The sequence below is a fragment of the Streptomyces typhae genome (genome assembly GCF_009755605.1).
GTDB classification, from domain to species: Bacteria; Actinomycetota; Actinomycetes; order Streptomycetales; family Streptomycetaceae; genus Streptomyces; species Streptomyces typhae.
The window spans coordinates 112,454-207,273 of sequence record NZ_WPNZ01000017.1 but is presented as its reverse complement, the minus strand read 5'-3'; the positions used below and the strand labels follow the sequence as shown (position 1 = coordinate 207,273).

The 94,820-nt window shown below is 73.4% G+C and carries 60 protein-coding genes and 3 pseudogenes (1 of these 63 cut by a window edge); 27 read left to right on the top strand and 36 right to left on the bottom strand.

Annotated elements, in window-relative coordinates; translation table 11 throughout:
• Positions 1-363 precede the first annotated feature (363 nt).
• From GPA10_RS42825 to GPA10_RS28365, 3 genes are all read right to left on the bottom strand, one after another.
• Positions 364-19,998 carry a non-ribosomal peptide synthase/polyketide synthase gene (locus tag GPA10_RS42825; RefSeq protein WP_157167967.1) on the bottom strand — a complete coding sequence of 6,545 codons (19,635 nt, stop codon included), beginning with the start codon at positions 19,996-19,998 and terminating at the stop codon, positions 364-366.
• Entirely contained in the window at positions 19,999-26,700 is a 6,702-nt protein-coding gene (locus tag GPA10_RS28370) for a non-ribosomal peptide synthetase (protein WP_157167966.1), read from the bottom strand.
• 1,852 nt (positions 26,701-28,552) lie between these two features.
• On the bottom strand, positions 28,553-29,194 hold the full coding sequence (locus GPA10_RS28365; RefSeq protein ID WP_058846706.1) for an SMI1/KNR4 family protein: 642 nt from the start codon (positions 29,192-29,194) through the stop codon (positions 28,553-28,555).
• Positions 29,195-29,901: 707 nt separating this feature from the next.
• On the opposite strand from GPA10_RS28365, the gene GPA10_RS43485 reads away from it, so the two are divergent.
• The gene (locus GPA10_RS43485; RefSeq protein ID WP_281364848.1) at positions 29,902-30,033 is read left to right on the top strand and encodes a hypothetical protein; all 132 of its coding nucleotides are present in this window, start codon (positions 29,902-29,904) and stop codon (positions 30,031-30,033) included.
• A gap of 861 nt (positions 30,034-30,894) precedes the next feature.
• Here the strand turns inward: GPA10_RS43485 and GPA10_RS28360 are convergent.
• Positions 30,895-31,497 carry a TetR/AcrR family transcriptional regulator gene (locus GPA10_RS28360; RefSeq protein ID WP_343041410.1) on the bottom strand — a complete coding sequence of 201 codons (603 nt, stop codon included), beginning with the start codon at positions 31,495-31,497 and terminating at the stop codon, positions 30,895-30,897.
• Positions 31,498-31,663: 166 nt separating this feature from the next.
• On the opposite strand from GPA10_RS28360, the pseudogene GPA10_RS28355 reads away from it, so the two are divergent.
• The 5 genes and pseudogenes from GPA10_RS28355 (at position 31,664) to GPA10_RS28335 (ending at position 36,090) form a co-directional block, all read left to right on the top strand.
• Positions 31,664-32,517 (top strand): annotated as a pseudogene (locus tag GPA10_RS28355) (NAD(P)H-binding protein).
• Positions 32,518-32,774: 257 nt separating this feature from the next.
• Positions 32,775-34,369 (top strand): annotated as a pseudogene (locus GPA10_RS28350) (ISL3 family transposase).
• Positions 34,370-34,431: 62 nt separating this feature from the next.
• On the top strand, positions 34,432-34,851 hold the full coding sequence (locus tag GPA10_RS28345; RefSeq protein WP_157167965.1) for a DUF4259 domain-containing protein: 420 nt from the start codon (positions 34,432-34,434) through the stop codon (positions 34,849-34,851).
• A 193-nt stretch (positions 34,852-35,044) separates the two neighbouring features.
• On the top strand, positions 35,045-35,209 hold the full coding sequence (locus GPA10_RS28340) for a hypothetical protein (RefSeq protein WP_157167964.1): 165 nt from the start codon (positions 35,045-35,047) through the stop codon (positions 35,207-35,209).
• Positions 35,210-35,952: 743 nt separating this feature from the next.
• Complete coding sequence (locus GPA10_RS28335) at positions 35,953-36,090, top strand: NUDIX hydrolase (RefSeq protein WP_246259887.1); 138 nt, start codon at positions 35,953-35,955, stop codon at positions 36,088-36,090.
• A 233-nt stretch (positions 36,091-36,323) separates the two neighbouring features.
• Here GPA10_RS28335 and GPA10_RS28330 read toward each other — a convergent pair whose 3' ends face one another.
• Positions 36,324-36,545, bottom strand: coding sequence for a hypothetical protein (locus GPA10_RS28330; RefSeq protein WP_058846702.1), 222 nt, complete (start codon positions 36,543-36,545; stop codon positions 36,324-36,326).
• A 609-nt stretch (positions 36,546-37,154) separates the two neighbouring features.
• Positions 37,155-37,425: pseudogene (locus GPA10_RS44130) on the bottom strand (alcohol dehydrogenase catalytic domain-containing protein); the annotation flags it as partial.
• A 119-nt stretch (positions 37,426-37,544) separates the two neighbouring features.
• Between GPA10_RS44130 and GPA10_RS28320 the strand changes: the two are divergent.
• Positions 37,545-38,687, top strand: a complete 1,143-nt coding sequence (locus GPA10_RS28320) for an agmatine deiminase family protein (protein ID WP_157167994.1) — start codon at positions 37,545-37,547, stop codon at positions 38,685-38,687.
• 80 nt (positions 38,688-38,767) lie between these two features.
• Here the strand turns inward: GPA10_RS28320 and GPA10_RS28315 are convergent, their stop codons facing one another.
• On the bottom strand, positions 38,768-39,346 hold the full coding sequence (locus GPA10_RS28315) for a TetR/AcrR family transcriptional regulator (protein ID WP_157167963.1): 579 nt from the start codon (positions 39,344-39,346) through the stop codon (positions 38,768-38,770).
• 284 nt (positions 39,347-39,630) lie between these two features.
• Here GPA10_RS28315 and GPA10_RS28310 point away from each other — a divergent pair, with 284 nt between their 5' ends.
• Both GPA10_RS28310 and GPA10_RS28305 read left to right on the top strand, forming a co-directional pair.
• A complete protein-coding gene (locus tag GPA10_RS28310; protein WP_157167962.1) occupies positions 39,631-40,725 on the top strand; it encodes an ArsR/SmtB family transcription factor in 1,095 nt (364 codons plus the stop codon).
• Positions 40,726-40,941: 216 nt separating this feature from the next.
• Positions 40,942-41,799, top strand: coding sequence for a hypothetical protein (locus GPA10_RS28305; RefSeq protein ID WP_246259885.1), 858 nt, complete (start codon positions 40,942-40,944; stop codon positions 41,797-41,799).
• Positions 41,800-41,840: 41 nt separating this feature from the next.
• Here GPA10_RS28305 and GPA10_RS28300 read toward each other — a convergent pair whose 3' ends face one another.
• The 7 genes from GPA10_RS28300 to GPA10_RS28270 form a co-directional block, all read right to left on the bottom strand.
• Entirely contained in the window at positions 41,841-42,746 is a 906-nt protein-coding gene (locus GPA10_RS28300; RefSeq protein WP_343041408.1) for an ABC transporter permease, read from the bottom strand.
• A 2-nt stretch (positions 42,747-42,748) separates the two neighbouring features.
• On the bottom strand, positions 42,749-43,765 hold the full coding sequence (locus GPA10_RS28295; RefSeq protein ID WP_343041407.1) for an ATP-binding cassette domain-containing protein: 1,017 nt from the start codon (positions 43,763-43,765) through the stop codon (positions 42,749-42,751).
• Complete coding sequence (locus GPA10_RS28290) at positions 43,762-44,190, bottom strand: lasso peptide biosynthesis B2 protein (protein ID WP_157167960.1); 429 nt, start codon at positions 44,188-44,190, stop codon at positions 43,762-43,764. The genes GPA10_RS28295 and GPA10_RS28290 overlap by 4 nt, the downstream gene beginning before the upstream one ends.
• Entirely contained in the window at positions 44,187-44,447 is a 261-nt protein-coding gene (locus tag GPA10_RS28285; protein ID WP_058846697.1) for a lasso peptide biosynthesis PqqD family chaperone, read from the bottom strand. Before GPA10_RS28285 ends, GPA10_RS28290 begins: the two co-directional genes overlap by 4 nt.
• The gene (locus GPA10_RS28280) at positions 44,444-46,291 is read right to left on the bottom strand and encodes an asparagine synthase-related protein (RefSeq protein ID WP_157167959.1); all 1,848 of its coding nucleotides are present in this window, start codon (positions 46,289-46,291) and stop codon (positions 44,444-44,446) included. The genes GPA10_RS28285 and GPA10_RS28280 overlap by 4 nt, the downstream gene beginning before the upstream one ends.
• 348 nt (positions 46,292-46,639) lie before the next feature.
• Positions 46,640-46,765 carry a lasso RiPP family leader peptide-containing protein gene (locus tag GPA10_RS28275; RefSeq protein ID WP_157167958.1) on the bottom strand — a complete coding sequence of 42 codons (126 nt, stop codon included), beginning with the start codon at positions 46,763-46,765 and terminating at the stop codon, positions 46,640-46,642.
• Positions 46,766-47,053: 288 nt separating this feature from the next.
• Entirely contained in the window at positions 47,054-47,716 is a 663-nt protein-coding gene (locus tag GPA10_RS28270; protein ID WP_343041406.1) for a LuxR C-terminal-related transcriptional regulator, read from the bottom strand.
• Between the two features lie 274 nt (positions 47,717-47,990).
• Here GPA10_RS28270 and GPA10_RS28265 point away from each other — a divergent pair, with 274 nt between their 5' ends.
• Entirely contained in the window at positions 47,991-48,161 is a 171-nt protein-coding gene (locus GPA10_RS28265; RefSeq protein WP_157167957.1) for a hypothetical protein, read from the top strand.
• Between the two features lie 17 nt (positions 48,162-48,178).
• Here the strand turns inward: GPA10_RS28265 and GPA10_RS28260 are convergent, their stop codons facing one another.
• The 6 genes from GPA10_RS28260 to GPA10_RS28235 all read right to left on the bottom strand — a co-directional run bounded on the left by GPA10_RS28260 (position 48,179) and on the right by GPA10_RS28235 (position 54,905).
• Positions 48,179-48,805 (bottom strand): DUF642 domain-containing protein, encoded by a 627-nt coding sequence (locus GPA10_RS28260; RefSeq protein ID WP_157167956.1) that lies wholly within the window; start codon positions 48,803-48,805, stop codon positions 48,179-48,181.
• Positions 48,806-48,889: 84 nt separating this feature from the next.
• Complete coding sequence (locus GPA10_RS28255; protein WP_157167955.1) at positions 48,890-49,522, bottom strand: hypothetical protein; 633 nt, start codon at positions 49,520-49,522, stop codon at positions 48,890-48,892.
• Positions 49,523-50,029: 507 nt separating this feature from the next.
• Complete coding sequence (locus tag GPA10_RS28250) at positions 50,030-51,115, bottom strand: type III polyketide synthase (protein ID WP_343041405.1); 1,086 nt, start codon at positions 51,113-51,115, stop codon at positions 50,030-50,032.
• An 82-nt stretch (positions 51,116-51,197) separates the two neighbouring features.
• Positions 51,198-53,387 carry an MMPL family transporter gene (locus GPA10_RS28245; RefSeq protein WP_157167953.1) on the bottom strand — a complete coding sequence of 730 codons (2,190 nt, stop codon included), beginning with the start codon at positions 53,385-53,387 and terminating at the stop codon, positions 51,198-51,200.
• Positions 53,387-54,613, bottom strand: a complete 1,227-nt coding sequence (locus tag GPA10_RS28240) for a beta-ketoacyl-[acyl-carrier-protein] synthase family protein (RefSeq protein WP_157167952.1) — start codon at positions 54,611-54,613, stop codon at positions 53,387-53,389. The genes GPA10_RS28245 and GPA10_RS28240 overlap by 1 nt, the downstream gene beginning before the upstream one ends.
• Positions 54,603-54,905 (bottom strand): acyl carrier protein, encoded by a 303-nt coding sequence (locus tag GPA10_RS28235; protein ID WP_246259883.1) that lies wholly within the window; start codon positions 54,903-54,905, stop codon positions 54,603-54,605. The genes GPA10_RS28240 and GPA10_RS28235 overlap by 11 nt, the downstream gene beginning before the upstream one ends.
• A gap of 385 nt (positions 54,906-55,290) precedes the next feature.
• Between GPA10_RS28235 and GPA10_RS28230 the strand changes: the two genes are divergently transcribed.
• Positions 55,291-56,823, top strand: coding sequence for an FAD-binding oxidoreductase (locus GPA10_RS28230; protein WP_157167951.1), 1,533 nt, complete (start codon positions 55,291-55,293; stop codon positions 56,821-56,823).
• 62 nt (positions 56,824-56,885) lie between these two features.
• Here GPA10_RS28230 and GPA10_RS28225 read toward each other — a convergent pair whose 3' ends face one another.
• The 9 genes from GPA10_RS28225 to GPA10_RS43800 form a co-directional block, all read right to left on the bottom strand.
• Positions 56,886-58,388 (bottom strand): hypothetical protein, encoded by a 1,503-nt coding sequence (locus GPA10_RS28225; RefSeq protein WP_157167950.1) that lies wholly within the window; start codon positions 58,386-58,388, stop codon positions 56,886-56,888.
• On the bottom strand, positions 58,385-58,666 hold the full coding sequence (locus tag GPA10_RS28220; RefSeq protein WP_058846687.1) for a non-oxidative hydroxyarylic acid decarboxylases subunit D: 282 nt from the start codon (positions 58,664-58,666) through the stop codon (positions 58,385-58,387). The genes GPA10_RS28225 and GPA10_RS28220 overlap by 4 nt, the downstream gene beginning before the upstream one ends.
• Positions 58,663-60,111, bottom strand: coding sequence for a non-oxidative hydroxyarylic acid decarboxylases subunit C (locus GPA10_RS28215; RefSeq protein WP_343041404.1), 1,449 nt, complete (start codon positions 60,109-60,111; stop codon positions 58,663-58,665). The genes GPA10_RS28220 and GPA10_RS28215 overlap by 4 nt, the downstream gene beginning before the upstream one ends.
• Positions 60,112-60,176: 65 nt before the next feature.
• Positions 60,177-60,809, bottom strand: coding sequence for a UbiX family flavin prenyltransferase (locus GPA10_RS28210; RefSeq protein WP_157167949.1), 633 nt, complete (start codon positions 60,807-60,809; stop codon positions 60,177-60,179).
• Positions 60,799-61,515: an isochorismatase family protein gene (locus tag GPA10_RS28205; RefSeq protein ID WP_343041403.1), complete on the bottom strand. Its 717-nt coding sequence runs from the start codon at positions 61,513-61,515 to the stop codon at positions 60,799-60,801. Before GPA10_RS28205 ends, GPA10_RS28210 begins: the two co-directional genes overlap by 11 nt.
• Before the next feature lie 51 nt (positions 61,516-61,566).
• Positions 61,567-62,460 carry a 2,3-dihydro-2,3-dihydroxybenzoate dehydrogenase gene (locus GPA10_RS28200; protein ID WP_157167948.1) on the bottom strand — a complete coding sequence of 298 codons (894 nt, stop codon included), beginning with the start codon at positions 62,458-62,460 and terminating at the stop codon, positions 61,567-61,569.
• A gap of 40 nt (positions 62,461-62,500) precedes the next feature.
• Entirely contained in the window at positions 62,501-63,715 is a 1,215-nt protein-coding gene (locus tag GPA10_RS28195; protein ID WP_157167947.1) for a 3-deoxy-7-phosphoheptulonate synthase, read from the bottom strand.
• Positions 63,712-65,808 (bottom strand): anthranilate synthase family protein, encoded by a 2,097-nt coding sequence (locus tag GPA10_RS28190; protein ID WP_343041402.1) that lies wholly within the window; start codon positions 65,806-65,808, stop codon positions 63,712-63,714. Before GPA10_RS28190 ends, GPA10_RS28195 begins: the two co-directional genes overlap by 4 nt.
• A 134-nt stretch (positions 65,809-65,942) precedes the next feature.
• Positions 65,943-68,597 carry a LuxR C-terminal-related transcriptional regulator gene (locus tag GPA10_RS43800; RefSeq protein ID WP_157167945.1) on the bottom strand — a complete coding sequence of 885 codons (2,655 nt, stop codon included), beginning with the start codon at positions 68,595-68,597 and terminating at the stop codon, positions 65,943-65,945.
• A 615-nt stretch (positions 68,598-69,212) separates the two neighbouring features.
• Here GPA10_RS43800 and GPA10_RS28180 point away from each other — a divergent pair.
• The 7 genes from GPA10_RS28180 to GPA10_RS28150 all read left to right on the top strand — a co-directional run bounded on the left by GPA10_RS28180 (position 69,213) and on the right by GPA10_RS28150 (position 77,311).
• Complete coding sequence (locus GPA10_RS28180) at positions 69,213-70,847, top strand: carboxylesterase family protein (RefSeq protein WP_157167944.1); 1,635 nt, start codon at positions 69,213-69,215, stop codon at positions 70,845-70,847.
• Positions 70,848-70,944: 97 nt separating this feature from the next.
• Positions 70,945-71,865 (top strand): SDR family oxidoreductase, encoded by a 921-nt coding sequence (locus GPA10_RS28175; protein ID WP_058846683.1) that lies wholly within the window; start codon positions 70,945-70,947, stop codon positions 71,863-71,865.
• Between the two features lie 67 nt (positions 71,866-71,932).
• Entirely contained in the window at positions 71,933-73,018 is a 1,086-nt protein-coding gene (locus GPA10_RS28170) for an aldo/keto reductase (RefSeq protein WP_058846682.1), read from the top strand.
• A 57-nt stretch (positions 73,019-73,075) separates the two neighbouring features.
• The gene (locus tag GPA10_RS28165; RefSeq protein WP_157167943.1) at positions 73,076-73,996 is read left to right on the top strand and encodes a pseudouridine-5'-phosphate glycosidase; all 921 of its coding nucleotides are present in this window, start codon (positions 73,076-73,078) and stop codon (positions 73,994-73,996) included.
• Position 73,997: 1 nt separating this feature from the next.
• On the top strand, positions 73,998-74,699 hold the full coding sequence (locus GPA10_RS28160) for an HAD family hydrolase (RefSeq protein ID WP_157167942.1): 702 nt from the start codon (positions 73,998-74,000) through the stop codon (positions 74,697-74,699).
• 78 nt (positions 74,700-74,777) lie between these two features.
• On the top strand, positions 74,778-75,857 hold the full coding sequence (locus GPA10_RS28155; RefSeq protein ID WP_157167941.1) for a methyltransferase: 1,080 nt from the start codon (positions 74,778-74,780) through the stop codon (positions 75,855-75,857).
• Positions 75,854-77,311 carry an aspartate kinase gene (locus GPA10_RS28150; RefSeq protein ID WP_157167940.1) on the top strand — a complete coding sequence of 486 codons (1,458 nt, stop codon included), beginning with the start codon at positions 75,854-75,856 and terminating at the stop codon, positions 77,309-77,311. Before GPA10_RS28155 ends, GPA10_RS28150 begins: the two co-directional genes overlap by 4 nt.
• Positions 77,312-77,398: 87 nt before the next feature.
• Here the strand turns inward: GPA10_RS28150 and GPA10_RS28145 are convergent, their stop codons facing one another.
• Entirely contained in the window at positions 77,399-79,255 is a 1,857-nt protein-coding gene (locus GPA10_RS28145) for an MFS transporter (RefSeq protein ID WP_157167939.1), read from the bottom strand.
• A 263-nt stretch (positions 79,256-79,518) separates the two neighbouring features.
• Between GPA10_RS28145 and GPA10_RS28140 the strand changes: the two genes are divergently transcribed.
• The 4 genes from GPA10_RS28140 (at position 79,519) to GPA10_RS28125 (ending at position 83,985) form a co-directional block, all read left to right on the top strand.
• Positions 79,519-80,010 carry a MarR family winged helix-turn-helix transcriptional regulator gene (locus tag GPA10_RS28140; RefSeq protein ID WP_157167938.1) on the top strand — a complete coding sequence of 164 codons (492 nt, stop codon included), beginning with the start codon at positions 79,519-79,521 and terminating at the stop codon, positions 80,008-80,010.
• 188 nt (positions 80,011-80,198) lie between these two features.
• Positions 80,199-81,896: an FAD-dependent monooxygenase gene (locus GPA10_RS42810; RefSeq protein WP_157167937.1), complete on the top strand. Its 1,698-nt coding sequence runs from the start codon at positions 80,199-80,201 to the stop codon at positions 81,894-81,896.
• Positions 81,893-82,684, top strand: coding sequence for an amidohydrolase family protein (locus tag GPA10_RS28130; protein WP_343041401.1), 792 nt, complete (start codon positions 81,893-81,895; stop codon positions 82,682-82,684). The genes GPA10_RS42810 and GPA10_RS28130 overlap by 4 nt, the downstream gene beginning before the upstream one ends.
• Positions 82,681-83,985: a phenylacetate--CoA ligase family protein gene (locus GPA10_RS28125; protein ID WP_157167935.1), complete on the top strand. Its 1,305-nt coding sequence runs from the start codon at positions 82,681-82,683 to the stop codon at positions 83,983-83,985. The genes GPA10_RS28130 and GPA10_RS28125 overlap by 4 nt, the downstream gene beginning before the upstream one ends.
• Before the next feature lie 97 nt (positions 83,986-84,082).
• Here GPA10_RS28125 and GPA10_RS28120 read toward each other — a convergent pair whose 3' ends face one another.
• Together GPA10_RS28120 and GPA10_RS28115 are read right to left on the bottom strand one after the other, a co-directional pair.
• Positions 84,083-85,189: a 3-dehydroquinate synthase II family protein gene (locus tag GPA10_RS28120; protein WP_157167934.1), complete on the bottom strand. Its 1,107-nt coding sequence runs from the start codon at positions 85,187-85,189 to the stop codon at positions 84,083-84,085.
• Positions 85,186-86,013, bottom strand: coding sequence for a 2-amino-3,7-dideoxy-D-threo-hept-6-ulosonate synthase (locus GPA10_RS28115; protein ID WP_157167933.1), 828 nt, complete (start codon positions 86,011-86,013; stop codon positions 85,186-85,188). The genes GPA10_RS28120 and GPA10_RS28115 overlap by 4 nt, the downstream gene beginning before the upstream one ends.
• Before the next feature lie 311 nt (positions 86,014-86,324).
• Between GPA10_RS28115 and GPA10_RS28110 the strand changes: the two genes are divergently transcribed.
• Together GPA10_RS28110 and GPA10_RS28105 are read left to right on the top strand one after the other, a co-directional pair.
• Positions 86,325-86,993 carry an RNA polymerase sigma factor gene (locus tag GPA10_RS28110; RefSeq protein WP_157167932.1) on the top strand — a complete coding sequence of 223 codons (669 nt, stop codon included), beginning with the start codon at positions 86,325-86,327 and terminating at the stop codon, positions 86,991-86,993.
• 8 nt (positions 86,994-87,001) lie between these two features.
• On the top strand, positions 87,002-88,297 hold the full coding sequence (locus tag GPA10_RS28105; RefSeq protein ID WP_157167931.1) for a sugar transferase: 1,296 nt from the start codon (positions 87,002-87,004) through the stop codon (positions 88,295-88,297).
• Positions 88,298-88,632: 335 nt separating this feature from the next.
• On the opposite strand, the gene GPA10_RS28100 is transcribed toward GPA10_RS28105, so the two are convergent.
• The 3 genes from GPA10_RS28100 to GPA10_RS43795 all read right to left on the bottom strand — a co-directional run bounded on the left by GPA10_RS28100 (position 88,633) and on the right by GPA10_RS43795 (position 90,979).
• Positions 88,633-89,376, bottom strand: coding sequence for an RNA polymerase sigma factor (locus tag GPA10_RS28100; RefSeq protein WP_157167930.1), 744 nt, complete (start codon positions 89,374-89,376; stop codon positions 88,633-88,635).
• Positions 89,373-89,756 carry a hypothetical protein gene (locus GPA10_RS28095; RefSeq protein WP_157167929.1) on the bottom strand — a complete coding sequence of 128 codons (384 nt, stop codon included), beginning with the start codon at positions 89,754-89,756 and terminating at the stop codon, positions 89,373-89,375. The genes GPA10_RS28100 and GPA10_RS28095 overlap by 4 nt, the downstream gene beginning before the upstream one ends.
• A 164-nt stretch (positions 89,757-89,920) precedes the next feature.
• On the bottom strand, positions 89,921-90,979 hold the full coding sequence (locus GPA10_RS43795; protein WP_157167928.1) for a helix-turn-helix domain-containing protein: 1,059 nt from the start codon (positions 90,977-90,979) through the stop codon (positions 89,921-89,923).
• A 323-nt stretch (positions 90,980-91,302) separates the two neighbouring features.
• Between GPA10_RS43795 and GPA10_RS28085 the strand changes: the two genes are divergently transcribed.
• The 3 genes from GPA10_RS28085 (at position 91,303) to GPA10_RS28075 (ending at position 94,095) form a co-directional block, all read left to right on the top strand.
• Complete coding sequence (locus GPA10_RS28085) at positions 91,303-91,812, top strand: RICIN domain-containing protein (protein WP_157167927.1); 510 nt, start codon at positions 91,303-91,305, stop codon at positions 91,810-91,812.
• A gap of 139 nt (positions 91,813-91,951) precedes the next feature.
• Positions 91,952-93,199: an NAD(P)/FAD-dependent oxidoreductase gene (locus tag GPA10_RS28080; protein ID WP_157167926.1), complete on the top strand. Its 1,248-nt coding sequence runs from the start codon at positions 91,952-91,954 to the stop codon at positions 93,197-93,199.
• Positions 93,196-94,095 (top strand): RNA polymerase sigma-70 factor, encoded by a 900-nt coding sequence (locus GPA10_RS28075; RefSeq protein ID WP_157167925.1) that lies wholly within the window; start codon positions 93,196-93,198, stop codon positions 94,093-94,095. Before GPA10_RS28080 ends, GPA10_RS28075 begins: the two co-directional genes overlap by 4 nt.
• 115 nt (positions 94,096-94,210) lie before the next feature.
• Here the strand turns inward: GPA10_RS28075 and GPA10_RS28070 are convergent, their stop codons facing one another.
• Positions 94,211-94,820, bottom strand: the 3' portion of a protein-coding gene (locus GPA10_RS28070) for a class I SAM-dependent methyltransferase (RefSeq protein ID WP_343041400.1). The gene runs 245 nt beyond the window's last position; the window shows 610 of its 855 coding nt (coding positions 246-855); its start codon lies off the right edge, out of view — the gene reads right to left on this strand; it ends in the stop codon at positions 94,211-94,213.

Here is a 94,820-nt window from a genome sequence, read left to right as displayed (position 1 = left end):
TCCACCTCGCCATGACCGACCTCATGGCCTGCCGCCTCACCGGCGAAGCCACCATCTCCTGGCGCGACCCCATAAATCAGGATCAACCCCTAATCCCAGGATGAAACAACAGGAGAAAACGACCTCTCAGGAGCGTGGTGGCGCGCCCGCGTTTCACGGAAGTCCTCCGCTGGCCGGTTCGGATGCCAGTGCCTTGGGCTTGTGGTTTCAGCTGGTCTGCCGTGGGGTGGCGGGGGCTCGGGAGATGATCGTGCTAAGGGTGCCGGTGTAGGTGGTGCCCAGTTCGGTCCCGGTCCCGGGGCAGGGACGACGGCCACCCCGGCGTGCCGGGGGGCCGTCGTCCCTGCTGTCATGCGCGGTGTTTCAGTCGCACAGGTGGCGGTTCACGACGGCGCAGATCTCCGCCGCGGGTTCCGGCTCGGTGAGACCGTAGTGCGTCGCGTCGATGTCGTACGCGTGCACATCGCCCTGGACGTGGGGGGCCCACAGCCCGGCCTGCGGGCCGGTGCTTCGCGTGGCCCTGAAGAACAGTACGGTGCCGCGGTACGTGGGCTGGCTGAACTCCCCCACCATCTGCACGTGCCGGACCATCAGGGCCGAGCCGTTCTCGATGATGGACCGGCGGTCCTCGCTGTCCTCGGCGCCCGGGAGATGGCTGTCGAGGAACTCGCGTGCCTGGGAGCGGTCGAGCCGCACCGCTTCCCGGTGTTGCGCGAACCAGTCGCTCGGGACCGCGTCGAGGATCACGACCACCGGCACCTCGTGCCCGCGCGCCTGGAGTTCGGCGGCCACCGCGTGGGCGAGGGGGCCGCCCAGCGAGTGCCCGATCATCTGGAAGGGCCCCTCCGGCTGGACGGCGAGGATCTGTTCCGCGTAGTCGACAACCATGGCCTCGAAGCTCTCCGGCACCGGGGAGCCGTCGAAGCCGCGCGCCTGGATCCCGTACACCGGCCGGTCGCCCAAGTGCCTGGCCATGCCCAGGTAGGACCACGCCAGGCCGCTGCCGGGAGGCAGGAACCACACCGGCGGCTTGGCACCTCCCCCCTTCAGGGGCATGACCACACCGAACGGGTCGGTGGGACCGGCCGGATCGGCACCGGCGCCCAACCGGGCCGCCAGCGCCGCGACGGTCGGGGTCTCGAAGACCATGCGCACCGGTACGTCCACGTGGAGCATTCTGCGGAGGTGCCCGACCAGGCGGGTGGCTCCGAGGGAGTGGCCGCCCAGGTCGAAGAAGTTGTCGTCGACGCCCACCCGCTCGACGCCCAGGATCTGGGCGAACAGGCGTGCCAGGACTTCTTCCTGCACGGTGCGCGGCGCCTGGTGGGCGTCCGCGCCGGCGGGGTGTTCGGGCCGCGGCAGCGCCCTGTGGTCGACCTTCCCGTTGGGGGTGAGCGGCAGCCGCTCGATGGGGACGAACACGGAGGGCACCATGTACGCGGGCAGGCGCCCCGCGGCGAAGTCGCGCAGCGCGGCGTCCAGTTCGGCCGTTCCCGTCGTTCCCGTCGTTCCCGCTGGCTCCACCGGCTCCGCTGCTGGTGCGGCAGCGGTGGCGTCCACCGGCACGACGTAGGCCACCAGGTGCCTGCCTGCGATGTCCGTGGCGTCGCCTGCGACGGTGATCACGGCCTGGGCGACGTCGGGGTGTTCGGCGAGCGCGGCCTCGACCTCGGCGGGCTCGATACGGAACCCGCGGATCTTGACCTGGGTGTCGGCCCGCCCGCGGAAGACGAGACGCCCCTCCCCGCTCCAGGCGACGACGTCCCCGGTACGGTACATGCGCTCACCCGGCGCCCCGTACGGACAGGCCACAAAACGCTCGGCGGTCAGAGCAGCCCGGCCCACGTAACCGCGGGCCAGCCCCTCCCCCGCCAGATACAGCTCACCGGGCACAGCCGCCGGCACCGGCCGCAGCGCCCCGTCCAGGACGTAGGCGCGCGTGTTGTCCATCGGCTGTCCGATCGGGAGCCGTTCGGGCAGGTCCCCGTCGCGGGGGACGGGGTGGCTGGTGGCGAAGGTCGTGGTCTCGGTGGGCCCGTAGACGTCGACGACCTGGAGATCCGGGCAGGCGTTCAGGACCCGCCGGACGACGGCGGGCGGCACCACGTCGCCGCCCGTCCACACCTGGCGCAGGCCCGCGAAGCACTCCGGCCGCGTCTCGGCGATGACCTTGAACAGGCCGATCGTCACAAAGGCCGCGCTCACCCGCTCCGCCGCGATCAGCCGGGACAGCGCCTCGGCGTCCAGCAGCCCGGGGGGTGCCAGCACGACGGTGCCGCCCCTGAGCAGCGGGGTCCACAGCTCGTAGGTGGAGGCGTCGAAGGCCTGGTTGGAGTGCAGCAGCACGCGCTCGTGGGCGTCGCCCGCGAAGCGGCGGTCCAGGGCCAGGCCCGCCACGGCCCGGTGCGTGACCCCGACACCCTTGGGCGTACCGGTGGAGCCCGAGGTGTACATGATGTACGCGAGGTGATCCGCGTGGCCCGCGGACGCGGTGTGCCGATCCGCGTGGCCCGCGGACGCCATGCGCTGATCCGCGTCGCCCGCAGGCGCCCGGGTGCCGCCGGCGGTCTCCGCGAGCGTCTCGGCGGCGTCCAGGACGAGGTGGGGAACGTCGCCCGGCGGGAGCCGGTCGGCGGTGGCGGAGTCGGTCAGCACCAGCGTGGGCGCGCTGTCCTGGAGCATGAAGGCGAGCCGCTCGGCCGGGTGGTCCGGGTCGAGGGGCAGATAGGTGCCGCCCGCCTTCAGGACGGCCAGGACGGCGGTGACCTGCTCCAGGGAGCGGGGCAGGGCGTAGCCGACGACCGACTCCCGGCCCACGCCGTGTCCGGTGAGGACCCGCGCCAGACGATCGGCCCGCTCGGCCAGCTCTCGGTAGGTGAGCCGGCGTGTGCCGTCCACCACCGCGAGGGCGTCCGGTGTCCGGGCCGCCTGCTCCGCGAACAGTTCGGGGACGCTCCGGGCGGCCCTCGGTAGGGCCGTGTCGTTCCACTCCTCGAGGATCCGCTCGCGCTCACCCGGCTCCAGCAGGTCGAAGCGGCCCAGGTGGGTGTGCGGCTCGGCGGCCAGGTGTTCGATCAGGCGCACGTAGCGGTCGGCGATCGCGTGGGCCGTGGACCGGTCGAACAGGTCGGTGGCGTACTCCAGCGCGCCGGCCACACCCCGCCCGGGCAGTTCGGCCAGGTTGAAGGAGAGCGTGAACTTGGTGGTGCGGTTGTGGGTCTCCACCACCTCGGCCCGCAGGCCGGGCAGGCCGAGGTCCGAGGGGGCGTAGTTCTGCCAGGCGAACGCCACTTGGAACAGCGGCGAGTACGCCGTCGACCGCTGCGGCCTGAGGATCTCCACCAGGCGCTCGAAGGGCACGTCCTGATGGTCGTACGCCGCGAGGGACTTCGTACGGACCTGGTCGACCAGTCCGGCGAAGGTGAGGTCACCGCCGAGGCGGGCGCGCAGCACCCAGGTGTTGACGAAGAAGCCGACCATGTCGGTGAGGTTGTCGTCGGTGCGGTTGGCGATGGGGGAACCGATGGTGAGGTCGTCCTCGCCGCTCAGGCCGTGCAGGAGGACCGCGAGGGCGGCCTGAAGGACGATCGAGGCGGTCGCGCCGCGCTCCCGGGCCAGCCGTTCGACCCGTGTCCACACGGCGGGCGGCAGCGCAGGCAGTTCCACCGCGTCGCCGTGATGGCCCGTCACCTGCGGACGTGCCCGGTCGGTGGGCAGGGGCAGGGGCTGCGGTACGCCGTCGAGTTCCGCGCGCCAGTAGCCGCACTGGGCCGCGAGCAGGCTGTCCGGGTCGTCCTCGGCGCCCAGAAGGTGGCGCTGCCACAGGGTGTAGTCGGCGTACTGGGCGGGCAGCGGGGGCCAGGCGGGTGCGGTGCCCGTGACGCGGGCGGCGTAGGCCGTGCTCAGGTCCCGGACCAGCGGGGCCATGGACGCGCCGTCGCAGGCGATGTGGTGCGGCATCAGCACCAGGACGTGGTCCTGCTCGGCGATCCGCAGGATCTTGGCCCTGACGGGTATCTCGTTGCCCAGGTCGAAGCGGTACCCGGCGAACTCGGCGACCGAGTCCCCCACTTCCTCGTCCGCCACGTCCACGACCGGCACGTCCAGCCGCACCTGAGCGGCGGGCACCGTCTGCTGGCAGGGTGTGCCGCTGTCGTCCTCGGCGAAGACCGTGCGCAGGCTCTCGTGGCGGGCGACCACGTCGCGCACGGCCGCGGTGAGCGTGCCGGTGTCCAGCTCGCCCCGCAGCCGCAGCGGGAGCGGCAGGTTGTACGTGGCGGAGGGCCCCTCGTACTTGTGGAGGAACCACAGGCGCTGCTGGGCGAAGGACAGGGGTACCCGCTCCGGTCGCGGTGCCGCCCGCTCCAGCGGCGGCCTGACCCGCGTGCCGCCGTCGAGCCGGGCCGCAAGGCCTGCGACCGTGGGGGCGGCGAAGACGGCCCGGATGGGCAGTTCGGCGCCCAGGGCCGAGCGGACGCGTCCGACCAGGCGGGTGGCCAGGAGGGAGTGCCCGCCCAGGTCGAAGAAGTTGTCGTCGACACCGACCCTCTCTACGCCGAGCACCTCGGCGAACAGGACCGCCAGAGCCTCCTGTCGGGGGGTGCGCGGCGCCCGGTGGCCGACGCCCGCCGCCAGGTCCGGCTCCGGGAGTGCCCGGTGGTCCAGCTTGCCGTTCGGCGAGAGCGGGAGCCGGTCGAGCGTGACGAACGCCGTGGGCACCATGGCGGCGGGCAGGTGTCCGGCCGCGTGGGTCCGCAGGTCGGCGGCGGTCGGTGTGTCGCCGCCGGCGGCGGGGACGACGTAGGCGACCAGCAGGTGGGCGCTGCCCGCGCTGCCGCGGGCGACCACGGCGGCCTGGGACACTTGTGGATGTGCGACGAGGGCGGACTCGACCTCGGCGGGCTCGACGCGGACACCGCGGATCTTGATCTGGGTGTCGGTGCGGCCCGCGTACTCCAGTTGGCCGTCCTCGCTCCAGCGCGCCAGGTCCCCGGTGCGGTACATGCGCGCGCCGGGCGGTCCCCAGGGGTCGGCGACGAAGCGTTCGGCGGTCAGGTCCGGGCGCCGGTGGTAGCCGCGTCCGATGTGGCCCGCGACGTACAGCTCCCCCACCACGCCGGGGGGTACGGGGTGCAGCCCGGGGTCCAGGACGTGGGTGCGCACGTTGCCGAGGGGGGTGCCGATGGGGGTGCTCGCGGTGTCCTGCCTGCCCTGGCCGGCGGTGCAGGTGGTGGCGTAGAAGGACTCGCTCTGGCCGTAGGCGTTGACGATCCGTACGTCCGGCAGTGTCTCGCGGATGCGGTGGACGAGGGCCGCGGGCAGTGCCTCTCCGGCGAAGACGACGGTCTTCAGGCTGGTGACGGCACGGAGGTGGTCGAGGAGTTCGGCGAACGCGGAGGGCACCGTGCTGATCACGTCGAGGTCCCAGTCGTCGCGGTCGGCGAGGGCGAGCACGTCCCGCACGATCTCGATGGCGGCGCCGGTGGTCAGGGCGCCGAACCACTCGAAGACCGCCACGTCGAACCCGACCGAGGTGCCGGCAAGGACGCGTCGGCCGGGCTCGATCTCGACCCGGCGCACGAGGCTGTGCAGGTCGTTGACGACGGTGGCGTGGGTGATGCCCACGCCCTTGGGCACGCCCGTGGAGCCGGAGGTGAAGATCTGGTAGGCCAGGTCGTCGGGGAACAGCGGGCGGGTGCGTTCGCTGTCGTCGAGGTCGCCGGCGGCGTGGACCGACACGTCCGTGCTGTCGAGCAGCAGGCACGTGCCGGTGGTGTCCGGCGGCAGCGCCGCGGCGGTCGCGCCGTCCGTGAGGATCAGGTGCGGGTCCGCGGTGGCCAGGACGTGCCGCCGGCGGGCCGAGGGGTGGCCCGGGTCGAGGGGAACGTAGGCGGCGCCGGTCTTGAGGACCGCCAGTGTCGCGGCCACCAGGCGGGGTGTGCGGGGCAGGACGACGGCGACCAGGGTGTCGGGGCCGATGCCCCTTGCGACGAGGTGGCGGGCGAGGCGGTTGGCGCGCTCGTTCAGTTCGCCGTACGTCAGCCGCTCGCCCTCGTGGACGACGGCGGTGGCCTTGGGGGTGCGGGCGGCCTGTGCCTCGAAGAGGCTGACGAGACTCTGGCGGGGCACCTCGGCGGCGGTGGCGTGGAAGTGCCGCCGCAGCAGGCTGTGTTCGCCCTCGTCCAGGAGGTCGAGTGCGGACAGCGGGGCGTGCGGGTCGGCGGCCAGGTGGGTGAGGACGCGCGCCAGGCGGGCGGCGAGGCGTTCGGCCTCCTCGACGGTGAACAGGTCGCCCTGGTATTGCAGGGCCACGCGCAGCCGCGGCTCGGCCACGCCGAACACGGTGACCGGGTAGTGGGTGCCGCTCTGCGGGCGCAGGCCCGTGATGGTGACGCCCGCCTGTGCGTGGGCCTCCGCCATGCCGTCGCGGTCGATCGGGTACGACTCGAAGGCGACGACCGTGTCGAAGAGGTTGCCCAGGCCGGTGGCCTCCTGGATCTCGCTGAGGCTGTGCTGGTGGTGGTCCAGGAGCGCGGCCTGGCGTTCCTGGAGCGCGCCCAGGACGTCCGCGAGCGTGCCCCGCGCGCTCAGGCGCATCCGTACCGGCAGGGTGTTGATGAACAGGCCCACCATCTCGTCGGCGCCCGTCACGTGCGGGGGCCGCCCGGAGACGACGGCGCCGAACACCACGTCCTGACGTCCGGTCAGCCGGCCGAGCAGGACACCCCAGGCGCCCTGGAGCAGGGTGTTGACGGTGACCCCCAGCTCGCCTGCCCGGCGGGCGAGGTCCTGTGCGGTCGTGGTGTCGAGCGGGACCTCGACCTCCCCCGGCGCGCTCTGTTCGGTGGCGGCGGGGGCCAGGAGCGTGGGCTCCGTCAGGCCGTCGAGCTCCTTCGCCCAGGCGCGGGCCGAGGCCCCGGGGTCCTGCCGCGCGCGCCAGGAAAGGAAGTCGCGGTACGGCCGGATCCGCGGCAGCGCGGACAGGTCGCCGCCCGCGGCGTAGCCCCGCATCAGGTCGCGCAGGAGCAGCGGCAGCGACCAGCCGTCCATCAGGGCATGGTGGGCGGCGAGGATCAGCTCCGCGCGCTTCTCGCCCGTCAGGACCAGCGTCATCCGCAACAGCGGCGCGAGGGCCGGATCGAAGTGGCGCGAGGCGTCATCGGCGGCGAGTCGCCCGACCTGCTCGTCCCGGTCCGCGTCGGGCACGGAGCGCAGGTCCACGAGGCGCCACGGCAGGTCGACGTGGTCGAGCACCAGTTGCACCTGCTCACCCGCGGAGGAGGTGACGAAGGCGGTGCGCAGGTTGGCGTAGCGGTCGAGGAGGCCCTGGGCGGCGCTGCGCATGCGCTCCGGCTCCACGGCACCGGACAGGTGGAGCACGAACTGCATGTGGTAGGCGTCGAAGGAGGTGTCCGCCAGCATGCTGTGGAAGAGGATCCCGGACTGTGCCGGGGTGAGCGGCCACACGTCCGCGAGGCCCGGGTGGCGCTCCTCCCAGTTCTTGAGGTCGCTCTGGGTGACGTCGGCCAGAGGGACGTCCGACGGTGTGAGGCCGCCCGCGCCGGGCTCGGCCACGTGCCGGACCAGGCCCTCCAGGGCGGTCCGCCACAGTGTGACCAGTTCCGTGACCTCCTCGCGCGTGAGCAGCCCGGCGGGGAAGCCGAACTCGGCCGTCAGCCGCGGGCCGTGCGGGCCGTCCACGACGTAGGAGTTGACCTCCAGCGTGCCGAGGGCCGGCATGTCGGCGTCGAGGCCGGCGGTGAGGTCCTCGCCGCCGGTGACGGGCGTGAAACCGGCGCCCGGCTGGTCCGGCTCGTCCTGCGCGGTGAACCGGCCCAGGTAGTTGAAGGTGACCTGCCCGGCCTCGTGCGCACCGAGGACCGGCGCGGTCTGGGGGTTGAGGTGGCGCAGCAGGCCGTAGCCGATGCCCTTGTCCGGTAGGGCGAGCAGTTGTTCCTTGACGGCCTTGACGGCGTCGCCCGCCGCTGCGCCGCCGGCGAGGGCCTCGTCCAGGTCGCAGCCGGTGACGTCGAGGCGGACGGGGTACATGCTGGTGAACCAGCCGACCGTACGGGACAGGTCCGCGCCCGGGACCACGCCCTCCTCACGGCCGTGGCCCTCCAGGCGCAACAGCAGGGAGGCCTGCGTCACGCCGCGTGTCGTGCGCCATCGCGTCACGGCCAGCGCCAGCGCGGTGAGCAGTCCGTCGTCGACGCCGCCGTGGAAGGCGGCGGGGACCGCTGTCAGGAGTGTCCCGGTCACGTCCGCGGGCAGCCGCAGCTCGACCGTGTCCATGGTCGCGCGCACGTCCACGGCCGGGTCGAGGGGGCGGGAGCCGAGCAGCGGGTCCGGTCCTTCGACCACCGCGCGCCACAGTTCCAGTTCCGCGATCCGTTCCGGGCGTGCCGCCTCCTCGGTCAGGGCGTGGGCCCATTGGCGTGCGGAGGTGCCGACGGGGGCGAGTTCGGGGGCCCGGCCCTGGCGGAGGTGTGCCCAGGCGCGGGCGAGGTCGGGCAGCAGGATGCGCCAGGACACACCGTCCACGACCAGGTGGTGCAGGACGATGACGAGGCGTCCGGCGGTCTTCGGTCCGGCGTCGTACCACACGAAGCGGGCCATGTCCCCGGCTGCGGGGTCCAGTTCGCCGGTGGCCGCGTCGAGCGCGGCGGTGGCGCTGCGCCGCCAGGTGTCCTCCTGCCAGGTGCCCGCGCAGGGCACGCGGCGGATGAGGGCCGCCACGTCGACCGTGGCCGGCGCGGCCACCTCCAGGCCCGGCTGCTCGCCGGGCACCAGGCGCGAGCGCAGGACGTCGTGGTGGTCCACGACCGCCGCCAGGGTCGCCGCCAGCCCCTGCTCGTCGATGCCGACGGGCAGGTCGACCATCATGGTCATGGCGAACCGGTCGTGGCCGCCGCCCAGCGCGGTGATGTGGCGGGCGACGGGCAGCAGGGGCGCGAAGCCCACACCGCCGCCCGCCGGCTCCGCGAGGACCGGCTCCGCCGGTGTGCCGCTCGTGACGGCTTCGGCGAGGCGGGCCACCGTGCGGCACTCGAAGATCTGCCGGGGGGTGACCTCGACGCCCCGCGTGCGGGCCTGTGAGACGACCTGGATGGAGCGGATGGAGTCGCCGCCGACGGCGAAGAAGTCGTCGTCGACGCCGACCTGTTCCACACCGAGGACCTCCGCGTACGCGGCAGCAAGGGCCTGCTCGGCCTCGGTCTGCGGGGCGCGGTAGGCGTCAGCGGAGGTCTCCGGCTCGGGCAGCGCGGTCTTGTCCAGCTTGCCGTTGGGGGTGAGCGGCAGGGCCTGGAGGAGGACGAAGGCCGACGGCACCATGAAGTCGGGCAGGCGGCGGGCGGCGAACGCGCGCAGGTCCTTGGCCGAGACTCCGGCCGCCAGGTCGATGTCGGCGTCCGTGCCGGTGCCGGTGGGGACGACGTAGCCGACCAGTTGGGCCGCTCCCCTGTTGTCGCGGACGGTCACGGCGGCCCGGGCCACCCCGTGGTGCTCGCCGAGCACGGCCTCGATCTCGCCCGGTTCGATGCGCAGGCCGCGCACCTTGACCTGGTCGTCGCTGCGGCCCAGGTACTCCAACTGGCCGTCGGCGCCCTCGCGCACCACGTCTCCGGTGCGGTACATGCGGGTGCCGGGCGGGCCGTAGGGGTCGGCGGTGAAGCGGGCCGCGGTCAGGTCGGTGCGGCCCAGGTAGCCGCGCGCCAGTCCGGGGCCCGCGACGTACAGTTCGCCGGGGGCTCCCGGCGGCACCGGGGCCAGGCGGTTGTCCAGGACCAGCAGCCGGGTGTCGGTGACGGCCGTGCCGATGGGGACCCGGTCCCCGGTGAGCGGGGCACTCGCGGACGCGCAGACCGTGGTCTCGGTGGGGCCGTAGGCGTTGACGAGGGTGCGCCCCGGCGCCCAGCGCGCGGCCAGCGCCGGCGGGCAGGCCTCGCCCGCGACGGCGAGGACGCGCAGCCCGGGCAGGGTGGGCGGCGCGTCGTCGGGCAGCGTGCCGAGGACGCTGGGCGGGATGGTGGCGTGCGTGACACGGTGCTCGGCCAGTGCCCGGGCCAGCTCGCCGGCCACCGGGCGCGCCTGCGACGGCACGACCAGGGTGGCGCCGGTGGTCAGGGCCATCACCAGTTCCCAGAAGGCGGCGTCGAAGCTCGGGGACGCGCTCTGCAGGACCCGGGAGTCCTCGGTGACGGCGAGGCGCGTCACATGGGTCGCGCTCAGCGCGGCCAGCCCGGTGTGCGTGACGGCGACCCCCTTGGGGCGGCCGGTGGAGCCCGACGTGTAGATGACGTAGGCCGGGTGGGCCGGGCGCAGCGGCACGGCGGGGTCGGTGTCGGGGGCCTCGTGCCAGGCCTCGGCGACCTCCGGCGCGTCGATGGCGACGATGTCGGCGGGCAGGTCCGCGGGCAGGTCGCCGGCCGCCGCCCGGGTGGTCAGGAGCACCGCGGGGGCGGCGTCGGTGATCATGTACGTGACGCGGTCGGCGGGGTAGTCGAGGTCGACCGGCAGGTAGGCCGCGCCGGCCTTCAGCACGCCCAGGGCGACGGCGACCTGGTCAGTGCCGCGCGGCAGGGCCACGGCCACCGGCTGTTCCGGGCCGATGCCCCGGGCGCCCAGCCAGTGGGCGACGCGGTTGGCCCGCGCGTTCAGCTGCGCGTACGTCCATGCGTGGTGGGCCGTCTCCACGGCCGGGGACTGCGGCGTCGCCCGTACCCGCGCCTGGAACAGCGCGGGGAACGTCGTCGCGTCGACGGTCGGTTCGTCGTGTGCGTGTGCGGTGAGCAGCCGCTCGTGTTCGGCGGCGGTGAGGAGGCCGGTCCTGCTGATGCGCCGGCCGGGGTCGGCGACCGCCGCGGTGAGGAGCTGCCGCAGGCGCCCGAGGGCGGTCTCGACGGTTGCGGCGTCGAACAGTTCGGTGGAGTACTCGGCGGAGACCTCGATGCCCGCGGGTGTCATGCCGTTCTCGTACGACTCGTCGAAGCTCAGTACGAGGTCGCAGCGCGCGGTGCCGGTGGGCGCGCCTTCGACGCGGACCCGCAGGCCGGGCAGGTCGAAGTCGGCGCGCCCGTCGTTCTGGAGGACCAGGCTGATCTGGAACAGCGGGTGGTGGGAGCTGGAGCGCTCCGGGTTGAGCTTCTCCACCAGGGCGTCGAAGGGGATGTCCTGGTGGGCGAGGGCCGACAGGCTGGTCTCGCGTACCCGGCCGAGCAGTTCCGCGAAGGTCGGGTCGCCGGAGGTGTCCGTGCGGATCACCTGGAGGTTGACGAACATGCCGACGAGGTCTTGGAGGCTGTCGTCGGGGCGGCCCGCGATGCCGCTGCCGAGGGGGATGTCCTCGCCCGCGCCGAGCCGGGTCAGCAGGGCGGCCATGGCGGCGTGCAGCACCATGAAGGGTGTGGCGCCCGCGGACCGTGCCAGCTGAAGGATCCCGCGGTGCAGTTCGGCGTCCAGGGTGAACGTGAGGAGGTCGCCGCTGTGGTCGAGCACGGCCGGGCGGGGGCGGTCGGCGGGCAGGGTGACGCTCTGCGGGAGGTGCGCGAGCTGGTCGCGCCAGTAGTCGTACTGACGGCTGAAGAGGCTGCCGGTGTCGTCGGCGTCCCCGAGGAGCCGGTGGTGCCACAGGGTGTAGTCGGCGTAGCTCACCGGCAGGGGCTGCCAGGCGGGGGCGGAGCCTTCGGCGCGGGCCGCGTAGGCGGCTCCCAGGTCCCGGGTGAGCGGGGCCAGGGAGAACCCGTCCGCGGCGATGTGGTGGAGCAGCAGGACGAGGACCGCGTCGGTGGGGCCCGCGCGCAGCAGCCGGGCGCGGAGGGGGATGTCGGTGGACAGGTCGAAGGTGTGGCGGACGGTCTCCGCGACGGCACGGGCCAGTGCGTCGGCGCCGTCGGCCCGCTGCTCGGTGAGGGTGACCTGTGCCCGCGCGGGGTCCAGGACGTGCTGGTACGGGGTGCCTCCGGGGCCCTCCGGGAAGACGGTGCGCAGTGGTTCGTGGCGGACGAGCAGGTCGTGCAGGGCCTTGTGGAGGGCGGCGGCGTCCAGGTCGCCCGTCAGGTGCAGGACGAGCGGCATGTTGTAGGTGGCCGAGGGGCCGTCCAGGCGGTCCAGGAACCACAGGCGCTGCTGGGCGTAGGAGAGCGGGAGCCGCTCGGGCCGCTCTGTGTCTGTGAGGCGCACGACGGGCGTGCGGGTGGGTGTCGTGCCGTCGAGGCGGGGGGCGAGGCCGGCGACGGTCGGGTGGTCGAAGAGGGCGCGCAGCTCGACTTCGGTGTCGAGGGCGGTGCGGATGCGGCTGATGAGCCTGGTGGCCAGCAGGGAGTGGCCGCCCAGGTCGAAGAAGTTGTCGTCGACGCCCACCCGTTCCAGGCCGAGGACCTCGGCGAACAGCGCGCACAGCAGTCGCTCGCGCGGTGTGCGCGGGGCGCGGCTCGTGGTTCGGGCGGCGAAGTCGGGTGCGGGCAGCGCCTTGTGGTCCAGTTTGCCGTTGGCGGTGAGCGGGATCTTGGGGATGACGGTGACGGAGGCGGGCACCAGGTGCGCGGGCAGCCGGTCCCGCAGCCGGCTCCGTACGCTGAGGGCCAGGCCGTCGTCCGTGAGGGCCGACGGGAGGGGGACGACGTAGCCGAAGAGGCGGCGCTCGCCCGCGGTGTCCTCGGCGACGGTGATCACGGCCTGGGCGACGTCGGGGTGTTCGGCGAGCGCGGCCTCGACCTCGGCGGGCTCGATACGGAACCCGCGGATCTTGACCTGGGTGTCGGCCCGCCCGCGGAAGACGAGACGCCCCTCCCCGCTCCAGGCGACGACGTCCCCGGTACGGTACATGCGCTCACCCGGCGCCCCGTACGGACAGGCCACAAAACGCTCGGCGGTCAGAGCAGCCCGGCCCACGTAACCGCGGGCCAGCCCCTCCCCCGCCAGATACAGCTCGCCCGGCGCACCCGCCGGCACCGGCCGCAGCGCCCCGTCCAGGACGTAGGCGCGGGTGTTGTCCATCGGCTGTCCGACGGGCACGACGGCGCCGGTCTCGCCGGGCCCGGTCAGCCGGTGGGTGGTGGCGGCCATGGTGGCTTCGGTGGGCCCGTAGGCGTTGACCACCGCGGTGCCGGGGCAGGCGGAGAGGACGCGTTCGACCGCCGTCGGGGCCATCACGTCGCCGCCGGACCACACCTCGCGCACGCCGGTGAACGCCTCGGGTGTCTCCTCGGCGATCACCTTGAACAGTCCGGCGGCGACGAGGAGCGCGGTCACCTTCCGCTCGGCGACGATCCGGGCGAGACCGGTGGCGTCCAGGCGGCCGGGCGGGGCGACGACGACGGTCCCGCCCCTGAGCAGCGGGATCCACAACTCGTAGGTGGAGGCGTCGAAGGCCTGGTTGGAGTGCAGCAGGACGCGCTCGTGGGCGTCGCCCGCGAAGCGGCGGTCCAGGGCCAGGCCCACCACGCCGCGGTGGGTGACGCCGACACCCTTGGGAGTGCCGGTGGATCCGGAGGTGTACATCACGTAGGCGAGCGCGTCGCGGTGGGTGGCGGGCGTGCGGGGCGCCGGGGTGGCGGTGGCGAGGTCCGCGGCCGTGTCCGGGGCGTCGAGGACCAGGCGGGGGCAGGGGCTCTGCGGCAGCCGGGCGGCGGTGTCGGAGTCGGTCACGAGCAGGACCGGCGCGCTGTCCCGGAGCATGAAGGCCAGCCGCTCGGGCGGGTAGGACGCGTCGAGCGGCAGGTGGACGCCGCCCGCCGCGAGGATGGCGAGGACGGCGGTGACCTGCTGCGGCGAGCGCGGCAGCGCGAGAGCCACCATCGACTCGCGGCCCACGCCCCGCGCGGTGAGCAGGTGCGCCAGCCGGGCCGCGCGCTCGTGCAGCTCGGCGTAGGTCATCTGCCGTTCGCCGTCCACCACCGCCACGGCGTGCGGTGTCCTGGCCGCCTGCTGCGCGAACACCTCGAAAACGGTAGGCCGGTCCGCCGCGACGGCCGTGTCGTTCCACGTGCCCAGGATCTGTTCACGCTCGTCGTCCGCGAGCAGGTCCACGGCGGCCACCGGTGTGTCCGGGGCGCTCGCCAGGAGGTCGAGGACGTGCGCGAACCGGGCCGCGATCCTGGTCACCTGGGTGCGCTCGAACACGTGCGGCCGGTACTCCAGGCCCACCTTCAGATGCGGTTCCGCGAGCGCCGTCACCACCAGTGGGTAGTGGGCGCCGTTCTGCGGGCTGATCCCGGTCAGCTCGATCCCGGCGGTGGCGGCGGCGCCGCTGAGGCCCGCCCCGTCGACGGGGAAGGACTCGTGGACGACGAGGGTGTCGAACAGGGCCGGCAGGCCGACGGCCTGCTGGATGTCGGCCAGACCGTGGTGATGGTGGTCGAGCAGGGCGTTCTGGCGCTCCTGGAGCCCGGTGACGAGTTCGCGCAGGGTGGCGGCCGGGGCGCAGGTCACCCGTACGGGAAGGGTGTTGATGAACAGGCCCACCATCTCGTCGGCGCCGTCCACCTGGGGCGGGCGCCCGGAGACGGTGGTGCCGAACACGACGTCCTGACGCCCGGTCAGCCCGGCGAGGACGACGGACCAGGCGCCCTGCACCAGGGTGTTCAGTGTCACGCCCAGCTCCGCGGCACGCCGGGCGAGCGAGCGGGCCGCCGCGGAGAGCGGCACGTCGGCCAGCGCGACGTCCGCGGTCTCGGCCTCGGCGCCGGCCGGGTCCGGCACCAGGAGTGTCGGCTGGTCGATCCCGGCCAGTTCCCGGGACCAGGCGGCGGACGCCGCGTCCTGGTCGACGCGGGAGAGCCAGGTGAGGAAGTCACGGTGGTCGCGCGCCCGGCCGAGGGCCGTCGCGTCGCCGGCCGTGGCGTACAGGTGCAGCAGGTCCTGGATGAGCAGGGGCAGGGACCAGCCGTCGAAGAGGACGTGGTGGGCGGTGACCACCAGGTCGAAGCGGTGGTCGCCCAGCTCGATCAGGGACATGCGCAGCAGCGGCGCCCGGGCCGGGTCGAAGTGGGTGAGGTGGTCCTTTGCCAGGAGCGCGGCGCGTTCGCGCTCGCGGTCGGTCTCGCCGAGGCCACTGAGGTCGTGGCCGGTCCAGGGCAGGGCGACGTTCTCCTGGACGAGCCGGACGTACCGGCCGTCGTCACCTCTGACGAAGGCGGTGCGCAGGCCGGCGTGCCGGTCCAGGAGGGCCTGGCCGGCCGCGCGCAGCCGGGCCGGGTCGAGGTGTCCGGACAGGTGGAGGGTGAGCTGCATCTGGTAGACGTCGAAGGACGCTCCGGCCATCTCGGCGTGGAAGAGCAGACCTTCCTGCATGGCGGTCGGCGGCCATACGTCCACCAGGCCGGGGCAGCGCTCCTGCCAGGTGTCGAGCTCGGCCTGGCCGACGGGCACCAGGGGCACGTCGGACGGCGTCAGACCGCCCGCGTCCGCCGAGACGGCGTGCCGGGCCAGGCCCTTGAGCGCCGTGCGCCACAGGGCGGCCAGCTCCTCCACGTCCGCGCGGGACAGCAGTCCGGTGGGGTAGTCCAGGCGGCCGGCCAGCCGGGGCCCGTCGGGGGTGTCGGTGACGTAGGCGGTCACGCTCACCGACGCGAGGGCGGGCATGTCCGCGTCCAGGCCGGCGAGCAGTTCCGTGGTGCCGTCCGCCTGGGTGAAGCCCGCGCCGCGCAGGTGCTCGGGCACGGCCGTGGCGCCCGCGTAGTGGCCCAGGTAGTTGAAGGCGACCTGCCCGTCGCCGTACCGCGCCAGGATTTCGGCCGTCCCGGGGTCGAGGTGGCGCAGCATGCCGTAGCCGAGGCCCTTGTCCGGGACGGCGAGGAGCTGTTCCTTGACGGCCTTGACCGCGTCCGACGCGGCGGGGCCGCCGGCGAGCGCCTCGTCGAGGTCCACCCCGGACACGTCGAGGCGGACGGGGTACATGCTGGTGAACCAGCCGACCGTACGGGACAGGTCCGCGCCCGGCACCACGTCCTCCTCGCGGCCGTGGCCCTCCAGGCGCAGCAGCAGCGAGGGTTCCGCCTCACCGCGTGCCGCGCGCCACCGCGCCATGGCCAGGGCGAGCGCGGTGAGCAGACCGTCGTTGACTCCGCCCCGGTAGGCGGCCGGGAGGGTCGTCAGGAGCGGCCGGGTGACGGACGCCGGCAGGTCGAGGGAGACGTGTTCGACCGTGGCCTGCACGTCGACGGCCGGGTCGAAGGGGCGCGCGCCGAGTGCGGGGTCGGGCCCGGCGACGATGTCCTCCCACAGGGCGAGTTCGGCCGTGCGCCGCGCGTGGGTCGCCTCCTGTTCCAGGGCGTGCGCCCAGCGCCGCAGCGAGGTGGCGACCGGTGCGAGCCGCGGCGTGCGGCCCTCGCGCACGTGCTGCCACGCCTCGGCGAGGTCGGGCAGCAGGATGCGCCAGGACACGCCGTCGACCACCCAGTGGTGCAGGAGGATGATCAGGCGTCCGGCCGTTTCCGCGCCCGCGTCGAACCACACGAACCGGGCCATCACCCCGCGCTCGGGGTCGAGTTCGCCCGCGGCGGCGTCGAGTTCGGCGGCGGCCCGGGCCCGCCACGCCTGCCCCCGGACGCCGTCGGTGGCGACGACGCGGCGCAGCAGCGTGACGACGTCCACCGCGCCCGGCTCCGCCACTTCGAGACCGGTCCGCTCCCCGACGACGAGACGTGAGCGCAGGGCGTCGTGGCGGTCGAAGACCGCGCCGAGCACGGCCACGAGGCCGTCCTCGTCGATACCGGCGGGCAGGTCCACGACCATCGACATGGTGAACCGGCGGCTCGCGGGGCCGAGGTCGCGCAGGTAGTGCCCGTTGGGCAGGAGCGGTACGAAGCCGGCGCCGCCGCCCTCCCACTCCTCGAGGACCGGTCCCGTCGGGCCGCTCGCGGCGGCCTCGGCCAGCTCCGCCACCGTGCGGCACTCGAAGATCTGCCGCGGGGTGACCTCGACGCCCTGGGCGCGGGCCCGCGAGACGACCTGGATGGAGCGGATGCTGTCGCCGCCGATGGCGAAGAAGTCGTCGTCGACGCCGACCCGGTCCAGGCCCAGGACCTCGGCGTACACGGCGGCGAGCACCTCTTGCTGCGGGGTGCCCGGGGCGCGGTAGGTGCCGCCGGTGAACTCCGGTTCGGGCAGCGCCTTGTGGTCCAGCTTGCCGTTCGGCGCCAGCGGCAGCCGGTCCAGCATCACGAACACCGAGGGCACCATGAACTCCGGCAGTCTGCCGGAGACGAAGCGGCGCAGGTCCCGCACCGAGAGCAGGGCCGTCAGGTCCAGGTCCAGATCGCCCAGGTTGTCCACGTCGCCCAGGCCCCCGGTACCGCCCTGCGGCACCACGTAGCCGACCAGGCGGGTGCTGCCGCGGTCCGTGCGCACCACCACGGCGGCCTGCGCCACGCCCGGGTGGGCGGTCAGCGCCGCCTCCACCTCGCCGGGCTCGATGCGGAATCCGCGCACCTTGACCTGCGCGTCGTCACGGCCCACGTACTCCAGTTGGCCGTCGGGGGTCCAGCGGGCGAGGTCGCCGGTGCGGTACATCCGGGAGCCCGCGGGTCCGAAGGGTTCGGCGACGAAGCGTTCCGCGGTCAGCGCGGGGCGCCCGTGGTAGCCGCGCGCCACGTTTCCGGCGACGTACAGCTCTCCCACCACGCCGGGCGCCACCGGCCGCAGGCCCGGGCCGAGGACGTAGGTGCGCATGTTGCCCAGGGGCCTGCCGATGGGGGCGCCGGCCGTGCCGGTCCACTCGGTGGCCGCGAAGGCGGTGGCGTAGAACGACTCGGTCTGGCCGTAGCAGTTGACGATCCGGGTGCCGGGCATGAGTTCGCGGACCCGTCGCACGAGGGAGGCGGGCAGGGCCTCTCCGGCGAACACCACCGCGTCCGCGTCGATCTTCCCGCCCGCCTGGTCGAGGAGTTCGGCGAAGACCGAGGGGACCGTGCTGAGGACGCCGCCGGTCCAGCCGCCGCGCTCACCGATGACCAGGACGTCGCGGACCACTTCGAGGGTGCCGCCGGCGGCGAGTGTGGTGATCGTCTCGAAGACCGACACGTCGAAGTTGACCGAGGTGCCGGCCAGGGTCCGCGTCCCCGCGCCGATGCCGACGACGTCGGCGAGCCGGAGCACGCCGTTGACCACGTCGCGGTGGGTGATGGTCACGCCCTTGGGGGTGCCGGTGGACCCGGAGGTGTACATCACGTACGCGGCGTCGGCGGGTCGTGCCGGGGCCGGCTCGGTGTCCGCGGTGTCCGTGTCGTTCTGGGCTGCGTCGCCCACGAACAGCGTGGGCACGTCCGTCGCGGGCAGCACCGGCGCCGTCTCCGCGTCCGTCAGGACCAGTGCCGGGCGCGCGTCGCGGAGGATGTGGTCGAGGCGTGTGCCGGGGTACTTGGGGTCGATCGGCAGGTAGGCCGCCCCGGCCTTGAGGATGCCGAGCATGCCGGCCACGAGGTCCTCGGTCCGCGGCAGGGCCAGGCCGACGACGGTTCCCGGGCCCGCACCGCGCCCGGCGAGTCGCCGGGCGATACGGTCGGCCCGCGCGTCCAGCTCCGCGTACGTCAGCTCGGTGTCGTCGTGGACGACCGCGACCGCGTCGGGCGTCGACGCGGCCTGGCGCTCGACGAGCCGGGCCACGGTGAGGTCGGGGGCCGGCTCCCGCGTGTCGTTGCGGCCGTGCAGCATCAGCTCGCGCTCCGCGGGCGCGAGGACGTCGGCCAGCGCCACCGGCAGCGACGGGTCCCGCACCAGTTGGCGCACGAGCCGCTCGTAGCGCGCGGCGATGTTCTCGGCGGTGGACCGGTCGAACAGGTCCGTGGCGTACTCCAGCGTGATGGTCAGGCCCGGCTCCGCGGGGTCCGCGAAGAAGCTGAACTCCAGGTCGAACTTGGCCGTCGCCGTGGGCAGGCCCGTGCAGGTGCCCGTGACGCCGCCCGGCAGCCGCACGGCGACCGAGCGGTGGTTCTCCCAGGTGAACATCGTCTGGAACAGCGAGTGGTACGCCGTGGACCGCTCGGGGTTGAGTGCCTCCACCAGGCGCTCGAAGGGGGCGTCCTGCTGGTCGTAGGCGGCCATGGCCTTCTGGCTGACCTGGGCGATGAGGTCCGTGAAGGTGGGGGTGCCGGACAGGTCGGTGCGCAGCACCCAGGTGTTGACGAAGAAGCCCACGAGGTCGTTGAGCTGGTTGTCCATGCGTCCGGCGACGGTGGAGCCGATCGAGATGTCCTCGCCCGCGCCCAACTGCTGCAGGAGCGCCGCGAGGGCCGTCTGGAAGACCATCGGCAGGGTCGCCCTCGTGTGCCGGGCGAGCTGTTCGGCCTCGGCGAACAGCTCCGCGTCGACGGTGAACTCGACGGTGTCCCCGTGGTGTCCTGCCACCGGCGGCCGGGGGCGGTCGGTGGGCAGGCGCAACGGCTGCGGGGCGCCGGCCAGTTCGTCGCGCCAGTGGGACAGTTGGGTGGCCAGGACGCTGTCGGGGTCGTCCTCCTCGCCCAGGAGCTCCCGCTGCCACATCGTGTAGTCCGCGTACTGGACGGGCAGTTCGGGCCAGTCGGGCCGGCCGCCCGTGACGCGGGCGGTGTAGGCGGCGGTGAGGTCGCGGACGAGCGGGCCCATGGACTCGCCGTCGGTGGCGATGTGGTGGGCCAGGAACAGCAGCCGGTGCTCACGGGGCCCGGTGCGGAACAGGGTGGCCCGTACGGGGATGTCCTCGGCGAGGGTGAACACGTGGCCGGCGGCGGTGGACACGGCCGCGGCGGCGTCGTCGGGGGCCACCTCGACGAGCGGGACCTCCAGGCACATCTCCTCCTTCGGGACGATGCGCTGTTCGGGTACGCCGTCGGGGCTCTCCACGATCAGGGTGCGCAGGCTCTCGTGGCGTGCGACCACGTCCCGCACGGCCGAGGCCAGTGCCCGGGTGTCCAGTGCGCCGGTGAGCTGGATGACGAAGGGCAGGTTGTACGTCGCCGACGGCCCCTCGAAGCGGTCGATGAACCACAGGCGGCGCTGCGCGTAGGACAGAGGGATCATTTACTTGGCGCTCCTGTTCATCCGGCGCAGTGCGGGCCGCTTGGTGGCTGAGGCGTTCTTCAGGGTGCGGGCGAGGTCCGCCACGTCGCGGGCGCCGAGCACCGCGCTGATGGGCACGTCGACGCCGAACGCGTCGCGGATCCGGCCGACCAGGTTGACGGCGAGCAGTGAGTGGCCGCCCAGCTCGAAGAAGTTGTCGTCGACGCCGACGCGCGCCATGCCGAGGACGTCGGCGAACAGGTCGCACAGGCGTGCTTCCTGCGGGGTGCGCGGCGCCCGGTGGGCGGCGCTTGCGGTGACGCCGGGGGCCGGCAGGGCCTTCCTGTCCAGCTTGCCGTTGGGGGTCAGGGGGAGGGCGGTGAGGGGCACGACGGCGGCGGGCACCATGTGGGCGGGCAGCCGCTCGTGGAGGTGGTCGCGTATCTCGTCGGCGAGGGCGGCGGTCCGTGCGGCTGCGGACCGGTCGCCGCCGTCCGCGGCAGCGGCCCGGGGCACCACGTAGCCGATCAGTCGCTTGCCGGGGCCCACGGTGCTGTCGCGGGCGACGACCACGGCCTGGGCCACCTCCGGGTGGCCGGCGAGGACCGCTTCGACCTCGGCGGGTTCGACCCGCACCCCACGGATCTTGACCTGGTCGTCGGCGCGGCCGGCGTACTCGAGCTGTCCCTCGGCGTTCCAGCGGGCCAGGTCGCCGGTGCGGTACATGCGGCTGCCCGGCGGGCCGTACGGGTCGGCGACGAAGCGGTCGGCGGTCAGTGCGGGACGCCGGTGGTAGCCGCGTCCGACGATTCCGGCGACGTACAGCTCACCGACCGTTCCCGGGGGCAGCGGGGTGAGGCCGGGGCCGAGGACGTGGGCGCGCATGTTCCCTATCGGGGTGCCGATCGGGGCGCTGGCGCCGTCCGCGGTCCGCCAGCCCTCGTCGGCGGTGAAGGTGGTGGCGTAGAAGGACTCGCTCTGGCCGTAGGCGTTGATCACGCGGACCCAGGGCAGCGTCTGACGGATCCGGTCCACGAGGGCGGCGGGCAACGCCTCGCCCGCGAACACCGCGGTCTTGAGTCCGGTGATGGCGCCCATCCGGTCGCCGAGTTCGGCGAAGACGGAGGGGACCGTGCTGATGACGTCGGCGGCCAGGGTCTCCCGCTCGGCGAGGACCAGGGCGTCGCGCACCACCTCCACGCGGCCGCCCTGGGAGAGGGTGGTGAGGATCTCGAAGACCGACACGTCGAAGTTGACCGACGTGCCCGCCAGCACGTGGGTGTGCGCGTCGATGCCCACGCGGCGGGCGAGCTGGGTGATGCCGTTGACCACTCCGGCGTGCGTGATCATGACGCCCTTGGGGGTGCCGGTGGACCCGGAGGTGTACATCACGTACGCGAGGTGCTCCGGGAGGGGTGTCGCGGCGCGCGCGGTCTCCTTTGGCGGGGTCCTGTCCGCCGCGGTCGCCGGGCCGGGGTCGTCGACGCACAGGCGGGGGATGTCCGGCTGCGGCAGGGCCCCGGACGTCGCGGTGTCGGTGACGATCAGCACCGGACGTGCCTGGCCGAGGATGAGGTCGAGGCGTTTGCCCGGGTAGGCCGGGTCGATGGGCAGGTATGCGGCGCCGGCGGTGAGGATGGCCAGCATCCCGGTGACGAGGTCCGCCGAGCGGGGCAGGGCGAGGCCCACCACGCTTTCCGGGCGGGCCCCGCGCGCGGTCAGCTCCGCGGCGAGTGCCCGCACCCTGGCGTCCAGTTCCCCATAGGTCAGGGCCTGGTCGCCGCAGACGACTGCCGTGGCCTGCGGTGTGCGGGCCACCTGCCGCCTCCATGTCTCCACCAGCGTCGTCCCGGGCTCCGGGGTGACGGTGTCGTGCGCCTCGCAGGACGGCGCGGCGTGTTCGCCCGGCAGGAGCAGGTCGACGCCTCCCACCGGTTGGTCCACGTCCGCGGTCAGCCCGGTCAGGACGCGGCCGAAGCGGGCGGCGAGCGCCGTGGCCTCCTGCGGCGCGAAGGCGTGCCGCTGGTACTGCAGGGTCAGGCGCGGGTGCGGGCCGTCGGGATAGACGAAGAGGGTCACCGGATAGTGGCTGGCGGTGAACGTGCGCATGCCGGCGACGGAGAACCCGGCCGCCGCGCTCGCCTCCCCGATGCCCGCCCGGTCGAGCGGGAAGGACTCGAAGGCGATCATGGTGTCGAACAGCGGTGCCAGGCCCGTGGCGCGCTGGATCTCGGTGAGGCCGACGTGGTGGTGGTCCATCAGGGCGGCCTGCGCCTGCTGGAGGTCGGTCAGGAGGTGCGCGAAGGGCCGGCCCGGGGCGCACCGGACCCGTACGGGCACGGTGTTGAGGAACATGCCCACCGTCTCGTCCACGCCGGGCAGGGCGGGCGGACGCCCCGACACGGTCGCGGAGAACACCACGTCCTGCCGGCCGGTCATGCCGCCGAGCAGGACGCCCCAGGCGCCCTGGATCAGGGTGTTCAGGGTGACCCCCACATCGCCCGCGCGCCGCGCGAGGTCCCGGGCCCGGGCGGGCGTCAGGGGCACGTCCGCCTGGCCGATGCCGGAGGCGGGGATGTCGAGAGCCTGCGGGGCGAGGAGCGTCGGTTCGGTGACGCCGTCCAGCTCCCGGGCCCAGGCGCGCACGGAGTCCCGTGTGTCCTGCTTCCCCAGCCAGGTCAGGTACTCCCGGTAGCTGCGGGCCCGCGGCAGGCCGGAGGCGTCGCCGTCGGCGGCGTACAGGAACAACAGGTCCTGGATGAGCAGGGGCAGCGACCAGCCGTCCAGCAGCACGTGGTGCACGGTCAGGACCAGTTCGTGGTGCCCGGCCGCCGTCGTGAGCTGGGCGAGGCGCAGCATCGGCGGGGTGGCCGGGTCGAAGTGCGCGGCGAGGTCGTCGGTCAGGAACCTCTCGTGGGCGCGCTCGCGTTCGCCGTCGTCCAGACCGCTCAGGTCGAGGTGCGTCCAGGGCAGCCGCACGCCGTCGACGACCAGTTGGACCAGGCCGCCGTCGGGGCCTGGTACGAACGCGGTGCGCAGGACGGGGTGGCGGTCCAGGAGTGCCTGCGCCGCCACGCGCAGCCGGGCGGGGTCCACCGTGCCGGACAGGTGCAGCACGTACTGCTCGTGGTAGGAGTCGAACGTCCCGCCCGCCTCGGCCTCCACCTTCGAGTGGAACAGCAGGCCGGACTGGAGCGGGGAGGCGGGCCACACGTCGGACAGGCCGGGGTGGCGCCGCTCCCAGTCCTCGATGTGGCCCTGGGTCACCGCGGGCAGTGCCACGTCGGAGGGGGTGAGTCCGCCCGCGTCCGGACCGGTGGCGTGGCGGGCCAGGCCCTTCAGGGCCTGGCACCACAGTTCGGCCAGTTCCCGCACCTCGTCCGGGTCCAGCACCCCTCGCGGGGCGGTGAACGAACCGCCCAGGCGTGGTCCTTCGGGTGTGTCGGTGACGTGCGCGTTGATGTCGAGCTCGGCGGGGGCGGCCATGTCCGGGTGCTGGCCCGCGTCGAGTTCGGCCAGGTCGGCGAGGCCGGGGGCCTGGGTGAAGCCGAGCCCGCGCAGTTCCTCGGGCATGTCGGAGGCGGCGGAGAAGCGCCCCAGGTAGTTGAAGGAGACCTGCCCGGTCCCGTACCCGGCGAGGGCGTCCGACGTCTCGGGGTTGAGGTGGCGCAGGAGGCCGTAGCCGATGCCCTTGTCCGGGACGCGGAGCAGTTGTTCCTTGACGGCCTTGACGACCCTGCCCGCGGCAGCGCCGCCCGTGAGCACGTCCTCCAGGTCCGCTCCGGACACGTCGAGCCGGACCGGGAAGACACTGGTGAACCAGCCGACCGTGCGGGACAGGTCGGCGCCCGGTGCCGCCGCCTCCTCACGTCCGTGCCCTTCGAGGCGGATGAGGGTGGAGTCCTCCTCGACTCCCCGGGCGCGCCGCCAGCGGGCGACGGCCACGGCGAGCGCGGCCAGCAGGCCGTCGTTCACGCCGCCGCGGAAGGCGGCGGGCAGCGTGGTGAGCAGTGTCTCGGTGACCTCCACCGGCAGTGTCACGCGGGTCTTGGTGAGGGTGGAGACGGTGTCCGCCCGCGCATCCAGCCGCCGGGCGCCGAGCACGGGGTCGGGCCCGTCGACGAGGGAGCGCCACAGCTCCAGCTCCGCCACCCGCTGCGGGCGTGCCGCCTCTTCCACGAGGGCGTGCGCCCAGCGCCGCACCGAGGTGCCCACGGGCGGCAGCCGCGGGGTCCGTCCCGCACGCACCTGCCGCCAGGCGGTGGCCAGGTCCGGCATCAGGATGCGCCAGGACACACCGTCCACGACCAGGTGGTGCAGTGCCACCAAGAGCCGTCCGCCCCGCTCGGGCCCGGTGTCGAACCACACGAACTGCGCCACGACACCGGCGGCCGGGTCCAGTCGGCCCGCGGCGGCGTCCACTTCACCCATGAGTGCGGCGCGCCAGCTCTGCGACTCCCAGTCCCCCGCGCACTCCACGCGCCGGATGAGCCCGCCCACGTCGGTCGTGCCCGCAGGGGGCACGTGCAGACCGCCACCGTCGTCCTCCACCAGGCGGGCCCGGAGCAGATCGTGCCGGTCGACGACCGCGCCGAGCGTCGCCGTGAGCTGCTCCTGGTCGATGCCCGCGGGCAGGTCGAGCACCATGGCCTGCAGGAATCGTGCGAAGCCGGGGCCCCAGTCCCGCACCCAGCGCGTCACCGGCAAGTGCGGCAGGAAACCCACGCCGCCGCCCGGGAGTTCCTCCAGGACCGGTGCCGGCCGTGCCGGGGAGCCGGTGAGGGTCTCGGCGAGACGGGTCACCGTGCGGTGCTCGAAGATCTGCTGCGCGCCGAGGACCAGGCCGCGGGCGCGGGCGCGGGTGGCCAGCTGGATGGACTGGATGCTGTCCCCGCCGACGGTGAAGAAGTCGTCGTCGGCGCCGACCCGCTCCACGCCGAGGACCTCGGCGAACAGCCCGGCCAGTTGTTCCTCGCGCTCCGTTCGGGGGGCGCGGTAGGCCGCGCCGCGGAAGTCCGGCTCCGGCAGGCCGGCCCGGTCCAGTTTTCCGTTGGGAGTCAGCGGCAGCTCGTCGATGACGGTGAACGCCGCGGGCAGCAGGTACTCCGGCAGCGCCCGCGCGGCGAAGGCCCGCAGCTCCACCGCCGCGAAGCCGGTGGCGAGAGCGAAGTGGCCGGTCCCCGCGGGCCCGTTGCCCTGGTCCCGTCCGGCCTTGGTGCCCTGGCAGGTGGCTCCGTCCTCCTGCCCGGCCGTGGTGCCCTGTCCGGTCCGTCCGTCCTCCTGCCCGGCCGGGGCCGGGCGTGCGGCGGTGGATGCCGGTACGACGTACGCGACCAGTTGCCGGTGTCGGCCCGTCTGCCCCTCGTACGGGACCACCAGCGCGTGCGCCACCGAGGGGTGCTTCTCCAGGACGGCCTCGATCTCACCGGGCTCGACGCGGAAACCGCGGATCTTGACTTGGCCGTCGGCCCGCCCCCGGAAGTCCAGCTCGCCGTCCGGCGTCCACGCCACGACGTCGCCGGTGCGGTACATGCGCTCACCGGGCGCACCGAACGGGTCGGCCACGAAGCGCTCCGCGGTCAGCCCGCGTCGGCCGAGGTAGCCGCGGGCAAGCCCGGCGCCGGTCAGATACAGCTCACCGGACTCGCCGGGTGCCACCGGGCGCAGCCGCTCGTCGAGGACATGGCCGCTTCTGTGGTCCATCATGCGCCCGATCGGAAGCGGTGCTGGCACCTCGCGCGGGTCGGTCACGGGGCGGCAGGTGGCGAACACGCTGGTCTCGGTGGGCCCGTACACGTTGTGGACCGTCACCCCGGGGCAGGCGTCCAGGACCCGGCGCACCGCTGCCGGGGACACCACGTCGCCGCCGGTCCACAGGGTGCGGACGCCGCGGAAGCACTCCGGCTGCTCCTCGGCCACCGCCTTGAACAGACCCGCGGACACGAATGCCGCGGTGACCCGGTGCTCGGTGACCACGGCGGCGAGGGCCGGCGCGTCCAGCAGGCCCGGCCGTGCCACGACCACGGCGCCGCCGCAGAGCAGCGGCACCCACAGTTCGAAGGTGGAGGCGTCGAAGGCGAGCGGGGCGTGTTGCAGCACGCGGGCGTACGCGTCGCCGCGTAAGCGGTGGTCCACGGTCAGCGAGGCCACGCCGCGGTGAGTGACGCCCACGCCCTTGGGGGTGCCCGTGGAGCCGGAGGTGTAGATCACGTGGGCGAGTTGGTCCGGATCGCCGGTGCCGCCGGGCGCGGTGGCCAGGTCCTCGTCCGGGACCGCCGCCAGCGCGTCGACCGTGTCCTGCTCGTCCAGGACGATCCGCGGTACGCCGGTCCGGGGCAGACGGCCACCGGACCCGGTGTCGGTCACCACGACGGCGGGGGCGGCGTCGCGCAGCATGAACTCCAGGCGTTCCACGGGGTACTCGGGATCGATCGGCAGGTAGACGCCGCCTGCCTTCAGGATCGCCAGGACGGCGACGACGTACTCCGGCGACCTCCGCAGCGCCACCGCGACGATCGACTCCCGGACCGGGCCGTGCGCGACGAGCAGCCGGGCGAGCCGGGAGGTTCGCTCGTCCAGCTGCCGGTACGTCAGCTCCTCCCCCTCACAGGACAGGACGGCCACCGCGTCCGGCGTCGCGGCCGCCTGTCGCTCGAAGAGGGCCGGAAGGGTCTCGTGAGGGATCGGCTGAGCGGCCGTCGACGACTCGCGCAGGTCGGTCATGTGAGGACTCCAGGAAGTTCATGGGTGTACGAGGGAGACGTACGCGTGCGCATGAAGGTGAAGGCGTACGGGTGCGTACGGGCGCGTTCGCGCGCCGCGCACGTGCGGGCCCGCACGTGCGCCGCCGTGGCGGCACACCGGCGCGGCCCGGCGCGTGTCGGCGGCAGGGCGGGGGCCGACTCCGGAGTGGCCCCGGGGTCGGGCGAGGGGAAGGGAAGACCGGCAGCCCGGCAGCCCGGCGGCCCGGCAGCCGCAAAAACCGGGAAGACCGGGAAGACGGCGGAACCGGTCAGGAACGCGCAAGAGCGAGCACGGGCAGGTCAGTCAGTCAGTGCGTCAGCCAGTCAGCCCGTCAGCCAATCCGTCCGTCCGTCAGTCAGCACCGTGCCGTCCACTGCCGCCTGCACGGCAGGGCCGCCCCACAGGCGCGCGGGACTTGGCGTGTGTTCTGTCGACGGCCTGTTCAGTCGACGGCGTGTTCTGTCGCGGCAGGAGGTCTGCGCGTGCCGTACGGCACGCGGCGGACCGTCTCCGACCCTTGCTCCTTATGCCATTGCTGCACTCCCCCACCGATGCCCACTCGCTGACTGCTCCCCCTGATCGCGATGCGCCTTCGCGATGTCCGGCCCACCGAACGTAACGCACCGGTGCCACCACAACCAGGCACCGCAGACTCCCCGCGCCCAACGACACTGTTTCCATGCGTGCCCATGGCACACATAAAAGCTTTTGACCTGCCGTTATGCCGCGCCCAGCATGTCCACGCCCCCTTTTGACCCAGGGCGCTTTGCCGTCTTCAGACGTCTTGGCAACAGGACAGCGGAGCCCTTTCGCGCCCCTTTCCCGACCCTTTCGAAGCGCGTCCACCCCGCCATGGCCACGAAAGCGCTCACGTCGGCGCACATTCAAGCCCTCGTGATTCCCGTCGGGCCTCCGCAAGCCGAAAAGGCGGTCGCCTCACGCCCCTTCCGTTGGCACTCGCGCCGTTCCGCGCGTCCGCCGCGAATAATCTCGGAGCCGGACCGGACCGGGGGATTCGAGCCGCCCGTCAGCAACTACTGGCCAGTCGACCATTCTCATCGCCTTGCCGTATCGAGTGAAGCGCTGCGCCGGTCAGGCGGTCAGGCGGTCAGGGCCTGGTTGAGCCGGACCACGCACACGTTCCCGTGACGGCGGCCTCCTCGGCGTGCGGGTCACGAAGAAGCCGCGGTCGTGACAGTCAGCGCGGACGCGCGCCCGATCCTCCTGCGGCTCACGTCCTTACACGCGGGGCGCGAACCGCGGGGCGCGCGATTTCGGAGGTATCGGCTCGGGGGCGCGAACCTTGGCCAAAGCCTTGGATGGCGAACAGGCCTTCGAGGCGGATCCGCTCGTGCGTGAGCTTGTTGCGTCCGCAGTGCGGAACTGCCGGCGCCCAAGGGGGGTCTCGCCGATAATTCGCCATATCTGCCGTGCGGTGCCGACTGCTACGGAGCGCGGGGGCGCCCCTCGCATTCCCATGCGCGCGGAGTAACGGCGGGTGCCGCGAGGCGTAAGTTGCCACATAAGGTGACGTCCTGTTTTCAGACACCTCCTGATCAAGGGAGATGGGGCTTGTGGTGCTTCGGTAATTCGGTGTGATAACGCGGGCTACGGCGACGCATGGGAACTCCGAATCGGTGTTGCACACACTCAGAACAGGCGGGGTTGCCGCAGTGTCCGACAAGACGCCCGGCCGAGAACGGACGTGACAGGTCCGTCAATCGTCAGTAAGCCGTGGTGTTCGGCGATGTGCGTCGGCACCTCTCGCTCCGGGGTTCTCCACGGTCGCCCGGGGCGCCGGGCCGGCCCAGGGGATGGATCAGTGGGCGGGTCAGTGCGCTGGGCAGTGGAGGCGGTGCCAGTGTTCCAGCGCATCGTCCAGCAGCGGCGCCTCCGGATCGTCCCAGACCAGGCAGCCCCACACCAGGCCGGGCACATCCGGGCCCATGGCATCGGCCGGCCCTTCGGTGAGTGTGCAGTGCACGGCGTCGAGGTAGGCGGCGATCGACGGATGGCTCGGCTTGTCGCAGGACAGATCGTCCGGCAGCGACCAGCTGCCGACGCCGTCCGCGCCCACGTAGTGCCCGTACTCGGGACCCGCCATGTCGCCGCTCAGCCACGGAACCACCGCGGCGCCCCACCAGTCGCGCCGGCCGGCCTCGGGCAGCCGTGCCCTGAGCACGTCCGCCGGGCCGAGCAGCATCCCCCCGGGCAGGAACGCTCCCGAGCCGACCTCGCCCTCTTCCTCGTTGGCCGCGATGTACTGGTGTTCCACACCGCTGCACAACCGCCAGAGATCGCCCAGCTCGGCGGGGAGACCGAAGCCGAGGTGCTGCCTCAACTGAGCGTCGACAGCTTGAATGGAGTGCTCCGGGACCGGCGGCAGGAGGGAGGCATACGAGACCGGGGCGTTCGCCCTCAGCCAGTCCGTGAGGCGGCGCCAAGCCGACGCCACACTCCGTTGATCGCTCATCCCGCCAACCTACTGCGCCCTGTGGGCCGGGCTGGACGGTGGGATTCAGCCCATGATGAGCCGGACCCATCTCGATACCCCCCGTGTCACAGGCATTGCAATCTCCCTCCCTCAGGCTCTCAAGAGGCGCCGCACGTCGGTGAACCGAGTGCCGCGGCCGGCTCACACCGGACAACGGACCTCCCGCTCAGCCCTCCTCTCCTCGGCGGCACGACGCATCTGCTCCTTGTGCTCCCGCTCGCGGGCCTCGTGCGCGGCAGCGGCAGGGCAGTTGTGGCAGCGCGCCGTCCCCGACGAGGTTCAGCGGCCGTGGTTGATGACGTACCCGAGCCCGACGAGTGCGCCGCCGACGCCCGCCTGCATCGCTATGCGCGTCAGCTCGTCCGGTGCCATCCTCCAGCAGGCGACGCGCGTGACCCGACCGCCGTCGGCCCGCCGGAGACAGGACCAGGGGGTATGGCCAGGAGCGCGCTCCACGTACGCCCCGAACCCGCCACGGCGTGCGCTCCGCCACCCAGCGCCATCGTCGCGCAGAAAGCGCCCGGCGCAGGAAGAGTCGGGACGCACCGGCACCACGCCGCCGCCGGCCCGCGCCCCGAGGGGAGGGCCGGCCGTGCGCAAGGCCCGGACATCGCCGGTGGGCCCGGTTCCCCGATGCCCGCCGGTGAGAGCGCCCCGACCGAGGCGCGGAACCCGAGGGAGAACCCATGAGTGAGCAGCCTGACGTGCCCGTAGCCGCGTACAAGAACGGTCTGCGCTCGGCCCACTGGTTCAACGGCACCGTCGGAGGATCCGTCATGGGCGCCCACATCGGCTCCTGGATCCGCGGCTGCCCCTGACCTCCCCCGGCAGGACGGCGGCCCGCGGGGCCGGGGCCGCACGCGCATGCCTTCCCGCTCCGGCATCGCCCGCCTCCCGGGCTTTTGCGGTAGTGGTCTTGATCCGTTCGGCATCTCCCGATTCCATCGCCCGGAGCACTTCCTGCGCAGCTGCCTGCGCCGCCTCGGTCGCGGCAGAAAGAGCATCTTCCGCGCGCTTGACGGTGTCCTTGGTCTCCGGGTCCGGTTCCAGCAGGTCGCCGAGCAGCGGGCCTTGTGGGCGCTCGCGGCTGTGTCCCTGCCCTGGGCCTGGCAGGCGCGCCGTGCAGCTGCGCCGACAAGGCTGGCTGTACGGGACAGTCGCGAACTGGACCGCGCCTCACGACGCTTGCAGGCTGCCCCTCGTTCGCGTGCCGCGGGTGATCGGAGTGCCGGTGCAGCGCAGGCGGCCCCGCACGATCGCGGTCCGCGGGTAAGTGCGTCACTGCCTGGTCAGGGCAGCGGACGACGCCGAGTACGGCGCTGGTGACCGGCTTGCAGCCGTGGACGGTGCGCCGGCCCAGCCGGGGGGCGCAGGGCGGTCCGGTCGATGGCCTGGCCGGCGTGCAGGAGCAGCCAGGCCAGGACCCGGTGGCTTTGCCACTCTGCATGAGTCGAGTCCGACGCGTTGGTGCGGTGTGTGTCTGCGGCCCGCGGATGGCGTGGTCGCTCAAGCGCCCGGAAGTCGCCGAGCCGGGCGTGGGAGAGGCGAATGCCGCGGCGGCCCGCCGCGCCTGGCTGACGGACGACGCAGGCCCGTCACGCGCGGCTCGATGCTGGCGGCACGGAGGTTTCAGCAGGAGATCCGCGGGATCCGGTGTCTCGTGTGTCCCAGAACTCGGGTCAGGGCTTGTCCATCCGTCCGCCAGAAGTTGACCGGGGCCCGCGGATTCCGTCCAGGAGGTAGGTGGTGCGGCGGTCGAACGCGTCCCGGGGAGGGCGCTTTCCGTGCTTGAGGGCGAGGGCGGTGTCGACGAAGAGCGCGTGGAGGTCGCCCGCCGTGAACTCCGGACGCAGCACCCCGGACGCCCTTGCGGCCGCGACGAGTTCGTCGTTGACCTCGCTTCCCGCCCGGCAGATCTCCATGAGCTGCTGCGAGTTCGGATACGTCTGCAGCAGGACGTCGTTGACGGCGGGCTGGCGGTACTGGAGATCGCGGATCGCGGTGAGGTAGTACGCGATCCGCTCGCCGGCGTCGGCGATGGTCCGCGTGCGGTCGATGGCGGCGAACAGCTCCGCGGCGACGACCTCCTCGATGACGGCCTCGATCAGGCCGATCCGCCCGCCGAACCGGTTGAAGATCGTGGCCTTGCTGACCCCTGCCGCTTTGGCGACCTCCTCCAGCGGCACCGTCAGACCCCGCCCCTGGAAGGCGCCGATCGCGGCGGCGCGGATCTGCTCGGAGTTGCGCCTGGCGTCGGCGCGCAGCCGGGATTCAGAAGGCACCGCACCGGCCAAGGTTCCCACCGACTCCCGCCACCCTAATTTGACCCATGTGGTCAGTTTACTTACGGTCGACGGCGGAGAGAAACTGACCACCATGGTCAACTTAAGGTTCGCCGGTCACCGAGCCGGACGCCGCAGCCATACAGGACAGGAAGAGACCAGGAACATGATCGTTGTCACCGGTGCCACCGGCGGGCTGGGCGGCGCCACCGTCGAGCATCTCCTCCAGCGCGTGCCCGCCGAGCGGATCGGCGTCAGCGTCCGCGACGTGGCCAGGGCACAGCACTTCGCCGACCGCGGCGTGCGCGTGCGGCAGGGCTCCTACGAGGACCCGGCGCGCTGCGCGACTCCTTCGCCGGTGCCGAGCAGGTGCTTGTGGTGTCCGGCAACGATCCGGCCGCCGACATGACCGGCCTGCACCGCAGTGCCGTCGAAGCCGCCGTCGCGGCCGGTGCCCGGCGGATTCTGTACACGAGCCAGCAGGGCGCCGTCCCCGGCAACCCGTACCCGCCTTCGGACATCCACCTCGCCACCGAGGCCGCCCTCCGCGACTCGGGAGTCGCCTGGACCGCGCTGCGCAACGCCGCCTACGGCCCACTCGACCAGATCCTCGGCCCGTGGCGACGGACCGGTGAGATCGCCCAGCCCGCAGACGGTCCGGTCCCGTACACCGACCGTGCCGAGGTGGCCGAGGCCACTGCGGTCATCCTCGCCGGTGACCGGGCCTTCGACGGTCCCGTCGCGCTCACCGCGCCCACCGCTGTCACCCTCGGCGACCTCGCCGAGGTCGCCTCCGGTCTCACCGGCCGCACGATCAAGCGCGTCGTCCTGGACGACGAACAGTGGGTTGCCGACCACATCGCGACCGGTGTCCCGGAGCAAGCGGCCAGGTTCATGCTCACCTGGTACCAGGCCGGCCGCGCAGGCTACTTCGCAGAGGCCGACCCTCTGCTGGCCCGACTCCTCGGCCGGGAGCCCCGCAGCGCCGCCGACCGGCTCGCAGCCGACATCGCCGCCTGACCTGCTTCTTGCGACTTCTTGCGACCGCCTGATCGTTGATCCGGACATGCCCTGGCCCGTTGTGGCGATGGCCGCGGCGAACCCGGTCTGGAGGTGACTCCCCCAGTCCAGTCACGTCGAAACGACTCCCCACCTCGGGCCCTGGTCCACTTCGTGTGGTCGCGTACGCAGCGTAACCGCCGATCTTCTCGTGAGGCTGGATGAGATAGCCCGAAAATCGCCCGGCCGGTGTGCGGTGTGGCCGACAGTGCTGCGCCGTGAACGAAGCACGTCCGAAGCTCAATGAGTTGCTGTTCTCCTTGTCGGAGAACGTGATGGTGGAGTCGGTCGAGGCGACCGACATGGTCGTCCGGATCGAGGCCCTGAGCACCGTCCGGCAGGCGATCTACCCGGGCTGCGGGTACTTGTCGGAGCGACTACACGGCTCCTATCTGCGGTTTCCCCCCGATCTGCCGACAGCTGGCAAGGCCGTCGTGTTGACCTTGAGGGTGCGCCGGTTCGTCTGCACGGCAGGCCCCTGTCCGCGCAGGACCTTCACCGAGCAGGTGCCAGGGCTCACCCGCCAATTCGGCCCGCGGACGGAAGGGCTGCGATCGACGCTCGTTTCGATCGGCCTCGCGCTCGCGGGCCGGGCCGGGGCTCGCATGGCGGACCTCTTCGGGGCTCCGGTCAGCCAGAACACCCTGCTGAGGATGGCCGCTTCGCTCCCGGATCCGCCCACTGCCACGCCCCGCGTGGTCGGGGTCGACGAATACGCCCAGCGCAAAGGACGGATCTACGGAACTGTGCTCGTCGACATCGAAACGCGTCGCCCTATCGACCTCCCGCCCGACCGGGAGGCGGACACGCTCGCGGCCTGGCTCGCCGAGCGACCTGGCATCGAGGTCGTCTGCCGCGACCGCGCCCCCTTCTTCGCCGACGGCGCCACCCGCGGGGCCCCGCAGGCTCTCCAAGTCGCCGACCGGTGGCACCTTTGGCACAACCTGGGAGAAGCCGCCGAGAAATGCGTCTACCGGCACCGCGGATCCTTGCGTCCCATGCCGAAGCGGTCCGAGGAACGGCAGGAAGCGGCGGAGCCGACTGCGTCGTCGCCCTGGCCGACAGGGCACCGGTTCGCCGAACGCACCCGCGCCATGCACGCCACCATCCACGCTCTCCTCGCCGCCGGTCACAGCAAGCGGTCCGTTGCCCGGCAGTTCGGCATGACCCACAACACGATCTTGCTCTTCTCCGGTGCCACCACCCCAGAGGAGATGTTCACCGGCCAGTGGCAAAACCGTGTGCCCAGGCTCGACGACTACAAGTCCTACCTCGACCAGCGCTGGCAAGAAGACTGCACCAACGACTGGAAACTGTGGGAGGAGATCAAGGAACAGGGCTATCCACGCGGATACGCCAGCGTCCGCAACTACGTCAGCAGGACGCTTCGCGGCAAGCCCCAACCGGTCGGGCCCCGCCCGCCGTCGGCCCGCGCCGTAACGCGCTGGATCCTCACGCACCCCGACGCTCTACCCGAACGCGACCAGGTCCAGCTCAAAGCCGTCTTGGTCCACTGCCCCGAATGGACAGCACTCGCTGCGTACGTGCGCTCCTTCGCCCACATGCTCACCGACCTGCAAGGCGACCGACTCCCCGAATGGATCGAAGCAGTCAGCGCTGCCACCGAACTGCCCAGCCTCCGCCGCTTCGCTCAGCGCCTCCTACGCGACCTCGACGCCGTCACCGCCGGCCTGACCCTTGGAACTCCGGCGTCGTGGAGGGCCATGTCAACCGAATCAAAATGCTCAAGCGCCAGATGTTCGGCCGCGCAGGATTCACCTTGCTTCGCAAACGAGTCCTCCTGGCCACGTGAACGTTTGTCAGTGGCTGCTGGAATGCTGGCTTCGTCCGCGAGAGCGATACCAGGAGCCGTGCATGGGAACGTGGGGAACAGGCCCATTCGACAGCGATCTTGCTGCCGACTTCGTCGATGAACTCGAGGGACTGACTCCTCAGCAGGCCACCGAAGTGCTCGAGCGAGCATTCCAGCGAATCACAGATTCCGGAGCACGCGTGGATGGCGGCGACGGCGCCGAAGCGGTGGCCGCCGCGGCCCTCGTAGCCAGCACAATCCCGGGCAGCGCGATTGTTATCGACCCTGATGACGGACCCAGAGAGCCGCTGCCTCAACTCCCGTTGGCTCTCCACACGTCAGCCGCGCTCGCTCTGCAGCGTGTACTCCAAGACGGATCGGGAATGCTGACCGGCTGGGTGGACAGTACCGACGCCGCTCAGTGGCGCCACGAAGTCCAACAGATCACGGAGGCCCTGGGACCGCTCGATAGCGAGCAGTAATCGCACCACACGAAGTGGACCAGAGCCCCACCTCGGCGACAGAGCCAGACCCGGTTGTGGACAGCTCGCGGTGTGCCGTCCTCGACGTTCTCGTCGGGGATCGCGCCCCTCTATCGGCCCTCGTGAAGTGGCCGCACCGACGGTGGACGCACACGGTGGTGAGAAATCTCCCGCCAGGAAAGGCACAACACTCATGTCCGTACTGCCTCGCGTCGCTGCGACCGTTCTGATCGCCTCACTCGCTCTTCTCGGAGGAGCTGCCGCCGCCTCCGCACAGCCCGCCGATGACGGGGACGACACCAACGTCATCCACCACGAGACCAACGTCGCGGCATTCGGCGACATGGTCCTGGACTGACCAGGCCGCAGCTCAGACGTCCCGACGCCTGCTTCAGGCGTCGGGACGTCTGAGCTGCGGGCGGCAAGGGCCGGCCCTGAGCGTCGACGTTGTCCCTGCGGGCCGACGAGCTTGCACGATCACCGATCTTCCGTGCGTTCCTGCTGGCGGCGAGGCGTCGGCCATGCGGGCTGGGCAGGCGTCGGCCATGCAGGCTTCGCAGCAGCGGTGTTCTTGCGGATCTCTCGCGGATCTCTTCGGTCCGGGCCTCGCCCGCGGGCAGTTGCCGCAGCCCGCCCAGGTGCGTTCGGTCCCATGGCCCCCGCACCACCACCACCGACACCCAAGCTGCCGACCTGCTCAAAGACCTCACCGAACGCCTGGGCGCCACCTTCGTCCACGTCGGCGTCAACGTCACCGATACCCCCCTTTTCAGCGGGACACGGGGCGCTCAACTCGCCGGACGCGCCACACTCGTCGGCTGCGGCCCCTCCCGCCCGCCACGGCACCCGCCGACCCTTCCAACGAGCCCGCCCCCCACTCAGCACACACGACACAACCCCAGCTCACACCTCAAACCGCCCGCTGGAACCATGCACCCGGCCTCTCTGCGCCGCCAGGGCCAGGCAGGCCGGGGCCGCCGGCCGCACACGATCACCGCGGTCGAGCGCCCGGCAACAGGTCCAGCACCTGTTCGGGCGAGTCGAGCACGGTGTCAGCCGGCCACCGCCGTCGCCCGCGAGGTGTACGAGGAGGCCGGTGTCGTGGTCACCCCCGAGCGGATCACCAGCGTGCACACCCTCCCGCCGATGGTGTGCGACAACGGCGATCAGGCCCAGTACCTCGACATCACCTTCCTGTGCCGCGTCGTCTTCGGCGGGGGCCGCCCAGAGCCGATCTAATCAGCCCTGATCGGCTCTGACCGGCTCTGCCCGGTGAATCGCGCAGGCCGCCCCGAGTGCACGGTGCGCCCGGGGCGGCCCGGGGCGGCCTGCCCCTCGGTGCGGTGGAATACCTCGAGCCGGCCTGCCGCTGCGGGGCTGCGATGATCCAGGTATCCGCGTACCCACAGAGGCCGGGCTGCCGCCGGGCCGGTTCAGCGCCGGGTGTGTCGGTGCTGCGGTGGTGCGGCCGGTCAGGTCCAGATGGACAGGCGGGCGGTGGTGGGCGTGACGTCACAGAAGTAGCTGACCGCCTGGCCGTTGGCCACATAAGCCTTGCCTGCTGTGTCGCAGGCGGCGGCGCTCGGGTACATACCGACATAGGTATAACCGGCGGCCTGGGCGGACGGGGCAAGCAGCAGGGCGGCTGCGGCCAGCAGGCCGGACAGGCTCAGGGCTGAAATCGTTTTGCGCATGGGTGTATCGCTGCCTTCCCTCTTCGGTGGCGAGCGCTCCGGTCGTGATGATCCGGTGCGTGGGGAGCAGCTTCCTGCACAGCCGGATCCGAGAGCAATGGTCTGGACCAAAGTAATTTGGCCGGAAGCCACTGGAGCAGCCTCCGGCCGGGCGGGGCCCGCGGTCCGCCGACCGGCCAACTCCCGTCCTCCTGGCTCTGCGACAGTCCTCGTGCTGAACGAAGCGCACCGGGATCGTCGCGGAGTCCGCACGGCTGGGCACCGAGAGGCCCCGCAACGGCTGCGCCTCCGCCAGCAAGCGGATCCCGATGGGGCGATGATGCGTGCATCCAGGCGCTTCAACACCGCCGGCGGCCTCACCGACTGCCTGCCGGCCAGCGCCGCCTGGGCGGTGACGGGGCGCAGCGTCGACGGCGACGTACGGCGGCACGCTGCACGAACACCTCCCACTGCCCAATGGCTGGCCCTCGTCACGGGCGTCGAAGTGCTCGTAGGCGTTGGAGGCCTCGTCCAGGCTGAGCTCGTGGGGGACGATGAAGCCCGGCTTCGCCTTCCCAGCGGCGATCAGGTCCCGCAGCGCCCGGTTGTACCTCTTCACCGGCGCCTGGCCGGGCTCATGTCCGCGAATCCGTGAGCGGCTCCCGCGAGGGCCGCCTCGGGCTGCGTGGTCGGGCAGTAGTTGGTCGGCCCGCGCTCGCACTGCTCGCAGAAACCGCAGGCGAGTGTCGAAGGGCAGAACCACGTACTCGCCGACCTGCACCTTGCTCACGGCCGGGCCGACCTCCACGACCTGGCCCATATTCTCGTGTCCCAGCGTGCGGCCGGACTCGAACGATGTGCGGCCCTCGTACATGTGCAGGTCCGAACCGCAGATGCCGGATCCGCCCGCGCCGCGCCCTCACGCTCGCCGTGCAGCCCGCCCTGCCGACGGATAACTTGCCCCCACCACGATCAACGGAGCTCACCGTGCCTCCTCTCCCCCTTCCCCCCGCCCGCCGCATGGCCCTGCGCACGCTCACCGGACTCGGTGCCAGGCTCGGTGCCGTCCTCCTCGGCGCCTCGGCCTGCGGGCCCGCCGACGAAGCGGTGAAGTCCGCGAGCGAACCGGACGGGCCGGACACGGCAGCGAAGGGGCTGCGCATGGGGGCCGAGTGGGAGAGCCACTCGCGTACCTTCATGTCGTGGCCCGCCCTGGAATCGGTGTGGGCGGAGGACCTCCCCCACGTACGCGAGGACATCGCCCGTATCGCCCGCGCCATCGGCGAGTACGAGTACGTCGTGATGATGGCGAGGCCCGAGCATCTGAAGGCCGCCCAGAAGGCGTGCGGGCGCGGGGTCGAGGTCATCCCGCTGGCCGTCGACGACCTGTGGGCCCGCGACACCGTGCCGGTGTTCGTGGAGCAGGACGGGAAAGTCACCGGCGTCGACTTCAACTTCAACGGGTGGGGCGACAAGCAGGCCCACGCCAACGACGCCAAGGTGGGTGCCGCCCTCCTCGCCGCGTACGACCTGCCCCGCCGCAAGGCGCCGCTGGTCGCCGAGGGCGGCTCCTTCGAGACCGACGGCGAGGGCACCCTCCTCGTCACCGAGAGCTCGATCGTCAACGACAACCGCAACCCCGGCAGGAGCCGGCAGCAGATCGAGGACGAGCTCGAGCAGACCCTCGGCGTCCAGAAGGTGATCTGGCTGAAGGGCGTGCGCGGGCAGGACATCACCGACGCGCACGTGGACAGCCTCGTGCGGTTCACCGCGCCCGGCGTGGTACTCCTGGACCGGGCCCACCCCGACACGGCCGCCGACTCCTGGTCGCGCGCGGCCGACCAGGCCAAGGCCGTGCTCAGCGAGGCGACCGACGCCAAGGGCCGGCCGTTGGAGATCGTCGATCTGCCTCAGCCCGACCTGTACGAGATCACCGGCGAGGGCGACGACTTCGTGTCGGCCTACGCCAACTTCTACGTCGCCAACGACTCCGTGTTCATGCCCGAGTTCGGCGACCGCAAGGCCGACAAGCGCGCCCGGAGCATCCTGCGGGAGCACTTCCCCAAGCGTGACATCGTGCCGGTCCGGATCGACACCGTCGCCTCCGGTGGCGGCGGCATCCACTGCTCCACGCACGACGAGCCCGGCAAGCCCGCCGACTGACCCGGCCCGGCCGACGGCGCCGCGGTGTTAGAGGGGGACCTCGCCCGCTGCCGGTTCGTCCTTCGCGACGGTGCGTGCGGTCAGCCGCCCAGCCGGTCGACCTCGGCCGCGACGGCCTCGCTCATCAGGGTCCGCGCGTGGGTGATCGGGAGCATGCCGCTGAGCCAGCGCATGCTCAGCCCCTCCACGAGAGCGGTGAGCCGCTCCGCGGACGCCGCGAGAGCCGCCGCCGAGGCCATGGGCCGGACCTGCCCCAGCAGGGCCGCCACGTCCTGGACCCACGCGAGGGTGGCCTTCGCCAGGTCCTCGCGCAGGACCTCGTCGAAGACGGCGCTGGCCCGGAGCTCGCCCCAGGCGCTGCTGTTCTCCCGGACCTCGGTCGTGTCCTGGAGCTCCAGCAGCAGCGTCCGCTCCAGTTCCTCCCGCGGGCCGAGCGGTTCGGCACTCCGGCCGGCCTGAGCCGTGTAGCGCTCGGCGCGGTCACTGATGAACTCCAGCGTCTTGCGCAGGACTCCGGTGCGGTCCTTGAAGTGGTAGTAGATCAGTGCGGTGGAGACACCTGCCTCTTCGGCCAGTTCCTCCACGCGCAGACCACGAACCCCGCGCCGGGCGATCACCCGGGCTGCCGCTTCGAGGATCTGAGTGCTGCGAGATGCCATGGCCCGACCCTATCCGGCAGTGTTCATCCGCAGGATCACACCCTGCGGCCGCACACGCTGGTCGAGCGGCGCGCTTGCGCTGCCCCACGCCCGCAGACTGGTGAGGGGACGGTGACGGGTCCGGGGAGTGCGGGAGCGGGAGCGGGTTTCGGAGGTCCGTCCTCCTTCCGGCGTCGGCCGGGCGGCGGCAGCCCGGGGGCGCCCGGCCGCGGAATCAACCGCTCATGGCCGGGGTTCGTCCTTTCCGGCAGACGCCCAGCTCGCGCGGTTTCGAAGGAGGGGGCATGCTTCGCATTCACTTCACCGCCGACGACCTGCAGAACATCCGGCTGGCGCGGGAGCCCGATCCGCTGTGGGAAATCGTCTGCAGCCTGTGTCGCCTGCAGACCGGGCAGGGGCCGCTCGAATTCGGCCACTGGCGGCGCTCGGCCCGGCACAGAGTCCGGCGCGACGCGCCGCTGCGCGACTCCCTTCGGCGCCTGGGAACGCTGGTCCCGAGCTTCGGCTACATCCCGGACTTCCTCACCCCGCCGGTGACCGGGGCCGCCCTGCCCGAGGAACTCGACCTCCTGCGCGCCACCCCGCGCCCGCATCTGACCCGCGACCTGGACCGGCTGGCCGAGTCCCGCGCGCTCCCCGGCTGGACCGCGGCCCTGGGCGGGCCGGGCGGCGGGGCCGAACTCACCCTGCTGACCGACGCGTTCGCCGACTACTTCAGGACCCTGCTGGAACCACACTGGACCGAGGTCCGCGCGGTCGTCCGGGACGACATCGGCCGCAGAACCCGTGCTCTGCTGGACGGCGGCACCCGTGCCCTCCTGGAGGGACTGCGCCCGTTCGCCCACTGGAACAGCCCCCTCCTCGAAGTCGACTATCCCGTCGACCGCGACCTGCACCTCCAGGGGCGCGGTCTGCTCCTGGTCCCCTCGTACTTCTGCTGGCGCCGCCCGACCGCGCCGGCCGACGCGGAGCAGCCGCCGGTGCTGGTCTTCCCCGCGACCAGAAGCCCGCTGATCCTCGCGCACGCGAGCGAGGGCGGCACCGCCCGGTTGCTGGGCCGGTCCCGGGCGGCGGTGCTGGCGGAGGTGGTCGGGCGCGGCGGTGGCCGGACCACCTCCGAGATCGCCACCGCGGTGGGCCTCGCGCTGTCGAGCGCCAGCCACCAGCTCGACATCCTGCGGGACGGCGGCCTGGTGACCAGCCGCCGCGACGGCAAGTACGTCCTGCACTCGGCGACGTCCCTGGGGCTGCGGATCCTGCACGCCGGCACGCGGGAGACGGCCGCCCGCACGCGCGAGACGGCCGCCGCCCCGGAGCGCGACCGCGGTCTCCGCGCCCATGACACCGCGGGGCGCGGCACCGCGAGCCACAAGACGTAGCTACCGCGGGACGCAGTTACCGCGAGACGCAGTTACCGCGGGACGCAGCACCGCGGGACGCAGCACCGCGGGACGCGGAGCCTGCCTGCGGGCGGGACACGGCCGGGACATCTGGCACAGGTGCCCAGGACGCGCGGCGCCCTACGGTGGCGGGCCGTGGGCGGCGACCCGTCCGGCCCACACGGGCGCACACGAACAGAAGCGGGGGAACCTTCCATGTCGCATCCACTCGGCCGGCCGCCCGCCCCGTCACCCGGCCGACCGCCCACCCCGTCACCCGGCCGACCCCTCGGCCGCAGACAGCTGCTGCGCGCCTCCGCCGGTGCCGCGGCCCTGGCCGGTCTCGCGGCCACAGGTGTCGCCCCGGCGCGTGCCGCCACCGGCACCGCCGCGCAAAGGACGCCGGACCTGCCGCCCGTGCCCGGCATGCTGGGCGACCGCCGGGCCAACGAGGTCTGGTACCAGCTCGACGAGGTCGCCCTGTACCGGGCGTCGCCCGAACTGCTCGCCGCCTACCGGGACATCGGCCTGCATGTCGGCGGCAGCATCGAGAGCGGCTTCCGCACGGTGTGGCAGGAGATGAGCAAGTCACCCGAGTACCCGGGCAACTTCCGCACCTTCATGGCGCCGATCGAGGGCCCCCTGCGGGTGGTCTCACGTATCCAGCTGGACGTCTTCGACAGCCTGTACCGTCCCTACGATCCCCGGCTGGTCGCCGCCTTCGCCTACTTCGGCCAGGGCGTGCTCTACGACCCGCGCCGCGAGAACGTCCGCTCGCCCGTGCACACCATGGACACACCGCCCGGCCGCGCCCCGGTCGGCTACCACACCTGGCACGCCTATATGCGGGCGATGATGCTGCTGGGCATCGACCGGCCGCGGTGGGCGGCGTTCGCCCCGCTCAACGCGTACGCGTGGGCGTTGCAGTCGGTGGCCAAGCCCTCGACGCAGACGCCGAGTCCGCCGCTGCCCCGGGAGACGGTCGTACGGTTCGCCGCGACCTGGCTGCCGCGCGGGCCGCGCAGGCTCGACGCCGACTTCCAGTCCTTCCCGTATCCGCGGGGGATCGGCTGATCGGCCGATCGCGTTCCCGCCCGCGGCCCACCGTGTCGGACTCACTCACTACGTGCGAAGCGGTACGTGGCGACGGTCAGCGCCAGCGCCGCCAGGACGGCCACACAGCCCAGCTCCGCGGGCACCGAAGGGGTCCAGTCCCCCCACTGCGGCCCGGCCGCCCGGTCGCCGAGCCCCGAGACGCCCTCCCCGGGGAGGGTGCGCCGCAGCGCGTCGACCGCGTAGGTGAGGGGGTTGAGGCTTACGACGGTGCCCAGCCAGCCGGGCAGTCCGCTGGCCGGGAAGACCGCCCCGGACAGGAACAGCAGCGGCATCATGCACAGCCCGATCACGATCTGAAAGGTCTCGGGGTGCTTGGCGCACACGGCCACCAGGACACCCAGCGAGGTGAACGCGAAGGCGATGAGCGCCAGTTCGGCGAGGACGAGGAGGAGCTCGGGCCGGTAGGGGATGCCGACGAGGCCGGCGAGACACAGCACGGGCAGCGCGTAGCCGAGGCCGGCGGTCGCGCCCCCCAGACAGGTTCCGGTCAGCAGCGGGGGGCGGCGGACGGGCGCCACGAGCAGCTGGCGCAGGAAGCCGGCTTGCCGGTCCCAGACGATGGACGCGCCCGCCGCCATGGCCGGTGCCTGCACCGCCATGAGGAGAACGCCGGGGAAGAAGAAGGCACGGAAGTCACTGGTGGCGTCCTGCTCGGCGGGCACGGCCGCGTTGAGGCCGGTGCCGAAGACGAGCAGGAACATCATCGGCATGATGACGCTCATGGCGATCCGCAGGCGGTTGCGTCCGAAGCGGATCACCTCCCGCTGCCACAGCACGCGGACGGCGCGCAGGTCCGCCGCGAGGTGCCCGCGTCGGCCTGCGGCATCAGCGGCGGCGCGGGGCGGAGCCGCCGTGTCCGCGGTGCCTGCCGTCTCGGCGATGTATGCGGTGTCTGCCGTCTTCACGGTCACCTCCTCGGAGCGGGTATCGCAGGGCCGGCCGGCTTGCTGTCGGCTTCGCGGATGGTGCGGCCGGTGTAGTGCAGGAAGGCGTCGTCGAGAGTCGGCGGCGTCACGGTCAGCGAATGCACGGTCAGGGGCAGGGCGCCGCAGATCCTGGGCACCCAGGCGGCTCCGTCGGCCACCCGGATGCGCAGGCCGTCGGTGTCCGTCTCCGCCTCCAGACCGAGGTGTTCGCGTACGGCGAGGGCCGCGGCCGGGTCGTCGGCGGTGCGTACGGTGATGAGGTCGGAGCCGACAACGGCCTTGAGGGCGGCGGGAGTTCCGTCCGCGACGAGTTCGCCCTCGTCCATGATGGCGATCCGGTCGCAGTGTTCGGCCTCCTCCAGCTGGTGCGTGGTGAGGAAGACGGTGACGTCCCGCTCCTCGCGCAGCCGGCGCAGATGGTCCCAGATGGCGGCGCGGGTCTGCGGGTCGAGGCCGGTCGTGGGTTCGTCGAGGAAGAGCACCCGGGGCGTGTGCAGCAGACCGCGGGCGATCTCCAGGCGCCGTCGCATACCGCCGGAGAAGGTGCGGACGGGGGCGTGGCGGCGCTCGGCCAGTTCCACCAGTTCCAGCATGTCCATGATGGCGTCGAGCCGACGGCGCCGGGGGATGCCGAACAGGTCGGCGTGGAAGCGCAGGGTCTCCATGGCGGTCAGATCGACGTCGAGGGTGGACTCCTGGAAGACCAGGCCGATACGGCGGCGTACTTCGTGGGGTTCGCGCGTCACGTCGTACCCGGCCACCAGCGCCCGTCCCGAGGTGGGGCGCAGCAGGGTGCACAGCATGCCGATGGTGGTGCTCTTGCCCGCGCCGTTGGGGCCGAGGAAGCCGAAGGTCCGGCCGGTCGGGACGGTCAGGTCCAGGCCGGTCACCGCCTGCCGGGTGCCGTAGGTCCTGGTCAGGTCCTCGGCCAGGACGGCGGCGCCGTTCGCGGCGCGGGTGGCGCGGTGGCCGGCCGCGGGGGCGGGGAGCGTGTTCACCGGCGTCCTCCGTCGCGGTGCCGGACGCTCATGACGGTGTGGAAGAGCGCCACGTCGCCCGGCTCTCCGACGGCCTGCGCGCCGACCTCGACCCATGCGTGGGCGCGGAACGGCTGGGTGCGCAGTCCGGTGCACCAGTCGGGCCACCGTCCGTGCAGGCGGCACAGCAGTACGGTGGCGACCGAGCGTTGCAGACAGCCCCGGCCGGCGCAGCGGGCGCTCACCGTCACCACGGCCCGGCGGGCGTCGAGGGCCTGTGCGTGGGTGGCGGCGCGGGATCCGCGGCTGGCCGCCGTCAGTGCCTGGCGCAGTCGGCGCGGGGGCAGCAGCACCAGCAGCCGGGCCGCGCCGACGGCGGTCCGTGCGCTCAGCTGCCGGTGCCAGGGCAGCGGTCCCCCGCTCTCTCCGACGACCTGCATGCTCATGCCGTCACCACCAGCCGGGCCCGGTCCAGGGCGGCGAGCAGTGCTGTCACGTCGGTCAGGGCGCGTCCGGCGGCTTCGGGGTGGTGCCGGGTGAGCCGGGCGGCGGTCTCCTCGGGGGTGTGCCCGTCGAGGAGCAGCCGCAGGGTGGTCGCGCCGGAGCGGTTGAGCTGCCAGTACCGGCCGCTGCGCTGGTCGAGCAGGACCAGTCCGTCCTCGGTGTCGGTGGTGGTGACGTCGGGTTTCAGGGCGAGGGTCATGGGGTCTCTCCAGCCAGGGACGCGGTCCCGGGTGCGGGTGCCGCCACGGACCGCAGCCAGCTCTCGCAGGCCAGCGTGTTCTCGTACGGGACGAGCTGCCGGGATTGGGTCTTGGGGCCGAGCAGGGCGGTGCGCAGGGCGTCGGGGTCGACGAGGCCGAGTCGGGACAGGTGGAGGTCGTCGCAGAGGTCGAGCAGGTCCCCGCGGTTGCGGCGCATGCCCTGGAAGGCCTCGGCGCTGAACTCGCCCTTGCTGCGGCGGGCCAGGATCTCCTGGGGCACGATGCCGCGCACGGCCCGCCGCAGCATGGGTTTGAAGTCCCCGCTCACCAGCCGGTCCTCGATGCGCACGGTCAGGGCGGCCTCGACGACCCGGTCGTCGAGGAAGGGCGCCTCGCAGGTGACTCCGGCGTCGTCGAGTGCGGCGTTGAGCTGGCGCAGCGCGCTGCCGGACTGGACGACGATGTCGAGGGTCTGGTGCTGGGCCCGGTCCCGGTGGTGGGGGTGGGGGCGCTCCTGTTCGGCGGTGTCCCGCAGCAGCCGGCGTACGGCGTCGATGGCGTCGGCGGTCGCCCAGGGCGGCAGCCGGGGCTCCCAGCCCCAGCCGAGCAGCGCGTCCCCCGGGCCGGGCGCGGGTGCGGTGAGCCGGTCGGCGGTGGACCGCAGCCAGGCGGCGAAGGAGGCGCCGTCGGCGAGTCCGCGTACGGTCGAGGTCAGGGTCCAGCGGTTGAGGGCCCGGAAGCGGTGGATCCTGGGGAGGCTGCTCAGCGGGTGGCTGCGGATCAGTGACCACAGGGCGGTGGGCAGGACGCCGAACAGTTCGTCGCCCCCGACGCCCAGCAGGTGGCAGCGCGATCCGTGGTGGGCCACGAGGGAGAGCAGGCGCCGCATGTGGGCGCGGTTGCGGGCCCAGGGCAGCGGTCCCTCCTCGTGGCCGCCGTCGGCGGTGGCCGTCGTCTCGTACCAGGTGGGGCCGTCCTGGCCGGCGGTGACGTGGTGCCGGGCGGCGGGCAGACGGCGGGCGGCGTATTCGGCCCACCGGGTGTCGTCGTTCGCGCGGTCCGCCGGTGTCCAGTGGTGGGTGAGGAGGTCGGCGCCCGCGGCGTCGGCCAGGAAGCACAGGGTGGTGGAGTCCAGGCCGCCGGACAGGTCGGCGCTGAGGGGGGCGCGGGTGCGCGCCGCGACACAGGCGAGCAGGGCCCGGCGCAGGTGTTCGGCCGCCTGTCCGGGCGGCGTGTCGGGCTCCGGCGGCCGCCACCAGCGGACTTGGCGGGCGGTGCCGGCGGGGCTCAGGTCCAGCCGGCAGCCGACTCCGAGCGCCGACACCCCCGACCACACCGGGCGCAGGGAGAGCGGCCAGGGCGGTACCGGGGTCAGCAGGCGCAGGGCGAGCAGGTCCCGGTCGACGGCCGGGGCGTCGTCGCGGCCCGGGTGCGTCCACTGCGCGAGTCGGCGCGGGCCGTCGGCGGCCACGGTGGTGCCCGCGACGTCGGCGAAGAAGATCTGCCGTGCGGTGGACAGGCTCCCCTGGGCCCGCGTCCAGCCGCCGAAGGAGGCCACGAGGTGGAAGCAGCCGGGCAACGAGCGTGCCACGTCGTCGAGTTGGTCCGGTGTGCGCGCCCTGGCCAGCATGTGCTCCAGCCGCCGGCCGTCCGCGGTCGAGCGGCCCAGGACGGCCAGGCGCCGGGTTCCGGAGCTCACCAAGGTCAGTTCCTCGTCCGCCCAGCGGCCCACGAGCCAGGGGCGCCCCGAGGAGTGGCGGACGACCCGGACAGCGGGGTCACGGGTCAGTGGCTCGGCCACGGCCGGGGCGGCCGGGCTGTCGGGCAACACGACGAAGTCCATGTCGGGGCAGGTCCCTTCGTACGGTTCGGGCTGCTGGCCCGTCAGGAGCGGTGCGGGCTGTCGGCCCGTCAGGCGCGGTGCGGCTGCCGGCCGTCAGGTGCGTCGGCTCGGGGCGCGAGGCACGAGGCGCGGAGCGCGGGGACGCGTGGACGCGGGTTCGTGCGGGAGGTTGCCGGGTGGCGGCTGCCGGGCGGCGGTGGCCGGGGCAGGTCGCCGCCGCCGGGGCGCCGGGGCACGCCACGTCGTCCCGGTACGGGAGCGGAAACGGCACGGTGGTGGAGGAAGTACGGCCTCCACCACCGTGCCGTGGCGGGCACGGCGGCCCGTCCCGCAGGTGAGTCCGCCGGATCAGCAGATCCAGGCGGTGCCCCACACCCAGTCGTTCTCGACGCACGGCCCGAAGGCCATCGTCAGTTCCGCGAAGCCGCCGATCTCTTCCAGCACGGGCGGCTCGTAGACGTCGTTCATCTCCATGCTCGTCTCACCTGTTCCCTTTGGCGCGATCACGAAGGAGAGACGGAACGAGGGCACGGGTGCCTCGCTCGCCCCGCCTCTCCCGAGCATCTTCACGCTAGAGGGCCCCGGGTCCCGGGTGCCTGGGTGCCTGGTCCCGGACTCGTCCCGGAGTCGTCCCGCGTGCACACTCGCAGCAGCCCTGTGAGGCCTGCCGGCCTGTCGGCCTGTCAGCCTGTCGGCCTGTAGGGGCAAGACCCACAGGCCCGTCAGGCCGTCAGGCCGACAGCCCGGCAGCCGTCAGCCCGTTCAGGTACCGAGCCCCGCGTCGCGGGCCCGCACCGCCGCCTCCACCCGGTCCGCCACACGGAGCTTGGCGAACACCCGGGAGACGTGATTGCGCACGGTCTTCTCCGACAGCGCCAGCTCGCGGGCGATACGCCGGTTGCTCAGGCCCCGGGCGACCAGGTCGAGCACTTCGCGCTCGCGTTCGGTGAGATCGGGGAAGGCGGCCCGCACGGGCAGTTCGTGGACGGCGGAGAAGTAGCAGCCGAGGCGGTCGGCGACGGCCGCGCTGAACACCGCTCCGCCCTGGGCCACCGTGCGCAGGCCGCGCACCAGTTCCTCGCCCACCACTCCTTTGACGAGGTAGCCCCGCGCACCCGCCCGCAGGGCGGCCACGACCGCGTCGTCCTCGGCGGACCCGGAGACGAACAGCACCCGCGGCGCGCCGGGTTCGGCGGGGGCCGCCGCGACGATGGCGCGGGTCGCCTCGATACCGGAGCAGCCGGGCAGGAGCAGGTCCATGAGGACGACATCGGCGACCACGTGTCCGTCCCGCAGGGCCGCGACCGCCTCCTCCCCCGTGGTTGCCTCCCCTGCCATCTCCAGGTCCGCCGCGTCCTCCACGACCTGCCGCACTCCGGCCCGGAAGAGCGGGTGACCGTCGACGACGAACACCCGCGCCGTCACGGCCGCCTCCGTGCTGGGCCCGCTGTTCCTGCTCTCCTCGGTTCACCCGTCGCCGGTTTCCGGCCTGCCGCCGACGCCTGACACCACGTCGCCGACCTCTGACACCACGTCGCCGGCTTCTGGCGCTTCGCCGGCCTTTGACACTTCGCCGGCTCCTTCAGCACTTGCACAGCATCCCCCCGTGCCCGCATGTCCGCTTGTTTACTTGTCCATTCATCTACTACTGACTGTCACCAGGTTCGCACCGTGACGGAGGGCACGGAAACATTTCGGCGTGGCTCGAAGTGACATGCTCGCGGCGCGGGAGAAGTCGGCTTCCAGGGGCCTGCGGCTTCCGAGACCGCACATCGAGGCCCACCGGTCCGTCCCCCAGACCGCCGTGCTCGCCCACGCCGACGCCTTCGTCACCCGCACCGGCATGAACTCCAGGTGGGACCCGGGATGAGGACCCCTGGCAGGCATTCAGGCCGTCGGGCCGGGGGCGGGCCTGACGTTCACGCGAGTGATCTGAGGTCCGCAGTGCGGCAGGGACTGGGTGGCGGCCTGGGAGACGAACCGGATGACGGAGTCGTCCTCCCCGGCGGTGAACCGCAGGCTTTTCGGCTGCCAGTCGGGGGACTGGCCGCCGGACCCGGCCGGCGTGAAGGTGACGGGACGCCGTCCGGGCACCGCGACGTTGTAGGCCTGGTCGTCGTTGGGCTTGGTCAAGCAGCTTTCCTTCTCCGGGTCGCTCGCGCCCGGGTCCTGCGGGGAGCCGGGCCAGGTGTCCGGCGCGTCGTGCCAGGTGAGTTCGTAGGACCGGCCGGCGAGGAGGGACAGGGACTGGCTGATGGCGCCGTTGTGCGAACCCGTGAGGTTCAGGGACTGGGCACCGTCGAGGCGGGCCAGATCCGCGCTGTAGAGGTCGACGTCGCCGGAGGCCACGGTCCAGCCGGGCAGGTCGCTGTCGGTGGTCAGGCGCTGGTACTGGCCGGCGGAGACGGGCGGACTGGTGAAGTCGCCGTTCACCACCAGGGGTCCAGCGGCGGCCGCCGGCGTCATGAGCAGGGTCGTCGTGGCGAGCAGGGCGGCGCCGAACGTGCGTTTCACGGAAGCTCCTGATGTGCTGGCGGGCCGGGGCGCGCCGCCGGGCGCGCCCCGTGGGCAGTGCGTCGGGGGGGTGCGTCGGGGGCGTCAGCTCTCGTTGGACTGCAGTTTGCGCAGGACGACGTTGGTGATCAGAGCGCCGCAGTGTCCGGGGTCGCTGTTGTTGCGGGACTGGGAGATGAACTGCACCTTGGTGTCCCCCCTGGCCGTGAAGTCGATCGGCCCGCCTTCGGCCTCCAGCCACTCGTCGGTGGGCGTGTAGGTCTTGGCGCGTACTCCGGTCACGGCGACCTTGTACTGCTGGTCGGAGGCGGGCTTCCTGTCACAGCCCTCCCAGGTCTCGGTGCGCTCCTGCCAGGTCAGCCGGTACCGCGTGTCGCTGATCGTGCCGGCGTCCTGCTCGATGGTCACCGGCACGTTGCCGGTGATATTGGCTGCCTGGTACTGATTCGGGTGCCCGGCTTCCTTCTTGGAGAACACGTGCAGTTCCCCCTCGGTCATGACATGCCAGGGGCTGATCCTCGCGTCGGAGCCCGTGGTGTAGGGCTTGTAGCGATGCGGGGCGACGGTCTCGGCACTGAAGGTGCCGTTCTTGATCAGGTTTTCGCCTACGGGCACCTCCACCCGCTCGGCGGCGCCGTCGGCGTGCGCCTGGGTGAGCGGCAGGGCCGTGACGAGGGCCATGGTGAGTACTGCGGCGGTGCGTGTGACACGGTTCATGTGCTTGGCCTTTCAGAGGAAGGAGAACGCGACTGACGGTGATGTCGCGCTTGTCTGCCTGTAGTTAGGTTCGTTCCGCTGATCCACGCGGTGTACGCGGCTGTCACTCGTCTGAGCGGGACCAGCGGCAGCACGCGCAGCGCAGTCACCACTGGCACGGTTCACGATGGCGCATATGCCATAGGGCACGTGCCGGGCGTGACTTGCGTCGGCGCGATCCCCGAGTGCGCCCCCGCGCTGGGACGGCGCCCGCGCTGTCCACGGCGTGCGGCCGCCACCGACCGCGCCGGCAGTCCTTGATCGCCTCGTCCGGTGGGCTCGGTCGGCGACACCTCGCGGAGGCCACCACCGGCCCCCGGCGAACCGGCGCCCGGCCCTGCCTGCGCCAGGGCGAGCGCGGTCAGGCCGGGTCGGCCGAGCAGGGGAAGCGAAGGTGCGGCCGGCGAGGGCGGCCTCCGCGAGGGTCCGGGGGCGCAGGGCGGGGTGGCCCCTTGCCGCCCGCGGTTTTCACCAGTTGAGGAGAACCAGTTCGATGGCGAACCCCGGGCCCATGGCGGCGACCAGGCCGGGAGTGTCCGGTGGTGGGGGTGTCTTCATGGCGGTGTGCAGGATGTCCAGTACGGACACGGACGAGAGGTTGCCGTGCTCGGCCACGGAGCGCCGGGTGCGTTCCAGGGCGCGCGGCGGCAGGCCGAGGGCCTGTTCCACGGCGGTGAAGACCTTGGGGCCGCCGCCGTGGACGATCCAGCCGGTGATCTGGTCCGGTGTCAGCGCATGCCGGTCGAGGAGGCTGTGGATGGCCGCGGGCAGGTGCTCCCCGGTCAGGGCGGGGACCTCGGGTGCCAGCAGGATCCGCAGGCCGTGGGAGCCGATGTCCCAGCCGAGGACGTCCTCGGTGCCGGGGAGCAGCAGGCTGTGGGTGTCCACCAGAGCGGGCCCGGTGGGGGCGGCGGAGCCCGTGGGGGCGGCGGGGGCTCTGTCGCGGTGGGCTCCGGTGGCCACGACGGCCGCGGCGCCGTCGCCGAAGAGGCTGCCGGCGACGATGTTGGCGACGGAGTCGTCCTTGAACTGGTGGGCCAGGCTGCACAGTTCCACGGCGAGGAGGACGGCGACCCGGTCGGGGTGGGCCAGCAGGTAGTCATGGAGCCGGGCCAGGCCCGCGGCGCCGCCCGCGCAGCCGCTGCCGAACAGCGGGATGCGCTGGATGTCGGGCCGCAGTCCCACCCGGTGGGCGAGGCGGGCCTCCAGTGAGGGCACGGCCAGGCCGGTGACGGTGGTGCTGATCACCGCGTCGACGTCCCGCGGGCGGACGCCGGCGGCGCGCAGGGCGCCGGTGATCGCCTGCTCCCCCAGGTCCAGGGCGGTGTCGAGCCAGATGCGGTTCTTCTCGGTGAAGTCGTCCTGGCGGGCGAGGTCGGCCAGTTTCTCCAGCGGCAGCGCCAGGGAGCGGGTGTCGACGCCCGAGCTGTTGATGATCTTGCGGAGGACGAGGGTGCCCGCTTCGGACTCCAGCGCGGTGGTGCGGGCCAGGGTGGCGAGGATTTCCCGCTGGGGGTAGGTGTAGGGCGGGAAGACGGTGTGGATCGCGGTCACCCGGGGGGCGGTGGCCGCCGGCGTCCGGGCGGGGCCCTGGGGGGCGGGGTGATGAGGTGGGGTGGGGGCCTGTCGAGTGGGGTCATGTGGAGCGTGACGCATCTGGTTCAGCCCCGCCTTTCTTGTCGGCTTCGGCTGTGACGGTCCCGGGCCGGGACCCGGTACGGGCAGGGGACCACCAGTTGAGGGGGCCCAGGGCCGCCATCACGGCGGGCACCAGCACTCCGCGTACCAGGAGGGCGTCGACGAGCGCGCCGAGTGCGACGCCGATGCCGATGAACTTGAGCAGGGCGACCTGCGAGGTGGCCATCGCGGCGGTCGAGATCGCCACGGCCGCCGCGGCGGACGTCAGCAGGCGGCCGGTGCGGGCGATGCCTTCGACGATCGACGTGCGGTTGTCGCCGCGGCGGTCGAACTCCTCGCGGATGCGGCCGAGGAGGAAGACCTCGTAGTCGACCGACAGGGCCAGGGCGATGAACAGGACGAACAGGAGTATGGAGGCGTCCAGCGTGCCCGTGGCCGTGAAGGATCCGAACAGGGCGCCGCCCCGGCCCTCCTGGAAGAGGACGACCAGGGCCCCCAGGATCGCGCCGAGGCTCACCGCGGCGACGGCCAGCGCTTTGAGCGGGGCGACGAACGTGCGGGTGAAGGCGCTCAGCAGGAGCATCAGCCCCGCTGCCGGCAGAAGCAGACAGGCGGGAAGGGCGCGCAGGACGCTGTGCGCGGTGTCGGTGACGTCCGCGGCACGGCCGCCCACCGTGACGCTTCCCGGCGCGGAGGTCTGCCGTACCTGTCGCACCGCGGTCCGTGCCGCGCGGGTGTCGGGGGCGGCGGAGATGGCCGCCAGGAGCACCGCGCCCCCGGCGGCCGGTGCGGTGGGCGCCACGCGGACGGCGATGATGCCCGGCAGGCGGGCGAGCCGCTTGCCGTAGGCGGGGGCGCCCCCGGCCGCCCGGGGGCCGTTCACCACCACGGTGAGGATCCGCTCGGGGGGCGCGGTGAACTCGGCGCGCACCCGCTGCGCGGCCGCGGCGGCGGGGGCGGACGCGGGCAGGGTGCGTTCGTCCACGATGCCCAGGCGGGCGTGGGTGAACGGCACGGCGAGCAGGGCCAGGAGCAGCAGCGCAAGGCCTCCCGCGAGCAGGGGGCGGGCGGTGACGGCGGTGGCCGTGCGGCGCCAGAAGCGGCTGCCGTCGCCGACCCGGGTACGGCGCAGGCGGGCCAGCGGATCGAAGGCCTGCGCCCGGGGGCCGAGCACGCACAGGCAGGCGGGCAGCACCGTCAGGGCGACCAGGGCCGCGAGCACGGCGACGGTCATGCCGGCCAGGGCCAGGGCGCGCAGCATCGGCACCGGCACGGCCAGGGCGGCGGCCAGGCAGACGGTGACGGCGGCGGCCGAGAACGCCACCGAACGGCCGCTGGAGCGCCGGGCGGCCGCCAGTGCCGTGGGGAGGTCCGCGCCCCGCGCGCTCTCCTCCCGTACCCGGGCGAGCAGGAAGAGGCTGTAGTCGACGGCCAGGCCGAAGCCGATCGCGGAGGCGGCGCTGACCGCGACCCGTGAGATGTCGGCGACCTGCGCGAGCAGGCCGAGGACCGGGACGGCGCAGCCGATGGTGAGGGCGGCCACGACCACGGGCAGGAGCGCGGAGACCACGGATCCGTAGGCGAGGACGAGCACGGCGAACAGCACCGGCGCGGCCACGAGTTCGGCCCGCCGCAGGTCGTGTTCGACGCTCTCGTCGATCTCCCGGTTGGCCCACGTGCCGCCGCTGGGCTCCACCCCGGTGTGCGGGGCGGCCGCGCGGGCCGCGGCCACCACACGCGGCGCCGCCTGTTTGCGTTCCTTGTCCGTCCCCTCCAGGCGTACCAGGACCAGCAGCGTCCGCCCGTCCTTCGAGCGCAGCCAGGGGTTTCCCGTGGTCTGCGCGGACCAGGCGGCCTTGACGTCGCCCTGCCCGGACAGGGTCCGCACCACCGCGGCGGCGTCCCGGGCGGCGCCCGCACGGCCGGTGCCGGGGTGCTCGGAGAGGGCCAGGACGAGATCGGGTGCGGGCACGCCGAGGCGTTCGGCCTGCCGGGCGGCGCGTTCGGCCTCGGTGCCGGTGGCGAGGGCGCCGCCCGTGCCCAGCGCCGAGAAGGCGGCCGGGCCCAGGACCCCCGCGCACACCGCCGCCAGGAGGGCGCACGCCAGCACCAGCCAGGCCCGCCGCACCGCTGTCCGCTCGCGGGCCGTTCGCGGGCCGTGGCCTGCGGACGGGTGGGCGGCGCGCATCAGGGGGCGGCCGTGAACAGCAGGACCGCGTTCTGGCCGCCGAACCCGAAGGAGCAGCTGATGGCCGCACCGCCGCGCGCGGGCCGCGGCCGGCCGGCGACGATGTCGAGCTGGTGATCGCCGTCCTGGCCCTGGAAGTTCGCCACCGGGGGGATCAGCCCGTGCCGCAGGGCGAGGACCGTGTACGCGGCCTGGATGGCCCCGGCCGCGCCCAGGGCGTGGCCGATGACGCCTTTGGAGGCGGTGACGGGCGGCCCGCCGCCGCCGAAGACGCGGGTGTAGGCCGCGGCCTCGGCGGCGTCGCTCAGCGTGGTCGAGGTGCCGTGGGCGTGGACGTGGGCGATGTCGTCGGGGCCGCAGCCCGCGTCCGCCAGCGCCGCGCGGACGGCACGGACCGCGCCGTCTCCCCGCGGATGCGGGGCGATGGGATGGTGCGCGTCGGCTCCGGCGCCGTATCCGCGCAGCAGCGCCTGGACGGGGGCCCCGCGGGCACGGGCGCGGGAGGCGCGTTCCAGGACGAGCACGCCGGCGCCCTCGCCGAGGACCAGGCCGTCGCGGCGCGCGTCGAACGGCCTGCTGGCCAGGGCCGGTTCCGCCCGGCGCCGCGACAGCGCCCGCATCCGGGTGAAGCAGGTGACCGTCATGCGCGAGCGCGCCGACTCGCTGCCGCCGGCCAGCACGATGTCGCAGGTGCCCGACCGCAGCAGGTCCCGGGCGACGCCGATCGCGGTGGCCCCCGAGGCGCAGGCGCTGGCGGTGGTGAAGTTGGGTCCGTGCGCGCCCAGGTCGATCGCGACCTCACCGGCGGCCATGCTCGGCACGCTGCGCGGCAGCGCGAGCGGGGAGACGCGCTCGGCCCGCCCGGCACCGAGATGGGTGAACTCGCCCACGTAGGTGCTCAGGCTGTTCGCCCCCACCCCCAGCACGACACCCACCCGCTGCGGGTCCCACGCCCTGCGGTCCAGGCCCGCGTCGGCGACGGCCCGCCGGGCGGCGACGAGGGCGAACTGGACGAAGCGGTCCGTGCGCCGCGCCGCTGCGCGGCCGAGCTCCGCCGCGGCGTCGAAGTCCGCCACCCGGCAGGAGAAGTCGACGGGCAGCCCCTGCAGTTCGGGGTCCGCGGCGGCCAGCGAGCGGCCCCGGCACAGCGCCTCCCAGTTCGCCCGCGCGGTGTGTCCGGCCGGAGTCACCAGGCCGAGGCCGGTGACGGCGACGTCAGCGGGCATGCTCGAAGGCCTCGGCCGCCTCACCCAGGGTGGAGGCCGGGCTGAGGTCCAGGGCGGTCTCGGGCAGGACCATCCCGAACTCCTCCTCCGCCGCGAGCACCAGCTCCATCAGCGACAGCGAGTCCAGGCCGAGGCTCTCGAACGTCGTCGCCGGGGACAGTTCGCCGGAGCCGGACCGCACGTTGAGGCGGCCGGTCAGCAGGGCCACCAGTTCCTCGGACAGTTCCGGGCGCTGCGGGTCCCGCGGGCCCGGCGCCGGCGCCTCGTCGACCCGTGTCATGCCTTCGTGCATGTCTTCGTCTCCTGAATCCTGGCGGTACGAGGGGTGGCGGTGCCGCGCGCGTCGATCCGCCCGGAGAGGTCACGGGCGCGCGCGGCAGCGGCCGCACCGCCGCTCCAGGAGCCGCTCCACGGACGGCTGCGGCTGCGTGCGGCTGCCGCAACACGGCCACGTCCGCAGCATGGACCATGCCCGCATCCACTCTTTTGTCACCTTTCGCCACCTTTTCAGTACAGGGCCTGACAATCCATCAGCGCGGATGATCTCCACTCGTTCGGGGCAGCGCCCCGGCAGCCAGGACGGGGCGGGACATCACGTGTTTCCGTGATTCGCCGGCGCGCCCGCGGCGGCTACGTTCGCAGCGCCGCACCGGGCGCTACCCCCACGGAGGAAGCAGATGATGGACCGCAGGAGATTCCTGGCGCTGGGCGGGCTCACCGCGGTGGGCGCCCTGGGCTCTGCCCCGCTGGTGGCCTCGGCGACGGCCGCCAGGGCCCCCGGCCCGGCCCGCGGCCGCCCCCACTGGGAGGCGCTGCGGCGCTCCGTGGACGGCGCCGTGCTGCTGCCCGGGGACGAGGGCTACGAGGCCGCGCACGGCACCTACATCAAGCGGTACGACGGGATCCGGCCCGCGGCCGTCGTCCGGCCGCGGCACGCCGAGGACATCGCCGAGACGGTGCGGTTCGCCCGCCGCTTCGGGGTGCGGCCGGTGGCACGCTCCGGCGGGCACAGCTTCGGCGGCTTCTCCACCGGCAAGGGCATCGTCGTGGACCTGTCCGCGATGAGCGCCACCACCCTCGCCGGCGGGCGGGCGCGGGTGGCCTCGGGCGCCAGACTCGTCGACATGCAGGACGCGTTGCTGTCCCGGGGAGTGACCATCAGCGGCGGCATGTGCCCGACCGTGGGCATCGCCGGGCTCACGCTCGGCGGCGGCTTCGGCATGGCGGGCCGCAAGCACGGACTGACCTCGGACCGGCTCACCGCGATACGGGTGGTCCTCGCCGACGGCAGGATCCTGCTGTGCGACCGCCACCACCACCCGGAGCTGTTCTGGGCGCTGCGCGGCGGCGGCGCGGGCAGCTTCGGCTTCGTCAGCGACTTCGAGTTCGAGACGTTCCCGGCCGGCCGGCCCACCGTGTTCGAGCTGCACTTCCCGTGGGCCCAAGCCGTCGACGTGCTGCCCGCCTGGCAGCGGTGGGCGCCCGAGGCGCCCGAGGACCTGAGCGCGGGCATGTTCGTGCGCACACCGGACCCTGCCGTCGAACCGCAGCTCTACGCCTTCGGCCAGTGGTCGGGCCCGGCCGCCGGGCTCGAGCGCCAACTCGACCGCTTCACCGCGCTGGTGGGGCGCGAGCCGGTCAGGGTGGTCAAGAAGACCGTGCCGTACCTGGACAGCGTGATGCACTGGGCGGGCTGCTCCGACTTCTCCGTCTCGCAGTGCCACGGCGAGGGCCAGACCCCCGACGGCAAGCTGCACCGCTTCGAGTACGCGCTGACCAAGTCCAGCTTCTTCACCCGGGTGATGAGCCGGGACGCGGTACGGACACTGATGGACCGGTTCACCGCCGCCGGGCCCGGCGCCCAGCTGCGCGGTCTGGAGTTCCACGCCTTCGGCGGCGCCTACAACCGGCCGCACCCGGGGACGACGGCGTTCGTGCACCGCCGGCAGCGGTTCCTGCTGCAGTACCTCGCGCAGGTGCCGGTGGACTCCCCCGCCGCGCACAAGGAGGGCGTCACGCGGTGGGCCCGGGGCCTGCACTCCGCGATGCTGCCCTGGGCGTCCCGCCAGGCGTACCAGAACTACACCGACCCGGAGCTGAAGGGGTGGCGGTCCGCCTACTACGGCAGCAACTACGGGCGGCTCGTGCGGGCCAAGCACCGCTACGACCCCGGGCGGTTCTTCGACCACCCGCACGCGATCGGCCGCTGAGCACCCCCTCCCGCGGGCGCCGTGTGCCGGAGGGGGGCACGCGGCGCCCGCGGGAGGGGACCTCAGGGGCGGAAGCCGCCCCTCGCCCGCATCGTGACGACCTCGCCGTGGGTGCCGTACGGCAGCACCCGCTGTTCGTACGGCGACTCGTCGAAGGTGACGAGCAGCCAGTCGTGCGCGGTGCCCGGGACCGGGAAGACCTGCGGGAAGGGGGTGCCCGACGGGTAGGGGGCGTCGAGGGTGCCGCGGGGGCGCAGATGCCGGTCCAGGAGGGGGTAGGCGGCCCGTGCCCGGTCGCTGACCAGCAGGTGGGGGCGGCCGTCGAGGTGCTGCCAGCGGCAGCCCTCCGTCTGCGGGGGCCCGGCCTGCGCGGGCAGGCGGGTGAGGGCGTCCGCGTAGTCGCCCCCGGGTGCCGCGGCGGCCAGGACCGGGCCGAAGGTCAGCTTCTCGTGGTCGGTGACGTCCACGTACGCCCACAGCCACCGCCCCCGGTCGCGGATCAGCGCCGGGTCCCAGGCGCTGCGGGTGAAGGGCACATCGAGCGGGCGGTCCCGCAGGACGTGGACGCCGCGCAGGAGGTCCGCCCGGGTGCTCAGGTGGTAGGGCCGTACTCCGGGCGCGGGCAGGTCGCCGCCGACGGTGACCACGATGAAGCGCTCGCGCGCGCCGTCGTACACGATCTGGCCGCCGTGGTCGCCGAAGAGCAGTCCCTCGCGGGTGAAGAAGAGCTTGGCGACCGCCTCCAGGCGGTCCGGGTGTGCCGGGTCCATCGCGAAGACGCCGGTGTGTGCCTGCTGGGAGAAGCCGGCGCCCGCGCAGCCCGCGGTGAGGAACACCCGGCCCTCGCGCGTGTAGGGCTCTCCCTCGGCGGTGCGGACCAGATGCAGGTCGCGCAGGCCGAGCTGGCCGAAGTGCCCGGCGCGCACCCGCCGGATCGTGGCTCCGGTGCCGCGGTGGGCGTACCGGAGTGTGTTCAGGAGGTCGGGGCGGCGCGGGTCGAGCAGTGCGGCGGCCGCGCCCTGGTCGGTGAGCAGGGGGCGCCAGGGCATGCCGGGGGTGCCGGGGGCGGCGAAGGCGGTGACGGTGCGGCCGGTCACGGTGAAGGCGAGCCGGCAGGGGGCTTGAAGGCGGACCGTCGCGCGGGCGGTCGTGGTGGTGGCGGCGGGGGTGGTGACCTCGATGCTGAGGGTGCCGCCGGCGGGGGTGTGCGCGTGGTGGCGCACCCGCAGTGCCCGGTCTCCGGCCGTGTTCTGCAGGCCGCAGGTCACGGTGGCGCCGGGCGCCAGGGCGGCGATGTCCACCACGACGGTGGCGAAAGGCGCGGCCGGGCCCGCCGGGGCGAGCTGGTGCGCGGGCGCGGTGGTGCGCGCACCGGTGTCGTGCTGCACGAACGCCGTGGGCAGCAGGTCCAGGGGGCGGTAGCGGTGGGCGGGGGTGAAGTGCGGCCCCACCGGTGCGCCGGGGCCCCTCGCGCGGGCGGGCGCCGTGCCGCGGGCCGCGAGCAGGGCGGCGGCGAGCGAGCCGAGGACTGCGCGGCGGCTGAGCCGGTGCCGGCGGGCGGTCACGCGGTGGCTCCCCGGTCCTCGCCGGGTGCCGCCGCAGGCTCGGGGACACCGGGCAGCAGCGGGGGCACGGCGGGGAGTTCGGGCGCGGCGTCGATGGCCTCGGGGGTCAGGCGGTGCTCCGCGGGGAAGTGTTCCGCGCTGGTCCGTGCCGGGGCTTCGGTGCTGCGCCAGGCGTACCAGCAGCGCGGGCACTGCCGTACCTCCCACACGGCGGCGCCGCCCTCGGGTGCGGCGGTGACGGTCTCGGCGTGGTCGTACAGGCAGCGTGGGCACGTCATGGTGCGGCTCCTGTGGATGGTCGGGGTCCCTGGGCCCAGGACGTCAGCCGCGTCAGCCATTCCTGGGTCCGGGGCGCGTCGGTCACCGCCGTGGTGTGCCGGCCGCGGTGGTCCGGCGGCACGGGCGTGGTCGCGTCCAGGACGATCTTGCCGCTGATGCCGGTGGGCGACGAGGACGGGTCCAGGGGCAGGACGGGCATGCCGGGCAGGTGGATCACGTCCTGGGACGGGTTGAACTTGGTGGACAGCGCCCACATCACCTGCGGCAGGTCGAAGGGGTCCACGTTCTCGTCGACCACGACGACCACCTTGCAGTAGCCCAGGCCGTGCGGGGTGGTGGTCAGCCGCAGGCCGACCGCGCGGGCGAAGCCGCCGACGCGGGAGCGGGTCGAGACGATGGCGACCAGGCCGTGGGTGTACATCGCGTTGACGGCGACGACCTCGGGGAACTCCGCGCGCAGCTGCCGCAGCAGCGGCACACAGGTGGCCGGGCCCATCAGGTAGTCGATCTCGGTCCACGGCAGGCCGAGGTAGAGGTGTTCGAAGATCGGGTCGGTGCGGTGGGAGATCCGGTCGATCCGGATGACGGGCATCCTGCGGCCCCCGGAGTAGTGGCCGGTGAACTCCCCGAAGGGGCCCTCGATCTCGCGTACCCGGGACTCGATGACGCCTTCCATCAGGACCTCGCAGCCCCAGGGCACGTCCAGGCCCGTCAGCGGGGCGCGGGCGAGCGGTGCGGGGGTGCCGCGCAGTGCCCCGGCCAGTTCGTACTCCGACTCCTCGTAGGCCATGGGGGTGGCGGCGACCAGGGAGATCACCGGGTCGTTGCCCAGGGCGACGGCGACGGGCAGGTCCTGGCCGCGTTCCTCGGCGGCGCGCAGGTGGCGGGCGATGTCGTGGATGGAGCCCGGCTGGATGCCCAGCCGGCGCCGGCCCTTGCACTGCAGGCGGTAGATGCCGACGTTCTGCTTGCCGAAGTGGTCGGGGTCCTCGGGGTCGCGGGTGACGACGGCGGCCTTGTCGACGTAGAAGCCGCCGTCGTGCGCGTTGAGGCGGAACAGCGGCAGGACCCGGTAGAGGTCGATGTCCTCGCCGAGCAGCGTGTGGGCGAGGAAGGGCGGGCCGGGGCGGTGTTCGGCCGGGAGCGGGAAGGAGTCCCAGCGGCGGCTGAACTCGGCGACCTGCTCGCGTACCCCGGTCGTGGGCGGCAGGTCCAGGGCCAGGGCGTGGTTGGCCCAGGAGCCGTGCACGTTGAGCGCGACGCGGCCCGCGGCGTAGCCGGTGACGCTCTCGAAGCACAGGGCGGGGGCCCGCGGGCCCATCCGGGCCGCGGCGGTGGCGGCGGCGGCCAGGTCCGGTTCGGGGGCGGCCGGCTCCGTGATCCGCAGCAACTGGCCGTGTTCGTCCAGGGCTTCGAGGTAGCCGCGCAGGTCGTCGTACGGCACTGGTCGCCTTTCGTCGGGTGGGGTGCTTCCGCGGGTGTACGGGGGTGCTTCTGCTGCGGGCGGGGTCAGGAGGTGGCGCGCAGCCGGGCCGCGCGCATGCCCTCCCAGCGGGGCGCGGGGGTGTCCAGGCCGAACTGGTCCAGGATCCGCGCGACCAGATGGTCCACCAGGTCGTCGATGGTGTGCGGCCGGTGGTAGAAGGCGGGCACGGGAGGCATCACGACGGCGCCCATCCGGGTCAGGGTCAGGAGGTTCTCCAGGTGGATCTGGTTCAGGGGGGTCTCGCGCGGTACGAGGACCAGGCGGCGGCGTTCCTTGAGGGTGACGTCGGCGGCGCGGGCGATCAGGCCTTCGCTGTAGCCGGTCCTGATCGCGGCGAGGGTCTTCATGCTGCACGGGGTGATCGCCATGCCGTCGGTGCGGAACGAGCCGCTGGCCAGGGTGGCGCCCAGGTCGTCGGCGGCGTGGCTCACGTCGGCGAGCGCGGCGGCCTCGGCCGCCGTCCACGGCGTCTCCAGGCTGATGGTGGTGCGGGCCCAGCGGCTCATCACGACATGGGTCTCGACGCCGGGGTGCGCGGCGAGGGCTTGCAGGAGCCGGATGCCGTAGAGGGCGCCGGTGGCCCCGGTGATGCCGACGACGATCCGGCGGCGCCGCCCGGACCCCCGGGCGGCCTCGGCGCACGGGTCAGCAGCCATGTCCGGCCCCTCTCACCGCTCCCGCTCCGCAGGCGGGTCCGGGGGCGGTGCGCAGGGCCTGCACCACGTCGGCGGTGAAGGGGGTGGCCGCGCAGCGTTCGCGGGCGTACTCCAGGGCCAGGGCGTGGAAGGCGGGCGTGAAGTCGGCGACGGCGTCGGCGACCAGGAAGGGCTGGACGTCGCAGGTGAACGCGTCGACCGCGGTCATCAGACAGCCGATGTGCGCGTACACACCGCAGATGACCAGCTGGTCGCGCCCCAGGCGGACGAGGCGTTCCTTCAGGTCGGTGCGGGCGAAGGCGCTGTAGCGCCACTTGGTCAGGACGGCTTCGCCCTCGCGGGGCGCCACCTCGGGCGGGATCTCCCGGTGGGCGGGGTCGCCGGTCATACCGGGGCCCCAGATGTCGTGCAGGAGTCCGCGCTGCGCACGGGTCATGTCGCCGGGCTGGGCGGTGTAGAGGACGGGGACGCCCGCCTCACGGGCGGCGTCGACGATCTGCGCGGTGTGGTCCAGGAGTTGGTGCAGGGGGGCGACGCCGGGGGCGAAGAAGCCGAGGAAGTAGCGTTGCATGTCGTGGACGAGCAGCGCCGCGCGGTCCGGGGCGGGCCGCCACATCTCGTTCAGGTCGGCCGGGTCTTTCGGGGTCCGCCGGGAGGGGTGCGCTGCGGCGGGCATCGGGTAGGTCACGTCGGCGGGTATCCGCACCGCGAGTCCTCCTCAGGCATAGGAAAAAGGGGGGCGAGGGCCGGGCCGGGTTCAGCGGCCGAGCGCGGCGCCGCCGTCCACGTACAGGTCGTGCATGGTGATGTGGGACGCCGCGGAGGAGACCAGGAACAGCACGGCGTCGGCGATGTTCTGCGGCGCGGCGATCCGGCCCAGCGGGATGCCCACGCGGTAGGCGCCCGGGTCCCCGTGGAGGGTGGCGCTCTCGCCCTGCGGGTCGTGCCACAAGTCGTGCAGCATGGGGGTGTGCGTGGAGCCGGGCGCGACGATGTTGCAGCGCACTCCGTACGCGGCCAGTTCGAGGCCGAGGGTCTTGGTGAACGAGGTCGCCGCGGCCTTCGACGCGCCGTAGGCGGCCATCTGCGAGCGCGGTACGGAGGCGGCGTTGGAGGTGACGGTGACGATGGCGCCGCCGCGCCGCCGCGCCATGCGGCGCCCGACCGCCCGGGACATGTGGAACACGCCGGCCGTGTTCACCGCGAACGTCTCCGTCCAGTCCTCGTCGCTGAGGCTGAGGGCGGGGGCGGCCCGCATCACTCCGGCCACGTTGGCGAGCACCTCGATGGGGCCGAGCTCGTCCTCGATCCGGGCGACGGCGGCGTCGACGGCGGTGCTGCTTGTGACGTCGAGCGGGTGGGCGTGGGCGCGGCCGCCCGCTTCGCGGACGTCCTCGACCAGGGCGGTGAGGGGTCCGGTGGCGGCGTCGGCCGCGGCCACGCGCAGCCCGTGGGCGGCGAGTGTGCGTACGACGGCGGCGCCGATGCCGCCGGCCGCGCCGGTGACGAGCGCGACGGCCCCCTGCCCGGCCTGCCCGCTCTGTGCGCCCGGCTCTTGCCGCGCTTGCCGCGCGGGGGGTGCGGCGGGCTGGGCCGTGGGGTCTGGGGTGTGCCGGGTGTCCGGGGCGTGCCGGGTGTCCTTGCCTGTCATCGGGTCCTCCCCCGTGTGTGGGCCGGCCTGCGGCCGGTGTTCAGGCCCAGGTGTTCAACAAGCGGCGTGCCTGTTCCGGGTTGAGCCGCGGGTCGCACAGCGTCGTGTAGCGCTCGCCGAGCTGGTCCTCGCGGTGCACGGGGCCGCCCACGCACTCGGTCACCTCGTCGGCCGCCACCTCCAGGTGGACGCCGCCCGCGTGCTGGCCCTGCCGGTCCAGGACGGTGCGGAAGGCCGCGGCCTCGGCGATCAGGTCGGGCAGGTAGCGGGTCTTGCGGCCGCCGGCGGCCCGTACGGTGTTGCCGTGCATCGGGTCGCACAGCCACACCACCGGATGCCCCGCCCGCCGCACGGCCGCCACGAGGGGCGGCAGCGTCCGGGCGATGCGGGCGCGGCCCATCCGCACGATGAGGGTGAGCCGTCCCGGGGTGCGGTCGGGGTCCAGGACCCGGCACAGCAGCAGCACGTCGTCGGGGGTGGCGGTGGGGCCGATCTTGCAGGCCACGGGGTTGGCGACGGAGGCCAGGAGCGCCACGTGCGGGGAGCCGGGGCCGCGGGTGCGTTCGCCCACCCAGGGCAGGTGGGTGGAGGTGAGCAGGGGCGGGCCGGTGCCGGGGGTGCTGCGGACGAGTGCGGCCTCGTAGTCCCGTATCAGGGCTTCGTGGCTGGCCCAGGGGCCGTCCACGCCGGTGTGCGGTTGGCGCTGCTCGCGCAGGGCGTGGAAGACGTGTGCGCTGGCGTCGTAGGCCCGCAGCATGCGCCGCGGGTCGGGGCGGCGGGCTGTGGGGGTCGCCTCCTCGGAGTTGACCATGTGGCCGCGGAAGGCGGGCAGTTCACGGCCGCCGACGCGTTCGGTGGGCCGGGAGCGCGGTTTGGCGAACTGTCCTGCCATCCGGCCGATGCGCACCACTTCGCGACCGGAGCCGCGCTGGAGGTGGTCGCCCAGCGCGACCAGGACGGCGACGCGGTGGGCGGCCCGGTCCGGGTCGCACTCGGCCAGGCTCTCCGCGCAGTCCCCGGCCTGCAGCACCAGGCGCTCGCCGCGGGCGACGGAGGCGAGCGCGGCGCGCAGCCGCCGGGTTTCGGTGGCGTCGACCAGCGGGGGTGCCGCGGCCAGGCGGGCGATGACGCCCGGCAGGGCCGGGTGGTGGCTCCAGTGGGGTTCCTGGCCGGGTCCTTCGGCGCCGCCGTGCGGTGCCGGGGTGGTGGTCAGGAGGGCCGCCGGTGCTGCCGGGTGGCCCGCGGTGCCGCTCATGCGCTCCTCCGTGCGGGGTGGGTGGCGGGTGCGGGGCGCCCGGTCAGGGCGCTGCGGGTGAGGTGGGCGATCAGGTCGATGCCGTTCCTGGTGAGCACCGACTCGGGGTGGAACTGGGCCGAGGTGTAGCCGGGGCCGTGCAGGCCGTGGACGTCGCCGGTCCGCGGGTCGCGGGAGACGAGGACCTCGCTCGCGCGGGGGCCGGGGACGCGGCCGGTGTCGGCGTAGGCGGCGAAGGAGTTGTAGAAGCCGACGTGTTCCCTGCGTCCGAAGAAGTCGATCTCGCGTTGCAGTCCCTGGTGGGGCACGGGCCGTGCCCGCAGGCGCAGGCCCAGCGTGCGGGCGAGGATCTGGTGTCCCAGGCAGACGGCGACGAAGGCGGTCGGCCCGTTCAGGAGTTTCTCGGTCACCAGGCGCAGGGTGCGGATGCGCGGGTCGGCGTCGTTGCGGGGGTCGCCGGGTCCGGGTCCGAGGACGACGAGGTCGGGGGCGGCCCGGGTGAGGCGGGTGGCGGCCCGGTGGTGTGCGAGGACGGTGGTGCGGGCGCCGAGTGCGCGCAGTTGGACGGCGAGCATGCCGGTGAAGGTGTCCTCGGCGTCCACGACCAGGGTGTCCACGCCGAGCAGCGGGAGGGCGGGCGGCGGGCCGGTGCCGGTGGCCGCGGTCCGCTCCGCCAGCCAGAAGCCGGCCAGCGGCCTGTTGCGCCGCTTCAGTGCCTCGCGCACCCGGGGGGCGGCGGACAGCGCGGAGGCGCCGGGGCCCGGTGCGGGGTGCGGCGGTGCCGCGGGGTGCGGCGGCGGCTGTTCCCCGGCCAGGCGCAGCCCTGCCGCCTGGAGCAGTCCCGCGGCCTTGGCGCGTGTCTCCGCGGCCTCCGAGGCCGGGTCGGAGTGGCGTACCAGGGTGGCGCCGACGCTCAGGGTCAGGGCGCCGGTGGCATCGAGTGCGGCGGTGCGGATGAGGATGGCGGAGTCCAGGGCGGGGCGGCCGTGGCGGTCGGTGTCGATGAGGGCGGCCACCCCGCTGTAGTAGCCGCGGCTGTCCTTCTCGTGCCGGGTGATGACGCGGCAGGCGTTCTCCAGGGGGCTGCCGGTCACGGTGGGCGCGAACATCGTGGCCCGCAGGATGTCCACCGGGTCCCGGTCGCTGTCGCCCTCCAGGAGGTACTCGGTGTGGGTCAGGTGGGCCATCGTCTTCAGGTAGGGGCCGCGCAGCCGGGCACCGTGCTCGCACACTCCGGCCATCATCTTGAGTTCCTCGTCGACGACCATGGACAGTTCGTCGGTCTCCTTGGGGTCGGCGAGGAAGGCGACCAGGCCGTCCTCGTCGGCCCCCGCGGGCGGGTGCCGGTAGGTGCCGCTGATGGGGTTCATCACCGCGCGGCCGCCGTCCAGGCTGACGTGCCGCTCGGGGCTGGCGCCGACGAAGGTGCGGTCCCCGGTGTGCACCACGAACGTCCAGTAGGCGCCGGGCTGGCGTGCCAGGCGGGCGAACATGGCCAGGGCCGTGCGGTGGGGCGCGCCGGGGAGCTGGGCGCTCAGGGTGCGGCGGATGACGAAGTTGGCGCCGGCGCCGGTGGTGATCTCCTCGTCGACGACACGGCGCACGACGTCGGTGTACGCGGTGTCGTCGAGGTCGAAGGCGGCCTCGGCCCGGCCCGGGGGCAGGGTGTCCAGGACCGCGAGGACGTCCGGGGCGCGGACCCGGACGCGTTCTTCGGCGTGCAGGGCCAGGACGGGTTCCTCGCCGTCGTGGCAGGCGAAGCCGCGCTCGGCGATCTGGCGGAAGGGCAGCAGGGCCAGGACGGCCCGCGCGGCCGGGGCGGCGGCCGGAGCCGAGGCTGCGGCCGGAGCCGGGGCTGCGGCCGGGACCGGGGCTGCGGCCGGGGTGCGGTGGCCGGTCGGTCCCCTCAACTCCCCCAGTTCCCGGAGTTCGTGTACGGGCCCGCGCAGCAGCTCCATGGTGTGCCTGCCGTGTGCGGCGGGCCGCCACAGCAGGGCGAAGGGGCCGGGGTGCGGCCCGATGAGGCGTTCGATCGCCGCCGTGGTGGCACGGTCGGCGGGTGCGGAGCCGGTGGTGGCGGATGGTTCTCCCACGTTCTTCCCTCCAGCGTGAGGAGGCCCCCTGTCCGTCGTGCGGCCGGGCCGGCCGCGGTCAAAGGACCACGCGCGGCGCGCTGTCAGGGGCGCCGCGGTGCGGTCAGCCTCTCCCGGGGCCCGGCGGGGGCACATCACGTGTTCTCGGGATCGGCGGGGGTGTGGTGTTCCAGGACCGCCCGGGTGAGTTCCACCCGGTTGTTGACGGAGAACTTCGCGAAGCACTGGCGCAGGTGGCTGTCGACGGTGTGCGGGGACAGGAAGAGCCGCTTGGCGACCTCGCGGTTGGTGAGCCCCTGGGCGACGAGCATGCCCACGCGGCGCTCGGACTCGGTCAAGGAGCCCCAGCCGGGTACCGGCGTCTGGTCCTTGGTGCTCGCGGGCCGCGGCAGTTGCTCCTTTTCCAGGCGGCGGACGCGGCGGGCGTGCAGTTCGGCGCCGGCCTTCTCGTACAGGGACCGGGCCTGGTGCAGCCGGTTCGTGGCGCGCTCCTCCTGGTGGTCGGCGCGCAGCAGCACTCCGGCGCTCTCCAGGGCGGCGGCCAGGGCCAGCGGGCGGGCCGCGAGGCGCTGTTCCCGGTGGGCGAGTTCGGCGACGCGCACGTCGTCGTGCAGCACCGCTTCGGCGTGCAGGGCGGCGCCGTGCAGCGAGCGGACGGCGGGGTGGCGGGCCGCCAGGTCCTGCATCACGGCCACGACGGTGGCCGCCTGGGCGCGGGATCCCGAGCAGCGGGCGAGCCGTACCAGGAGCGCGGCGGCTCCCGGCTCGCGGACCAGGAGTTTGGGGCGGGTGGGCAGGGACCCGTACAGCGGCCGCAGGGTGCGGAAGGCGCCTTCGGGGTCGCCCTCGGCGTCCTGGAGCACGCCGCGCCGCCACAGCAGGTCCTCCAGGCCGCAGTCCAGGGTGTCGAAGGGGCCGAGCGCGGCACACCGCAGGTGGTAGCGGGCGGTGGTCACGTCGCCGCGCAGCAGCGCGAGGTGGCCGAGCAGGGCGAGGGCGGCGGAGCCGACGGGGCTGTGCGGTTCGGCGCAGGCGGCGGCGGTCTCGGCGGACTGAGCCGCCTCCTCCAGGCGGGCGGCGGCGAGTTGCAGGAGGGCGCGCTGGTGGTGCCACATCGGGCGCAGCCAGGTGTCGCCCTGGCGGTCGGCCTGCTGTTCGCCGAGCCGCAGCATGATCTCGGCCTCGGTGAGTTCGTCCTGGGCGACGAGTGCGGGGGCCATCATCAGGTGCGGGTAGTGGTGGGCGGTGTCGCGGCCGCCGAGGTGGGCGAGCTGCATGGCCTGGCAGGCGCGGGAGACCGCTTCGTCCAGGTCGCCCGCGTCCAGGGCGCAGCGGCTGAGGATCATGTCGGCGAGCAGCCGGGTGAGCAGGTCGCCGCTCTGTTCGCCGGTGTGCAGCGCGGTGCGGGCGGTGCGCAGGGCGGCCTCGGGTTCGTGGTCGCACAGGTGGGCCACGCTGCGGGCGGTGAGCAGGCGGGCGCGGTGCAGGGGGGTGAGGGTCTCCTCGTCGAGGAAGCCGATGGCCTGTCCGGTCAGTCCGTCGTTGCGTCCGGTGTAGAGCCAGGCGGAGGCGACGGCGAGCAGGGTGCGTACCTGGGCGGGCCGGTCGGTGGTCGCGTGGTCGCGGCCGTGCAGGACGCTGGCGACCAGGGCGCGGGCCTCCTCGTGGTGGCCGACGGTGGCAAGGAGGCGTACGGAGCCGGTGACGGCCTTGGTGGAGTGGCTGGTGCGCTCGATGAAGGCGAAGAGGCGGCCTGCGGTGTCCTCGCCGGGGCGGCTGCCGAGGGTGATGTGGCGGGCGATCTCGTCGGCGGGGCCCTCGTCGCACTGCAGCAGGGCGGCGGCCTCGCGGTGCAGGGCGGTGCGGGTGGCTTCGGGCAGGTTCTCGTACACGGCGTCGCGGATCAGCGGGTAGCAGAAGTCGATGCCCTGTTTCCGTTCCACCAGGACGCCTTTGGCCAGGGCCTCGTCCACGGCGGCGGCGACCTGCATGGTGCGCCAGCCCAGCAGGGCCTTGGCTTCGTGCAGGCTGCACGGGCGGTCGAAGACGGCCAGGGCGGGCACCAGCCAACGGGCCTCTCCGGACAGGTCGTCGATGCGCAGGGCCACCGCGTCGCGGACCCGCCGGGGCAGTTCGTCGCTGCGCAGTCCGGCGCGTCCGGCGCGGACGCGCACCAGGTCCTCGTCCGCGAGCGCGTCGAGCAGCAGCCACACCAGGCCGGGGGCGCCGCCGCAGCGGTTCAGGAGTTGCAGGAGGCGGGGTTCCATGGCGGCGCCGAAGGCGCCGGCGCCCATGCCCTCCACGGCCGCGGCGTCCACGGGCCGCAGGCGCAGCCGGGTGGCGTGCCGGGAGGCGATCTCCTCCAGGGCGGCGCTCGCGGCGCTGACCTCGCGGCCGGTGCGGCGGGCGACGAGCCACAGGACGGGCAGGTGGGCGGTGTCGCGGATCAGCTCGAGCAGGAGCCGGGCGGTGGTCGCCGACAGGCGTTCGGCGGTGTCGACCGGGATCAGGACCGGGCGGACGCGGCTGTTGAGTTCGTGGATGCGTGCGCGCGCGTTGTCGGCGGCGACGAGGGCCTCGCCCGGGGCGGTGCGCAGCCCGAGCCGCGCGGCCTCGCTGCGGGCGAAGGCGAGCAGGTGGCTCTTTCCGATGCCCTCGGGGCCTTCCGTCATGAGGCAGCCGCCGGTACCGTCGCGTAACTGCTCCAAGAGGCGGCACACATGGGCTGCTTCGGCGTGCCGTCCCGGGACGGCCGTCTTGCCGGGCACTGTCAGTCCAGTTGAGAACACGTCCCGATCTCCCTCGGATCAATGACGGTGCCGGCCCCGACGCATACCGGCGTACGGCCGCGGGAGCGGCCCGTGCCGCACAGCGTAGGGCGGCGTGTTCCGGCGGGCGGCGGATGCGTGGATGGGAGCAGGTCACGGGTCGTGTGACCACACAGCAGGACCGGGGTCTCCTGATGTGCTGCGAGTCGGCACAGTCGTGGGTTGAATCAGTCGCTGATTCCTGTGTCGCTGTCGGCCACCGACAGCACGGCGCGTCCGCTGCTGATCCACCCCCCGTGGACGTTCCGCATCCGCTCGTCCTCTGCGGATTCCCTGCTGGGGATCGATGCGTACGCGTCGTGGCTGCGGTTGTTCGCATCGCCCAGAAATCCATGGATACATCACTTCGCGCGCGGAAGACAGCTTTCCAAACCCCGCGGGGGACCCGCGGCGTCGCGGTGCGGGCACAGCGGGGATATCCCGTGTTCGCGTGAGGTGGCCGCGGACCCTGCCGTACCAGGCTGACGGTGGCCGACCCGGCCGCGTCCCGCCGACGTGGCCGGCCCGGCCACGTCCTGTCGACGCCGGTGCGAGCGGCACCGGCTCCCCTTCTTCCTTTCCTCCAGGAGGCAGCCGGTGCGCCGTCGTTGTCTGCTCGGCACCGCGGCGGGGCTCGCCGTGTCGGGCTCCGTCCCCGCGTGGGCGGGGTCCGCCGCGGCGGTGCCGCCCGGCCCGGCCGCGGGGGCGGGCTCCGCCCCCGTCGTGGTGACCACGGCGGGAGCGGTGCGGGGGGTGCGGGAGGACGGCGTCGCGGTGTTCCGGGGGGTGCCCTATGCCCGGCCGCCGGTGGGTCCGCTGCGCTTCGCGCCGCCCCTGCCGCCGCAGCCGTGGCCGGGGGTGCGCGAGGCGGTCGCGTTCGCGCCGCCGTTCGTGTCCCCCAGCGCCCGCGACGGCAGTGAGGACGCCCTCTACGCCAACGTGTGGAGCCCGGACACCGCCGGGCGCAGCCCCGTGCTGGTCTATGTGCACGGCGGCGCCTGGCGGCACAACTCCGCCACCCGTCCCACCTATGACGGCGCTCGCCTGGCACACCGCGGCGATCTTGTCGTGGTCACCTTCAACTACCGGCTCGGCTGCTTCGGCTGGGGCCTGCACGAGGGGTTCGGCGCGGGCGACGCGGCGGCCAACTGGGGGCTGCAGGACCAGGCCGCGCTGCTGCGCTGGGTGCACGACAACGCCCCCGCCTTCGGCGGCGACCCGGACCGGATCGTGGTGTGCGGCACCTCGGCGGGCGGCTCCAGCGCCTGGCAGCTCGCCCTGCACCCGCGCACCCGCCCCCTGATCAGCCGCCTCGTGCCCATCAGCACCGCCCATGTGTGGACCCCGCTGGCCGGCTTGACCCCCGCCGACTCGCGCACCACCTACGAGGGGGTGGCGCGGCGTCTGGGCACCACGGTGGGCGGCCTGCGCGAACGGGGCGCCCTGGAGGTCCTGGACGCCTGGGAGGAGCGGTTCGCGGGCGCGCCCGGACAGCGGCCGGTGGCCAGCGGGCGGTTCTTCCGAGGGCCCGTGCCGGACGGGCGGTGGATGCGCGGATACGACCACCGGCTGCCGACGCCCGACCTGCCCATGCTGGTGATCAACACCAGGACCGAGGGCTCCTTCTTCACCGACCGCACGGCGCCCGCCCCGGCCACCCCCGGCCAACTCCGTTCCATGGCACGCCAGTTCCTGCTGCTGGGCACGGAGGAGGTGCCCGTCGCGCTGCTGGAGGGCGCGCTGGCGGCCTACCGCGACGCCGCGCTCGCCGACGGCCTGCCGCACGACCCTTTCACGCTCTACACCGAGCTGTACGGCGACGGCCTGTTCCGCGGCCAGATCCTGCGGCTCGCCGCCCGCCGCGCCCGCGAGAGCGGACACCCGCTGTACCACATGGACTTCGCCCACCCCGTACGTCCGCCGGGCCACGGCACCCCGCACGAGGCGACGTCGCCGTTCCTCTTCGCCACCCACGGCAGCGCGCAGAACGCGCCGGTGTTCGGGGACGGCCCGCTGGAGCGCGAGGTGGCGGCCGCCTTCATCGACCTGGTGGCGTCCTTCGCGCACACCGGGCGCCCGCAGAGCCCCACCGCACCCGCCTGGCCCCGGTTCACCCCCGCCGAGCCCCGTTCCCTGGTGCTCGGCGGGGACCGGGTGGCGCACGTCGCCACCACGCCCAAGCTGCGCCAACTGCACTTCTGGGACCGGGCGGACTGGCTGCCCCGCACCTGAGCGCGGCCCCGGCCCGCGTCCCGCCATCGCCCCCGGGCACCTCCGGGGCCCCTGTCCCCCGGCCGGCGGCCGGGGCCATCCCGACGAGAGGACCACCATGTCCGACGCACGACACGAGCGCTACCTGGTGATGGGTGCGACCGGCGCCCAGGGCGGCGCGGTGCTGCGGCAGCTGTCCGAGCGGGGCCACAGCGTCGTGGGGATCGCGCGCGGCGCGGACCGGCCGGGCGCGCTGCCGCCCGGAGTCCACCCGCGCCCCGTGGACCTGGGCGATCGCACGGCGCTGCGCCGCTCCTTCGAGGGCGTCTCCCGGGTGGCGGCGAGCCTCCCGCTGGTCTACGACGCCGATCTCGCGGCCTCCTACGCCGACAACCTGGTGTACGCCGCCAAGGTGGCGGGCGTGCGCAGGCTGGTGTTCAACACGAATCTGCCGGTGCCGCCCGAGCCGACCGGCTATCCGGCGTTCGAGACCCGGCGGATCGCCGAGGAGGCGCTGCGGGTCAGCGGCCTGCCGGTGACGGTGCTGCGGCCGCCGCTGTATCTGGACAACCTGTTCGGCCCCGGGCACGCCCCGGCCCTGGTCGACGACGGGGTGCTCGCCTTCCCGCTGCCCGCCGCCCTGCCGGTGAGCTGGATGTCCCTGCACGACATGGCCGCGGTCACGGTCGCCGCGCTGGAGGGCGGCGACGAACTGGTCGGCTCGGCGCTGAAGGTCGGGGGCCCGCAGCCCGTGACCGGGCCGCGCCTCGCGGCCCTCTTCGCGGACGTCCTCGGCCGGGACGTCGCCTTCCACGCCATGGACCCGGCCGACTTCGAGGCCGCCGTCGGCGCGGTCCTCGGCCCCGAGCTCGGCGCGGGCATCGCCGGCGGCTACCACTGGGCCCACGCCTCGGCCACCGACGACACCTTCACCGCCGACGCCGCGGCCGTCGAGAAGCATTTGGGCGTGCAGCTCACACCGCTCGCCCAGTGGATCGCCGCACAGCCCTGGGACCAGTGGGCGCGGTCCTCCGGCTGACCCGGCCGGCCGACGCTCCCGAGGCACGCACCGAGCCGGAGCGCACCCCCGAAGAGGAGGAAACGCAGTGGAACTGAGGACGCTGGGCCGCACCGGAATGCAGGTCAGCCCGCTGTGTCTGGGCACGATGATGTTCGGTGTCTGGGGCAACGCGGACGCCGGTGACGCGGTCGGCGTGATCGAGGCGGCCCTGGACGCCGGGATCAATTTCGTGGACACCGCCGATGTCTACTCCTGGGGCGGCTCGGAGGAGATCGTCGGCAAGGCGGTGGCGCCGCGCAGGGACGAGGTGGTGCTCGCCACCAAGTTCCACTTCCCGATGGGCCAGGGCCCGCACCGCTCCGGCAACTCGCGGCGCTGGCTCACCCGCGCCGTGGAGGACAGCCTGCGCCGCCTGGGCACCGACCGGATCGACCTGTACCAGGTGCACCGGCCCGATCCCGAGACGGAGTTGGAGGAGACCCTGGCCGCGCTCGACGGCCTGGTCACCGCGGGCAAGGTGGTCGCGGTCGGCACCACCACCTTCCCCGCCGAGCAGCTCGTGGAGGCCCAGTGGGCCGCCCGGCGCCGCCACCTGGTGCGGCCGCAGACCGAGCAGGCACCGTACTCGCTGCTCAACCGCGCGGCGGAGGCGGCGGTGTTCCCCACCTGCCAGCGCCACCAGCTGGGCGTGACGACCTGGAGCCCGCTGAGCGAGGGCTGGCTGACCGGCAAGCACCAGGGCGAGATCGACCTGAGCCGGGGCCGCCAGGCCGCCCACCGCGCCACCTTCGACGTGCGCCTGGCCGGCAACCGGCGCAAGCAGCAGACCGTGACCGAACTGGCCGGGCTGGCCGCGGAGGCCGGGCTGACGCTGATGCAGCTGGCCCTCGGTTTCGTCCGCAACCACCCGGCGGTGACCTCGGTCCTGATCGGCCCGCGCACCCGGGAGCAGCTGGAGGGCCTGCTCGCGGCCGCCGACACCGTCCTGGACGCCGGCCTGCTCGACCGGATCGACGCCCTCGTGCCGCCCGGCACGGTGCTCAACCCCGCCGACTCCCACTACACGCCGGAGGCGCTCGCCGATCCGGCGCTGCGGCGCAGGCAGGGCGTCGGCCGCCGCGTCGCCCCGGCCTGGGAGCGCCGCGGGCCCTCCGCCCCGCCGCGGCCCTGACCCGGCGAGGCGCCGGACGGAAGGAGACACCCCCATGGACACGGAGAGGAAACACCCATGGACACCCTGACGGACATCGGCAAGGAGGTCCGCGCGGCGGTCGCCGAGGGGCGGCCCGTGGTCGCCCTGGAGTCCTCGCTCATCGCCCACGGGCCCGGCTACCCGCAGAGCGTGGAGATCGCCCTGGCCCTGGAGAAGGCGGTGCGGGACGCGGGCGCGGTGCCGGCGACCCTGGGGATCGCCGGGGGCCGCTTCGTGGTCGGCATGGACGAGACGACCATCGACCGGTTCGGGCGGGCCAAGGACGTCCCCAAGGTCAGCGCCCGCGACATCGGCCGGGTGCTGGTCGGCGGCGGGCTCGGCGCGACCACCGTGGCCTCCAGCATCGTGATCGCCGAGCGCGCCGGGATCCCGGTGTTCTCCACCGCGGGCATCGGCGGGGTGCACCGCCGCGCCCAGGAGACCTTCGACATCTCCGCCGATCTTCAGCAGTTCACGCGCAGCCGGATGGCGGTGGTGTGCGCGGGGTCCAAGTCGATCCTGGACCTGAAGCTGACCGCCGAGGTGCTGGAGAGCGCCGGGGTGCCGGTGCTCGGCTACCGCACCGACACGCTGCCCGCCTTCTACGTACGCGAGTCGGACGTGCCGGTGCCGCGGGTCGACGACCTGGCCGAGGCGGCGCGGTCGGTGCTGCTGCACTGGAAGGTCAACCAGGTCGGTTCGGTCCTTTTGACCTCGCCGATCGAGGAGCGGGACGCGCTGGACGGCGAGGAGGTCGAGCGGGTCATCACCCGGGCCCTGGCCGAGGCGGACGCGGCGGGCGTGGCCGGCAACGCGATCAGCCCGTTCCTGATGCGCAGCGTCGGCAGGGCCACCGCGGGCCGCGCGGGCGCCGCGACACGCTCCGTCCTGATCAGCAACGCCCGCCTGGCGGGCGAGTTCGCGGTCGCGCTGTCGGCCGTGCGGGAGGAGCACTGACATGGCCGGCACCACCGCGGTACCCGGTCCCGTGCGCCGGGGCGTGATCTTCGACCTGGACGGCACCGTCGCCGACACCGCGCCCGCCATCACCGCTGTCACCGCCGAGATCCTCACCGGGATGGGGCGCTCCCCCGTGGAGTCGGAGATCCGCGCCCGGGTCGGCAGGCCCCTGGACCAGAACTTCGCCGAACTCCTTGGTGTGCCCCCCGGCCATCAGGACGTCACGGCCGCGATGGACCACTACCGCCGGCTGTTCGGGGCCCATGTGCGCTCCCGCGGGCGCGGGCTGCTCTTCCCCGGTGTCGTCTCCGGGCTCCTTCAGCTGCGCGAGGGCGGGCGGAAGCTGGGCATCGCCACCTCCAAGGTGCACGCGGCGGCCGTCAGGACCGTCGAACTCACCGAGATCCGCGACCAGTTCGACGCGATCGCGGGGCACGACAGCGTGCCCCGCGGCAAGCCGCACCCGGACATGGCGTGGAAGGTGGCCAAGGACCTCGGCCTGGCCCCGCGGGAGTGTGTCGTCGTGGGCGACGGGATCGGCGACATCGAGATGGGCGTCGCCGCCGGCATGGCCACCATCGGCGTCAGCTACGGCGTCGCCGGGGCGACGGATCTCCTGGCGGCCGGCGCGGACACCGTCGTCGACTCCTTCGACGCCGTCGTCACGGCGGTGCTGAGCAGTGTTCCGGCCGGCGCGTGAGCGGCGGGCCGCCCCCGCCCGGCCGGGCGGACCATCCCTTCAGGCCCCCTCGGGCCTCTTCAGGCAGCGGGAGAAACGATGACATCCCTCAGGCCCGCCCCTGCGCGGACCGTCGAGACCAGGGCGGACGACGCCGCGACGCGGGCGCTGCTCGTGCGCATGGCCTACGGCTACATGACCTCGCAGGCGATCCACACGGCGGTGCGGCTGCGCGTCCCCGAGCTGCTGGGCGACGGCGAGCGCGACAGCGTCGAACTGGCCCTGCTGACCGGCACGCACGCGCCGTCCCTGCACCGTCTGCTGCGCGCGCTCACCGCGTTCGGGGTGCTGCGGGAGACGACGCCCGGCCGTTTCGCCAACGCGCCCACCGGGGCGCTCCTGGCCCCCTCGGCGCCCGGCCATCTCGCCGACATCACCCGCCTGTTCTGCGGGCAGGAGTTCTGGAGCTCCTGGAGCCGCCTCACCCACAGCATCACCACCGGCGAGGCCGCCTTCGACACCGTGTACGGGACCGACTTCTACGACCACGTCGCCCGCCACCCCGAGTTCGCGCAGCTCTTCGGCGACGCGATGGCCGCCAACGCCGCCTTCGAGGCACCGTTCGTCGTCGCCGGGTTCGACTTCTCCCCGTACCGCACGCTGGTGGACGTGGGCGGCGGTGACGGAACGCTGCTCGCCGCGATCCTGTCCGCGCACCCCGAAGGGCGCGGCGTCGTCCTGGAGACGCCCGCGATGGCCGTCCAGGCCCGCGAGAAGCTCGCCGCCGCCGGTCTCGCCGCCCGCGCCGAGGTCGTGCCGGGCGACTTCTTCGACCAGGTGCCCGCCGGCGGGGAGGGCTATCTCCTCAAGAGCGTGCTGCACAACTGGGACGACGAGCGGTGCGTCGGCATCCTGCGCCGGTGCCGGGAGGCGATGGAGGAGACCGGCACGCTCCTGGTGGTCGAACCCGTCCTGCCGGACACCGCCCGGGCGTCGGTGTGCGTGGAGAGCGCCTTCAGCGACCTCAACATGCTGGTCCTCACCGCGGGCGGCTTCGAGCGCACCGAGCGGCAGCTGCGTGACATCTTCACCCGGGCCGGATTCGCGCTGGAGTCGGTCTCGGCGACCATCGAGGCGACGGACTTCAGGGTCGTACGGGGACGGCCGGTGCCGCGATGACCTCCGGACAGGCCTCCGGGCACGCCTCCGGACAGGCTCCCGGGCACGCCTCCGGGCGGATTTCCGGACAGGTCTCCGGGGAGGCCGCCGGGGAGGTCGCCGGGCTGCCCCTCACCGGCCCCGCCCCGGGCTGCGGTACGGCGACCGGGGCGGGGCAAGGGCGCCGCCGGGGCCTGGTCGTCCACAAGTACGGGGGCAGTTCGCTCGCCACGCCGCAGCAGGTGCGCCGGGCCGCCGCGCGGATCAGCGCGGCGCGGGCCCGGGGCGAGCGCGTGGTCGTGGTGGTCTCCGCCCAGGGCGACACCACCGACCATCTCCTGGCCCGCGCCGCCGCGTTCACCGGCGCCGCGCCGCCCGGCAGCGCACTGCGCGAGAGCGACCAGCTCCTGGCCACCGGGGAGATCGCCTCGGCGGCCCTGACGGCGATGGCGCTGCACGGTCACGGCACCCCCGCCGTGTCCCTCACCGGCGGCCAGGCGGGCCTGCGGGTGCGGGGGCGGCACGGCGCGGGCCTGGTCGACCGGCTCGACCCCGGGCGGATCCTGGACCTCCTCGACGCGGGCACCGTCCCGGTCGTCGCCGGGTTCCAGGGCGTCGACGCCCGGGGCGAGACGGTCACCCTCGGCCGGGGCGGCTCGGACACGACCGCGGTCGCCCTGGCCGCGGGGCTGAACGCGGAGCGCTGCCTGATCCACACCGACGTGCCCGGTGTCTTCAGCGCCGACCCCCGCGTGGTCGCCGCGCCCCGGCTGCTGCCCCGCGTCCCCGTCGACGTCATGGCCGAGATGGCGTTCACCGGCGCGCGGGTGCTGCACTCGCGCGCCGTGGAACTGGCGGCCCTGCACCATGTGCCCACCCTCGTACTGAGCTCCGCCACGGAAGGACCGGGAACAGTGATCACCGGCATCTGCGGACCGGCCCTGGAGACCGCTCCGGCCGTCACCGCCATCACCCATGACGCGGACGTGGTGCGGGTGCTGCTGCGCTGCGCGGACACCGGCCGGGACCTGGCCCCGGACGTCCTGGGCATCCTGGCCCGGTACGCGCTGCCCGTCGACCTGGTGGCCCGGTCCGGGCCCGCGGAGGAGGAGTTCCGGATGGGCTTCGCCACCCGCCGCGGCGACTTCGCCGCCGCCCGCCCCGCGCTGGCCTCCCTCGCCCTGGCCCACGGCGGTGAGCTGCGCGTGGACGAACAGGTCGCGAAGGTGACGGTGGTGGGCACCGGCCTCGCCAACCGCCCCGAGTCCACGGCCCGCATGCTCAGCGCCCTCGCCCGGGCCGGTATCGCCACGACCTGGATCCTCACCTCCCAGATCCGCGCCTCGGCCCTGATCCCGCAGAAGCGCCTGGAGGAGGCGGTGCGGGTGCTGCACACGGCGTTCGCCCTGGACGTCGGGGAACAGGCCGAGCAGGCCGAGCAGACGGGACAGGCGGAGCAGGCGGAGCAGGGCTAGCTTCCTGGGCGTGCGACCGCACGCGAGGGGAGGTGGGCCCGCGGTCGACCGCGGGCGCACCTCCCTTTGTGTGCGGGTGCGTGCGGGTCAGTTGGCGGGCCGGGCAGCCGGATCCGGCAGCGGAACGCCGGACCCGGTGCCGGTGCCGGGTTCCGCGTGCACCGCTTCCCCGTCCTTCCGCGGCTCGGCGTCCCCCTGCGGCTCGGCGTCCCCCTGCGGCTCGCCGCCGGTCTGCGGCCCGGTGCCGGTCTGCGGCTCGCCGCCCCTGGGCAGCAGCGAGGTCAGTGCCGTGACGAGGACCAGGAGGCCGACGTTCCACCACAGGGTGCGCTGCATCGCCTCGGTGTAGGTCTCGGCGCGTGCCTCGGTGGCGGCGTCGGTCAGGGCCGGGGCGAGTGCGTCGCGGGAGGCGGCCGGGGCTGCGGCCAGGGCCTCGGGGCAGCCGCGGGGGGCGGCCGCGCCCTCCTGGTCGTCCATCCGGCTGCGGTGGCAGGCCTCGAAGGCGGTGACCACGCGGTCCTGGTCGGCGCCGGTGACGTCGACCGCGGCCAGGTCGGAGCGCAGTTCGGCGGTGACCGCGCCGGAGCCCGATCCCGCCTGGGAGCCGACGGCGCCGAAGAACAGCACCCCGATCAGGGCGACGCCGACGACGCCGCCCGCCTGCATCACGGCGTTGAAGACACCGGAGGCCGCGCCCGCGTCGGAGCCGGGCACCTGGAGCAGGCTCACATGGGTCGCCTGCGCCATCACCAGGCCCATGCCCAGGCCGCCGATGAGGAGCGCCGGGGTCAGGTGCCAGCCGCTGAGGCCGGTGCCCGCCCACTCGATGGTGGCGATCAGCAGCAGCAGGCCCAGGGCCATTCCCACGGCGCCCAGGGTGATGACGATCCGTTTGGGCGCGGCACCGGCGTTGCTGATGAAGATCGCGGCGAGGGTGACGCCGATCGGCCAGGGCAGGCTCGCGGTGCCCGCGGCGAGCGGCGAGTACCCAAGACCCTGCTGCAGATAGAGGGTCAGGACGAGGAAGAAGCCGATGATGGCGGTGAGGAAGGTGAGCATCACCACGAGGCCGCCGTTGAAGCCGCGCAGCCGGAACAGGGACGGCGGCACCAGGGGTGAGCCGTCCGTCGCCTGCTTGCGCCGCTGCCACAGCACGAAGAGCGCGATCACGGGCAGGGAGGCGGCCATCAGCGCCCAGCCCCAGCCGGGCCAGCCCAGTTCACGGCCCTGCAGCAGCGGGTAGAGGACGGCGAGCAGCGCGCCGGTGACCAGGACGACGCCCAGCGGGTCCAGGCGCAGCGGCTTCTCGCTCCTGGTCTCCGGCAGCAGGCGCGCGGCCATGACGAAGGCGCAGATGCCTACGGGGAGGTTGACCAGGAAGATGGGGCGCCAGTCGAGGCCGAACAGGTCGGCCTTCAGCAGGAGTCCGCCCAGGATGGGTCCGCTGACGTTGGCGGTGCCCGCGATCATGCCGTAGAGGACGAAGGCGCCGCCGCGCCGGGCGGGCGGGATGGTGGCCGCGATGATCGACAGCACCTGCGGCACCATCATGGCGGCCATCGCGCCCTGGGCGACCCGCCCGCCGATCAGCATTTCCGGTGAGACGGCCATCCCGCACAGGGCGGAGGCCAGGGTGAAGCCGGCCATGCCGACGAGGAAGAGCCGCTTGCGGCCGAAGATGTCACCGAGCCGGCCGCCGGTGATGAGCATGAGGGCGAAGGGCAGGGTGTAGCCGATCAGGGACCACTGGATCGCGGAGTTGGAGGCTTCCAGGTCCCGCTGGATGGCGGGGATGGCGACGTTGACGATGTTGGCGTCCAGGACGTCCACGAAGACGGCGATCAGGACGACCGTCAGGACGCCGCGGGAGCTCGGGCCGCTGCCGGCCCGGACGGGGTTCGGCGGCCCGGTGGCCGCGGTGGCTTCGGATGTCTCGCTGCTCATGGCCGGTGGTCCCTCCGAGGACGGTCGGGTGCAAGGACGTTCGGGGGCGAAGACGGTGCGGTACGGCAACGGTGCGGTGCCCGGACGGTGGGGTCCGGGGCGGTGAGGTGCGCGGACGGCCGGGTGCGCCGGACGGTCGGGGGCGGGGACCGTCGGTGGGGTGCGTGCGCGGCACACGAGTGTGCGCAGGGGGGCCTCCGGACGGGCCCGCCATGTTATCTTAGCTCGTAATATATTTACGACGTGAGGGATGTGCAACCGCTTTGGGCGACGAACACCGGCACGCGGGGAGCCCGCGCCGCCAGGAGCTGACGCGGGCCATCTACCAGGAGGCGCGCACCGTCGCGACCCGTCAGGCCCTTGCCGACCAGGCCGTGGCCGCCAAGCTCGGCATCAACGGCACCGATCTGCTCTGCCTGGGCGTGCTCGATCACGCGGGGCCGGTCACGGCGGGCCGGCTCGCCGAGCTCACCGGGCTGACCACCGGCGCGGTCACCGGCATCGCCGACCGGCTCGAACAGGCGGGCTTCGCCCACCGGGTGAAGGCCCCGGAGGACCGCCGCAAGGTGATCATTCACCCCGAGAGCGCCCAGCGGGAGCGGACCGGCGCGCTCTACGCCCCCCTCCTGGACGCCCTGGACGACTGGTGCGCCTCCCACACGCCCGAGGAGCTGGAGACCGTGCTCGACTATCTGCGTTCCTTCAGCGACTCGCTGCCCCTGCTCACCGAACGGCTGCGGCAGCGCGAGGAGTGAACCGGTCCCGGCCCCGGCGGCCGGGGGGCGAGTACCCGCCGCTCGCGTGCCGCCGCTCTGGCCGCCGGGGCCCGGGGCGCTGCCCGCGGACTGCCTGCGTACAGCGCTGCGAGAGCACCCGGGCATGGCGCGATCCCGTGACGCGATCGCGCCATGTGCCCCACCGGGGCGCCCGACAGAGTGCAGGCATGGGAAAACGGCACGCTACAGCCGAACAGCCCGCCCCGGTCCTGATCGTCGGAGCCGGACCGGTCGGTTCGACACTCGCACTGGAGCTGGCGCACCACGGGGTGACAAGCCTGCTCGTGGAACGGCATCACGCTCCGTCGCTGCATCCGAAGATGGACTTCGTCAACGGCCGGAGCATGGAGCTGTTCAGGCGCCTGGGCCTGGCCGAGGAGATCCGTGCCCGGGGCATCCCGGCACAGCACTCGTTCAACTTCCAGTGGTTCCGCGGCTTCGCCGAGCCGCCCCTGGACGAGTGGACCCACCCGTCCGTGCGCGACGTGCGCGCACGGATCGCCCGGACCAACGACGGCACCGCGCCCCTGGAGTCCTACCAGCGCGTGCCCGGCAACGTCCTGGAGGACGTGCTGCGCCGCCGGGCGGGCGGGCACCCGCTGGTGGAACTGCGCACCCGGACCTCCTTCCGGCGGCTGGTCCAGCACCCGGACGACACCGTCACCGCGACGCTCACCGACATGGAGACCGGGGAGGAGTACCCGGTGCGGGCCCGCTATGTCGTCGCCTGTGACGGTGCGCACAGCACCGTGCGGCGCGGCACCGGTATCGGCGTGACCACCGTCGGGCCCGAGACCGACCACGGCGACGTCTACTTCCGCAGCAGCGACCCGCGGCTGCGCCCGCACGGCCGGTACTTCCTGGGGATCTCCGCGGGCGGTGCGACGCTGGTCTCCCGGGACGAGGCGGACACCTGGACCGCCTTCCTGCCGGTCCTGGACGACACCGGCTTCGAGCGCGACCCCATCGGCGTCCTCAGCCGCCGCCTGGGCACCGACATCACCGTCGAGGAGGTCTTGCAGGTCACCCGCTGGCGGGGCCGGATGGGCGTGGCCGACCGCTACCGCGAGGGGCGCGTCTTCCTCGCCGGGGACGCCGCGCACGAGTTCTACCCGATGGGCGGGCACGGCGCGAACACCGGTCTGGGCGACGCCGTGGACCTGGGCTGGAAGCTGGCCGCGGTCCTCAACGGCTGGGGCGGGCCCGGACTGCTCGACGCCTACGAGAGCGAGCGGCGGCCGGTGGCGGTGTTCAACCGCGAGATGTGCTTCAACCTCCTGGACGTGTGGCAGCGCTTCCCCCAGCTCGCGAACGCCGGTGTGCCGCCCAGCCATCTGACGGGCTTCCTGGCCCAGGAGCGCTACCAGATCGAGAACACCGGCATCCACTTCGGCTACCGCTACCACTCCCCCCTGATCCCCGGCACGGGCCCGGAGCCGGACGCCGAAGGGGGCGCAGCGTCCGGCGAGTCGGCCCCGGACTGGAGCTGGACCGGCATCACGCCCACCACCTGGCCCGGCGGCCGGCCGCCCAGCGTGCGCCTCCAGGACGGCACGCCCCTGTTCGACCTGTTCCACGACGGCTTCACCCTCGTCGACTTCTCCGGCCGGGAGCTGGGCCGAGAGGCGGCGACGGCGGCTCACAAGCGCGGCATCCCGCTGCACGTCCTGCCCGTGGACGACGCCCACGCCCGCCGCACATGGCAGCGGGACCTGGTCCTGATCCGCCCGGACCAGCACGTCGCCTGGCGCGGCACGGCGCCGCCCGAGAGCTGGTACGAGGTCCTCGACCAGGTCAGCGGCCACGGTGCCAGACCCTTCGGCACCGGCGCGCACACCGGCCGGACCGGGCGGGGCACGCCGTGACCCCGGCCGCCGGCGCTCGCGGCCGCCTCCCCTTGCCGGGGCCGCTGTTCGACTTCCGGGTGCGGCTGCGGCCCGCGCCCGCGTCCGCCGAGGACCTCGCGGCCGGCCTGGCCGCGTACGGCATCCGGCGGGCCGTGGTCACCCCGGGCGGCACCGCGCCCCTGGAGCAGATCTCGCGCCAGTTCCTGCGGGGCGGCGGCATCCGCGAGGACGCCGACAACCAGGCGGTGCTCAAGGCCTGCGCCGGCCTGGGCGGAGCCCTGGTGCCCTGCTACTTCGCCAACCCGCACCACCCGCGGGCCTACGCCGAACAGGCGCGGGACTACGCCGCCGTGGAGATCTCCCCCGCCGTGCACGGCGTCCCGCTCGCCGATCCGCGCACCGCCGCCCTGGTGGCGACGGCCGCCGCGGTCGGGCACAGCGTCTACACCGTCTGCCAGCCGCTGCCCGGCTCCGGCGTCGCCGACCTGGTGCGCCTGGCGGCCGGTTTCCCGTCCGTGCCCTTCGTGATGGGCCACTGCGGGATCGGCAACATCGACGTGTACGGCATCCGCCTGGTCCGCGAGAGCCCCAACATCTGGATCGAGACGACCGGCGGATACACCGTCACCCTCCGGGCCGCCCTGGCGCATCTGGGCGCCGGCCGGATCCTGTTCGGCTCGGAGCACCCCCTGCAGAGCCCCGGCGCCGAGCTCGCCAAACTCGCCGCGCTCGGCCTGGATCCCACCACCTGGGCCCGCATCACCTGGGAGAACGCCCACCGCATCCTCGGGGAGGACATTCCATGAACGCACCACTGCCACAGCTGGGCGACTGGCGAAGCGCCGAGGAGCTCCTCGCCGGGCAGGGCGAGCAGCTCACCCGCAGCCTGTCCTGGGCGGCCCGCTCCCCCTTCTACGCCCGCCGCTTCGGCCCCGGCCCCGCCCCCACGGACACCGACCTGGCCGGTCTCGAACTGACGACCAAGCAGGACCTGCGCGACAACTACCCCTTCGGGCTGCTCGCGGTTCCGCAGGAGCGGCTCGCCACCTACCACGAGTCGAGCGGCACCTCGGGCCGGCCCACACCCTCGTACTACACGCCCGAGGACTGGCAGGACCTGGCCGAGCGGTTCGCCCGCAAGCACGTGGGCATCACGCCCGCCGACACCCTGCTGGTGCGCACCCCGTACGCCCTGCTGCTCACCGGTCATCTCGCGCACGCGGCCGGGCGGCTGCGCGGTGCCACGGTGGTGCCCGGGGACAACCGCTCGCTCGCCACGCCCTGTTCGCGGATCGTGCGCGCCCTGCACGATCTGCGGGTCACCCTCACCTGGTCGATGCCGACCGAGTGCCTGCTGTGGGCGGCCGGGGCGCGGGCCGCCGGTCACGAGCCGGGCAAGGACTTCCCGGCCCTGCGTGCCCTGTTCGTCGGCGGTGAGCCGCTCAGCCCGGCGCGCCGGGCCCGGATCAGCCGGCTGTGGGACGTGCCGGTCGTCGAGGAGTACGGCTCCACCGAGACCGGCACCCTCGCCGGGGAGTGCCCCCTGGGGCGGCTGCATCTGTGGGCGGACCGGGCGCGGTTCGAGGTGTACGACCCGCACAGCGGGCGCTGCGCGCCGCAGGGTGCGGGGCAGCTGGTGGTGACCACGCTGTTCCGTGAGGCCATGCCGCTGGTGCGCTACAACCTGGAGGACACCGTCGAGGTGTCGTACGCCCCCTGCGCCTGCGGCTGGCACCTGCCCACCGTCCGGGTCCTCGGGCGCACCGCCTTCGGGCATCCGGTGGCCGGCCGGGCGGTGACCCAGCACCGCCTGGAGGAGCTGGTGTTCAGCCTTCCGGACGAGGACGAGGTGCTGTTCTGGCGGGCCCGCGCGGAACCCGACCGCCTCCGGGTCGAGATCGAGACCGCCCCGCACCTGGCCGAAGCCGCCGCCGCCCGCCTCACTCAGTCGATCCGCACGGAACTGGGTGTGCCGGCCACGGTGACGGCCCTGCCCCCGGGCGGGCTGCTGCCCGCGGACCAGTTGCTGTCGATGCCGGACGTGGTCAAGCCCCGCAGCCTCTTCGGCGCGCACGAGGACTGGGACAAGGCCCTGATCTACCAGTGAGGCCGGGCCTGCGCCCTGCCGGCGGCCGGGTGCGGCCGTGACGCCGGTGCACCCGCCCGCGAGCCGGGCGGGTGCACCGGCGCGGCCGGTCACCGGGTCACTTCTCGATGCAGAACTCGTCGATGGGGTAGCCCACGTGACGGTCCTCGCCGGGAAGGTAGCCGAGGACCCGGTCGCCCGGCTTGAGTTCGGTGCTGTTGAGGACGGTGCCGCCGGGGCCGAGGACACGGACGTGCCAGTCGTCCTGGAGGATCAGGTTGACGCGCCGGCCGCCGGGGGCCACCGCGTCCACGGAGATCAGCGGCCGGGTCTCGATCTTGACGCGGCCGACCGTGACCATGCGGGTGCCGCCCTTGACATCGACGGCCATGACCTTGCTGCCGGCCTGGAGTTCGCTCAGGTAGTGGGTGCGCTCGTCCTTGGAGAGGGTGTAGGAGTGGATGGCGCCCGCGTTGACGCGGAAGGGGCGGGTGGGCATGTACGGCAGCGGGTGGGTCTCGCTGACGCACAGGATCATGCCTTTGGAGTGCGAGCCGACCAGGATGCCCTCGTCCTCGCGGAAGTGGGTGCAGGTGTCCACGCAGGCCCGCTCGCCCATGCCGATGTGCTCGGTGCGCACGACCTCCAGCTCGGTCAGGTCCAGGTCGGGCACCTCGGCCCGGGCGGCGGCCTTCAGCTTGGCGGCGTCACCGACGGCGCGCGGGGCCATCATCACGCCGTCCGAGCCGTGTTCGAGGACTCCGAAGATGATCGCGGCCTCCTCCACGTCCTGGGCCACGGTCACCAGGCGGCCGGTGGCGCGGGCCCCCGCCGCGATGACGATCTCCAGGGGGATCTTCGTCGGGTCGCGGAAGAGCAGCAGGCTCCAGCGCTCGGTCCTGGCCGACTCGCAGGCGTCCTCCAGCGTCGGCGCGTCGACGATCTCGACGAACCGGCCGAACTCCACCCCGGGGTGGCGCAGGGCGAGTTCGGCCGGGGTGGCCCGGTGCCGGGCGGGGTCGACGATGACGACGGTGGCCTCGCCGAAGTCGGCGGGCAGTTCCTCCTCGCGCGGGAAGAAGACCTTGCCGAGGGTGGGCGGCAGGTCCGCCAGGTCGTCCAGGCTGTCGGCGAGGACGCCCTCCACCCGGTGGTGCAGGGCTTCTTGCAGGACGGCTTCCTTGAGCTCGCCGAGGCCGCGTATGTCCAGCCAGCTCAGCTTCATGACAGAACTCCTTCGGGGGCGGGGATGGGTGCGGGCACAAAAGAGCCCTCGGCGTGGATGACGGCGGCGAGGCGGGCGGCGAGGGCGCCGGGGTCCGGGGCCTGGAAGATGTTGCGGCCCATGGCGACGCCCGCGGCCCCGCCCCTGAGCACCTCCTCCACATAGGCCACGACCTGCCGGTCGTCGCCCGCGCGCGGTCCCCCGACCGCGACCACCGGCAGCGGCGCGGCGCGGGTCAGATCCCGCATCTCGCTCTCGTCGCCGACGTACACGGTCTTGACCAGGTCGGCGCCGAGGTCGGCCGCGAGGGTGACGGCGTGCGCCACGAGCTCCGGGTCGCGCGGGTTGTCGATCTTGGGGCCGCGCGGGTACATCATCGCGAGCAGCGGCAGGTTCCAGCGGTCGCAGGCCTCGGCGACGGCCGCCATGTCGGCGATCTGGCGGCGCTCCTCCAGGGAGCCGAGGTTCACATGGACACTGACCGCGTCCGCGCCCAGGCGCAGGGCCTCCTCGACCGTGGCCACCAGGTACTTGGCGTTGGGGTCCGCGGCGTGCACCGTGCTGGCGCTGAGGTGCACGATCAGCGAGGTGTCGCGGAAGAGCCCGGGACGCACCGCGCGCAGGCTGCCCTTGTGCAGGACCACCGCGTCCACCCGGCTCGCGGCCAGGCTGCCGACGAGGTCGCCGAGCGTGCGGCCCGCGGTGAGAGGCCCGTCCGTCACCGAGTGGTCCAGGGGCACGATCAGCAGCCGCCCGGAGTCACCCCCGTACAGCCGCCGCAGCCGCAGCCCGCGCCCGAAGGGCACGTTCAGTTCGTTTGCCATGCCTACTCCTGCTCGTGGACGGGAGGAGAGGGGGCCCGGAACCGCGCCGCCCCCTGTGCCCTCCCCCGGTCGGCGGCGAGCCACCTCACCGCGCAGGGCTTCACCCTTGCTCGCGGGGGCCGGGCGGCACATCACGTACTTCCGGGATACGGGCGTACTCCGCACGCGCCTGCGGGACACGGCGCGCCCGGCCCGGTCCGGGGTGTCCGCACGAGGGCCGCCGGAAGAATCTCGGCGCGCGATTGCACGCCCGGCCGTGCCGGGGCCCCTACGAGGCATGAACGTGACGCGGACCGGGACAGGGATGTCTCATGTGGGGGCGTAAGGAGGCGCGCCGCTCGGAGGACGAGGGCGCCGAGCTGCACGGTCAGGAAGCGACGCCCGGCGAGGCGCTCGAGTTCCCGCGGCAGAAACGTCGGCCGTCGCACACACCTGTGCAGCCGCTCACCGCGATGGAGCAGGAAAGGTACGATCAATTCTATCGTTCTGAGTTCACGTCGCTGACCAGGCATGTGATTTTCCTGGGCGCCACTGTCGAAGAGGCGAAGGACGCCGCTCAGTCCTCCCTGGTGGATCTGCTGATGAACTGGCGCACCGTGCGCTCACCGCGCGCATGGTGCCGCAAGGCGGCAGCGCACCACTTCATGCGCAACGACATCAGGATCAACAGGAGTCTCGCGTCGGCCCGCCGGTCCCTCACGTCGGACGAGGCGGAGGCGTACTCCCTGTCGAGCCCCCTGGAGGACTGGGAGTTCGTCATCACGTTCGTGGAGACCCATCTGACCGGAGTTCAGCGCCAGGTCATCGCCTGGCACATCGATGGATTCGAACCCCAGGAGATTGCGGTACAGCTACGCATGACACCGGCGACCGTTCGTTCGAATCTGCGTCACGCAAGGAAGAAGCTGGCTTCCGTTCTCGTGACGGACCACCCGGAGCTGGCTAAATCAATGGGGGATGCTGAGGGGAAGCGGAAATGAAGAACCGGATGAGGGAGTTCGGAGGCGATGCGGTGCGTTCGGCCCGGCAGGACGAGGCCGATCTTACTGATGAGGAGAAGGACCGCGTCCACGCCTACGAGGCGCGGCTGCAAGAGGCAACGAGCCGCCTTGCGTCCACGAGCGAAGTGGACGCACTCCTGCTGCAGGCAAAGATCGAAGTGGCGCAGCGCAACACCATCGCCTCGCATCGGGGGCGCTCCCGCGCGGCTGCCCCGGCAGCGCGGGAGCGCGCAGGCCGCCGCCCCTTTCATGCCGTAGCCACGGCGAAAACGGTCTCCGTCCTGGGAGACATCATTTCTTTCTGGCTCGTCCTCACGGCGACGTTCGTCGTCCTCTCACCTCACTTGGACGCCGCCGGCGACGTCGCGAAGGTGTGGATCCTCGCGGGCTCGGCGCTGGTGTGCAGCGCCGTGGCCTCCCGGACCCACCGCCTGGTGAAGCGGCGCGGCGGACGGAGCACGGCGGCGTCCGCGGGGGCCGATCTCCCGTGGTGGCACGAACGCATGCACACTCTGGCCCTTGGGCTGAGGAGCCGCAAACCGTCCCCGGTGATGCGGATGGTCGATGTGGCTTTCGCCGTGGCCGCGCTGGTCAGCACGCTCCTGCCGCTGGCCGTCGGGTACGTCCTGCTGAAACTCAAGGGGCGCAGAGTGCTGGACCGGCAGCCGCGCGTGGGGCAGGGCGGGATCGTCTTCGTACGGTACAAGTTCAATGTGCGGGTGACCGAGGAAGGGGATCCGGCGACGCACTCCGATCTGTTCCTGATGCGGTCCGGGATCGAGCAGCTGCCGCGCCTTTGGAACCTCCTCGCCGGGGATCTCACCCTCGTGGGGCCGAAGCCCGAGAATCCCGCGCTGGCGATCCGTTACCCGCAGGCGTGCCGCTGGGTGTTCGAGTACCGTCCTGGTCTGACCGGGCCGCTGAGCCCCGAGCTGCGCGCCTGGATGATCGTGCACAAATTCGACGCGGAGGCCTATCTCAAGAGGGTGGTGCCGCTGCAGTCGTCGTACGACCGGACCTATTTCACCCTGCCCGTACGCGCGCAGTTCCGTGTCATGGCCCGAGCCCTCGGTCTGCTCATGCTTCCGTTGCTCATCGAGAGCATGATGGCGTCGGCGAAGGCGCCGGAACCGCAAGCGGCCGGCCGCGCACCGCGCAAGCCCGAGGACGAGAGTGTCCCGGTGCCGGTCGTGCTGCCGCCGCCGGACCGGACGCGAGGCAGCCGGCGTGTGGCCCAGGTGACGAAGTGGTCGCGGCACGAGTACGACCGTGTGTTCGCCTAGGGCGGGCTGCGGCGGCGCACGTCCTGCTCGGATGCGTTGCCCGTGGTGTAAACGCTTGGGGCCCGCGCCTCCCTTGTAGTGAGTGAGAGGGCCGCCCCGGGCTGTCCTCTCGGACTCCAGCCATGCGTTGGAGGAGGGCCCGGTGCTCCCCGCTCTCGCCAAAGGACCAGGGACGCCGGGCTCCTGCGTTCGGGGGTCTCCGGCAGCCGCTCGGCTGCCGGAGACTTCTGGTTCTGCGTGCCGGCGGGGCACCGCTGTGGTGCGCCGGCGGGACACCGGGCGGCCCGCCGCGGGCGCTGTGCCCGCAGAGGTGCGGCCGTGGTGCGGTCTCCAGGTCAAAGGTCGGGCCGCGGTGCCGTCTTGAGCTTCCTGCGCAGGCGATGCCGCTGCGCCCGGACCGTGCTGGGCTCCACGTGCAGCGCATCGGCGGCCATGTCGGTGCTGTAGCCGTCCAGGTCCAGTGCCAGCACCGCGAGTTGCTGCCACGACAGCAGCGGCGCGAGCTGCTTTTGGATGTACTGCTTCACTCCTTCGGCGTCCACCACGCGGTCGGCCGCGCTCGTCCGGGGCGGCCCGTGCCGTTCGGCGAGCACGAGCAGTTGCGTGTCGTCGGCGAGCGGGGCCAAGCGGTTGCGGCGCCCCGCGGCCCGCAGGGCGCCCAGCGTCTCGTTGCGGGTGACCTTGTAGACGTAGGCTTCCGCATGGTCCATCCGGCTCACGCGGTTCCAGTGGGGCAGCACGGCGATCCAGGCCGTCTGCAGGACGTCGTCCGCCTCATGGCCGTGTTCGGCGCCCAGCACCCGTATGACGTACCTGCGCAGGCGTGGCTGCAGACGCTGGTATAAGTCCTCGAAGGACGGTGCCGGGGGCGGCTTTTGCCGCGGGGTGCGGTGCGCGGGCAGTGACCGTTCAAGAGCGTCGGCGGGCCGCGGCTGCCCGGAGTCCGCGTCCTCGCGGCGGTGTTCGACGTCGCGCCCGGCTCCCGCCGGGGCCCGCACGGCCGTGCGGGGCAGGCCGAAGGCCTGCTGCCCGCCCGGGGCGGCGGGCGGCAGGCTCTCGGTGTCGTGTGCTCTCGTCATGATCCTTCGTGGCTGTCGCCGTGCTGGGCGAGCGTCGCGTGCCGCTGTGCGTCCAGCCGCTTCCGACGGCGCTCGCTGAACCACGCGAGTGCGCTCCACAGCGCGCTCGCGATGATCGAAACAATCGTCAGGACCGGAGCGATCTGCTTCGCCAGGCCGATGACCAGGGCCCATCGCCACCACAGCAGCAGCCCGGTCCCGGCGCCGAGAGCCAGCAGCGTGCCGAGCACGAGGGCCCGGTAGTGGTCCTGCATCCAGATGTCGGTGCTCTTGACGGTGCGGCCTGCGATGCCGCGTGCCGCGGCCGCGGCACGCGCGGCACCGCGGGCCGCGCCACGCAAAGGACCGCGGACCGCTCCTTCTGGCTCGGTGCGACTCATGGACAACACCCCTTCGAGGTCGGGGCCGGTCCGACCCGCTGGTGCCGCCGGAGCAGTGCGGGTTCTCCGACGACACCAGCGGTTGGAGGAGACCTCGGTGCACGCGCTCTCGCCAAAGGATTCGTGCGCCCGAAGCCCTGCATGGCCCGTTCGGTATCTGCTCCCTAGGGGGCCGGGGGCCGGCGAACGTGCAACGGGGCGTCCGGGGCGGGGCTGCCGGGGCCCCCGTCGAGCAGGGCCCGCCCCAGCGGCGTGAGGGCGTGCCGCACCCGGGGCCCGTCGCGCCGGGTGGTGAGGAGGCCGGCGGCGCGCAGGATCGAGGCGTGGTGGCTGGCGGTCGCCGCGGAGGTGCCGGTGCGGCGGGCCAGTTCGGCGGTGCCCGCCGGGCCCTGTACCGCCTGGAGCACGCGGGCGCGGGTGCCGCCGAGCAGGGCGGTGAGGCCCTCGCCGGTGGACTGCGTTCCGCAGGCCACGATCGCCGCGCTCTCGGCGAGGGAGCGGGCGAGCGGATAGCGCAGGACCAGGGGGCGTTCCGGCTCGGCGTTGTCCATCAGGACGAGCGGCTGCGAGCAGAAGAAGGTGGGCACGAGCAGCAGTCCGCGGCCGTCCAGGTTCATGTCCAGGTCCATGTCGCAGGGCACGGACAGCACGTCGGGCGTCCAGGAGATGTCGGGGTGCAGGGTGGCGAGGAGGCCGTCGACGCCCGCGTCGACGCTCGTCAGGGCCCGTTGGGCGCGTTCGGTCTGTGCGGCCGCGAGGAGCTGCGCCCAGTAGGGGGCGATGGCCAGGGCGTGGTAGGAGCGCAGTTGGCGCCGTACGAGCTGTGCCCAGGTGCGGTCGCCCTGGTGCAGGGCGTGCACCCAGCGCGGGACGCGCGGGCGCAGGAGGCGGGTGGCGCGCCAGTCCGCCCGCCACTGCCGTCTGGGCAGCGACCAGGTGTGGTCCAGGCTGTCCGCCAGGCTGGGGGTGGCGGCGTGGGTGAACACTTCGGGGGTGTACTCGCCGACCCCCGCGGGCGCCAGGTCGAGCAGCAGCCGCATCTCGGGCCGCAGCCCGCGGCGCGTGCGTTCGCGCCATCCCGACAGGGCGGCGCCGCCGGGCCGGTGGGGGTGCTCGGCGGCCTGGAGCAGCGGCAGGCTCAGGATGGCTTCGGCGAGCGGGTCGGGGGCTCGGGCGACGCGGACGCGGATCAGGTCCTCGGCGGTGAAGTGGATGCGTAACACCGTCGTTTCTCCAGGCACTCGGCTTCGGGGTCGAGCAGGCGGAGCCCGCACCGGCCGGTCGGCGGCGGCCGGTGCGGGCCGCGATCACGCTAGACGCGCGCGGTGGCGGACGGTGGGGCTCCGCGGATGATCTGGCCGGAATCCCCGTACTAGGCCGTGAAATGTCTGGATTCGATGAGCCTCGAAGGGCTTTGAGGTGCGGGTGGGGTGCCCGCGAGACTTGCCGGCGAACGGGGGGAGACAGCCGGCGCCGCTCTCGCGGGGCCGGCTGCCCCGGTCAGCATGCGTCCGCATCCGTACCGGATCAGGGAGATGACCGCTCCATGAAGCTTCGCAGCTCGCTCACCGTCCGCGCCGGGATCGCCTTCGGCGCCGCCCTGGCGACGACCGCCGTCCTCGCGGGCCCCGCGCACGCCGGGGTCTCGGGCCAGTACTCGTTCCGCAACGCGGCCACCGGCAAGTGCCTGGACGTGCAGGGCGGTTCGTCGGCCGACCAGACCGTCCTGCAGCAGTTCAGCTGCAACGGCAAGTCCCACCAGAGATTCTCCCTGGCCTTCCAGGTCGACGACCCGACGTCGCTGCTGCGGGCCCTGCACTCCAACAAGTGCATCCAGGCGTTCAGCAGTACGCCGGGCACGGCCGTCTACCAGCGGCCCTGTGACAACGTCTCGGCGCAGCGCTGGGAGTTCGTCGAGCTGGGCGGCAACTCGGTCACCATCAAGAACGTGGCCACCGGCCTGTGCCTGGACGACGGTGCCGCGCCGTCCGGCAGCCGCCGCGAGGTCCGCCAGAGCGTGTGCACGGGCGCCAGCACGCAGATCTGGTCCCGGTAGTACACGCCGCGCGGGGGTGCCGCCGCTCGCCCCGGGCGGCACCCCCGCACATGCGGGGTGATGTGGGTCACATGCTGTCACGGGGTGCGTGCGGGTGGTGTCTTGGGCTCGAAGCGTTCGAGCCGAGGGAGACAGCATCATGGCGGGGAAGACCGATGTGGTTGTGGTGGGCGGCGGGTACGCCGGCGTGATGGCGGCCAATCGCCTGACGCGGCGCGACGACGTGAGCGTGACGCTGGTCAATCCGCGCCCCGCCTTCGTGCACCGGATCCGTCTGCACCAGGTGGTGGGCGGGACCGGCACCGCTGTCGTCGACTACCGGGAGGTCCTGGCGCGGGACGTGCGGCTGGTGGTCGACAGCGTGACGCGGATCGACGCGGCCGGGCGGAGTGCGCAGCTGGCGAGCGGTGCCGCGGTCGGCTACGACTACCTGCTCTACGCGGTGGGCAGTGGCAGCGCCGGCCCGCAGGTGCCCGGGGCGGCCGAGTTCGCCTACCCGATCGCCGCCCTGGAGGAGGTGCAGCGGCTGCTGCCGGTCCTCGACGCCGCGCCCGTGCCGGCCGCGGTGACGGTCGTCGGAGCCGGCCCGACGGGCATCGAGACCGCCGCCGAGCTGGCGGAGCGGGGCCGTGGTGTCACGCTGGTGTGCGGCGGGGTGCTCGGCCCGTACCTGCACCGGCGGGGGCGGCGGTCGGTGGCGGGGCGGCTTGCGGCGCTCGGGGTGAAGGTCGTGCAAGGTCCCGCCGCGGAGGTGGTGGCGGTGACGCGGGAGGCGGTGCGGCTCGCTGACGGCCGGGAGCTGCCGAGCGCGCTGACCATCTGGACCGCGGGCTTCGGCGTGCCGGACCTGGCCCGCCGCAGCGGCCTCGGCACCGACGCCCTGGGCCGCCTGCTCACCGACGAGACGCTGACGAGCGTGGACGACGACCGCATCGTGGCCGCCGGGGACTCGGCGGCGCCGTCGGGCCTGGCGCTGCGGATGAGCTGCCAGACGGCGATGCCGCTGGGCGCGCGGGCCGCCGACACGATCCTCAGCCGCCTCGCGGGGCAACAGCCCGAGCCGCTGCGCCGGTTGCCCGGGGCGCAGTGCGTCAGCCTGGGCCGGGGCACCGGTGTCTTCCAGTTCGGCAACAGGTCCGATGTGGCGGTGTGGTTCCACATCGGCGGCCGTCTCGGCGCGAGGATGAAGGAGGCCGTGTGCAAGGGCGTCGTGCGGCACCTGGCCGATGAGGCGCGCAAGCCCGGCGGTTACCGCCTGCACCGCCTGAAGGGCGTCGCCGGGCGCCGGGCGGCACTGGCCGGCGCGGGCGCCGGGGCAGCGGCGGCCGACGAGCGGGTCTCGCAGGCTCGCCCGGGGCCGGCCGCGGAAGAGACGATCAAGGCATGAGTGCTGATCACGCCGTCGACCGGGCGACCGGGGCCTTCGTCGCCCACCGCAATCTGCTGTTCACCGTCGCGTACGAGATGCTCGGCTCGGCGGCCGATGCCGAGGACGTCCTGCAGGAGACCTGGCTGCGGTGGGCCGATGTCGACCTCGGGCAGGTGCGCGACCAGCGCGCGTACCTGGTGCGGATCACGACCCGGCAGGCCCTCAACCGGCTGCGCGCGATGTCCCGGCGCAAGGAGTCCTATGTGGGCCCGTGGCTGCCGGAGCCGCTGCTGACCACGCCGGACGTGGCCCAGGACGTCGAACTCGCCGAGAGCGTGTCGATGGCGGTGATGCTGGTCCTGGAGACGCTGTCACCGACCGAGCGGGCCGTTTTCGTGCTGCGCGAGGTCTTCGACATCGGCTACGACGAGATCGCGGCGGCGGTCGGCAAGTCCCCGGCGGCGGTCCGTCAGATCGCGCACCGGGCCCGCCACCACGTGGCCGCCCGGCGTCCGCGCACCGTGGTCTCCCAGCGCCGGAGCCGGGCGGTCGTGGAATCGTTCATGCGGGCCCTGGAGAGCGGGGACCTGCAAGGCCTGCTCGACGTCCTCGCGCCCGACGTCGTCTACATGGGCGACGGCGGCGGCGTGAAGCACGCCGCGCTGCGCCCGGTCCTGGGCGCCGGCAAGGTGGCCCGCCTGCTGACCAGGGGCCTGGCCAGGAACACCGTCCCGATCGCTTTCGGCCCCACCGTCGTCAACGGCGGCCCGGCGCTGTCGGTCCACCTGGACGGCGAGCTGGACAGCATCGTCGCGGCCCAGGTGCAGGACGGCCGCATCACCGGCCTCTACGTCGTCCGCAACCCCGAGAAGCTGTCCCGTATCACGTCGGAGACCCCGCTCACCCTGCGGTGAACGGCCCGGCGGCCGACCGCTGCGCGCCGCGGCGCGGCCGTCCGCCCGGTCACCGGTGCGGGGCCCGCGCGGACCGGCCCGGACACGCGGTGCGCGCGTCCGGGCCCGGCGGCGGCTACACGGCGGGCTTCACCGCCTCCACCAACAGGTGGTAGCCGAAGTGGTTGAAGGGCGGGACTTCGGCGAGGAAGCGTTCCGCCGTGCCGACGAAGCGGCGGACGCCTTCGTCGCGCAGGACCTCGTCGGCCAGCCACACGGCGATGGGTGAGTTGCCGCGCAGGCGGGTGACGGTCATGCCGACGGTGGCGAAGAGCGTGGTGAGGTCGCGCGGGCTGAAGCTGTACCAGGGCGCCACGTACTCCTCGCCGCTGCGGGTGTTGGTGAACAGCAGCTGCTTGCTCTCCACGTCGGTGACGTCGACCGAGGCGAAGCGGTCGCCGGTGAACATCTCCTCGAAGACGGAGTTCTTCACGCCCAGCAGCATCCTGCCGCCCGGCCGCAGGACCCGCTGGACCTCGGCGAAGACCGCCGGCCGGTCCGCCAGCGGGATGTGCATCAGGGCCAGCATGCTGGTGACGGTGTCGAAGGACGCGTCGGGGAAGGGCAGATGGGCCATGTCGCCCTCGCGCAGGTCCGCGCTCAGGCCCCGCTCGTGCAGCTTGCGTTCGGCGACCTCCAGCATGGACCGTGAGATGTCCAGTCCGCTGACCTGCGCGCCCTTGTCG

Bases quoted from the DNA above. Each gene is read 5' to 3' on its own strand.
- GPA10_RS42825 (WP_157167967.1), bottom strand. From the start codon at position 19,998: ATGATCCCTCTGTCCTACGCGCAGCGCCGCCTGTGGTTCATCGACCGC.
- GPA10_RS28370 (WP_157167966.1), bottom strand. From the start codon at position 26,700: ATGACCGACCTGCGCGAGTCGTCGACGGCCGCTCAGCCGATCCCTCAC.
- GPA10_RS28365 (WP_058846706.1), bottom strand. From the start codon at position 29,194: ATGAGCGATCAACGGAGTGTGGCGTCGGCTTGGCGCCGCCTCACGGAC.
- GPA10_RS43485 (WP_281364848.1), top strand. From the start codon at position 29,902: ATGAGTGAGCAGCCTGACGTGCCCGTAGCCGCGTACAAGAACGGTCTG.
- GPA10_RS28345 (WP_157167965.1), top strand. From the start codon at position 34,432: ATGGGAACGTGGGGAACAGGCCCATTCGACAGCGATCTTGCTGCCGAC.
- GPA10_RS28340 (WP_157167964.1), top strand. From the start codon at position 35,045: ATGTCCGTACTGCCTCGCGTCGCTGCGACCGTTCTGATCGCCTCACTC.
- GPA10_RS28330 (WP_058846702.1), bottom strand. From the start codon at position 36,545: ATGCGCAAAACGATTTCAGCCCTGAGCCTGTCCGGCCTGCTGGCCGCA.
- GPA10_RS28320 (WP_157167994.1), top strand. From the start codon at position 37,545: ATGGCCCTGCGCACGCTCACCGGACTCGGTGCCAGGCTCGGTGCCGTC.
- GPA10_RS28315 (WP_157167963.1), bottom strand. From the start codon at position 39,346: ATGGCATCTCGCAGCACTCAGATCCTCGAAGCGGCAGCCCGGGTGATC.
- GPA10_RS28310 (WP_157167962.1), top strand. From the start codon at position 39,631: ATGCTTCGCATTCACTTCACCGCCGACGACCTGCAGAACATCCGGCTG.
- GPA10_RS28305 (WP_246259885.1), top strand. From the start codon at position 40,942: ATGTCGCATCCACTCGGCCGGCCGCCCGCCCCGTCACCCGGCCGACCG.
- GPA10_RS28290 (WP_157167960.1), bottom strand. From the start codon at position 44,190: ATGAGCATGCAGGTCGTCGGAGAGAGCGGGGGACCGCTGCCCTGGCAC.
- GPA10_RS28285 (WP_058846697.1), bottom strand. From the start codon at position 44,447: ATGACCCTCGCCCTGAAACCCGACGTCACCACCACCGACACCGAGGAC.
- GPA10_RS28280 (WP_157167959.1), bottom strand. From the start codon at position 46,291: ATGGACTTCGTCGTGTTGCCCGACAGCCCGGCCGCCCCGGCCGTGGCC.
- GPA10_RS28275 (WP_157167958.1), bottom strand. From the start codon at position 46,765: ATGGAGATGAACGACGTCTACGAGCCGCCCGTGCTGGAAGAGATCGGC.
- GPA10_RS28255 (WP_157167955.1), bottom strand. From the start codon at position 49,522: ATGAACCGTGTCACACGCACCGCCGCAGTACTCACCATGGCCCTCGTC.
- GPA10_RS28245 (WP_157167953.1), bottom strand. From the start codon at position 53,387: ATGCGCGCCGCCCACCCGTCCGCAGGCCACGGCCCGCGAACGGCCCGC.
- GPA10_RS28240 (WP_157167952.1), bottom strand. From the start codon at position 54,613: ATGCCCGCTGACGTCGCCGTCACCGGCCTCGGCCTGGTGACTCCGGCC.
- GPA10_RS28235 (WP_246259883.1), bottom strand. From the start codon at position 54,905: ATGCACGAAGGCATGACACGGGTCGACGAGGCGCCGGCGCCGGGCCCG.
- GPA10_RS28230 (WP_157167951.1), top strand. From the start codon at position 55,291: ATGATGGACCGCAGGAGATTCCTGGCGCTGGGCGGGCTCACCGCGGTG.
- GPA10_RS28220 (WP_058846687.1), bottom strand. From the start codon at position 58,666: ATGACGTGCCCACGCTGCCTGTACGACCACGCCGAGACCGTCACCGCC.
- GPA10_RS28210 (WP_157167949.1), bottom strand. From the start codon at position 60,809: ATGGCTGCTGACCCGTGCGCCGAGGCCGCCCGGGGGTCCGGGCGGCGC.
- GPA10_RS28200 (WP_157167948.1), bottom strand. From the start codon at position 62,460: ATGACAGGCAAGGACACCCGGCACGCCCCGGACACCCGGCACACCCCA.
- GPA10_RS28195 (WP_157167947.1), bottom strand. From the start codon at position 63,715: ATGAGCGGCACCGCGGGCCACCCGGCAGCACCGGCGGCCCTCCTGACC.
- GPA10_RS28175 (WP_058846683.1), top strand. From the start codon at position 70,945: ATGTCCGACGCACGACACGAGCGCTACCTGGTGATGGGTGCGACCGGC.
- GPA10_RS28165 (WP_157167943.1), top strand. From the start codon at position 73,076: ATGGACACCCTGACGGACATCGGCAAGGAGGTCCGCGCGGCGGTCGCC.
- GPA10_RS28160 (WP_157167942.1), top strand. From the start codon at position 73,998: ATGGCCGGCACCACCGCGGTACCCGGTCCCGTGCGCCGGGGCGTGATC.
- GPA10_RS28155 (WP_157167941.1), top strand. From the start codon at position 74,778: ATGACATCCCTCAGGCCCGCCCCTGCGCGGACCGTCGAGACCAGGGCG.
- GPA10_RS28150 (WP_157167940.1), top strand. From the start codon at position 75,854: ATGACCTCCGGACAGGCCTCCGGGCACGCCTCCGGACAGGCTCCCGGG.
- GPA10_RS28145 (WP_157167939.1), bottom strand. From the start codon at position 79,255: ATGAGCAGCGAGACATCCGAAGCCACCGCGGCCACCGGGCCGCCGAAC.
- GPA10_RS42810 (WP_157167937.1), top strand. From the start codon at position 80,199: ATGGGAAAACGGCACGCTACAGCCGAACAGCCCGCCCCGGTCCTGATC.
- GPA10_RS28125 (WP_157167935.1), top strand. From the start codon at position 82,681: ATGAACGCACCACTGCCACAGCTGGGCGACTGGCGAAGCGCCGAGGAG.
- GPA10_RS28120 (WP_157167934.1), bottom strand. From the start codon at position 85,189: ATGAAGCTGAGCTGGCTGGACATACGCGGCCTCGGCGAGCTCAAGGAA.
- GPA10_RS28115 (WP_157167933.1), bottom strand. From the start codon at position 86,013: ATGGCAAACGAACTGAACGTGCCCTTCGGGCGCGGGCTGCGGCTGCGG.
- GPA10_RS28110 (WP_157167932.1), top strand. From the start codon at position 86,325: ATGTGGGGGCGTAAGGAGGCGCGCCGCTCGGAGGACGAGGGCGCCGAG.
- GPA10_RS28105 (WP_157167931.1), top strand. From the start codon at position 87,002: ATGAGGGAGTTCGGAGGCGATGCGGTGCGTTCGGCCCGGCAGGACGAG.
- GPA10_RS28100 (WP_157167930.1), bottom strand. From the start codon at position 89,376: ATGACGAGAGCACACGACACCGAGAGCCTGCCGCCCGCCGCCCCGGGC.
- GPA10_RS28095 (WP_157167929.1), bottom strand. From the start codon at position 89,756: ATGAGTCGCACCGAGCCAGAAGGAGCGGTCCGCGGTCCTTTGCGTGGC.
- GPA10_RS28085 (WP_157167927.1), top strand. From the start codon at position 91,303: ATGAAGCTTCGCAGCTCGCTCACCGTCCGCGCCGGGATCGCCTTCGGC.
- GPA10_RS28080 (WP_157167926.1), top strand. From the start codon at position 91,952: ATGGCGGGGAAGACCGATGTGGTTGTGGTGGGCGGCGGGTACGCCGGC.
- GPA10_RS28075 (WP_157167925.1), top strand. From the start codon at position 93,196: ATGAGTGCTGATCACGCCGTCGACCGGGCGACCGGGGCCTTCGTCGCC.